The organism is Pseudoalteromonas sp. XMcav2-N (genome assembly GCF_024124545.1).
Classification (GTDB): Bacteria; Pseudomonadota; Gammaproteobacteria; order Enterobacterales; family Alteromonadaceae; genus Pseudoalteromonas.
In genome coordinates, this window is sequence record NZ_JAMXSF010000017.1 from 1 (window position 1) to 115,343 (window position 115,343).

Annotated in this window: 88 protein-coding genes; 56 read left to right on the forward strand and 32 right to left on the reverse strand. The window is 46.6% G+C overall.

The genetic code is table 11. The features are described 5' to 3' along the window. Positions 1–337: 337 nt before the first annotated feature. Both NH568_RS18920 and NH568_RS18925 read right to left on the reverse strand, forming a co-directional pair. Positions 338–529, reverse strand: coding sequence for a hypothetical protein (locus tag NH568_RS18920; protein WP_253049800.1), 192 nt, complete (start codon positions 527–529; stop codon positions 338–340). A gap of 125 nt (positions 530–654) precedes the next feature. Beyond that, positions 655–2,907 (reverse strand): TonB-dependent receptor, encoded by a 2,253-nt coding sequence (locus tag NH568_RS18925; protein WP_253049802.1) that lies wholly within the window; start codon positions 2,905–2,907, stop codon positions 655–657. 391 nt (positions 2,908–3,298) lie between these two features. Here NH568_RS18925 and NH568_RS18930 point away from each other — a divergent pair, with 391 nt between their 5' ends. The 3 genes from NH568_RS18930 to NH568_RS18940 all read left to right on the forward strand — a co-directional run bounded on the left by NH568_RS18930 (position 3,299) and on the right by NH568_RS18940 (position 7,151). Beyond that, positions 3,299–4,303: a substrate-binding domain-containing protein gene (locus NH568_RS18930; RefSeq protein ID WP_054017425.1), complete on the forward strand. Its 1,005-nt coding sequence runs from the start codon at positions 3,299–3,301 to the stop codon at positions 4,301–4,303. Positions 4,304–4,424: 121 nt separating this feature from the next. Beyond that, on the forward strand, positions 4,425–5,660 hold the full coding sequence (locus tag NH568_RS18935) for an MFS transporter (RefSeq protein WP_253049804.1): 1,236 nt from the start codon (positions 4,425–4,427) through the stop codon (positions 5,658–5,660). 9 nt (positions 5,661–5,669) lie between these two features. Beyond that, complete coding sequence (locus NH568_RS18940) at positions 5,670–7,151, forward strand: alpha,alpha-trehalase (protein WP_253049806.1); 1,482 nt, start codon at positions 5,670–5,672, stop codon at positions 7,149–7,151. A 47-nt stretch (positions 7,152–7,198) separates the two neighbouring features. On the opposite strand, the gene NH568_RS18945 is transcribed toward NH568_RS18940, so the two are convergent. Then, positions 7,199–7,414, reverse strand: coding sequence for a hypothetical protein (locus NH568_RS18945; RefSeq protein ID WP_128064431.1), 216 nt, complete (start codon positions 7,412–7,414; stop codon positions 7,199–7,201). Between the two features lie 448 nt (positions 7,415–7,862). Here NH568_RS18945 and NH568_RS18950 point away from each other — a divergent pair, with 448 nt between their 5' ends. From NH568_RS18950 to NH568_RS18970, 5 genes are all read left to right on the forward strand, one after another. Continuing rightward, entirely contained in the window at positions 7,863–8,849 is a 987-nt protein-coding gene (locus NH568_RS18950) for a hypothetical protein (protein WP_253049808.1), read from the forward strand. Positions 8,850–9,032: 183 nt separating this feature from the next. Continuing rightward, the gene (locus NH568_RS18955) at positions 9,033–10,022 is read left to right on the forward strand and encodes a hypothetical protein (RefSeq protein ID WP_253049810.1); all 990 of its coding nucleotides are present in this window, start codon (positions 9,033–9,035) and stop codon (positions 10,020–10,022) included. A 13-nt stretch (positions 10,023–10,035) separates the two neighbouring features. Continuing rightward, entirely contained in the window at positions 10,036–10,746 is a 711-nt protein-coding gene (locus NH568_RS18960; RefSeq protein ID WP_253049812.1) for a nuclease-related domain-containing protein, read from the forward strand. 272 nt (positions 10,747–11,018) lie between these two features. After that, positions 11,019–11,909, forward strand: coding sequence for a cation diffusion facilitator family transporter (locus NH568_RS18965; RefSeq protein WP_253049814.1), 891 nt, complete (start codon positions 11,019–11,021; stop codon positions 11,907–11,909). A 318-nt stretch (positions 11,910–12,227) separates the two neighbouring features. After that, positions 12,228–14,987, forward strand: a complete 2,760-nt coding sequence (locus NH568_RS18970) for an ATP-binding protein (RefSeq protein WP_253049816.1) — start codon at positions 12,228–12,230, stop codon at positions 14,985–14,987. Positions 14,988–15,029: 42 nt separating this feature from the next. On the opposite strand, the gene NH568_RS18975 is transcribed toward NH568_RS18970, so the two are convergent. Next, positions 15,030–19,526 carry an EAL domain-containing protein gene (locus NH568_RS18975; RefSeq protein WP_253049818.1) on the reverse strand — a complete coding sequence of 1,499 codons (4,497 nt, stop codon included), beginning with the start codon at positions 19,524–19,526 and terminating at the stop codon, positions 15,030–15,032. 330 nt (positions 19,527–19,856) lie between these two features. On the opposite strand from NH568_RS18975, the gene NH568_RS18980 reads away from it, so the two are divergent. Beyond that, positions 19,857–20,051 carry a (2Fe-2S)-binding protein gene (locus NH568_RS18980; RefSeq protein WP_010380974.1) on the forward strand — a complete coding sequence of 65 codons (195 nt, stop codon included), beginning with the start codon at positions 19,857–19,859 and terminating at the stop codon, positions 20,049–20,051. A gap of 58 nt (positions 20,052–20,109) precedes the next feature. Here the strand turns inward: NH568_RS18980 and bfr (NH568_RS18985) are convergent, their stop codons facing one another. Next, positions 20,110–20,574, reverse strand: coding sequence for a bacterioferritin (gene bfr, locus NH568_RS18985; protein WP_138551998.1), 465 nt, complete (start codon positions 20,572–20,574; stop codon positions 20,110–20,112). Between the two features lie 9 nt (positions 20,575–20,583). Further along, the gene (gene bfr / locus NH568_RS18990) at positions 20,584–21,054 is read right to left on the reverse strand and encodes a bacterioferritin (RefSeq protein WP_253049820.1); all 471 of its coding nucleotides are present in this window, start codon (positions 21,052–21,054) and stop codon (positions 20,584–20,586) included. A gap of 357 nt (positions 21,055–21,411) precedes the next feature. Between bfr (NH568_RS18990) and NH568_RS18995 the strand changes: the two genes are divergently transcribed. From NH568_RS18995 to NH568_RS19010, 4 genes are all read left to right on the forward strand, one after another. Continuing rightward, positions 21,412–22,770 (forward strand): AlkA N-terminal domain-containing protein, encoded by a 1,359-nt coding sequence (locus NH568_RS18995; protein WP_253049822.1) that lies wholly within the window; start codon positions 21,412–21,414, stop codon positions 22,768–22,770. Between the two features lie 28 nt (positions 22,771–22,798). Further along, complete coding sequence (locus NH568_RS19000) at positions 22,799–23,263, forward strand: methylated-DNA--[protein]-cysteine S-methyltransferase (RefSeq protein ID WP_253049824.1); 465 nt, start codon at positions 22,799–22,801, stop codon at positions 23,261–23,263. A 72-nt stretch (positions 23,264–23,335) separates the two neighbouring features. Beyond that, on the forward strand, positions 23,336–24,169 hold the full coding sequence (locus NH568_RS19005) for an amino acid ABC transporter substrate-binding protein (protein WP_253049826.1): 834 nt from the start codon (positions 23,336–23,338) through the stop codon (positions 24,167–24,169). A 63-nt stretch (positions 24,170–24,232) separates the two neighbouring features. After that, a complete protein-coding gene (locus tag NH568_RS19010) occupies positions 24,233–24,814 on the forward strand; it encodes a thymidine kinase (RefSeq protein WP_253049828.1) in 582 nt (193 codons plus the stop codon). A 14-nt stretch (positions 24,815–24,828) separates the two neighbouring features. Here the strand turns inward: NH568_RS19010 and rlmF are convergent, their stop codons facing one another. Next, positions 24,829–25,695 (reverse strand): 23S rRNA (adenine(1618)-N(6))-methyltransferase RlmF, encoded by an 867-nt coding sequence (gene rlmF / locus NH568_RS19015; protein ID WP_253049830.1) that lies wholly within the window; start codon positions 25,693–25,695, stop codon positions 24,829–24,831. A 168-nt stretch (positions 25,696–25,863) separates the two neighbouring features. Between rlmF and NH568_RS19020 the strand changes: the two genes are divergently transcribed. Next, positions 25,864–26,769, forward strand: a complete 906-nt coding sequence (locus tag NH568_RS19020) for an alpha/beta fold hydrolase (protein WP_253049832.1) — start codon at positions 25,864–25,866, stop codon at positions 26,767–26,769. Here NH568_RS19020 and NH568_RS19025 read toward each other — a convergent pair whose 3' ends face one another. Together NH568_RS19025 and NH568_RS19030 are read right to left on the reverse strand one after the other, a co-directional pair. Continuing rightward, complete coding sequence (locus NH568_RS19025) at positions 26,770–28,257, reverse strand: tetratricopeptide repeat-containing sulfotransferase family protein (protein ID WP_290444361.1); 1,488 nt, start codon at positions 28,255–28,257, stop codon at positions 26,770–26,772. A 66-nt stretch (positions 28,258–28,323) separates the two neighbouring features. Then, on the reverse strand, positions 28,324–30,984 hold the full coding sequence (locus NH568_RS19030) for a TonB-dependent receptor (RefSeq protein ID WP_253049836.1): 2,661 nt from the start codon (positions 30,982–30,984) through the stop codon (positions 28,324–28,326). 445 nt (positions 30,985–31,429) lie between these two features. On the opposite strand from NH568_RS19030, the gene NH568_RS19035 reads away from it, so the two are divergent. The 8 genes from NH568_RS19035 to NH568_RS19070 all read left to right on the forward strand — a co-directional run bounded on the left by NH568_RS19035 (position 31,430) and on the right by NH568_RS19070 (position 45,383). Further along, positions 31,430–31,810: a hypothetical protein gene (locus NH568_RS19035; RefSeq protein ID WP_253049838.1), complete on the forward strand. Its 381-nt coding sequence runs from the start codon at positions 31,430–31,432 to the stop codon at positions 31,808–31,810. A gap of 114 nt (positions 31,811–31,924) precedes the next feature. After that, positions 31,925–33,292, forward strand: coding sequence for a leucyl aminopeptidase family protein (locus NH568_RS19040; RefSeq protein WP_253049840.1), 1,368 nt, complete (start codon positions 31,925–31,927; stop codon positions 33,290–33,292). Between the two features lie 145 nt (positions 33,293–33,437). Next, positions 33,438–34,559 carry a histidine kinase gene (locus NH568_RS19045; protein ID WP_253049842.1) on the forward strand — a complete coding sequence of 374 codons (1,122 nt, stop codon included), beginning with the start codon at positions 33,438–33,440 and terminating at the stop codon, positions 34,557–34,559. Between the two features lie 2 nt (positions 34,560–34,561). Beyond that, positions 34,562–35,395 (forward strand): LytTR family DNA-binding domain-containing protein, encoded by an 834-nt coding sequence (locus NH568_RS19050; RefSeq protein ID WP_253049844.1) that lies wholly within the window; start codon positions 34,562–34,564, stop codon positions 35,393–35,395. Between the two features lie 439 nt (positions 35,396–35,834). Then, positions 35,835–38,495, forward strand: a complete 2,661-nt coding sequence (locus tag NH568_RS19055; protein WP_253049846.1) for a glycoside hydrolase family 16 protein — start codon at positions 35,835–35,837, stop codon at positions 38,493–38,495. A 62-nt stretch (positions 38,496–38,557) separates the two neighbouring features. Then, positions 38,558–41,515 carry a TonB-dependent receptor gene (locus NH568_RS19060; RefSeq protein ID WP_253049848.1) on the forward strand — a complete coding sequence of 986 codons (2,958 nt, stop codon included), beginning with the start codon at positions 38,558–38,560 and terminating at the stop codon, positions 41,513–41,515. Between the two features lie 72 nt (positions 41,516–41,587). Then, complete coding sequence (locus NH568_RS19065; protein WP_253049850.1) at positions 41,588–42,835, forward strand: sugar MFS transporter; 1,248 nt, start codon at positions 41,588–41,590, stop codon at positions 42,833–42,835. Between the two features lie 49 nt (positions 42,836–42,884). Then, a complete protein-coding gene (locus NH568_RS19070) occupies positions 42,885–45,383 on the forward strand; it encodes an exo 1,3/1,4-beta-D-glucan glucohydrolase (RefSeq protein WP_349287984.1) in 2,499 nt (832 codons plus the stop codon). A gap of 221 nt (positions 45,384–45,604) precedes the next feature. Here the strand turns inward: NH568_RS19070 and NH568_RS19075 are convergent, their stop codons facing one another. Further along, positions 45,605–47,077, reverse strand: a complete 1,473-nt coding sequence (locus tag NH568_RS19075; RefSeq protein ID WP_253049852.1) for an aminoacyl-histidine dipeptidase — start codon at positions 47,075–47,077, stop codon at positions 45,605–45,607. Positions 47,078–47,250: 173 nt separating this feature from the next. Further along, positions 47,251–48,318 carry a ketoacyl-ACP synthase III gene (locus NH568_RS19080; RefSeq protein WP_138551987.1) on the reverse strand — a complete coding sequence of 356 codons (1,068 nt, stop codon included), beginning with the start codon at positions 48,316–48,318 and terminating at the stop codon, positions 47,251–47,253. A gap of 142 nt (positions 48,319–48,460) precedes the next feature. Here NH568_RS19080 and NH568_RS19085 point away from each other — a divergent pair, with 142 nt between their 5' ends. The 11 genes from NH568_RS19085 (at position 48,461) to NH568_RS19135 (ending at position 61,548) form a co-directional block, all read left to right on the forward strand. Continuing rightward, on the forward strand, positions 48,461–48,856 hold the full coding sequence (locus tag NH568_RS19085) for a DUF4440 domain-containing protein (RefSeq protein WP_253049854.1): 396 nt from the start codon (positions 48,461–48,463) through the stop codon (positions 48,854–48,856). Positions 48,857–48,892: 36 nt separating this feature from the next. Further along, positions 48,893–49,771, forward strand: a complete 879-nt coding sequence (locus NH568_RS19090; RefSeq protein WP_253049856.1) for a mechanosensitive ion channel domain-containing protein — start codon at positions 48,893–48,895, stop codon at positions 49,769–49,771. A 67-nt stretch (positions 49,772–49,838) separates the two neighbouring features. Beyond that, on the forward strand, positions 49,839–51,080 hold the full coding sequence (locus tag NH568_RS19095; protein WP_253049858.1) for a HAMP domain-containing sensor histidine kinase: 1,242 nt from the start codon (positions 49,839–49,841) through the stop codon (positions 51,078–51,080). 3 nt (positions 51,081–51,083) lie between these two features. After that, complete coding sequence (locus tag NH568_RS19100) at positions 51,084–51,605, forward strand: response regulator (RefSeq protein WP_253049860.1); 522 nt, start codon at positions 51,084–51,086, stop codon at positions 51,603–51,605. Positions 51,606–51,681: 76 nt separating this feature from the next. Next, positions 51,682–52,086 (forward strand): DUF1761 domain-containing protein, encoded by a 405-nt coding sequence (locus NH568_RS19105; protein ID WP_253049862.1) that lies wholly within the window; start codon positions 51,682–51,684, stop codon positions 52,084–52,086. A 224-nt stretch (positions 52,087–52,310) separates the two neighbouring features. Further along, positions 52,311–52,571, forward strand: a complete 261-nt coding sequence (locus NH568_RS19110; protein ID WP_054016744.1) for a hypothetical protein — start codon at positions 52,311–52,313, stop codon at positions 52,569–52,571. A 280-nt stretch (positions 52,572–52,851) separates the two neighbouring features. Then, complete coding sequence (locus NH568_RS19115) at positions 52,852–54,843, forward strand: TonB-dependent receptor (protein ID WP_253049864.1); 1,992 nt, start codon at positions 52,852–52,854, stop codon at positions 54,841–54,843. 186 nt (positions 54,844–55,029) lie between these two features. Next, complete coding sequence (locus NH568_RS19120; RefSeq protein ID WP_253049866.1) at positions 55,030–55,533, forward strand: hypothetical protein; 504 nt, start codon at positions 55,030–55,032, stop codon at positions 55,531–55,533. A 353-nt stretch (positions 55,534–55,886) separates the two neighbouring features. Then, the gene (locus NH568_RS19125) at positions 55,887–58,076 is read left to right on the forward strand and encodes a pre-peptidase C-terminal domain-containing protein (protein ID WP_253049868.1); all 2,190 of its coding nucleotides are present in this window, start codon (positions 55,887–55,889) and stop codon (positions 58,074–58,076) included. Positions 58,077–58,233: 157 nt separating this feature from the next. Continuing rightward, a complete protein-coding gene (locus tag NH568_RS19130; RefSeq protein ID WP_253050006.1) occupies positions 58,234–60,018 on the forward strand; it encodes a M28 family metallopeptidase in 1,785 nt (594 codons plus the stop codon). Positions 60,019–60,096: 78 nt separating this feature from the next. Continuing rightward, positions 60,097–61,548: a DASS family sodium-coupled anion symporter gene (locus tag NH568_RS19135; protein WP_253049870.1), complete on the forward strand. Its 1,452-nt coding sequence runs from the start codon at positions 60,097–60,099 to the stop codon at positions 61,546–61,548. A gap of 78 nt (positions 61,549–61,626) precedes the next feature. On the opposite strand, the gene NH568_RS19140 is transcribed toward NH568_RS19135, so the two are convergent. After that, entirely contained in the window at positions 61,627–62,358 is a 732-nt protein-coding gene (locus NH568_RS19140; protein WP_253049872.1) for a tetratricopeptide repeat protein, read from the reverse strand. A gap of 631 nt (positions 62,359–62,989) precedes the next feature. On the opposite strand from NH568_RS19140, the gene ppc reads away from it, so the two are divergent. From ppc to cdd, 3 genes are all read left to right on the forward strand, one after another. Continuing rightward, positions 62,990–65,623: a phosphoenolpyruvate carboxylase gene (gene ppc, locus NH568_RS19145; protein ID WP_253049874.1), complete on the forward strand. Its 2,634-nt coding sequence runs from the start codon at positions 62,990–62,992 to the stop codon at positions 65,621–65,623. Positions 65,624–65,805: 182 nt separating this feature from the next. Beyond that, on the forward strand, positions 65,806–66,174 hold the full coding sequence (locus NH568_RS19150) for a hypothetical protein (protein ID WP_138551973.1): 369 nt from the start codon (positions 65,806–65,808) through the stop codon (positions 66,172–66,174). A gap of 81 nt (positions 66,175–66,255) precedes the next feature. Beyond that, positions 66,256–67,119, forward strand: a complete 864-nt coding sequence (cdd, locus tag NH568_RS19155; protein WP_253049876.1) for a cytidine deaminase — start codon at positions 66,256–66,258, stop codon at positions 67,117–67,119. Positions 67,120–67,127: 8 nt separating this feature from the next. On the opposite strand, the gene udp is transcribed toward cdd, so the two are convergent. Then, entirely contained in the window at positions 67,128–67,892 is a 765-nt protein-coding gene (gene udp / locus NH568_RS19160) for a uridine phosphorylase (RefSeq protein WP_253049878.1), read from the reverse strand. Positions 67,893–68,211: 319 nt separating this feature from the next. Between udp and NH568_RS19165 the strand changes: the two genes are divergently transcribed. From NH568_RS19165 to NH568_RS19175, 3 genes are all read left to right on the forward strand, one after another. Next, complete coding sequence (locus NH568_RS19165; protein ID WP_054016715.1) at positions 68,212–68,991, forward strand: DUF2189 domain-containing protein; 780 nt, start codon at positions 68,212–68,214, stop codon at positions 68,989–68,991. A gap of 283 nt (positions 68,992–69,274) precedes the next feature. Continuing rightward, positions 69,275–70,387: an arginase family protein gene (locus tag NH568_RS19170; RefSeq protein WP_253049880.1), complete on the forward strand. Its 1,113-nt coding sequence runs from the start codon at positions 69,275–69,277 to the stop codon at positions 70,385–70,387. A gap of 152 nt (positions 70,388–70,539) precedes the next feature. After that, positions 70,540–71,238, forward strand: coding sequence for a transporter substrate-binding domain-containing protein (locus NH568_RS19175; protein ID WP_253049882.1), 699 nt, complete (start codon positions 70,540–70,542; stop codon positions 71,236–71,238). Here NH568_RS19175 and NH568_RS19180 read toward each other — a convergent pair. Then, positions 71,235–71,483 carry a VF530 family protein gene (locus NH568_RS19180; protein WP_253049884.1) on the reverse strand — a complete coding sequence of 83 codons (249 nt, stop codon included), beginning with the start codon at positions 71,481–71,483 and terminating at the stop codon, positions 71,235–71,237. The two genes, NH568_RS19175 and NH568_RS19180, sit on opposite strands and share 4 nt — an antisense overlap. 27 nt (positions 71,484–71,510) lie before the next feature. Continuing rightward, a complete protein-coding gene (locus tag NH568_RS19185; protein WP_253049886.1) occupies positions 71,511–71,795 on the reverse strand; it encodes a DUF1496 domain-containing protein in 285 nt (94 codons plus the stop codon). Positions 71,796–71,947: 152 nt separating this feature from the next. On the opposite strand from NH568_RS19185, the gene NH568_RS19190 reads away from it, so the two are divergent. After that, positions 71,948–72,178 (forward strand): TIGR02647 family protein, encoded by a 231-nt coding sequence (locus NH568_RS19190; protein ID WP_054016710.1) that lies wholly within the window; start codon positions 71,948–71,950, stop codon positions 72,176–72,178. 46 nt (positions 72,179–72,224) lie between these two features. Here the strand turns inward: NH568_RS19190 and maiA are convergent, their stop codons facing one another. Next, positions 72,225–72,854 carry a maleylacetoacetate isomerase gene (maiA, locus tag NH568_RS19195; RefSeq protein ID WP_253049888.1) on the reverse strand — a complete coding sequence of 210 codons (630 nt, stop codon included), beginning with the start codon at positions 72,852–72,854 and terminating at the stop codon, positions 72,225–72,227. A gap of 128 nt (positions 72,855–72,982) precedes the next feature. Beyond that, positions 72,983–74,278 carry a homogentisate 1,2-dioxygenase gene (hmgA, locus tag NH568_RS19200; RefSeq protein ID WP_253049890.1) on the reverse strand — a complete coding sequence of 432 codons (1,296 nt, stop codon included), beginning with the start codon at positions 74,276–74,278 and terminating at the stop codon, positions 72,983–72,985. A 127-nt stretch (positions 74,279–74,405) separates the two neighbouring features. Here hmgA and NH568_RS19205 point away from each other — a divergent pair, with 127 nt between their 5' ends. After that, a complete protein-coding gene (locus NH568_RS19205) occupies positions 74,406–74,834 on the forward strand; it encodes a MarR family transcriptional regulator (RefSeq protein ID WP_253049892.1) in 429 nt (142 codons plus the stop codon). Between the two features lie 112 nt (positions 74,835–74,946). On the opposite strand, the gene NH568_RS19210 is transcribed toward NH568_RS19205, so the two are convergent. Both NH568_RS19210 and NH568_RS19215 read right to left on the reverse strand, forming a co-directional pair. After that, positions 74,947–78,084, reverse strand: a complete 3,138-nt coding sequence (locus NH568_RS19210) for a TonB-dependent receptor (RefSeq protein WP_253049894.1) — start codon at positions 78,082–78,084, stop codon at positions 74,947–74,949. A 48-nt stretch (positions 78,085–78,132) separates the two neighbouring features. Then, on the reverse strand, positions 78,133–78,972 hold the full coding sequence (locus tag NH568_RS19215) for a S1/P1 nuclease (protein ID WP_253049896.1): 840 nt from the start codon (positions 78,970–78,972) through the stop codon (positions 78,133–78,135). 269 nt (positions 78,973–79,241) lie between these two features. On the opposite strand from NH568_RS19215, the gene NH568_RS19220 reads away from it, so the two are divergent. Together NH568_RS19220 and NH568_RS19225 are read left to right on the forward strand one after the other, a co-directional pair. Then, positions 79,242–80,090, forward strand: a complete 849-nt coding sequence (locus NH568_RS19220) for a PhnD/SsuA/transferrin family substrate-binding protein (protein ID WP_253049898.1) — start codon at positions 79,242–79,244, stop codon at positions 80,088–80,090. After that, the gene (locus tag NH568_RS19225; protein WP_253049900.1) at positions 80,080–81,000 is read left to right on the forward strand and encodes a hypothetical protein; all 921 of its coding nucleotides are present in this window, start codon (positions 80,080–80,082) and stop codon (positions 80,998–81,000) included. The genes NH568_RS19220 and NH568_RS19225 overlap by 11 nt, the downstream gene beginning before the upstream one ends. 43 nt (positions 81,001–81,043) lie before the next feature. Here the strand turns inward: NH568_RS19225 and ushA are convergent, their stop codons facing one another. Both ushA and NH568_RS19235 read right to left on the reverse strand, forming a co-directional pair. Beyond that, entirely contained in the window at positions 81,044–82,651 is a 1,608-nt protein-coding gene (gene ushA / locus NH568_RS19230) for a bifunctional UDP-sugar hydrolase/5'-nucleotidase UshA (protein ID WP_253049902.1), read from the reverse strand. A 69-nt stretch (positions 82,652–82,720) separates the two neighbouring features. Next, positions 82,721–82,906: a hypothetical protein gene (locus tag NH568_RS19235; RefSeq protein WP_253049903.1), complete on the reverse strand. Its 186-nt coding sequence runs from the start codon at positions 82,904–82,906 to the stop codon at positions 82,721–82,723. A 271-nt stretch (positions 82,907–83,177) separates the two neighbouring features. On the opposite strand from NH568_RS19235, the gene NH568_RS19240 reads away from it, so the two are divergent. Then, a complete protein-coding gene (locus tag NH568_RS19240; RefSeq protein ID WP_253049905.1) occupies positions 83,178–86,054 on the forward strand; it encodes an insulinase family protein in 2,877 nt (958 codons plus the stop codon). A gap of 56 nt (positions 86,055–86,110) precedes the next feature. Further along, entirely contained in the window at positions 86,111–86,629 is a 519-nt protein-coding gene (locus NH568_RS19245) for a GNAT family N-acetyltransferase (protein ID WP_253049907.1), read from the forward strand. A gap of 5 nt (positions 86,630–86,634) precedes the next feature. Here the strand turns inward: NH568_RS19245 and NH568_RS19250 are convergent, their stop codons facing one another. The 4 genes from NH568_RS19250 to NH568_RS19265 are packed head-to-tail and all read right to left on the reverse strand — an operon-like array spanning position 86,635 to position 90,940. After that, positions 86,635–87,219 (reverse strand): PqiC family protein, encoded by a 585-nt coding sequence (locus NH568_RS19250; protein ID WP_253049909.1) that lies wholly within the window; start codon positions 87,217–87,219, stop codon positions 86,635–86,637. Further along, positions 87,219–88,877: an intermembrane transport protein PqiB gene (gene pqiB / locus NH568_RS19255; RefSeq protein WP_253049911.1), complete on the reverse strand. Its 1,659-nt coding sequence runs from the start codon at positions 88,875–88,877 to the stop codon at positions 87,219–87,221. The genes NH568_RS19250 and pqiB overlap by 1 nt, the downstream gene beginning before the upstream one ends. Continuing rightward, positions 88,870–90,078, reverse strand: a complete 1,209-nt coding sequence (locus tag NH568_RS19260) for a paraquat-inducible protein A (RefSeq protein ID WP_253049913.1) — start codon at positions 90,076–90,078, stop codon at positions 88,870–88,872. The genes pqiB and NH568_RS19260 overlap by 8 nt, the downstream gene beginning before the upstream one ends. A gap of 58 nt (positions 90,079–90,136) precedes the next feature. Continuing rightward, a complete protein-coding gene (locus tag NH568_RS19265) occupies positions 90,137–90,940 on the reverse strand; it encodes a thioesterase family protein (protein ID WP_253049915.1) in 804 nt (267 codons plus the stop codon). A 195-nt stretch (positions 90,941–91,135) separates the two neighbouring features. Between NH568_RS19265 and dnaK the strand changes: the two genes are divergently transcribed. The 6 genes from dnaK to NH568_RS19295 all read left to right on the forward strand — a co-directional run bounded on the left by dnaK (position 91,136) and on the right by NH568_RS19295 (position 99,768). Further along, positions 91,136–93,079: a molecular chaperone DnaK gene (gene dnaK / locus NH568_RS19270; RefSeq protein ID WP_290444363.1), complete on the forward strand. Its 1,944-nt coding sequence runs from the start codon at positions 91,136–91,138 to the stop codon at positions 93,077–93,079. A 225-nt stretch (positions 93,080–93,304) separates the two neighbouring features. Further along, entirely contained in the window at positions 93,305–94,435 is a 1,131-nt protein-coding gene (gene dnaJ / locus NH568_RS19275) for a molecular chaperone DnaJ (protein WP_253049919.1), read from the forward strand. 436 nt (positions 94,436–94,871) lie between these two features. Beyond that, positions 94,872–95,330, forward strand: a complete 459-nt coding sequence (locus NH568_RS19280; RefSeq protein ID WP_253049921.1) for an aminoacyl-tRNA deacylase — start codon at positions 94,872–94,874, stop codon at positions 95,328–95,330. A 255-nt stretch (positions 95,331–95,585) separates the two neighbouring features. Further along, a complete protein-coding gene (locus NH568_RS19285) occupies positions 95,586–97,838 on the forward strand; it encodes an acyl-CoA dehydrogenase (protein WP_253049923.1) in 2,253 nt (750 codons plus the stop codon). 161 nt (positions 97,839–97,999) lie between these two features. Then, positions 98,000–98,953 (forward strand): ecdysteroid 22-kinase family protein, encoded by a 954-nt coding sequence (locus NH568_RS19290; protein ID WP_253049925.1) that lies wholly within the window; start codon positions 98,000–98,002, stop codon positions 98,951–98,953. Beyond that, a complete protein-coding gene (locus NH568_RS19295; RefSeq protein WP_253049927.1) occupies positions 98,953–99,768 on the forward strand; it encodes a DMT family transporter in 816 nt (271 codons plus the stop codon). The genes NH568_RS19290 and NH568_RS19295 overlap by 1 nt, the downstream gene beginning before the upstream one ends. A 64-nt stretch (positions 99,769–99,832) precedes the next feature. Here NH568_RS19295 and NH568_RS19300 read toward each other — a convergent pair whose 3' ends face one another. Both NH568_RS19300 and NH568_RS19305 read right to left on the reverse strand, forming a co-directional pair. Then, entirely contained in the window at positions 99,833–101,473 is a 1,641-nt protein-coding gene (locus NH568_RS19300) for a S8 family serine peptidase (RefSeq protein ID WP_253049929.1), read from the reverse strand. A gap of 189 nt (positions 101,474–101,662) precedes the next feature. Continuing rightward, complete coding sequence (locus tag NH568_RS19305; protein WP_253049931.1) at positions 101,663–102,715, reverse strand: ABC transporter substrate-binding protein; 1,053 nt, start codon at positions 102,713–102,715, stop codon at positions 101,663–101,665. A gap of 81 nt (positions 102,716–102,796) precedes the next feature. On the opposite strand from NH568_RS19305, the gene NH568_RS19310 reads away from it, so the two are divergent. Further along, positions 102,797–103,192: a cytochrome b562 gene (locus tag NH568_RS19310; protein WP_253049933.1), complete on the forward strand. Its 396-nt coding sequence runs from the start codon at positions 102,797–102,799 to the stop codon at positions 103,190–103,192. A 61-nt stretch (positions 103,193–103,253) separates the two neighbouring features. Here the strand turns inward: NH568_RS19310 and NH568_RS19315 are convergent, their stop codons facing one another. Next, entirely contained in the window at positions 103,254–105,101 is a 1,848-nt protein-coding gene (locus NH568_RS19315) for a TonB-dependent receptor (protein WP_253049935.1), read from the reverse strand. 260 nt (positions 105,102–105,361) lie between these two features. On the opposite strand from NH568_RS19315, the gene NH568_RS19320 reads away from it, so the two are divergent. Further along, positions 105,362–108,769, forward strand: a complete 3,408-nt coding sequence (locus NH568_RS19320) for a rhombosortase-dependent cadherin domain-containing protein (RefSeq protein ID WP_253049937.1) — start codon at positions 105,362–105,364, stop codon at positions 108,767–108,769. A gap of 221 nt (positions 108,770–108,990) precedes the next feature. After that, positions 108,991–109,248 (forward strand): hypothetical protein, encoded by a 258-nt coding sequence (locus NH568_RS19325; RefSeq protein ID WP_138543624.1) that lies wholly within the window; start codon positions 108,991–108,993, stop codon positions 109,246–109,248. A gap of 37 nt (positions 109,249–109,285) precedes the next feature. Here NH568_RS19325 and NH568_RS19330 read toward each other — a convergent pair whose 3' ends face one another. Continuing rightward, positions 109,286–109,939, reverse strand: a complete 654-nt coding sequence (locus NH568_RS19330) for a DUF6058 family natural product biosynthesis protein (protein WP_253049939.1) — start codon at positions 109,937–109,939, stop codon at positions 109,286–109,288. A gap of 151 nt (positions 109,940–110,090) precedes the next feature. Between NH568_RS19330 and dapA the strand changes: the two genes are divergently transcribed. Both dapA and NH568_RS19340 read left to right on the forward strand, forming a co-directional pair. Further along, complete coding sequence (dapA, locus tag NH568_RS19335) at positions 110,091–111,005, forward strand: 4-hydroxy-tetrahydrodipicolinate synthase (RefSeq protein WP_138543623.1); 915 nt, start codon at positions 110,091–110,093, stop codon at positions 111,003–111,005. Between the two features lie 79 nt (positions 111,006–111,084). Next, on the forward strand, positions 111,085–112,383 hold the full coding sequence (locus tag NH568_RS19340; protein WP_253049941.1) for a DEAD/DEAH box helicase: 1,299 nt from the start codon (positions 111,085–111,087) through the stop codon (positions 112,381–112,383). Between the two features lie 42 nt (positions 112,384–112,425). On the opposite strand, the gene NH568_RS19345 is transcribed toward NH568_RS19340, so the two are convergent. From NH568_RS19345 to NH568_RS19355, 3 genes are all read right to left on the reverse strand, one after another. Further along, positions 112,426–113,061 carry a glutathione S-transferase family protein gene (locus tag NH568_RS19345; protein ID WP_253049943.1) on the reverse strand — a complete coding sequence of 212 codons (636 nt, stop codon included), beginning with the start codon at positions 113,059–113,061 and terminating at the stop codon, positions 112,426–112,428. Between the two features lie 144 nt (positions 113,062–113,205). Next, entirely contained in the window at positions 113,206–114,804 is a 1,599-nt protein-coding gene (locus NH568_RS19350) for an AbgT family transporter (RefSeq protein WP_253049945.1), read from the reverse strand. Positions 114,805–114,936: 132 nt separating this feature from the next. Continuing rightward, complete coding sequence (locus tag NH568_RS19355; RefSeq protein ID WP_253049947.1) at positions 114,937–115,209, reverse strand: DUF3081 domain-containing protein; 273 nt, start codon at positions 115,207–115,209, stop codon at positions 114,937–114,939. Positions 115,210–115,343 lie beyond the last annotated feature (134 nt).

Sequence of the window (115,343 nt, forward strand, 5' to 3'; positions counted from 1 at the left end):
TGGTAAAACAGCACACAGGCCGTAAAGATTCGATACGTGGTAAGTGCGTTCGGGCCAGCTTTGACGATGAATTCAGGGCAGAGCTTATCTTTGGTTAATGTCGTTAACGAAGTATGCTCTCACCCTGATCGGTGTAGGTAATCACTTTTTTAACGACTGGCAGAGTTTTATATTTTCAGGGCTTAAGCTGGTCGTGGTTTTAACTGTGGTTAGAGGCAGTCATGGTGGCGTAGATTAAATAGAGAATATCAGGACCAGTAATCTAGACACATAGGTGTTTGAAAATAGGTCCTGAAATAGAAAGTACTAGGCAGGCCTTATTTTTGGAATCATCGAATCAAAAGTACAAATAGGAATCACAGTGACACTGAGGGTCATCTTTGAGTTCATCAATATGTACCTCGACTTTACTTTGTGAGCGCGCATCATAAATGGTAACCATGTTATGCTGCTTGTCTATGCTGAGCACCTCGACCGGGTGTTTGTGATACTCAACCCATTCTCCATTGCGGACATCTTCAATATTCATCTTTTCTACCCCATTAGTCAGTGAACCTGTGCAAAGAGTCATGAACATATTGTTGTAATAAAGAGTTTAGTGACAAAAACGAAAAAGCCCAAGCATAGTGCCTGGGCTTTACGATTTTCAGGGAGTTAGAAGCTGTAACTTACGCTGAACTTGACGCTGCGCGGCATAATATAGCGGCCGTTTGGTGCGTCGGCATTACGTGGGTCGCCCTCGGTGATACCCTGTTCATCGGTCAGGTTATCCACCGATACCATCAGTTTTACCTGCTCTGTTGGCTCCAGCGTAAAGCCCAGATCGAACTTTTCATAGCCATCCAGTACCACCGTGTTTTCATTGTTACCAAAACGGTCATCAACGGCTGAGATGGTTCCGTAAACAGTGGCAAACATATCACCCAGCTCAAACTCATAGCTAGGTGTGACACGCACCTGCCAGGCTGGCTGACGCTGTGCTTCGTTGCCCACATTGTCGGGACTTTCAGTGATTTCGGTTTTCTGCCACGTGGCGTTCATGTTTACGCTAAAGCCTGAGCTATGATTGAAGTTATAATCGACTTCAATACCCATGGCCTCGTTGGTCAGGATTTCTGCCGGGTCGCCTGGTTTTCTGACGAAGGTATCGCCCTGTACTTCGTTGGCAAACAAGGTCGCGAACAGGTCGCTGCTTTCACCCATATATTTGTAGCCGATCTCTGCCTGAGTCACTTCTTTGATCAGACGTTCCCCATCCTGATAAGCACCATAGTTGTCGCGGAAGTCGTCGAAGTAAGGCATTTTGTAGCCTTTGTTCATACGTGCGAATACACCACTCTGGTCGTCCAGTTTAAAATCAGCGCCCAGAGTCCAGGACGTTTTGCGTTCATCATAGGTGACAAACTTATTGATGGTACCGTCAAGATCTTCATCAACAGAGTAGTCTACTTCGTGCTTTTCGCTACGCAGGCCCAGGTCAAGAGTTAGCGCGTCGGTGGCGCGATAGCTGTGTGTGGTATAAAAGGCGACTGTGGTTGCATCGCCGGTACTATTGATATCGTAGTTGAAGCCACAGCCGTCATCGCTGCTGTTACAGTCGATACCAGTAAGGGCCTCACCGCCGGCGCTCAGAACATGATAAGCTGAGTTACCTAGGCTCCACCAGTCTTTTGCTGAGGTGGTTGCCGTGTATATACCAAATGCGCTGTTAACCTTTGAAAACTCTTTACTGATGGCTAAGTCATTGGTGAAGGCATCAATCTCTTTCAGCACTACCCAGCGGCCATAGTTTTGTACCATGGTATTGCCATCGTAGACAGTGCCTGTCACAGAGCCTACTGCACTAGTCCCATTGTCTGCCACGCTGGCCAGGTTAGTTGCTGCACCATCAGGGACCAGGCCATAGGTATTGGCATCACCCTGAGTCAGACTAAAGCGGTCTATCAGTTGCCAGCCGTTGGGTAATTCGAGTTTCAGGCTACCGCCCGAAACGTGGCCTTTCCAGCCACGACCTTCGCCCAGGTCAATCTCCATGTCCTGTCCGGCAACATGGATGGTTGCCTGACGGTTAAGCGTACCTAGCTGGGTAAAGCCAGCGTCAACACCATCAACATTTAGTGGTGTAGGCAGATACCAGGCGCCGGTGTCATCGGTTTGGCGGGTATAGACATTAAACTCACCCTTATCGAACTCTTTGGTCAGATTAACGGTAAACTGATGACCTTTTTCAGAAGTAAAGCCAGCGTCACGGATACCAGAGGAGCGTTTTGCATAGCCGCCGATCATATAATAGAAATCGTCGCTAAGTTCACCACTTAACACGCCGTCAATACGCTGAAGCCCGTAATCAGAAGTGGTATATTTAACTGTGCCCTCTGTTTCTTCTGAACCACGCTTAAGATGGAAGTTCGTTGTCAGGCCCGGCTGACCATTTGATACGACCGGGTTAGGGCCGCCACGCAGGCCTTCCATGCGGGCAATGGTTTCATCAAGACGGAATATCGATGAGTTTTCTAAAAATGATAATGTCGGTGCAGGGTAAATCGGAGAGCCTTGCAGGCTCACTGTCAAAAAAGGCGCATCGCCGCCGCCAGGAAAACCGCGCACAAATACATTGGCGCCAGACTCTCCGCCAGAGCTTTCGACCCAGATCCCGGGTACCGATTTAAGCAGATCAGCTGTGCTTTTCGGCGCTAAACGTTCAATTTGTACGGCATCGACGTTGGTAACCGCAAAGCTGGCGTCCAGCTTACGAATACCAGCACCACCAGGCGTACCAGATACAATGATGGTTTCGACTTTTTTGCCTTGATTCGCGTCTTGCTGCTGTGCATGTGCTGCGCCCGATACGGTGATTGCGGCTGCAACCGCTGATGCGATTAGAGAATATTTGTTGCCTAGGTTCACAGGAACTGCCCCCTTGGTTGTCATATGTGTTGTCAGTATTTACATAGCTTTGTCTATGCATGCTCTTTGCTATTGTTATGCGCCGCCGATTGCCTGTTAGTTTGGCTTTAAGCGCTTCAACCACTCTGCGAATGGGTAGGCACAAGCGTCAGGTTGCACGCGGCGTCATTTTAAAATAGAACGTTATGCAAACGTTTGCAATAGGGTGTTTGCAACTTTTTCCCCACTTTATGGCAATCTGGTTACTGGACGGATGAGTGGCCAAACAGGTTGAGAAAAGGTGCGACAGGTAAGCAGGCGCTGCGCTATAATGCCAGGTCAGAGCATTGACTCTGTCTTAAAAATGAATATATTCAAATTGTTACATTGGTTCTTTGGTGGTGCGTTATACATGCAGTCAAAAAAAATGAAACTGGCGGATCTGGCAAAGCTGGCGGGCGTGTCTACGTCAACGGCGTCCCGGGCGCTGAATAATAATCCGCTGATTAAGGAAGAAACCCGCAATAAGTTGCAGGCGCTGGCTAAAAAGCACAACTTTAGCCTCAATGCGGCAGCCAGCCGCCTTAGATTACAAAAAACCAATGTGATTGCGGTATTAATCAACTTTGATGCTGAAACGGAGCAATCAATCGACGATCCGTTTTTGCTTAAAGTGGTCAGTGACATTAATCTGGCGGTTAATCGCCAGGGCTACGAACTTTTGCTGTCTAACTCGTACATGGCAGGTGACGACTGGCACGGGTATTTTATTGATGGTCGTCGGGCCGATGGCGTGATAGTGGTCGGTCAGGGTAAGCAGCAGGCACGCATCGAACGTGCCGCCAGCGAGGGCACCCCTCTGGTCGTATGGGGCGATCCCAAAACACAGGGAGAGTATGCCATTGTCGGGAGCGATAATTATCTTGCTGGCTGTACCGCGACCCGACACTTGCTGGACAGAGGAGCTCGACGTTTGCTATTTATGGGCGATCCTGCCCACGCTGAACTTGCAGAGCGCTACCGTGGGTTTTGCGATCAGATCAGCAAAGAACCTGAAGCTTCGGCTTCACTATTGAAAATCGACATCACCAGTTTGGCGGCGTATGAGGTGATTAATCAGACTTTGCTGAGCGAAGGACTGAGCTTTGATGGTATTTTTGCTTGCAGTGATATGGTTGCTCTGGGCGCAATGAAAGCTCTCAAAGAACGTTATGTCAGCATTCCCAATGATGTGCGGCTGGTCGGGTTTGATGATATAGCGATGGCAGATATCAGCTCGCCTTCACTGACTACCATCAAACAGAACACCCGGCTGGCAGGGCAAGTGTTGGTAGATAAGCTTCTGGCGCAGTTAAAGGGCGATAAGCCTGATTCTGCCCAACTGGATGTTGAACTGGTCATGCGTCAGTCAAGCTGATTACGGCCGTTGACGCTGTAAACAAACTGAGCAATTTTTTTTACTTTAGAATTGCAAACGATTGCAAAAATAAATTCCCGCGGCTAGACTGACTGTTATTGAATAGTTACAGAGTCATCCTATGAAGCACACCAGAGTCGTGCTGGCCATGGCGGCCTGCTACTTTTTGTTTGCGATTTTACTCAACAGTGTCGGCACCGTCATTTTGCAGGCGATCAACACCTTTGCAGTGTCAAAAGCCCAGGCTGCCAGCCTGGAAGGGTTTAAAGATATCCCCATTGCTATTGTGTCGTTTCTTGTTGCCTCGTTTATTCCCAGGATCGGTTATCGCTTAGCGTTATTAGGCGCTTTGTTTGTGGTTGCGGTTATGTGCTTGCTAACGCCTGTACTGGGGGCCTTCTGGGCTTTAAAAGCCTTATTTGCAAGCGTTGGCTGTGCATTTGCGATAGTCAAAGTAACGGTTTACGCGTTAATAGGTCAGGTAACGGACGATGCAAAGGGGCACTCGAGTTTGCTTAACACCATTGAAGGCCTGTTTATGGTTGGGGTACTCAGTGGTTACTGGATCTTTGCCGCGTTTATCGGCGAGCAGGCTGATTCACTGGCATGGCTCAATGTCTATTACCTGCTGGGCGCACTGACCCTGGTGACCGCGTTGTTAGTGATCAGTGCACCCATGAAGCAGCCCCAATACAGCAAAGAGCAGCCATTAAAAGACGAATTCTTAGGTATGCTGAAACTGACCTATCAGCCTCTGGTATTGGTTTTTGTGTTATCGGCGTTTTTATATGTATTAATTGAGCAGGGCGTAGGCACCTGGCTGCCGACCTTTAACAATCAGGTACTGAATTTGCCAGTGGATATCGCGGTGCAGCTAACTAGTATTTTTGCAGCCAGTCTGGCCATTGGGCGTTTGCTGGCCGGTCAGTTACTCAAGCATATCCATTGGTACAAGCTACTAAATGTGTGTTTAGTTGGTATGGCGGCGCTGGTATTACTGACCTTACCTATGACGGAAAATCTGCATCCAAAAGAAGTGAACAGTTTGTTTGAAGCGCCGCTGGCAGCCTACCTTATGCCTTTAATTGGACTACTGATGGCACCTATTTATCCGGTGATCAACTCGGTAATGCTGAGCAGCCTGGATGAACGTCAGCATGCACCAATGACCGGTCTTATTGTGGTGTTTTCTGCTCTGGGCGGCACAACTGGCTCATTAATTACCGGATTTGTTTTTGAATACATTGGTGGTCAGCAGGCGTTTTATCTGTCTTTGATCCCCATGAGCGGCATCGCCGTTACGTTATTTTTGTTTAAGCGACGCGCACAGGCACAGACCAGCGCTTGCGCACTCTAGGAGTTACAGATGCAGTTTGAACAATCAAACTTGTTTAAAGCGGTGCAGATGCAGGGCATTTTTTCGGATAGCAAACAGTTTGCAGATGCTATTCCAAAACAGAGCTGGGAGCAGGCCTGTGCCCAGTATGACAGCGAATGCCCTCAAGATCTAACTGAGTTTGTCGCGCGTCATTTTGACTTTGCGCCACAGCCTGAACTGACAGAACTCCATGCTACCTCGGTCAAAGACTATATCGACCAGCTATGGCAACGCCTGGCGCGTGACCCTCAGACGGACAATGTGTCGTCATTGCTTGATTTGCCCGCGAGCTATACGGTTCCGGGTGGCCGCTTTAACGAAATATATTACTGGGACAGTTATTTTACGGCTTTGGGCCTGATGGATGCCGGCCACGTCGAGCAAGTGTCGAATATGCTGGATAACTTTGTCAGTCTTATTGAGCGTATTGGTCATGTGCCAAATGGTAACCGCAGCTACTACACCAGTCGATCACAGCCGCCAGTGACAGCATTGATGGTGTCTTTACTCTGGCAAACGCATCATCAGGATACGACATGGCTACGTAAAGTGACCGATGCGCTAAGAAAGGAGCACAGTTTCTGGATGGCTGACACCGAGCAGCTGAACGATGAACTGACTGAAAGCCGAAGGGTCGTACGTATGCCTTGTGGCGGGGTAATGAATCGCTTCTGGGATGACTGCGCAGAGCCAAGGCCTGAATCTTACAAGGAGGATATCGAGTCGGCCAGTATGCTGGAACCTGAATATCGCGCATTGTTTTATCGTAATATTCGTGCTGCGTGTGAGTCCGGCTGGGATTTCAGCAGCCGCTGGCTGGACGATCCTGATCAGCTTTGCAGTATTAATACGGTTCAGCGTATACCTGTTGACCTTAATGCCCTGTTGCAACAGCTGGAATGGCAGCTCAGTGAATGTTACGCGGCACTTGGCAACAGCGCACAAAGCACCTGTTATCTGCAACTATCCCAGCAACGCAAACGGCTTATTCAGGCCTATTTATGGGATAAAGAGCAGGGCTGGTTTATGGATTACCACATTGCTTTAAAAACGCGTAGCCAGGTGATGTCACTGGCAGGAGTGGTACCCATGTTCTTGGGACTGGCAAGTCAGTTGCAGGCGGAATCTATGGCGCAGCGGCTTGAATTGGACTTTCTAAAAGCGGGTGGTCTGGTGACCACGCTTACCAATACAACGCAACAATGGGACAGTCCAAATGGCTGGGCACCACTACAGTGGTTTGCAGTGAAAGGGATGCTAAATTATGGCTATCTGAAGCTGGCAATGACGGTTGCCAGGCGCTGGCTTGCAATGCTGGAACGCGATTTTGAGCAACACGCTTGCCTGCTGGAAAAGTATAACGTGGTTGAGCCTGGCGTACGTGCAGGTGGTGGTGAGTATCTGGTGCAGCAAGGGTTCGGCTGGACCAATGGGGTAACCAGCCGCTTATATCGTTTACTGGAAGATTAGCGTTCACGGGTCATGATGTGGCAAATGTCGTGACCCGTATTGGATGCTTAATCCATGAAAACAATACGTACGATAATGGCTACCAGAACAATAACAAACAGTACAAATTCAAGTTTGTAAACGATTGATTTAGCTTCTCTCTCAGCCTTGTTTTTGGCAATTTCCTTCTTTATATTAGTTTGCTCTGGGTGTTTTTTTTCATAAGCCTGATTCGCTTTCTCGGCAAATTTTTTACGTTTGTCAGCGCTAAGCGCCTTATTCATAGCGGCATCATGATCAGAAACATGACCTTTGGCTGTGCGCCTTGGGGGGCCGGGCATGGAAACCTCCTGAATTAGCATTTAAAGTTAAAACTAATTCGCATACATAGAAACCATTCTTGAGATGCTTAAATCATGGGCGATAGCCTGGCAAAATTGACTCTTTAGTTGCGCTAAATTGAGAAAACCTTAACAGTCGGCAATCAGTTTATTCTCCCAAGTTGGTAATGTGTTTGTGCTTACCAATATAAGTATAGTCCCAGATGCAAAAGACTGGCAGCAAACCTCGCTGCCAGGGGAAATAAGAGACGCTGCCAACTGAACCAGTTCACGGCAGGCAGGTCAAAATCTATATATTTGTGTAATATTTGTCCATTACAACACATTACAGGTTAAACAGGAGGTGAGGCTGGTGACTCAATTAGCAAAACAACTCTTCGCTGGTTTGTGTATGGCTATCGTCTTAAATTTGACCGGATGTAAGGAGCCACTTCAGGATAATGACACTCAATTGGTCAATTTAGAGCAAAGTGGGGCTCAGGGTCAGTTTTCCGCTGATGGTCGTTATGCTGTCTTGCATGACCCCGGAGATAAACTTGCCGTTTTTGACGTCGCAACGCAAATGCGTTTGTTTCAGCTAGCCGATCCTGTCCCCGCAAGCGATGCTAAAAAGGGCAATATTCTGGCATTCAGTCTCAGTGAAGATAACACACAACTCGCCATCGGCTTTCGTCAGTTTGTTGAAGTGTGGGATATTGAGCAAGGAAAACTTTTGGGAACCGTTACTGTTCACCCAAGCGATGAGCTGGCGAGAGTGTCAGCGCTACGTTTATACACTCGCCCACACCATCTGTTGGTTGGACTCAATGATGGGACTGTCAACTTACTTGACCTTGACAACCAGTTGGTTAAAAAAGTAAAGCTCCACAACAGCAAAGTGATACATGTCGCGAAAAGTGCGCAGGGCCAGGCTCTGCTGAGTGCGGGTCACGATGGTCAGGTACTACTGTTTGATAGTCACACCCTAGAGACAAAGCGCGGCTTTGCTTTTGAGCGCCGTATAACCAGCATTGCACAGAGTCATGATCAAACCAGATTATTTGCGTCCGATGCACTTAATGAGCAGCGTATTTTTTCGCTTTATTCTGGTACAGAGTATGACGTCAGTCTGAGTTACCCGGAACGTTTCAGATGGTTTCGTGCCGCGGTATTCAGTGATGATGAACGCTATTTAGCGACTGGGTCTTCAAAAGCCTGGTGGACGCTATGGGATGCTCAAAGCGGTCAGGAAATTGGCGCCTATTTTATCAAAGCACACAGCCGGGATGCGACAATACTGGATATGCATACCAATTCACGTGGTGAACTACTCACTCTGAGCAGTGATGGTTTTATTGAATTGTGGCAGATCAGCACCTTAGTAAATGGCAGACAGTGAATGGTGCGGTTCTTGCTGTTGATTTCTCGAATGGTGTGTTATTGAGTTGTAATGGAGCGAGAGTCCCATTTTGGATAATGTACGCGTAGAGGCGAGTTTCTTTGCAGGTAGTATATATGTGTACTTTTTACTCTCTGTTAATGCACGTATAATGGCGTTTTTTGTGGTGTCACGAGTAAAATTATGTGGTTAAGGGTATTGCTGGCGACATTGTGTGTGGTCTTGTTGAGTGCATGCAGTGAAGAGGTTCAGCTAAGTAAGGGAAACGTTGGCAGGTTGAATGAAAGTGGCATCGCACTGGGTCATTTTTCAAAGGACGGCAGTAAGCTTGTTACGTTTGACAATCAAAAACAAATCCAGGTGTGGGATGTTGCTACCCAGCATGTGGAATTTACCGTACCGCAGGCAAAAACTCCCGGTTTTGTGAGGGATGTGGCACTGTCGGAAGATTTGCAGATGCTGGTGATTGCCAGTGAGACTGAGCTGGCATTTTGGTCGCTTAATAAAGGTAAACTGGTGACTAAAGTTGCTTTTGGTGGTGTGACTCCTGGCGCGGTGATCACCGCCATGGCCATCTCGCCTAAAAATGACAAGGCCATTGTTGCCATGGCCGATGGCACCATCAATATGGCGGATTTACATACACAGATAAATAACCGTTTTGCACCGCATTCCCGGCCAGTTCAGCACGTTTTCTGGGACGAAAAAGGGGAGCTATTTGTCACCGGTGCGCAGGATGGCAAGCTGGCGCTGTGGAAATTTGGCTCAGCAGAGCCTATTTTTATGAAAGAATTTGATCACAGAGTAACCAGCGTTGCTGTCAGTGATGATTTCTCGGCACTGTTTGCCTCTGATGCCTTGAATGAACAAGTTGTTACGTCGCTGACTGACGGGCAGAGTATCAGTGAACTGCAATATATGTCGCGGTTTAAAGTATTTCGCAAGGCTCTGTTTATAAGAGGTAGTGAACTGCTGGCAACGTCGTCGTCCAAGTCTCATTTAAGTATCTGGAATACACAAAATGGCGAGGAGCTTGGAACATGGCAGATTGACTTTGTGCACGACGGCGCCACTATCATAGATATGTATGCGGCCGATAGAAATACGCTTCTGACATTGAGTAGTGACGGTATTTTGGAGGCGTGGACGCTTAACGCATTGGCTCAACGCTAAAAAAGGTGAGGGCATGAATAGATGGATTTGGGCTTGCTTGTGGGTTATCAGTAGTGGTGTTTCTGGTGCCACTACCATGCCAGATAATGCTGTGCAACCTGTCGCAGAGCAGGTAACGGGTTTCACAGCTTTAAACCTGATTGCGTTATGTTTTTGTGTTTATTTGTTGTGGGCACTGGGGCGATATTTGTATTTACAGCAGCGTCACTCTGACAAAGAGCAGTGTGCAAAACAAAAATGGCAGGTTTATCAAAATCTGGCAAGCTCTCTCGATGCAAAAAATTACACCATACTCAGCCGCCACTTATATCCAAACCAGCTTGAAGCGTTGTCTCTTGATTGTGTTGTGTTATCGCCTTTTGGTGTCTTCGTGATTGTTGTGATTGACCAGAAGGGACTTATTGCCGTTGAAACAGATAGCCAGGTTTGGCCCTGTCGCTACAAAAACAAAACACATTATCTGCCAAATCCACTTTCTGCTGCGGCACAACGCGCGTCAACACTGGCCAGTGTGTTCAATACGCCGTTTGGTGTACGCTGGATTGCGGTTTTTCCTGATGAAGCTGAGTTTAGCCCAACCCGACCAGCAGACTGTTGTACCGTGAGCGAAGTTGCACTGGATATACTCAGATATACCCGGTGTCAGTTTAGCCATGAGCAAACTCGTTTATTTGAGCAGGCTGTTTTAGCCTATGGTGACCATCACAAGCGGCTCAGTGCGTGATACCAATCTGCATTAATACATAACCAATTGGAGAGATTAAACCTGCCGATAACAGTGTTAAAAATTTCTCATTTAGAACAACTAAATAGCAAAATTTTTGCCGTGTTCTCACCGAGATTTACTCGTCTCAAGATTGGCTACTTAATTATGCAGATTGGTATTAAATATAGCTCTACACAGACATTTTTGATGCGCAGTCATTGAATTCAGGGTACAATTGCGACTCTTTATCATTTCCCCTGCTGTATTTTATAAGGCATTAAACTGCTCGAATGACCGATCTGACTACACACCAAGCGTCTCGTAATCGACTTCTTATCGCACTTGCACTCACCTGTACCTTTATGATTATTCAGGTTATTGGTGCATATTACGCCAATTCACTGGCGGTGCTTGCCGATGCAGGACACCTCTTTGTGCACAATAGTTCATTGTTTATTGCGCTACTGGCTTCAGCTGTTGCTATTAAACTGGCCAAAACCTACAACGATGGCTACAAAAAAGCCGAGTATACCGGCGGTTTGCTCAATGGCCTGTTGTACTTATCTATTGCCGTGATTATTCTGCTTGAAGGCGGCGAGCGCCTTGGACATCATGGTCAAGGTCATGATTTGAACGTAAATGCGTTTGCGATGTCGAGTATTGCGGCGGTTGGGTTCTTATTCCATGGTGCATCAGCCTGGGTGTTATATAAAGGGCGCAAAGATAGCATCAATGTTTACGCGGTGTTTTTACATTCTTTCTTTGACTTACTCTCTACTATTTCTACCTTTGTAGCGGGTGTACTTATTCACCTAACTAACTGGGAAGTCATTGACATTGTCTCCAGTATGCTGATTTCGGTGTTTGTTTTGTTTACAGGAATTAAGGTAATTTATACCTGTATTCAGGGGCTGAGAGAAAAAGCGCAGCTGTTGCCCGATGTGCAAAAACTGGAACAGTTAATCCTGTCAACGGAGCATGTCGACAGTGTTCATAATGTCACGGTGACTATGTTGGACAATCAGTTGACGGTTGGTGCGCATATTGTGCTGAAACATCACTGTACCAATGAAATGCACGATGAGGCTTGTCGTTTGGAAGTCGAGCGCACCCTGATGAATGGCTTTGCGGTTAAACAATGTGTTTTGCAAATAGAAAGCCACGACTGTCCCGACCACTAAACTTGGCAAAACTCGATTTTTCCTTTACTTTTTAACAGTATCAGTAAAATTTAATTCATAAGTCAGCGTAAGTCAGGCGACATTTGTTTTGAATAGATGCAGGCGGTTGTTTATACCAATTTGCTTAATTAAGTGGTCTGCTTTGAGGCGAGAAGATATGCTCGATAACCAGACAAAAATTTTACTATTTAGTTGTTCTAAATAAGAATTTTTTAACACCGTTAGCGTCATATTTGCTCCTTCAAATTGACCGGGTATTAAGTAAAATTGGTATTATACAGCTGCATGAAAGTGTTTAGAGCCAGAGGAGCCTGAGTATTGTTTGGGAAAATTAAAGCATTACCTAAGGTAGCAATTGCGATTTTACTCGGGTTGTTAGGTGGTTTTGCAAACCTGTTACCTTTATGGTTCCTGGATAGCTCCGAGTTTTTACTTGGGCAACTGTTTGTAATTCTTGCATTAATGTCGCTGGGTTGGCGCTATGCACTATTGTGTGTGGCAATTGGTGCGGCTTTTATTTTTTACCGTTGGGGCCACTGTTGGCCCTCTATGGTATTTTTGTTAGAGATTGCCTGGTTACAGGTGTTTTGTGTCAGGCCCAATAAGCCTCTGTTTATGCGGGGGTTAGCATTTTGGGTGCTATTTGGCGTTCCATTGCTCTTCCTGTTTGGCAAGTTTGCCCTTGATCTCAACCTGCTTGTGATCATGACCGCTCTGGCTAAGTATTTTATTAATGCTGCAATCTGTCTGGTTATTGTTGATTTACTGTCGTTGTTTTTGTTCAAACAACTTTGGCAAGCCAAGCCCCTGTATCGCATTTTAAATTATATGATCAGTCACCTTATCATTTTGGTAGTTCTGGTCACAACGATTATGCTGACTAACAGCCACTATGAGCGCATTGAATATGAGGTCAGGGCGCAGCTGAGCGACGTGGCAAATACAACTGCACAGCGCATAGACAGCTTTTTGGGCAATCATCGCAGGGCACTGGCTGATGCTGCCTATAATATTGAAAGGGGTCTGGACAAGCAACAGACGATAACCCGATTGGTTGAATCGTATCCCAATATTCGAACCGCTATCACGGCAGAGCAGTCCGGGCTGGTGACTCACTTTTATCCAGATACCTTAAGAACGAGCCTCGCAGGAGAAGTACCTGCAGTTTCCGATCGTCAGTATTTTATTCAGGCGCCTTACTACCCTGATGGATTTGTTTCAGGGATATTCCGTGGACGAGGCTTTGGTGATGACTCGATAGTGGCGATATCGGCGCCTGTTTATCAACAAGGCGAGTTCGTCGGGATCGTGGAAGGCTCGGTATTTTTCAACACATTTGAGCAGTTTATCCCCCGAGTTTTGTCTCATATGGGGCACCTGATGATACTCGATAGTAATAATAAGGTGGTGTTTAGCTCATTAAAGTCTGACTTTAATACCCTCGATGAGATCAATGACGCTACCCTGGACACGTTAACCAATGACAATCAGAACCTGTATATAGGTAAAACAGAAGAAGTATTTTATCGACGAAGCGTTCGCTCCGAGCAGTTTGGCTGGCAGGTCATCAGTTTAATTGAGCGAAAGTACGTCAATATGGCGGTTGCATCTGCCTGGGGGCAATCATTTTTCCTTGCTTTATTTATTATCGCGCTCAGCAGTGTACTGGTGAGTAAGCTGACCCGCATGTTGATTAACCCAATGCATGATTTGAGTAGCCGGCTCAATAGTTTTGATCCTGCCAGTCGCAATGATGATTTGTCGCCCAAAGAAGAAGCGACTTTTCTCGAAGTCATTACGTTACAACAGCAATTTACCCAACTGGCATTCAAGCTCTCAATGAGTTTTAAAAAGCTGCAAAAAGCGAATCAGGAAAATCAATCTCTGAATGCGCAGCTGACAAACTTTAATGCCCAGTTAGAGACGCAGGTTCAGGAAAAAACGGAAGAGCTGATTGACGCGCTTGACAGGGCAAACAAAGCCAGTTCCGCTAAGAGTTTGTTTTTGGCCAACATGAGCCATGAGATTCGCACGCCACTCAATGGCATCATTGGTATGACTGCGGATATGCAGCGCAATACACTCGATGAGGCGACCGCTGAGTCGTTGCAGATTATTTATCAGTCGGCGCATAACTTATTGTTAATATTGAATGATATTCTCGACTATTCAAAAATAGAAGCCGGAGCACTAGAGTTAGACAAGCAGGATGTTGCCTTTCATAAGGTATTGCATGCTCTGACAACCTCGTTTTGCAAAACCGGTGTTAAGCAAGGGGTATCGTTTAGTTCTGATGTTGATGCCTCGGTACCTGAATATCTGTTGCTGGACGAGCTGCGAGTCACGCAAATCATTAATAATTTGCTTAGCAACGCGGGGAAGTTTACGGAGCAGGGCAGTATTAAGCTCAATGCTCGATATATTAATGGTGCTTTACATATCGCCATCATAGATACCGGCGTTGGTATTGCGAAGGAAAAACAAAAACTGCTGTTTGGCGAGTTTATTCAGGCTGATGTCTCTACCACGCGCAAATATGGCGGAACGGGTCTGGGTTTAACGATTTGCAAGCGGCTGGTAGAAGCTATGGGCGGCTCTATTGAGGTGGAAAGTGCCTCAGGTCAGGGTAGTACATTTTCTGTGATTATTCCTGCTGAACCAGGAGAAGCTCAGCATGAAGAGAAACAGCAGGTTAACGCACCAAACTTACGTGGTGTAAATGTTTTATTGGTTGAGGATAACCCCATAAATCAGATCGTTGCCGCTAAGCTTATGGAGCATACAGGGTGTAGCCTGACCAAGGCAAATGACGGCCTGGATGCACTGGCTCTGTTGAAAGGGAGTAATATTCCACTGGTGTTGATGGACTGTCAGATGCCAAATATGGATGGCTTTGACTGTACGCGCCGAATAAGGCAAAACCCGGAGCTTTATGGTACACCCTATATTGTGGCCATCACTGCCAATGCATTCAATGAAGACAGGGTTAAATGCCTGCAGGTAGGAATGGATGATTTTTTGTCTAAACCCATTGAGCCCGATGCGTTGTATCAATGCCTGCTGAGGTGGCAGGGTTAAACAACCAAATTCTGCTTGGGCATACAATGGTATGCCCGTCAGTTAGCTTACCTGTGCAACATCGGGCGGATACTTTTCAAAAAGCCCTTTTACATTAAGCGGCTTAGAAAAATAATACCCCTGCATGTATTCGCATCCTAAATCCCTGAGAAAGCTGAGTTGTTGAGCGGTTTCAACGCCCTCGGCAATACAGGCCATGTTGAGATTTTGAGCAAGCATATAAATGGTTTTCACAATCGAGCGATTGTGGGGATGTGTTTCCAGGGTCCGAATAAAGCTTTGATCAATTTTTATAATATCGATAGGAAACTGGCTCAGGTAAGTAAGCGAAGAATAGCCTGTGCCAAAGTCATCCAGAAGCAGTGTAAAACCAAACTTTTTAAGCTCAGAGAGGGTTTTGCTGGCCTTATGCCTGTCGGCCAGAAAGCTGGTTTCGGTTATCTCTAACTTGAGCTGATGAGTACTCAGATCAAACTCAGTGATAATGCTGTTCAGTGATGACGCCAGATTATCACGCATAATATGCTGAGGTGACAAATTCAGCGACAGATAAAATGAACTCTGTTGCTGAAAAAACGGAGCCAGCTCTTGCAGTGCATTACGCAGGGCTTGTGTTGTCATTCGTTCAATCAGCCCTACGTCCTCTGCAATGGGAATAAATTCAGCAGGTGAAACCTGCGTTGAATCTAACTGCCAGCGCATCAGAAGTTCCACACCCGTAAGAGCGTGATTTGTCGTATTTATGATTGGCTGATAATGGTTATAGAGCTGGTTGTCTTCAACAGCTTCTTTCAGAGCAGCCTCCAGGCTGAGTTTTCTGCTCATGTGCGCATTCATTTCACTGGTAAAGAACTTAAAGTTATTTCTGCCACTTTGCTTGGCGCTGAGCATGGCGATATCCGCGTTGCGAAGCAAGCCTTCGGCAGTTTGCTCATCAAATGGAAAGATAGCGACCCCCACACTGGCCGATATGCTCATTGAAATACCATCCACGTCATATTTGCTACACAGGTTGCTGATCATTTTCTGCACCAGTTCAGTGACCTGCGCAATGTCTTCGAATGTCTTAACCAACACAATAAACTCGTCGCCACTTTGTCGACCCAGTATGCAGTGCTGTGTCAATACACTGTTGATCCTTTTGGTGACTGCAATGAGGAGTTGATCTCCGGCTGAGTGGCCATAGGCGTCGTTAATGGGCTTGAACTTGTCCAGATCGATAAACAATAAGGCGCACCCGGTGTTATTTTTGGTCGCGTTATAAATCGCAAACTCAATGTGCTGGAGCATGAGGTTGCGATTGGGCAAATCGGTCAGGGCATCAAAGTTAGCCAGGTAACGAAGCTCACTTTGTGCCTGTTTCTGCTGTGATAAATCAGAGCCCACAATGACCAGAAATTCAATATCGCCCTGCTCATCGGCAATGGCATTGATACTGAGCTGGACTGTACTGTGTCGCTCATCATCAAAAGTAATGTCGACTTCCTGCTTAATGTTTTCACGAACTTGTATTTTTCGTAGTGCGGCCAGTAACTGACCGAGTTGCTGTCGGCCCAGCAACTTTGTTAATTTTGCTCGGGTCAGTTGTTCCTGTGGGTCATGATCATGAAGGCCCAGTGCATCGGATAAACTCTGGTTTACGGATAACAGTTGCAGGTTGTTATCCAGGATCAATAACCAATCCTGGATCTGAGATAGGGCTTGTGCAAACATCGCAGCATTCAGCTGGCTTGCTTTGTGCTCAGTAATGTTGCTGTAAACTCCTGAGACTCTGAGCGGCTTTCCATCGGTATTCCATTCACTGATTTTGGCGAGATCGTGATACCACAGCCAACCTTGTTGTTGAGAATAAATCCGATACGTAATAGACAGCTGACTGTCTGGTGCTGCCAGAAAGCGTGCCCACTGACGTTGCACCATTTCTTGATCTTGCGGGTGAACCTTCTCAAAAAATGACTCCAGAGATAAAGGCTTACGTTGACTTGGGCCTTTCGAGTTGCCGAGCAAGGAGATTTGCCGAGTCTGGATATCCATACTCCATAATCCGCTCTGTGTTTTTTTAAGCGCTAAGTCTATCTGGGCTTTTGCATGGGCAAGCTCATCGAAAGTCTGCTGCAAAGCGCGCTGCTTTAGGCGGTGTCTGCGATAGATAATAGCGAGAGAGCCTAGTGCTAACAGCACATAGCTTACCATTGCCTGCGGTGTATTCCACCAGGCATGTTTAACCTGAAAATTAAGCTGCGAGTCCGAGAGCACTTCATTGCTTCCCGGTCTGTACTCCGTCAGCGAAAGCGTGTATTTTCCTGGCTTTAAGTTATTAAAAAATATGTAGTTATTTTTGATGTTTTGGATGTCTGCGGAAACAGGGCCGGACAGACGTGCATTAATAAAATGCTGCCGCACGCCAAACAGATTAAACTGGCTAAACTCAAATCGATACCCCATATCATCATATTCGAACTGCAGAGCCTGATCATGTAATTGTGCTGGTGACACCAGAAAAGGTCTGGACATCAGTTGCACATTTGAAAACCTGATCCTTTCCGCACCGGAGGACAAGATAAAGGCGTTGGGATTAAATTTAACCGCACCATTGGGTGTGCCAAATACAAGTTCTCCGGAGTGTAACGCTCGGCTTGCACCTAAGTTAAACTCATTGGTGACCAGTCCATTTCTGTGGTCATAATGGTCGAGTTGCAGTGACACCAGGTTGAGAGAATAAAGCCCACTTTGACTGCTTACCCAAAGTTTATTGTGCAGGTCGCGTTCAATCTCATATAGGGTGTTCGAGTGCAGTCCCTGGTTTTCTGTGAGATGTATAATCGGTTGATAACTAGTGGTTTCCAGGGCCACCAGCCCCATACTATTGGTTGCGAGCCAAAGCCGCCCCTGGCTATCTTGCTCCCAGTCGTTTACTGCGGGGTATGCATTACCCGGCTTGATATGGGATTGCCATATAGTACTTATTTCATGGCTTTGTCTGTTATAACTCAGTAAACCCTCGGCCGTACTAAACAGCAGTTCATCCGGTCTGCCGGGTCTGGCAGGTAAAAACAACAGGTTTTGCAGGTTGTCGAGTTGAGCTTCCAGCTCACTCAGTGGCGTGATGGTTTGCAGCGCCAGGTCATATAGAAAAATATTATGATGTGTATGAAACAGCAAAGTACGCTGATCGACCATAAATGAACCAACAAGGTGATCCGCATCACCCTCCGGGAGAGGTGCCCCCGATACTGTCAGAGCGGAAACTTGCCCGGTTTGAATATCAAACTGTTTTACACCTGTTTTGGTATCGAGCAGGAGGATATTGTCTGCCAAATAGGGCGAGGCGTAAATATTATAGACAGCATGACTACCATAAGCTGGCTTGCGATTTTCGTCTCTAAAATAACTTTGGGTCAACCTGGAGTGATTATTGGCCGAAAAGTGATGCAGTCCGTCATCACTCCCGAGCCAGAGCGATCCGTCGTTGTCCTGATGAATCGCCCAGAAGTTATTGTTGAAGTTGTCTTCGTGAAAAGCCAGTAACTTAAAACGGTAAGCCGATGTTGGCCAAACAAATGCGCCGCTATTGTTGGAGCCCATCCATATGTTGCCATGGTTATCCAATAGCATGGTTGGGATAGTGTTTTGTGGGGTCAGGTAGCGACTTTCATCAAATGAAAGTATTTTGCTGGCGTCGTGGTTTCGGCGATTTACAAGGTATAAACCTGAGTCTGTCGCCAGGTATTCCCCGTATGGACCCTGTTCGTGTGCCCAAATATTAAGATTTGGAATAAGCTGATAAGCTTGTTCGGTTTGCAATTGTTTGTCACTGGCCGGAATTACAAACAAGCCTTCTACAGTGCCCACAAGTAAACCCAGTGCGGGATCGGGCTTGAGCAGTTTTACATTATTGTTGAGCACTGATTTTTCGGTGTGACCTAAATGACTAAGTGAAACGAGCTGGCTATTGTCTAACTGAAAGAGGCCCGTTTCTGTGCCGACGAGTAACGTACCGTGCCATGCTCGCAAAGTCCGGATATAAGCACCATCTGGTAGAGTAGCTAAGCGTTGTGAAGTGTAGGTATTGGTATCTATCTGATACAGCTCGTTTTCAATGGCAATGACGTAGTTGCTACCAAATTGGGTAACAGCACTTACAGCGGCATCAGGCGCAATACCCTGGCGACTGTCCCGGGAAAATAACTTAATCAGGGAAAACGTATTGGTATTGAGTAAAAATGCTCCGGACTGGACGGTTGATATAAAAAGCTGATCATCATCTAACAAGCGGATCAAAATAATGTCACTACCAGAGAAGGTATCCTGGCCTTGAAAAGCACCAAACTGGTTTCCATCAAAGCGGTTTAGCCCCTGATGGGTCGCTATCCAGATATAGCCGTATTTATCCTGTGCAAACCCGGTGACACTGGACTGGGACAATCCTTCTTGCGTTGACAGTCGGCTGATCTGATTTGCATAATAGGGCTCTGCAACCACACAGTGATGGCATAATAATAATAACGACAAGATAACTGCTTTGAGCCAGTTGTTCATTCACACGTTCCCGGACGCACATCAGTGAGCAGTCCATTCACGTTTTTGTGCAGTAACATTCGCTGAGTCATACTTTGCTCAGATTATGCTAATTATACCAATTTATATGGTGAGCAGAATGAGATTTCGCAAAAATGCTGACGTATCGCTTTTTTTGAGAAAAAAATCCTGCCATAACGAAATTATAAACCATTGAACTAAAAGGTGTATCAGAATTCATTTCAATGCAACTACGAATTATTCTCATTATTTCTGTGTTTGTTGTTGATAACCATTTTTGTTTAGATTAAAATTGTACTCAGTTAAAGTTATTGAGAATGGTTTTCAGTTATGTATATCTGCATTTGCCACGGTGTCACGGATAAAAAAATCGCCGAGTCAATTGATGATGGTGCAAGGTCAATGCGCGATTTGAGCAAAGAGCTGGGTGTGGGTTCACAGTGCGGTAAGTGCTGTAACTGTGCTAAGAAAATACTGAACGAAAAGCTCATTGATATTGTGGATGTGACTGAGCAGGTCGCTTAATACCCGATATAAACAATAGCATTCTCGAGAAAAAGGGCCTTATGGCCCTTTTTTAGTATTACATTTGAGTCTGGAGATAATTTTCAATACCAGTGACTTTGATAAGATGCTGCTGAGTTTCCAGCCAGTCTATCTGCTCTTCCTGCTCATTGAGGATATTGTCCAGTGCTTCGCGACTGATATAATCCTGTTTTTCTTCACACAAAGCGATGGCGTCAACCAGATCCCCTAAGGATGCTTGCTCAAAAGCCATGTTGGCCGCAATCATTTCCTCACTGTTTTCACCAATTTTGAGTCTACCCAGATCTTGCAGGTTTGGTAATCCTTCAAGAAACAAGATGCGCTCTATTAGTCTGTCAGCATTTTTCATTTTCTGGATTGAGGTTTTATAGTCCGCTTTGTCCAGCTGAGTGAAACCGAAATCTTTAAACATACGCGCATGCAGGAAGTACTGGTTAATGCCAACTAACTCGTTCGCTAACACAGTATTGAGTGCGCTAATAACTGCTTTATCGCCTTTCATGATGATTCCTTATGCCAACTGAGATTGCAGATAATTTTGGATACCGATTTTGTCAATCAGCCCGATCTGTTGTTCTAACCAGTAAACATGATCTTCTTCTGTATCAAACAGCAGTTTTTCCAGAACCGCTCTTGACTGGTAGTCCTGTTCTTGTTCGCAGATTTTGATCGCATGTTTAACGCTTTCTACCACTTCCAGCTCGAGCTTGAGGTCGTTTTCCATCATGGATTTGACGTCACTACCGATCAGCAGATCGCGGCGTTTAGTCATATTTGGGATACCTTCCAGGAAGAGGATGCGCTTGATCAGCCAGTCCGCATGGGTGGTTTCTTCTTCCATTTCGTGATTAAGACGCTCGTAAAGCTTATTCAGTCCCCAGTCGTCATACATGCGAGAATGAATAAAGTACTGATCAATGGCTGCCAATTCGTTAGCCAGTAGTGCGTTGAATGCATCGATTACCTGTTGCTTGCCTTGCATATGTGTCACCTCAATTCGTTCTAAATTGTCGCCAGTGTACGTATATAAATTCACATGTCAACAAAAATGCTTTATAAATCAACATATTAAAAACTGATTATTATTCTCATTTCAGTTCAGTTTTTGGACTTAAATAGCAATCAGGTGCAATAGGCGGAGTGTGTTTTGCTGTCGATAATTGACAGAGCTTGGCAATATGTCATTTGATACCCGATCACACCTATAAACTCACGGTCAGTGCGCGCATAATGGCACCAGATATATCGCAGTCTGCGGTGTTTATTGAGTTCCGAATATGGCGAGTGTGGGCGCATGATTCGGTTATACTGGGTGTGAGTTGCAAAGAAGAGTGATGACATGTTGTCTTCAGAAGTATGCGCAAATGCGCGAAAAAGTCGGGATGCCCGCTTCGACGGTTTATTCTATGTCGCTGTTAAGAGCACCGGGATTTATTGTCGCCCGATTTGCCCTGCGCCTGCAGCGAAAGAGCACAATGTTGAATATTATCAACATGCCCATAATGCAGCACAGGCAGGATTCAGGCCCTGTATCCGTTGTCGGCCAGATAGTGCGCCTGGCAGCTATGCCTGGATGGGGACACAAACGACGGCCGTCAGGGCTAAGAGTCTGATAGATGGCGGCTTTCTGAGTTCAGGGAGTGTAGAGCAGTTGGCAGAAAAACTGGGGATAACCTCGCGTTATCTGAGTAAGTTATATCGACAGTATTATGGCATCGCACCAAAGCAATATGCGCTTTATAAGCAATGTGATCTTGCAAAACAGTTGTTGCAGCAAACAAGCTTACCTGTCACTGAGATTGCGTATGCCTGTGGGTTTAACTCGCAGCGGCGCTTTAACGATGCATTCAGCCGACTTTATCAGATAACCCCGTCGAGCTTACGCCATGGTGTTCAGGCAAGCCGTCAGATCGAATTGATGATGTCATTTCGCCCCCCTTATAACTGGTCAGCCCTGAGAAGCTTTTTGGCACATCGGCTGGTGACGCCGTTGGAGTGGTTAGAGGATATGGCTTATGGGCGCAATTTTAATTTGGGGGCTTATCATGGTCGTTTTACAGCCAGGTTTGAGGAGCAAAAAAATCGTTTCAGGGTAAGCATTGAGATCAACGATCTTAAAGGATTACCCCAGGTTGTGAGTAATATTCGTCGGGTGCTAGACCTGGATGCTGACACTGTGTTTATAGAATCACACTTACGGCGGCAGTGTCCCGACATGTCCCTTGAGAATGGGCTCAGGCTACCAGGGATCTGGACGCCTTTTGAAGCGGGTATTCGGGCAATTCTGGGCCAGCAGATCAGTGTTGTTGCGGCAAAGAACCTGATGATCACGCTGGTGGAGCAGCTCGGTAATCAACAAGCGGATGGTACGTTTCAATTTCCAAGTCCGCAAGCGATAGCAGGATCTGAACTGACATTTTTCAAAATGCCCGCGCGTCGAAAACTCGCGATTATTGCGTTAGCGCAGCACTGTGTATCAGAGCCGGATTGCATGCCTGAATCTTGGCTAACAATCAAAGGGATAGGGCCCTGGACCGTGGATTACGCTAAAATGCGTGGTCTGAGCTCACCTGATATTTATCTGGGTGGTGATTTAGGTGTACAAAAAGCAATTGACCGGGTAGGGCAGATCGATGTACCCAGCTGTGCCCCTTTCAGAAGTTACCTGACTTTTCAGCTGTGGCAGCAACTAACTTGAGCAAGCATTGATTCAGTGGAGAAAAACTATGACGATTCAAACACATTTGGCAAGCCCGGTAGGCGAGATCACGTTGCAGGCGAGTGATAAGGGGCTTTCTTATGTCGGCTTTGCTCCCAAGGTACACTTGTCTGAGGGAACAAACCGGCACCTTGATGAAGCATGCCTTCAATTAACAGAGTACTTTGCAGGAAAGCGTGAACGATTTGAGCTGGCGTTGGATACACAAGGTACCCCTTTTCAGAAGGCCGTGTGGCGATTGCTATGTGACATTCCTTATGGTGAAACCAATACTTATGGCTGGATGGCGGCAGAGCTGAACAACCCAAAAGCTGTCAGAGCCGTTGGTGCGGCAAATGGCAAGAACCCAATTAGTATTATCGTACCTTGCCACAGGATCATAGGCGCCAATGGCAAACTAACAGGGTATGCTGGTGGGTTGGACAGAAAATCATGGCTGCTTGCCCATGAAGGGATAAAAATTACCCTGTAATGTTTGCGCCACGTAGCCAAGCCATCAGGTGGGTTATATAATAAGAGAAAGCCCGACTTAAAGTCTGTTTTAATGCGATTTATTTTAATCTCTTTGTTGTTGTTTTTGTTTGTCGCTCATCACGCCAACGCAAAAGTGTCTGTCAGATTGTGTTATGAAGATAAGCATATCCCACCTTTCTTTTTGGGTAATGGGTTGGATGTACCCAGAGAAAACCCAGGGGCAACCATTGAGATTTTACGCCTGCTTGAGACTCGGGTTGGCGGTGTACAGTTTGAGTTTGTTCGTAAACCCTGGCAGCGCTGCCTTTATGAAATTAAACGAAACCGGGTGGATGCCGTTATCGCCAGCTATCGTCCTGCTCGGGAGTCCTTTCTGTCTTACCCGCTCAATGAAGATGGGTCGCCGAACACACTTAGCTCAATCAGCCGGCTGGGAACGTGTTTGGTCGGTATGACACAATTGAAAACAGCCATGAGCACCCAGCACTATCCGATTAATCTTGCTGTGCCCAGAGGTTATTCCGTGGCTGACTCTGTCGGCAGTGATAAATACACCATACTGAATACTGACTCGCAAAGTGATGCCTTTGAGCTTGTACTCAAGGGCAAAGTACACGGCACCTTTGGCTTGTGTCAGGTCGATGGCAAAGCGGTGTCAGCATTCCCTTATCGTCGTCAGTTAGAAGCCGTTTACCCGCCTTTAGACATCAGTTTTGGTTATCTTACGTTTTCCAAACAGTTCAGAGAGCTACATAGTGAAACAGCACTTGCCCTGTGGTCCTCATTAAGCACTACTGAACTTCACCACATTTATATTGCGTATATAAACAGGCAAAGTTATCCCGGTGATACACAAGATAGCAGTAAGGTGCCTTCGCAACCGTCATGGCATGTGTTTGAGTAAGCTGGCTAATCTGCGGCAGTTTGGGTAGACTATCGCGAATTTTTAGCGGCTGATACATACACCATGGCGCAATTATACTTTTACTATTCAGCAATGAATGCTGGTAAGTCCACAACGCTTTTACAATCTGCATTTAATTACCGAGAGCGGGGAATGAATCCGTTTATTCTTACCGCGGCGCTTGATGACCGTGCGGGGGTTGGCAAAGTCGCCTCTCGTATTGGTCTGGAGGCAGACGCGCATACCTATGAGCCAGCCACGGAGCTGTTAAGCCTTATCAACAAACACCACGATGAACAACCGCTGGACTGCATCCTGGTAGATGAAAGCCAGTTTCTGAGTAAACAGCAGGTTTCGCAGTTGACTGATGTAGTCGATTTGTTGGGTATACCCGTACTTTGCTACGGGCTAAGAACGGATTTTCGTGGTGAGTTATTCGAAGGGGCACAGTACTTACTGGCCTGGGCAGATAAACTGATTGAACTTAAAACAGTTTGTCATTGCGGCCGTAAGGCGAATCATGTGTTACGACTAGACGCCTCGGGACGCGCGATTGCGGATGGTGCTCAGGTTGAAATTGGCGGTAATGATCGGTACGTATCGGTCTGTAGAAAGCATTACAAGGCAGAGCTCAATAAGCTTTGAGCGCTGCCCTGATTTTAAAAGCGCCAGGCGATAAAGCGGCTGACCTTCTGGCCCTGCTGCATTTCGATAACTCTGATATCGCTTGGCTTGACAGCTTGCAGTGCTTTTTTTAACGCTGGCAGATTGTCTTTTTTGGATACCAGTGAAGTAAACCAGCCAACCTGCTTTGCGAACATCACACTTTCTTTGATCATAGTTTTGATAAACGCCAGTTCGCCACCCGGGCACCAGAGTTCAGGTGCGTGACCGCCAAAATTCAATTTAGCACTTTGTTGTGCTCTACCCAAATTACGCCATTTTCTTGCAGTGCCCGCTTGCGCCGCTTGTTCACTCTCATGAAAAGGGGGGTTACACAGGGTGAGCTGATAGTGATCTTTTGCAGAGATGATCCCGTGAAAAATCGCCCGCTCATCTTTTTGCTGTCTGACTTTAATACCCAGCCCATTAGCTTTGGCTATGGTCTGCGCCACCGATACTGCCATCGGGTTTATGTCTGAACCTGTAAAGTGCCAGCCATATTCAGCCTGACCTATCAAGGGGTAGATCAAGTTGGCACCAGTACCAATATCAAGACAACGGATTTGTTTACCCGTCGGGGGAGTTCCCTGATTATCGTCGGCCAGTAAATCCGCCAGGGCATGAATGTAATCCGCACGTCCGGGTACAGGTGGGCATAGGAAAGGCTCAGGTAACTGCCAAAACTTGACACCATAGTCACAGGACAGAAGAGCCTGATTTAATGCCACAATGGCTGCTCTGTCGGCAAAGTCTATGGTGTCCTCTCCACGTGGACTGGTGATGAGGCACTGTTTTAAAGCTGGGTTTGCAGTACAAAGCCGGGCGAAATCGTAGCCCTGTCGGTGTTTATTTCTGACGTGCATTAGGTATGTGTCAATTCTCTTACTTGGTGGATTGCGCATTATATCTAAATTTTGTTGCTCGCGCCGCTACTTTGCCGAAGGTAGCTGGGATCAGGCACGAGTAGGCAAGCTTGCGATGACTATGTCTGGCTGGTACGATGAGTTTAAACAATGATGAATTAATCTAGCATGATCAAGCAAAACTCTCTCTTTGTACCAGTGTCAGATGGATACCAGCTGCATCTTCGCCATATCTACCATGAGCAGGCAATGGGGCCGGCGGTGTTGATGTTGCATGGCGCCGTAGAGAATGGAAAGATTTTTTACACCCATAGTAATAAAGGGCTTGCCCCTTTTCTGGCAGAGCAAGGTTATCAATGCTTTGTGGCTGATTTGCGTGGCAGAGGAGACAGCAAGCCGGTAATCAGCAAGGAAGACAGACATGGGCAGACAGAATCTATCATTGAGGATATTCCCGCCATTTTGCGATATATCTCAGAAAAAACAGGTAAACGTCCACAGTTTTGGGTCGCTCACTCTTGGGGAGGCGTGCTGCTAAACAGTGTACTGGCTCGGTTTGAGCAAGAGCGTGAACATATTAGTGCTTGTGTATACTTTGGGACAAAACGTAGCCTATATAATCGTCATCCAGAAAAGTTGCTCAAAGCTAATTTGATTTGGTACACATTGGCATTTTGGCAGGTCAACAAGCATGGCTATCTTCCGGCTCGGCGGCTCAAATGGGGGTCGGACAATGAAACGCGTAAGTCTCACGCACAAAGCGTGCAGTGGGCGAAGCGAAAACCCTGGGTTGATAGTGATGATGGTTTTGACTATGCGGCAGCACTTAAGGACCGTGCGCTACCGCCGACTTTGCATATAGCAGGAGTCAAAGATAAGGCTCTTGCGCAGCCCATTGACATTAAAAAGTTTATGGCTGAGTCAGGCACAGGCGTTCAGGAGATAAAAGTGTATGGCCGGCGCTATGGTCATCAGCATGATTATGACCACATCAATATGCTGACCCACAGCGGTGCACGTCAGGATCAGTTTTCAGATCTGCTTGCCTGGTTTGAGCAATACAAAGAAGCCTGATCACACAGGCGACTTAGCGCCGGGTTGCTCCATCGCCAATTCCTTAGTCATCAGTGCTTCAAATTTTTTCCAGTTAATCAGAGGCGCAGAATTAAGAGGTTTGCGAACCTGTGCCTTGCTCAGCGTTGTGACCACTTTGTGGCTTTTGTGGAATTCCATACACTCAGGCTCGTATTTTTGGTACATAAAATTCAATGCTTTTCTAATTTCTCGTTCAGGTTGCTCAAGTAGCTTTTCATAACTCATGGTGTGAATATTGCGGGGCAGCATGCTTTTAAAGTGTGCCATCACATCTTCAGTCATGTCGCTGTATAGCTGGTATTCCTGCAAAGAGCAGAAGTAGGGCTCATCCTCAGCGAAATGATTGCTATAGACTGACCAGGCATTGGGCATAAACTCTCTGGTCATATGTATAAAACGAGCGTCAGGGAACATTCTGCAGATCAGACCAATATTTTGAAAATTGGCTGGTAACTTGTTTATCACCGCCTCTTCTGCAACACGATGTCGCTTAATCTCATCAACGTACAAATTACGACAATGATCGAGCATGGAGGTACTGAGTGTTTTTACACAGTCTGGAAAAGGGGCTTCGTTACGCATGCTCAGATAGGGCACAATATCGTCACTGATCACTGTACTCTCACCCATTGAGCCAACCTGTGAGTGCTGGATCAGCATTTGTTCAAGCAAGGTAGAACCAGTCCGTGGCAGACCGACGATAAACACAGGTGTAAAAGTCGCTTTTACTTTGTCCGCTGGCTTGTCAAAGAAGCCTTGATTAAAACTCTGTTTCAGGTATTCGAAAAAGGGCAACATAGCAGATGTGTGGAAATCACACATATCGTGCTGAGCTGAATTCGCTTGCTGATAATGACTGAACGCGGTGTCTACGTCTGATAACTTCTCAAAGGCTTTTGCTTTAGCGTAATGGACCACTATCTGTACTCTTGGGTTGTCGATATCTTCAGCCAATGAGTCGAGTAGCGCTAGATAGTCGTTGAGCTTCTCACCTTCAGTGAGTTTGATCAACTCGTGGATCATAAAGACGGTAATCGCAGAGTGGGGGCAGGATAAACCGGCCTCGAAGACATTTCGAGCGTTATCAATAAAGCCATAGTCCAGATAAAACTGACCCAGATGGTAGTGTGCCTGTGCATTATGTCTTGCTACGCTTAACGTATATTCGAGCACAGTTTTGGCATCAACGGGCGATCCGACGGCAATAAATGCATCGGCCAGCGCATACAAGGGATCGAGCATTTTTGGTAAATGTTCACACGCGCGCTTTAAATAGTATATGGCATTGTCATATTGCTCTAGTCGCATACAGATCCTGCCGAGGCCAAACAGGGCTTTGCCATTTTTGGGGTTTTGTTTCAGGACTTGTTTAAACATGAACTCGGCTTCACGCAAGCGATTCTCTTCGAGTAATTCTGAGGCTCTTTCTAGCAGTAACATGTGGTTATAAAGAAGTTTTTTATACATGATAGAAATAAAAAGGGGAAATAGCTATAGCTACTTCCCCCTTTGTTTCTGGGTTACAGTAAGTCGTTAGAATGTGTAGGTTGCTTTCACATAGTAGAAGCCACCATTGATCCCAAATGGAGACGTTTCGTAGTAGATACCACCCCAGTTGTTAGCAGGTGTTAGTTCGGTTTTACCTTCCTCCAGGAAGTCGACTACTTTCTCTGCATCCTGGTCAAAGATGTTGTTTGCACCAACAGTCAGGCTGATGTTTTCAGTCGCAAAGTAAGTTAACTCGGCATCGAACGTGAAGCTAGGGTCGGCCATGATAGCTGTTGCATCATAGTCTACGTGTACACCCTGATACTCACCATAATAGTTGTAACGTATGAAGCCTGAGAAATCTTCCCACTGTTGCGTCCAGGTATAGGTCGCTCTGTGCTGTGGTAAGTCTTTTTCCAAACGCGCTACCTTGAAGGCACCGGTAATGTCTGAGAACTTATCAACCTCGGTTTCATTCCAGTTATATGCAGCACTGAATGTCGCAAAGCCACCTAACAGATCCATAGAATAGTTTGCAACTATATCTACACCCTGAGTTGTGGTGTCAAAGTCGTTGGTAAAGAAGGAGACCTGTGCCAGGCTATCTACATTTGGAACGCCATCCGCTTTCAATGCCGCTTTTTGTTCCAGTGTTAAATCGATTTTGTTTGACTGGCTCAGACGATCTTCAACCTCAATGTTGTAGTAGTCTATGGTCAGGAATAAATCTCCCGACTGATAGACGGCACCAAAGGTGTAACTCTGCGACTCCTCTGGTTGTAACTCGCTACCACCAAGTAGCTGTGAAACCGGGTTGGTGGGCGGTAACAGTGCCGAGTCAACCAGTACACCACTGCTCAGGTTAGTCTGAACGTTACTCACATTCGCCTGACCTACCGTTGGAGCACGGAAACCTGTGCTGAGTGAACCACGCAGCGCCAGGTCTTCAGTCACGTGATATTGCCAGGTCACTTTATAGTTGGTTGTGGAGCCAAAGGTGTCATAGTCTTCGTAACGCAGTGCCCAGCCCATCAGGAACTCTTCAGTAAACGGCGTTTCAATATCAATATAGGCTGCGTAGCTGCGACGTGAAAACTCGCCGCCTTGTGACGGTTTAAAGCCAGGGAAACCATTTGAGCCTATCCCAAACCCTTGCTGTGTTAAAGGTCCTGCGGTAAACGAAGCTTCATCACCCGGGATAACCTCGAAGGTTTCTTCTTTCCACTCCAGACCACCAGCCACGTTGACATCGTAAGCGAGTCCAAAGTCATAACCTTTTGAAAAATCGGCGTTAAAGTTTTTTTCAAGTTGAATGTATTTACCCGGGCTGAACTCCATTGGCGTGTCTGGACCCATAGAGGCATTAATGGTGTTGGTAATGAAGTAGCGAGATTCGTTACGGCCTACTGAGCCGCTGAAGTCATAATACGCGCCTTCCATAAAACCGCTTGTAAACTCACCCTTGGTGCCTATGGTGAGTGATGTATCGGTGATGTTACCACCGAAGAAAGGCGTGAAACCGGCGGGTAGTATGTTGTTGAAAGCAAAACAATTTGCTGCGGCAAGCGAATCCAGGGCTGCCTGGTCCGGTAAGCCGTTAGCCTGTAGCTCTACAACGGGACAGTTTATCTGTTGATCGTATCCATCCAGAGAGCCAACTAAGATAGTAGGTGTTGCATCATCCCATAGTTTTTGCTGTGCTTCGTCTGTTGGGTGACGTCTGGTTGGCGTGCCATTAACGTTTCTGATCACACCGCCGTAAACCTGTGGACGCGTAGTTGGGTTACGGTAGTAGAAGCCGCCTTTGACATCCCGCTCTGAATAGTTACCAAACATGTAGAACTGAGAATCGTTGGTCAACTCAAGTCCAACATTACCAAATAAGGTGATGTCGTCGTTAATTTCCGGTGCACCCCAGACCTGAGCCGGATCTCTCACACCTTCTAAACCTGCATCCATAAACGCTTGTGCATCCGGGCGTTGTACACTGCGGCTGGTTGGATCGGCCTCTTTATACTGGAAGCTTAAGTTTGCGAAGCCCTGGTCAGTGAATGGCAGACCGATGTTACCCTCTACCGTAGTTGTATCACCGTCCCCTTCGTAATATTGGCCTTGTTTAACAGAGATACTGCCGCCTTCAGACGCATCTTTAAGTACAAAGTTGAGTACCCCGGCGATGGCATCGGAACCATACTGAGCTGCTGCACCATCACGCAGAACTTCAACTTGCTTAAGTGCGATACTCGGGATAACTGAAATGTCCGGGCCCTGAGCACCATCGTTAATACCCCCGCCCAGGAACGCAATGACAGATGAGCGGTGGCGGCGTTTCCCATTTAGTAGAATTAGGGTTGAGTCAGCGGGCAGACCACGCAAGTTAGCCGGGCGCACCAAACTAGCAGCATCACTGATTGGATTGGCGTGAACGTTCAGAGAGGGCACTGAACCTTTCAGCAATTCCAGCATATCGTCGCCACCGGCCTTACTTAGATCATCACCGCCAATAATGTCGATTGGTACGGGTGAATCACCCACTGAACGCGGTGCTGCGCGGGAGCCTACAACCGCAATTTTCTCAATTTTTTTGTTTTCGGCGCCAGTGTCAGCCTCTTCTGCCTGAACGCTGGTTACAGCCAATCCCATTGTTGCAGTTGACGCCAAAGCAAATTTAATCGCACGACTTAGCGCATGTGTTTGTAGTTTCATCCTGTTTCCCCAGATATTCTATGTTGTCATAATTCACAATATACATAGCTTGCACTTTACTTTTTAACCAAGCGTGTACTTACCGTTAAAGATAATTGCAAATATGTTCATTGCACAATTAAAGGTAGCAGTGAATTTAACAAGGTCAAATTTTCAAGTAACTTTTTGTTTGTGGTGCAAAAAATGAGCTTTTTCGTGGTTTTTATAGGTACTGAACAAGTTGAAATAAAGTCAGCAAATTTGCATTATTGCGCAGTTTGATGCGGTTTTGGGGTGGGATACTCAGAATATACCTTGTTGAAATCTTCATCTTACAAAAAGCGGGGCGTAGTGACACTTCACACTATTTGTTGCTGAGGAAGCGGGGTAGGGTGCTGAGCGTGCTAACGCCCCGTTTTTATTTCTGCTAGTATTGGGGGTACTAAGGTTCCCCCCAAGTATGTGAATGCGATTAATTAAAGTAGTACATAAAGCGCCAATCCGAGTCGCAAGGATCAGTAAAAAGCGCCAGCAAATAAGGCTCCGACGTGCTTTGGTTGGTTTGAAAATAGCTTTGGCCCAGGAAAAACAAGAAACTCGGGAAATGCTGGATATTTATAAACGCTACCCGCATGGTGGCGTGTCTAAGCAAGAGCTGGCCGCGGCAAACCAACAGTTTGTTGATATTTTAAAAGGATTGGGTCTTGGTGTATTTGCTCTTTTGCCTTTTGCGCCCGTTACCATTCCGCTTATTGTAAAGCTGGGCCAGTGGTTAGGGGTTGATGTACTACCCAGCTCATTTTCTGTAGGAAAAAAAGCTAAAAACACTAATAAATCAAAAAATTAAAAGTCAAAAGACAGCTGTTCTTATGTTATTGCTGCGCTTTATGCATCCAGTGAGTGAAATATTTTTCCCACCTTGGTATTCTCTTGTCAGGTTTATGTAATTCAAGAGGCACGTATGAGTCAGTTACTTGTTCACTCATCACAAGGAATACCGGTATATTTTATTAAGGAAAGCCAGCTAGGCGAGTGGTTAGAGGAAAATGCACCACAAGCCAAAAATATCACGCTGGCCACCAGACAAAAAGCGCAGAAAACATTATTGATCCCAGATGTTCAAAGCGGCGAAATCAGCGCTGTTTTGTGTCTGGTCGATTCACAGGATGATATGTGGCTGGCTGGTGATTTACCTGCTCAGTTGCCGCAAGGCACATATAGATTGCAAGGCGATGAGGCATTTGTGGAAAAGGCCGCGCTAGGTTACCTGCTAGGTGCATATACATTCGATGCATACAAGAAGGCTTCTGCACCCAGTGCCAAACTGGCCATTGAGTCAGAAGTCATGTTGAAAAAATTGCAGGATCAGGCCGATGCTATTTATCTGGTCAGAGATTTAGTGAACACGCCGGCTGCTGACATGATGCCTCAACATATGGCTGAAATCTGCATTGAGATGGCAGCGCAATTTGGCGCAAAGTTTTCCCAGATAGTGGGTGATGAATTATTGGAACATAACTATCCAACTATTCATATGGTTGGCAGAGCGAGTGAAAACAAGCCACGCCTGCTGGATCTAAGCTGGGGTGATGAGGATGCACCAAAGCTGACTTTGGTTGGTAAAGGCGTCTGTTTTGATTCGGGAGGCCTGGATCTTAAGCCGGCATCCGGCATGCGTAACATGAAAAAAGACATGGGCGGCGCAGCTCACGTACTGGGCCTTGCTCATATGATCATGGCGGCCGGTTTACCTGTGCGTCTGCGAGTATTAATACCTGCGGTTGAGAACGCTGTGTCGCGTAACGCATTTCGCCCTGGGGATGTCATCCAGACGCGTAAAGGTCTGACGGTCGAAATAGACAACACAGACGCAGAAGGTCGCTTGGTATTGTGTGATGCTCTGGCGGAAGCACAATCGGAACAGCCTGATCTGTTAATCGACTTCGCGACTTTGACTGGTGCATGTCGAATTGCGTTGGGCACAGAATTACCGGGTTTCTATAGTACCGATCAGAATGTCGCCAATGCCATGATTGCACAAGGTAATGCACTTCAGGATCCTATCTGGCAGTTGCCGTTGTTTGATCAGTATAAAGCACTGTTTAAGAGCGATGTGGCCGACATGGCGAACTGTGGATCAACCCCGTTTGGTGGCTCTATTACCGCAGCTCTGTATCTGAAAGAGTTTGTTGAACCAGAGCAGACTCCCTGGGTACATTTTGATGTGATGGCGTGGAATTTACGCTCGCTTCCGGGCAGACCGGTAGGCGGAGAAGGACTTGGTTTAAGAGCCACGTTTGCCTACCTTGAACAGCGCTACGCATCATAATTAGCCTGTCTGAACGACAACATTAAAAAAGGGCCTGTGGCCCTTTTTTAATGTTTCTAAATAGGGAAAGTCTGAGAGGTCTGGTTGCTAAAATTTTTAAAAGTTTTAGAGTATCGCAGGCTTGACCCTTATTTTGAGTATCATTTTGTCTATATTTACGCCTCATCAATCTGAATTGGCACCGCTTGAACCTGAGTCCTCTGCGTTACCGCATTTGTCTAAGCAGTTCTGGAGCTTGCAAATCGCAGGTTGGTTGGGCTATGCGGCCGTTGTGTTTCTGGCAATCATTCAGCCTCAGTTTGATTCACCCGGTTTTAATTTGCCCGGACAGGTGCTCAACCTGGGGGTCGAAAGCCTCAGTGGGTTTTTGCTGTCGTATCTTCAGTGGCTGTTTATCCGTAAAATCATCCATCAGCCGCTGCAGCGAACATTGGTTATCAGTTTTCTTTCTGCGGCTATGTTGGGACTCATTTACAACATCATTAAGCTAGCCAGCTATAAAGTCATTGTTCATGATCAGCACTGGAACCAGGCCTGGAATATGCTGGAGTTTGGCGGCTGGTTGTTGTTCTCATTGACCACTATGTTTGTCTGGACATCGATATTTTTTATCATGTTATATAATAGCAGATTGCAAAAAGAACACGAACGTTTGCTCAGAGCGCAAACCCAGGCAAAAGATGCTCAGTTACAAATGCTGCGTTATCAGCTCAATCCGCATTTTATGTTTAATACCATGAATGCCATTTCTACTTTGATCCTCAAAGAGGATAATGACGCGGCATCAGAAATGCTCGATAAGCTCTGTGATTTCTTTCGTCACTCACTTGAGGCTACACAGGGCAGTAGGATCACTTTGCAGGAAGAAGTTCAGCTGATCGAGTTGTATCTGGCAATAGAAAAAGTCCGTTTTGGACAACGGTTGTCAGTTCGCTATGCGATTGAACCCAGCACGTTGCGGGCACTGGTGCCGAATATGCTATGTCAGCCTGTGGTAGAAAATGCCATCAAGTATGCCATTGAGCCAAGCAAGCAAGGAGGGGAAGTGAGCATATCGGCGATACGGCGGGCGGAGCAACTCGTGATCGAAATTTCAGACAGCGGAACAGGTGATAACACCATGACCGAAAAAGGGTTTGGAATAGGACTTAACAACGCCAAATCGAGATTGGATGTGATGTATAGCGGTAATTTCACCGTCTCTTTGAATAAGAATGCAGCCGGGGGTAATACTGTAACCTTAGTGCTGCCATATGAGGTTGACTGACCATGACAAAACCACTCACAGCTCTTATCGTAGACGATGAGCCACTGGCGCTGGAAGGGCTGAGTCTGAGATTGGCGAAGATCCCTGAAATTGAGGTGATAGGCCAGGCTGAAAACGGGGATGATGCAATCCGTTTATGCCAAGAGTTGTGTCCCGATGTGTTATTTTTGGACTTGCAGTTGCCCGGTCTCAATGGCATCGAAGTAGTACAGGCAATACAGGCGGATGTATTACCTATGGTGGTTTTTGTCAGTGCATATAGCGATTATGCGTTGGAAGCCTTTGAGCTTAACGCGATTGACTATGTACTGAAACCAGCTAACCTTGGACGTTTACAAAAAACGGTGAACCGGATCCTGGAGCGTCGACAGCCACGTCAGGCCGAGCAGGAGAAGTACCGCTTGCTACAGGCACTCACTGAAACCTCGGGGTTGGCAGTGACAGAATTAGAGTCCTGGCTGGAAACCGATCATCCGTTACCTACCGCTCAGGACAAAGAATTAGTTATTAAAAATAGTGACAATGAGCAAGTATTTGTGCCCATGGATACGATCCGCTGGATTGACGCAGCCGGAGATTACATGTGCGTACATACGGATTCAGACACTCACGTCCTGCGTATTACCATGAAAAAGCTGCAGACTTTACTGGATGAAACCCGGTTTGCCCGGATCCATAAATCTACCATAGTCAATTTAAGCCATGTGACCGCCATTAAACCTTTGCGAAATAACGAGAGCCTGGTCACACTCAAAGAGCAGGTAGAGTTGAAAGTCAGCCGCAATTATAGCCAGGCATTACAGCAATTTGTTGCTAAAAAGAAAACACTCAGTTAGTTGGCGAGTGGTAAAGCGACTCGTGAATACTAATCACAAGCTGTGTATTTTACCTTTCTTGGTGCAACAAGAGCACGATATAGTGCAGCCTGTTTTTACTCCACATGACTTAAAGTCTAGCCAAAACAAATAGCTAACCTTTCATCTTATTTTTGTATCGCTTTGTCGTGCACTATTGTGGCCCATGAGCATGTGTCGCACCAGTTGCTCATGATGGCGCGTTTCCATTGTAACATTCTGGTTAATTGAACAGGATAGCCTCAGGAGCAGACTGAGTTGGCTATCTGATTCACTGCTTATTCTTTGTAGTACGACCTGTGTACAGGCCTTTGTATAAGTGGCCTGTTGCAAATAACAACCACAGCGGGCCTGTGCCAGACTGTAAAAAGAATATGTTCGTACTGCACAACAATCGGCTCGATTAGTTGGAACACACATTATGATAAAAGTTGCAAAATCCCTCTCCAGTCTTGGCGTCTTGCTTGCGTTAGCGGGTGTAACCGGCTGTGGTGGCGACGCTAAAACACACACTGATCTAAGTAAAACTGACCCACAGGCACCGGTTTCTGATTGGCAGCTGGTCTGGCAAGACGAGTTTGATGACAGCCAAATCAATGCTCAGAACTGGACGCACGAAGTGGACTGTCTCGGCGGTGGAAACGAAGAGCGTCAGTGCTATACCGATGATAAGGCCAATTCTTATGTCAGCGATGGGACATTAAAAATTGTCGCACTGGGTGCGGCCGATAATGCAGAAAAACCCTATACATCTGCACGCCTAATCACCAGACACAAAGCTGATTTTAAATATGGCCGATTTGAAATACGCGCAAAGTTACCCAGTGGACAGGGCAGCTGGCCGGCATTTTGGATGTTGCCAACGGATGAAGTCTATGGCGGCTGGCCCAACTCCGGCGAAATAGACATAGTCGAAGCGGTCAATCTGAAAGCACAAGGTGCCGATGGCGCACCTGAAGCTCAGATATACGGCACTTTACACTATGGTAAGGATTGGCCGGACAACGTACATTCTGGGAAGGCGTACACTCTGCCAGGTGGTGCTAACCCTGCCGATGACTTTCATACCTATGCAGTAGAATGGCAGGAGGGAGAGATACGCTGGTATGTTGATGACTACTTATACGCCACGCAGCGACAGTCGGAGCCTTTGTATGATAGTAACGGCGATGTTTTCAGTTTGAAACACCGGGGCTGGTTTGCCGAGTATCATGAGCAGGGTAGCGGCGAGCTGACCACACACTGGGATAGCGCGCCGTTTGACCAAAATTTTTATCTTATCTTAAACCTGGCCGTTGGCGGTAATTGGCCAGAAGCTGTCAATGAAACAGGTGTGAATGCCGACGCGTTTGCAAATGGACAAATCTTTGAAGTGGATTACGTCCGGGTCTATCAGTGCCAGCAAAACCCGACAACGGGTAAAGGATGCGAAACGATTCGTGCTGGATGGGACTCGTCGGAGGATGCATTGGTCGAGGGCAAGGCGCCTACTCCTCCTCCACCAGCAACAGCAGGTGACAGCCTGCAAATTTTTGACGGCGAGCTTAACAAAGACTGGCCTGCCTGGGATTGCTGCGGTGGCAGTGTGCCAGCCTTGGTGGAAGACGACACTGCGGGAACGGTCATCGAGTTTAGCGTGGGTAGCGAACCGACGGTGAATGGTTTTATTTCTCGCGACCCAATGGCGTCTGATGCGGGCGGCACACCTAGCCCATTCGATGCGTCTTCCCTGATAGACTCTGGCATGGTTCGTTTCGATTTGAAAGTGACCTCAGCGCCTGTGGATACGCAAACGCCCTGGATGCTAAAAGCAGAAAGTGCGAACGGAGAAAAAGTGATTGAAATTCCTTTGTCTGAGAGCACAGAGGGCCTACAACCAGTGGCCGGGCAGTGGCAAACCTTTACTTTTCCTTTACAGATGCTCGCTGAGCGAGGCCTGGATATCAGCAGCATTGACGCAGTCCTGATATTCCCGGCATGGGGCAGTGGCGAAGGCGCTGTCTATCGTGTTGCTGAAGTCGCCATTGCCGCACCGCAAAGTGCGTCAGCGCTGGTGGTGTTTGAAGACAGTGAAAACCCTGCCTGGCCTATGTGGGATTGCTGTGGCGGGTCAGTACCTACGGTTGAGCTAGACGACGATGCACACGGCAATGTTGCTGAGTTTAAAATCGGCGATACAGCGACGGTGATGGGCTTTATTTCCCGCCAAGATTTTATCACAGCTGAAGGGGTCAGCGCGGCACCGTTTGACGCTTCTTCTATTCTGTCTAATGGCGTGGTTGAGTTTGACATGAAAGTGGTGAGCGCGCCACAAGATACGGCCGCGACCTGGTCTTTTAAGGCTGAATCGGTCAATGCTGAAAGTGTCGCCGAAGTTGCTTTAGATAGTAGTGTTCAGCAAGCAGCGCCTGAAGTTGGCCAGTGGCAAACGTATACATTCAAATTAACTGATTTGGTTGCTAAAGGTTTAGACATCAGCGCGATTGACGTCTTAATGGTTTTCCCTACCTGGGGCCAAGGGGCAGGTGCGGTATATCGCATAGACAACGTCAAGATTTACGACCCGAATCAGGCCGATGACTTTGTGGGTGAAATTTTGTTTGCCGACGATGTTAAAGACAAATGGTCGCTGTGGGACTGCTGCGGCGGTTCCACCCCTACGCTTGAAAATGATGATATGACTCAGGGTATGGTTGCTGAATTTAAAGTTGGTGCAGAGCCAACTGTGATGGGGTTGTTTGCAGAAGATGACCATTTCTTTGATGCGTCAGCTTATCTGGAGTCCGGGTCAGTTCAGTTTGATCTCAAAGTAGTGACTGCGCCGAGCGATAGCAGCGCTCCCTGGAAGTTTAAGATCGAAGCGCTGGATGCCGACTCCGCCCTAGAGCTAAATCTAACGGAGAGTCTGGAGGCCACGGCCCCTCAGGTTGGCCAGTGGCAAACCTATACTTTCCCTCTTCAGGTACTGAGTGATGGTGGGGTCAATATCAGTGGTATTGACATTATCATGGTCTACCCGGCCTGGGGGCAGGGTGAAGGAGCTGTATACCGGCTCGATAATGTGATGATCACAGCCAAATAAACCTAAACCGATGGCGTGGCATATCCACGCCCAGACAGCGAAAATTATTCAAGCAGGTCATTATGAATACAGTAAATTATAAACTCTCACATGTCGCGATTCTGATCGGTGCGGTACTTGGCACTTCTATGGCACAGGCAGAGCAAGTCGCAGCGCAGGCCGGCGAAGAAACCCCGGAAGTGATTGAAGTGCGCGGTATTAAGGGCAGTTTGATCCGCTCCATGAACGTTAAACGAGACATGTCGGGCGTAGTGGACGCGATTTCCGCAGAAGAAATGGGTAAGTTTCCCGACACCAACCTGGCGGAATCTTTACAACGAATTACCGGCGTGGCTGTTAGCCGCAGCAACGGAGAAGGGAGCCAGATCACGGTGCGAGGCTTTGGCCCGGACTTTAACCTGGTAACGCTCAATGGCAGGCAAATGCCGGGCACCGGGAATAGTCGCTCCTATAACTTTGAGAATCTGTCGTCCGACGGAGTTTCAGCATTGGAGGTGTACAAGACGGCTCGTGCGGATAATCCAACCGGTGGATTGGGCGCGACGGTGAATATTGTCACCGCACGCCCGCTCGACAGTGGTGCGGAAAAAATGTCTTTTTCAGCTAAAGCGATTCATGACTCTTCTAATGTAGCAGGCGACGACATTACGCCAGAGGTCTCAGCCCTTTACTCGAATGCGTTCTTTGATGAAACGGTCGGGTTTGGCTTTACCGTCAATCATCATCGTCGCGACTTTCAACAGCAAAGCGCCAATATCCAGGGCTGGCAGGCGAATGTAGACTTGCCCACCAACTTGGACGCCGACAGTGTCGTTGATAATCGCCCGTTGAATGAGCAAGGGATGCCAGCAGGAGACTACTTCTTCCCCCGGGATATGAACTATCAGATAAGCGACTTGCAGCGTGAACGTACCAATGGTCAGCTTGTTTTTCAGTATGCACCCAATGACGATATTGTGATGACTCTCGATTACACCGGTACTAAGTCCATAACCGGTAAAAATGCTATTTCGTGGGGCATGTGGAATGACTACGGTGGCAACATCAACGGTTACGAGCTGGATGAAAATGGTACGGTCGTGTATGCCGACATCAGCGGCAACGACGGCTCTTTCAGTGCTTCGCGCTCAACGACTGAAGTGAAAGAGCGCTCGGTCGGTTTTAATGTCCAATGGCAGGCGAGTGATGCACTGAGCCTCACTCTGGATTATCACGATTCCGAAAGCGAAACCGACAATGGCGCAGACTCAGGCCTTGGCAGTGAAGGCACATTGGTACTGGGTTCAGATCAGCTAACGACCAAGCACTACGATTTTCGAAGCTCAGAGATCCCACATGCAGAAATCCTGTGGCGAAATGGTACCAATGAGTTAGCAGCCAGCGAAATCGACTCTCATTTTAGCCAGTTTGTGCACTCTCCGGGTAAAGCGACGGTTGAGCAGTTACAGCTTGATGGCGTTTGGGAAAACCTCAGCGACCGCTGGGGATTAGTGAATGTCAAATTTGGTGTGGCTCGTACAGAGCAGGAGATGAGTGGCTCGAATGCCTGGAGTGGTTTAATTGGTGGCTTCTTATTTAATCCTGCCTGGCCGGAATTATTCCCGGATGGCATGTTTACTCAGCATGACACGAGTGACTTCTTAAATGCGTTTGACGGTGGCGGCAATGCGCTACAGCCGCACTATTACTACACCTTTGACTTCGATGAAGTCGCCGCTCGCTCTGAAGCCTTTTTGACCAATGACTTACTCGGAGGCAGTGACTATTTCGCGACGACGGCATACCACGATATGGGAACTGTATCGCGCGAAAGCGTGACAGAAGAAACCAGCAGTATCTACTTGTCTGGCTTCTGGGAGTTTGAAGTTGCCAGCTATCCGGTACAGATAAACGCAGGTGTACGCTATGAGCAAACCGATGTGACCAGCAGAACTTTCCAACCAACGCCAACGGCCGTATGGTGGAAGGGGGGCAGTGAATGGCATACCCAGTTTTTACCTGATGGCGATGCCTTCTTTACCGTTGAAGGTGAGCACGATGTGGTTCTGCCTATGGTGGACTTGCGAGTGGATGTGACGGATGAACTGGTTGCCCGTATGTCCTGGGGCAAAACCATTTCACGGGCACCGCTGGGAGATCTGGTTGGCGGGCGGAGTCTGTCAAACAGCCCTAAAATTGGCTCTCGTAACGCCAGCGAAGGCAATACTAACTTGCAACCATTTGAGTCGACTAACTTTGACCTCAGTTTGGAGTATTACTACAACGAAGGCAGTTATGCGGCCATTGGGTATTTCGATAAGTCAGTGAAAAACTTTATTGGCAGCCAGGTTAACTCGACGACGGTAGAGGGATTTCACGATATTTACCAGGGACCCAGGTGGTTGCAAGCCGTTGCAGACATTGAAAGTCGTGGCGAACAGGCCACCAATGACGCCATTTTTGCTCAGATGCAGGTCAATGGCGCGACGCTGAATGAGCAGGGCTACATTACCCCTAACGCAGATGACCCATTGATAGTGTGGGATTTTACACGACCATTTAATGCGCCTGATACCAAATCAGTTGACGGTTTTGAAGTGGCAGTACAACACCTGTTCGGCGAAACCGGTTTTGGCGTCGGGGTTAATGCGACATTTGTTAATGGCGATGTGGAGTTCGATGTTGCCAGTCTTAAGCAGCAAACCCCGCTTACAGGACTTAGCGACTCTGCCAACTTTCAGGTGTTTTATGAGCTCGACGGCCTGTCGGTGAAACTGACTTACGCCTGGCGAGACGAGTATTTGATCGGAGTAGGGCAGGATCAGGGGTCTTCCGACAACCCGCCGCAATTTGCCAAGGCCTTTGGTCAATGGGATATGAGCGTTAATTACGACATGACGGAGCAGTTGACTGTATTCTTCGAGGGCGTGAACCTCAATGATGAAACCGAGCAGGGCTTCGGCCGATATGAACGTCAATTTTTGTTCGCCCGCCAATACGGTCCCAGATATGCGCTGGGCTTCCGATATAAGTTCAATTAATTCCGGGTACGCTCTGGCGGTTGCTTAACGCGGTGCCAGAGCACGCTTTCTTTATTTTTTTGGAAATTCATTATGGCTAGTTCATCCGTGATGCTGGAAACCAAGCATGACTCGCAATCGGAACAGGGGCACAGATTTGCGCTGTTCACGCTGACAACTCTGTTTTTTATGTGGGGATTTATTACCTGCTTAAATGACATATTGATCCCCTACCTGAAAGGGGCATTTTCTTTAACTTATACCCAGGCCATGCTGGTGCAGTTTTGCTTCTTCGGCGCCTATTTTATTGTCTCTGTCCCTGCGGGCATGCTGGTTGGCAGAATTGGCTTCAAAAAAGGCATCATCACAGGTTTGAGTGTTGCGAGCATTGGGTGTTTATTATTCTACCCGGCAGCCGAGCTGGGAGTCTATGGGGTGTTTTTGGGGGCGCTGTTTGTATTGGCTTCTGGTATTACTGTATTACAGGTCTCTGCAAACCCTTTTGTGAGTGCCCTGGGGCCTGCTAAAACGGCTTCGTCACGTCTGACGATGACCCAGGCATTTAACTCACTGGGTACAACGGTTGCGCCATTTTTTGGAGCCTGGCTTATTTTTTCAGGCAGCAGCGAGGCGGCACATGCAGACGCTTCCGCGGTGCAATTTCCTTACCTGATGATAGCTGTCACGCTTGCAGTGCTGGCCATTGTTTTTGCATTTATCAAGCTGCCGTCGCCAGGTGCTCAATCCCAGGGAGCGCCCTCTTTAAAAAAAGCACTGCAATACCGGCACCTTAAACTGGGCGCTGTGGCGATTTTCTTGTACGTAGGTGCAGAAGTCGCCATAGGCAGCTTCCTGGTGAACTTTTTACACGACCCCCGCATTGCCGGGTTGAACGAAGCGCAAGCGGCTCAGCTAATCGCTTATTACTGGGGCGGGGCGATGATCGGGCGCTTCATCGGTGCGCTGGTGATGCAAAAAATTGCGGCGGGTAAAGTTCTGGCATTTAACGCGTTTATGGTCATTGTACTGCTGTGCGTTGCTGTTATGACTGAAGGCAGTGTGGCGATGTGGTCTGTGCTGGCGGTCGGTCTGTTCAATTCCATTATGTTTCCAACCATTTTCAGTCTGGCAATTGACAAGCTGGGCGAAAGCGCCAGTCATGGTGCCGGCGTATTATGCCTGGCGATTGTCGGCGGTGCCATTGTGCCTTTGCTGCAGGGTATGTTGGCCGATGCTTCCGGCGTACAACTGTCATTCCTGTTGCCGGCACTGTGTTATGTATTTATCGGTTATTTTGGGCTCAAAGGACACCGACCTGTTTTGCTATCCACGGAGAAGTAAAGTGAAGAAAACAACCATCAAGATTTCACTCAGCGTGCTGGCTGCTGGTATCCTAACGGCGTGCGGCTCAGCGCAGCCATCGGCAGAAGTTAAGAAAGGGCTTGATATCTGGCCCAAAATACACTCAGAGGTGGGCAAAGATCCCGAAATAGAGCGCCAGGTTGCGGCACTACTGAGCAAGATGACGTTAGAGCAGAAAGTGGCTCAGATGATCCAGCCTGAGATCCGTGACATCACTGTCGAAGACATGCGGCGCTACGGTTTTGGTTCTTACCTCAACGGCGGCGGCGCATTTCCCGGCAACAACAAACATGCCAGTGTCAAAGACTGGGTCGACCTTGCCGAAGCCATGTATCAGGCGTCTGTGGATGACTCTCTGGATGGCATTAATATTCCCACCATGTGGGGGACTGATGCGGTGCATGGCCACAACAATGTGATTGGCGCGACGTTATTTCCTCATAACATCGGCCTCGGGGCTGCAAATAACCCCGAGCTGATTGAAAAAATTGCTCAGGCAACAGCGAAAGAAGTCATGGCAACAGGCATAGATTGGGTATTTGCACCCACAGTTGCAACTGTGCGTGATGACCGCTGGGGTCGCACCTATGAAGGTTATTCTGAAGACCCCGAGATAGTTAAAGCCTATGCGGCAGCCATAGTACATGGCTTGCAAGGCCATGCGGATGGAGACTTTTTGGGTGATGATCGGGTGATCAGTACCGTGAAGCACTTTCTGGGCGATGGCGGCACGGTCAAAGGAGACGATCAGGGCAATAATATCGACTCTGAACAAGTGCTGTTTGATATTCATGCTCAGGGGTACGTGGGTGGTCTGACTGCGGGTGCACAATCTGTGATGGCGTCATTTAACAGCTGGCAGGGCGAGAAAATCCATGGTCATCACTATCTGCTGACCGAGGTACTGAAGAACAAGATGGGGTTTGATGGCTTTGTGGTGGGTGACTGGAATGGTCATGGTCAGATCCCTGGCTGTCGCAATGACGATTGTCCACAGGCTGTCAATGCCGGTCTGGATGTGTACATGGTGCCGTCCGATGCATGGAAGCCTTTGCTTGAAAATACCATTGCACAAGTCAAAGCGGGCTTTATTCCACAGTCTCGTATCGATGATGCCGTAACGCGTATTTTACGGGTGAAATTCCGTGCGGGATTGTTTGATAAACCCAGCCCGGCAAAGCGCCCGCATGCAAACAATATACAATTGATTGGCCACGAAGCGCACCGCGAAATCGCACGCCAGGCCGTTCGAGAATCACTGGTGTTGCTCAAAAATAATCATCAGTTGTTGCCGCTGGCACCCAATCAACGGATTCTGGTAGCCGGTGATGCGGCTGATAACATAGGTAAGCAATCGGGTGGCTGGACCATAACCTGGCAGGGTACCAATAATCAGAATAGCGATTTTCCGGGCGGCCAGTCTATTTATGATGGCATCGCACACCAGGTTCAGCTGGCAGGGGGGGAAGTTGAACTGAGTGAGAATGGCCAGTTTAAAACCAAACCTGACGTAGCCATTGTCGTATTCGGTGAAGAGCCATATGCCGAAGGGCACGGTGATCGGGAAACGCTGATTTATCAGCATGGCAATAAACGCGACCTGGCGTTACTTAAATCGCTCAAGGCACAGGGCATTCCTGTGGTCTCTGTTTTTATCAGTGGCAGAGCTATGTGGGCCAACCCGGAGCTCAATGCCAGTGATGCTTTTGTGGCCGCCTGGCTACCGGGCTCTCAGGGCGAAGCCATTGCAGATGTTTTGCTGAGAGACGCGAAAGGCGAGATACAACACGATTTTAGTGGTCGCCTGTCATTCTCCTGGCCTGCACACCCCAGCAAACCGGTCAATCGTCATGACAAGGACTATGCTCCTTTATTGCCTTACGGGTTCGGCCTGAGTTATGGAGAACCCTCAGTGCTGAGTAACACTTTGCCAGAACAGGTAGATACCATACTGAGTTCGTCAGGTGTGTATGAGATATTCAATGGTAAAACACAGCAGCCATGGCAGATGAGACTGTTCTCTGGTGAACAAAACCTGGCTGTTGCTGCAAGCAGTATGGCTCTGGAGGGGCTGAATTACAGAACGATAGATAAAGACATTCAGGAAGATGCGTTCAGGGTCGACTGGCAAGGCCCCAAAGCGGGTGTTCAGTTTGTCAGTGGTAATGGCTTCAGAGAAGATTTAGCCCGTTATCAGGCTGCGGGTGGCGTGCTTAGTATGACGGTCAAACGCGGTGAAGCAATTGCAGACAAAATGTTCATTGGCATGCATTGTGAAAGTGAGGGTGATGCTCCGGGAAGTTGTCGGGCTCAGGTTGATATTAGTGCTGAGTTACAGGGGTTGGCAGCCAAGCAATGGCAGGTGCTGAGTATTGATTTACAATGTTTTGCCAGTCAGGGGGTGAAATTTGATCAAATGGTAATGCCATTTGAATTATACGCAACCGGTAGCATGAGCCTGTCGTTTAGTGACATCAGTTTAAAGCCTTCGGGAAATAAGCAGGCCACAATTCATTGTCAGGATTAACATCAGGGATAATACCAATTTGCTTAGTTAAGTGTTCTATTTTGAGGCGAGAAAATATCGTCGATAACCAGGCAAAAATTTCGCTATTTAGTTGTTCTAAATGAAAAATTTTTAACGCCGTTTGCGGCATATTTGCTCCTTCAAATTGAACAGGTATTAAGTGAAATTGGTACAATATAAATCAGGCACCTTTCGGTGCCTGATTGACTCACTAAGCGAGATTAGTCACGCTCAGGAATATTTTGCAGTAATGCCTGCATTTGTTGCCAATACAGGCCAACCGATTCAATGTGCACTTTCTCGTCAGGAGAGTGCGGGAATTTGATCGTCGGGCCGAATGAGATCATATCCATATTCGGATAGGGTTCTTTAAACAGACCACACTCCAGTCCTGCGTGGATCACCATGATATCTGGCTTGTTACCATAGATACCTTCATACATATCACGGAAAATATGCACCAGATCTGAGTTCGGGTCCGGTTTCCAGCCTGGGTAAGCTCCTGAAAATTCGATTTTCGCACCCGCTAATGCTGCCAGTGAACTCAGTGTGCCTTCGACATCTGTACGGCCTGAGTCAATTAAAGAGCGGATCAGGCAAAGCACTTCTACTTTATCTGCATCAGTGGTGATCACGCCTAGGTTCAATGACGTTTCTACAACACCCTGAATATCATCGCTCATACGGACAACACCATTCGGACAGGCATTGAGCAGAGCCAACAAAGTGTCCTGAGAGTTTGCAGACATGGCGTCGAAGGTGGTGTCTGTGTCATTTACGGCAAAGGTCAGATTTGTTTCTATGGCACCCAACTCGTTACTCAGCACAGTTTGGAATTCGCTCAGGCGCTGTTCCAGTATGCTGCGCTGCGCCGGTGCAATGGCAATCGTCGCATAAGCTTCACGCGGGATGGCGTTACGCAGTGAGCCACCTTTAAAAGCGACCAGGTTGTAGTCCACATCATTCAGATGATGCTTTAGTACTCTTGCCAGCAATTTATTGGCGTTGCCGCGACCGGTATGAATATCGACGCCGGAGTGCCCGCCTTTAAGTCCTTTTAAACTGACTTCTACAAGCTGATGACCGGCTGCAACGGGTTGGCGCTCAATATTGACTGTCATGCTGGCATCTACACCACCGGCACATCCCATGTATATCTCACCTTCTTGCTCAGAGTCGGTATTAAGCAGGATATCACCTTCCAGCCAACCTGCTTCAAGACCAAACGCGCCAGACATTCCTGCTTCTTCATCTACGGTCAGCAAAACTTCCAGAGGGCCGTGTGGAATATCTGATGAAGCCAGTACTGCAAGGCAAGACGCCATACCCATACCATTATCAGCGCCCAGAGTTGTACCTTCAGCCGTAACCCACTCACCATCGATATAAGGGCGAATAGGGTCTTTGGTAAAGTCATGATCTGTGTCGTCATTCTTCTGCGGCACCATGTCGATATGTGCCTGAAGAACGACGGGTTTACGATTTTCCATGCCAGGTGTCGCAGGCTTTTTAATGAATACGTTGCCGGTATCATCACGGCGCACGGCCAGGCCCTGAGATGTCGCCCAGTCGACAATGAAGGTGGCTAACGCTTCTTCATGTTTTGACGGGTGTGGAATTGCACAGATCTGGTCAAAGAATTGCCATACAATCTGAGGTGCCAAATTGGCGATGTCGGAATGAGGTTTAAACACCGGGTTCCCCTTATTTGAGCTATTGTCTTCCAGTCTGGACGCTTATTAGTACGTTTCAGACCTGTAAGTGGGTAAATTGTTGGGGGAGTTTACCACCGGCGGGTGTTTAGGGTCGAGTAGATACGGCCAGTTGGGCACGAACGCTTAACTGGCCCTGTAAAGGTGGCTGACCTTTACTGTTGACATGCCTTGACGGCATCGGCGATGAGTTCCATGCCGGAGTGCTCGCAAGTCGGCAAGGTTTCATCACAGTGCGCCAGTGGTGTTACGCGCTCGCCCCACTTAATGTAGCTGGCTGCCCAGGTAAGACCCGCGCCAAAGGCAGCTGACATAATGTTTGCATGAGGTTGAATTAGCCCTTGTTCAACGGCTTCACATAACGCGATGGCAATGGTCGCGGCTGAGGTATTACCATACTTATCGATATTCACCATGACTTTATCGTCTGCAATATCGAGCTTTTTCTGGATTGCCTGAATGATCCGCAGGTTAGCCTGATGCGGAACCAGCACGTCGATATCATCGAGCGACAAGTTTGCCTGAGCGAGTACATCGTCACATGCGACACTCATACCCGTTACGGCACGTTTAAAAATTTCACGTCCTTCGAAAGCCAAGTCTGACGGGCCCGGCGGGTCATAGCGGCTCAGATCGGTCCCATAGTTGGCAATGTGCAAAATCCCTCGGTCTTCACTGTCACACCCGGTTTTCGTGCCAAGCAGGCCACAAGGTTCATCGCTGGCTTCCAGGATAACAGCACCAGCGCCGTCACCAAATAACACTGCGCTGTCGCGTTTTGCCCAATTGACGTACCAGGTCATGCGCTCGGCTGCAACGACAACCGCACGTTTGATCATGCCAGCCTGGATCTGTGCCGTGGCATTTTGCAACGCGTATAAAAAGCCAGAACAGGCTGCATTGGTATCGCAGGCGGCCGCGCCGACTGCTCCAATATTTTTCTGTACCAATGAGGCAGTATTGGCCACCATGGTTGAGGGAGTGCAAGTTGCAAGTAAGACCAAGTCTATATCTGAGCCTTTTAAACCGGCGCAGGCCAAAGCCTGTTTACTGGCATAAGTAGCCAACTCTGCGGTGCTGACATGACTCACCCGGCGAGACTTAATGCCTGTGCGGGTGCTGATCCATTCGTCGTTGGTATCGACAATGTTACTTAATTCGTCATTACTGATAGAAGCGGGTGGGATTGCTTTTCCCCATCCTGTTATTTTTGCGTACTTCATTTTATCTCTTATTCAAATCCGACCAGTAGGCTAAGGCACAGTATATCGCAAACCACATTGTGTTACACACAATTATCCCTTGTCGAAATCAATGCATTGACTAGACTGATAAGAAGTGGTGGCGTTAATTGTTTGGTTTATAATGCAAAAAATTAAATTTGATACGCTGGATATGCTTATTGGCCTGGAGCGGGAATTGCTGGATCCTGCCGTACGAGAGAATCCGCAGCGACTAGCGCAGTTGTTAGATGAGGATTTCTATGAAATTTCTGCCAATGGGCTGATGTTTAATAAGTCGCATGTGCTGTCGAGACTACCGCGTGAGAAAGTCCCTCAGTTTTATAATCAGGACTTTCAGGGACAAATGCTGGCCGAACATCTTGCACAGATCACTTATCATGCTGCCTATCGCAGAAATGCCTATTCTAATTTAAATTATTCAGTCAGAATGTCCATCTGGCGCAACAGGGCGTCCGGCTGGCAGCTGCTGTTCCATCAGGGAACACCGTGCCCCGAGTTTAAGCTCAAATATGAATAACCCCGGCCAAAGCCGGAGCACATATAGAGGTGTGTATTGATTTACGTTGATAAACTGGTTGCAGTGTTGAATTACCCATTGTTTACATTTGCTGAACGCTCATTTACGGCGGGTAAGCTGCTGTTGGTACCGGTCCTGCTGTTTATTGGGGTATGGCTGACCCGATATTTCGTCAACAAGCTTACCAACCGACTCCGCACCGCAAATACCGATCCGAATATGGTGCACTTGGTGCAAAGGCTTTGTTATGTTCTTGCTATTGCTATCACAGTCATCACCATTTTGGATGTGATTAATGTGCCCATCACCGCGTTTGCATTTTTATCCGGCGCCATTGCCATCGGGTTTGGATTTGGAGCCCAAAACATCATCAATAACTTCATCAGTGGTTGGATCCTGATGTGGGAAAAGCCCATCCGTATCGGAGACTTCCTGGAGGTAGAAGGGACGAAAGGAATAGTAGAAAAAATCAATACCCGCTCAACCCGACTGCGCCGGGTAGATGGGGTGCATATGCTGATCCCAAACAGTAAATTACTGGAAAATACGGTTACCAACTGGACACTGGTCGACAAACTGATGAGAACGTCGGTACGGGTTGGCGTGGCTTATGGGTCATCCGCGAAACAGGTTGCTGCTCTAATCCAGCAGGCGACGGAAGAGCAGCCAGAAGTGCTAGCGGATCCCAAACCTCAGGTGACGTTTGAAGACTTTGGAGATAATGCACTCATATTTGAAGTCAATTTCTGGCTTAACTCGACGGTTGAAGGTGGCCTTAGGCAAGCAAGAAGCAAAATACGATTTCGACTCGATGAGCTGTTTGCAGAGCATGATGTTGTTGTGGCGTTCCCGCAGCGCGATGTACATATTGATGGGCAGATAGCCATTGTCAGGCAACAAAAGCGAGCAGGTTGACGTGACTTTGCGACACCGACGCTTTGAATGTGTCGGTACTTTTTTAATCTACAAGGCCTGAGCTTTCATGTTAATTAACTTTTCACCTAATTCTGCGCTTGGCCAGTTGCTGTTATTGCGCTCTATTGCCATTGTACTGCAGTTGGTTCTGGTGCTGATTTCATTATGGTTTCTGGACAAAAACCTGCCAGAGCAGCCTATTTTTACCGTCATCGCACTGGAGTCAGTTTTTCAGCTGGCCAGTATCTACGCTTACCGTAAAGCCAGTGAGGTTTCGCCCGGAGCGATGGTGATGCAGCTGGTGGCTGATATTTTATTTCTGACAGTATTGTTGTCCTTTCTCGGTGGAGCAAGCAACGCCTTTGTTTCCTTGCTACTTTTACCTTGCATTATTGCCGCGGTAACCGTGCCGCCGCGTTTTGTGGTGTTCATCTCTGCGGCCGCATTGATGGCGTATGGATACTTATATACGATCGTGCCTATGCACCATCATGGCATGCATATGGGTCAGCACTTGCTTGGTATGCTGGTGAACTTTGTTTTTATGGTGATCGTGATAGTCACCGTAGTGACATTTCTTGCAAGTCGTATCCAGCAACGTGAGCTGGCGCTGGCCAAGAGCCGCGAGAAGCAACTCCAGCAGGAGCAGGTGTTAGCACTGGGGAGCGCCGCTGCGCAGGTGACTCATCAACTGGCAACACCCATTGCACATTTGAATTTGTTGTTTGAAGAGCTAAGTGAAGATTATCCGCAGCACCCGGCTGTGCAGGAAATGCTTGCACCGCTTGCGCAGTGCAAAACACAGTTAGAAGGTTTCAGGGCTCAGACCGAGCTGCTAAAGCCCCATGCCCAGATTCACAGCCAGGGGTTTGAGGCTTTGTGGCAACAGCTTCATGAGCTGTTGACTTTACAGTTTCCTGAACAACGTATTTCCTGCCAGTTGCCGCCTAAGCCATTTTCAGTCAATGGTGACCCTATGCTGATCCCGGCTTTGTTCAATCTGTTTGTAAATGCAGCAAAAGCCAATGAAAAGTGCTCGGCATCTAACCTTGAGGTGAGTGTTACCGTATCAGAGGATACAACAAGTACTGCTCGTCTGTTCTGGTCTTTGTCGATCCGAGACTTCGGCCCGGGCATCGAAATGGATAAGCTAGCGCTTATTGGTAAGTCGGTGGTTGACAGTTCATCTGGTTTGGGCATGGCGCTGTTGCTGTCACATGCTACAATCGAGCGCCTTGGAGGAACCTTGCGTTTGTCTAACCATCAAACTCAGGGTGCCATATCTGTGGTGACCTTACCTGTTGTATAAATTATGAAGTTACTGATTATTGAGGACGATGTCCCTTTCGCTGCCACTTTATCACGTAGAATGACCAAGCTCGGGTTTGACTGTCAATGTGTACACGACGAGGTAAATATTGCACGTCAGTGTCAGGCATTTTTACCAGACTATGTGCTGTTGGATATGAAGTTAACCGCCAGCTCGGGGCTACAGCATATTGCGTTGATCCGGGAAATTGTCCCAAAAGCTAAAATTGTTCTATTGACTGGTTTTGCCAGCATTGCAACTGCAGTTGAGGCGATTAAGCTGGGGGCTGATGAATATCTGACTAAGCCTGCGGACACCCAGTTAATTGCCAAAACTTTGTTGGGAACGCAAGTGCAGTTCAGTGATTCGGTTGATACCACCATGTCACCTGAGCGACTTGAATGGGAACATATACAACAGACCTTGAAGGCCAATGAAGGCAATATCTCAGAAACCGCCAGGCAACTAAACATGCACCGACGTACCTTGCAAAGAAAACTTCAGAAACGCCCGGTACTTAAATAATCCATGTATAGCCCAGTTTGCTCTTCTAATGGTTATTAACTAAATTGAAATTAGTGGAATAATCGAGGTAAGTGCTGTGACTGTGTTTGATGTAGATGTGGTTGCCGTAGTCATTGCGGCAATCTCCTCTTTTGCGTTGGGAGGAATATGGTACTCACCGCTGTTGTTTCATAAGTCCTGGTTAGAAGGTGCTGGGCTAACGGAGTTAGACATACAAAATGCGGATCACAAACTGATATTCAGTGGCGCGATGTTTTTGTCCATTCTGGCTGCATTCCTAATGGCGGCACTGTTGGGTAAGAGTCCTGCGATTCTGGATGGTGTACTACTTGGTTTAGCGGTGGGGGTGTGTTTTGTTGCCAGTACACTTGGCACCAGTTACCTGTTCGAACAACGCCCCCTAAAACTGTTTCTGATTAACGCGGGGTATCATACCGCTCAGTTTTGCCTGATCGGTTTTGTGCTTGGTATTTTGAGTTAATGGTCTGCATTACCTGAATGTCCGGCTCAATGCATCTTCACCGGATATGACCAAGCAATTACACACCTTATTTGCTTACCTTAAAACGCGGACATTTATCCTGTGTTCTGTAAGGTATGCACCCTATCATAGTAAGGTTTGTGCTGTTTCAAAGACTGAAAATCACCCTACCCATGGATCCGGGCCAGCGTGTTTGGGTGAGCCTATTTTATATGGACAAAAACATGATAGATATATTGTTTGATATCATTGGTATGACGGGCACTTTCCTGGTGGTTGGTGCGTTCTTTTTGCTGCAATTGGACAAAGTGCGTCCCGATGGCATAAAGTACAACATGATGAACCTAAGTGGTGCCATTTTGCTGCTTATCAGTCTTTGCTATAACTTCAACTTAGCAAGTTTTGTGATCGAATTATTCTGGATTGCAGCGTCTTTAATCGGTCTGTACAAGTACTTTAAAAAACGCAGGCTTGCAGTCGCCTAAAGTCAGGTTAGGGGCAGTGCATTTGGGTATGTGCTGCTTCTTACCCTTCGTGAAAATAAGCTACTCTAATATTTGTTAAGTATGCAATAAAATTTCATATTTAACTATCCTTCCTCGCGCTTTTTTACTAACCTTGCTTCAATAACCCTCTAAAAAATCACAAAAAACTTGCGAACTGTCCCTGTCTGCGTAATATTAAAATTGAGATACAAAGTCACTGTTTGATTTTTGTGTTACGTGGCAACTGTTTATGTGTGAATACGTCGTTGAGCGAATGAGTATGAAAAAGAACCTGTTACCTTTGAGTATAGCTTTGCTCAGTTTTTCACTTTGTGCTCGCGAGGAAGCTCTATTTGAGCTGACGTTTGAGGAGTTGATGGATGTAACCGTTGAGCTAGCCAGTAAAACCTCCGAAACGGCACAGTCAGTGCCTTCCAGTGTTACGTTATTTTCCCGGCAGCAAATTTCCCTGCTCGGCATTCGCAACGTTTATGAGTTGATGAACTTTGTTCCAGGTTTCCAGTCCACCCGGGGTGACTGGGTGGGGAGTGTGCCGAAAGAGCATGCCAGGGGCGTGTTTCTGGACAACGGCAACATCCTGATTATGTTAAACGGCCAACGTCTGAATGATGCCTCCTTTGGTAAAGCATCAGTGTACGCGCCATTTATACCAGTAGAAGTCGTTGACAAAGTCGAGTTCATTCGCGGTCCCGGCTCGGCACTTTATGGCAGTAATGCTTTCTTAGGTGTGATGAACATAGTGACGCGCCAGTCAGATCGGCAGGTACAAATTGGTATTGGTTTGCACCAGAGCAAACAAGCTTCGCTAAGCTATAGCGAAGGGAATGATACCGGGCACGCTTTTTATGCCAATGTGAGTGCTTATGAAACGGCCGGCGAAACCTATGATATTCAGCAGGCACGTGACCCTCAGTCAAATGTGTTTGTAGAGCTTGGCGGAAAGTGGGGAGCGTTCAGTGCATCACTTCATCTGAACAGAACAAGGTTGGATGAGTTTATTAATCTGGCAAGTTACAGTCAGGAAAATTTTCATACAAGTCGTAATATAGGCGCAAAACTCTCTCATCAGACTGTGTTAACAGGCACCTTAGAAAGTGACCTGACACTGAGCTTTATTCAACATGATATTGATAGTGCAGGCCTTATTGCCACAGCTGAAGAGTTAGGCTTGCAACAGGATTTCTTTAATGGGCCTAAATGGCAGTCTGAAGACCTAACTCTAAACTGGGATTTGGCCTACCAACATAATAAAGATTTGATGGTGCATTGGGGACTTGAATATTCATTGGAAGAGCAATCTGAGGCCGGTACCTACACGTCACATTATGACCCTGACAGCGGGCAAATTATTCTGGAAGATGACTACTATCTAGGTGGCATTCAGCCTTTGAATGAGTTTGCTGCATTTGACAGCCTGAAGCAGGACTTTGATTCTTATGCTGCCTATCTGCAACTGAGATACCAAGTGAATGAGCGGCTCACTGTTTTCACTGGTTTACGGTTTGATGAGTTTATAGATATAGACAATAAGCTATCGCCACGCATCGCTACCATTTACCAGGCTAATCCGCATCATGTACTAAAACTCCAATATGGGGAGTCTTTTCGCATACCGGTTAGCAATGAATTAAACTCAAACGATGACATTACCCGCGGGAACCCGCAACTCAAGTCTGAAAACATCAAGACCACGGAACTGGTCTGGCATATGGATTATGCGCGTTGGCAAGCGGACTTGGTCTTGTTTGAGAACCAACTGGATGATTTTATCAGCCTTGAACCAGTAGATGCGGTGCAAAGTCGTTTTACTTTCAGTAACTCTTACTCTACGACGATGCAGGGGCTAGAAGCCAGTGCATCTTTTGAACTCAGTGAGTCTAGCTGGTTCAAGCTCAACTATACCCAGCATTTCGACGACCCATTTAGCGCCAGCTATAAGCGTTTTGGTTCCTGGCAACTGAATCACCAGTTTGGCCGCTTTCAGGTGGGTCTCAATGGTATCTGGCGAGCCCAGGTTAAAGTCGTCCCAGTCTTAGTTCCTGATGATCCGGACTTTCAGCATTATGAGCAAAAAGCACACTGGTTGATTGGAGGTACGCTTACCTGGCATATTGCATCGAATAAACAGCTCAGGCTGAAAGCGCAAAATCTCTTTGATGAAAAGACCAATGCATTCGACCCTCGAGTATTTGATGGGCGTGTACCTCAGCGCGGGCAGCAGCTGTTGTTGCAATATGCTCACTCATTTTAAGCCGTCACCGCCAGTTCCACTCATACACATCTAGCTTAATACCCGGGCGATTGAGTGGATTTAAGATAAGCATCTATCATCCATCGCTAAATATTAATTTTTAAAAGAAAATCTTTATTGGTCTATGCAGCATTCTGGACTGTTCTTATAATAAAGACACTCAATTCTCTCTTGTTACAGTTAAAAATGAAACCACTTATCTTTGTGATGTTAGTACTTCTGAGTGCTTGCTCATCTGTCCCTCAGGCGCCTACCATAAACAGCGAGTTGCCAAAGGTGACCTACAAGGGCAGAGGCGCAGCTGCCGGACCTATGCTGGCTGGCGCTATGGGACCTGTTGGTATAGCCGTTGGGGTTGCAATCGACGAGAGCATAGCAAAAGAGATTGGTTCAGCGCTGAAATATTCGCAGGCGCAAGGGGGAATGGAAGTGGCTGATGTCATTACTGAACAATTCCCCGAAGCTGAATCGGTACAAGTACTTTCTCTGGATTTTAAAGCGCAGCGAGGCAATGATGATTTTGCTTTGGCAACGGTTGGCTTGCTCCTTCGTTCAAAACAGGAAACATGGCAATTATGTTTGCAAACTAACCCGGGGGATTTGTCGGCACTAAAGGAAACATCACTTAGCTGGTCTCTTATTGCAGAGTCAATCTTAGCTAATCGCCTATGTGAGCAAAGTCAGGACTAATGTCAATTGTCACCGAAAATGCTGTGTTGTTATAATGTATCAATGGTGATTATTCAAATTTGAAACCAAAGTTGTAGAATTTAATATTACAAGAACTGTAACACTATCCTTACATGTTCCGTTCGGGTTGGGGCGCTGTATGGTTGGGAATTATGTATAACTAAATGTAAATAAAGCTAATGTTTGCAGAACACCACCTGTAAACATAAAAACAACCAAAAGTTAATAAAAGTTTATTTTTATGGCTTTCTAACTAGTCTTCATGTTGCGCACTCGTTAATTGGGTGCTTGGTGTGTGGTTGTAAAACAGCCATCCGCTTAACAAAACAACAAGTAATCATGGAGCAAATTAAGTGAAACTATCAAAAATAGCTTTAGCAACCGTAGCTGGTCTGGTGCTGACTTCGGGCGCGGCAAATGCTGCTCAGAAGCGCTTCCTCAACACACATAATACCATTTCTTCAATGCTAGAATCTGCCGGGCCGGCGGTTTTGTCTGCACAGCCGGAACAGCTGGTTGGCCTGAGTGCCGACAACACGTTGGTTGAGTTGAAATCATATCCCCATGCCAGTGGCGCAGTGACCAAACGCTATCAGCAAATGTACAAAGGCCTGCCAGTGATAGGCGATACGGTCAGCCTGACTTATGACAGCGCGGGTGCACTTAAACGTGCACATGGCGCTGCTGTGTATGAGATTGCAGCTGATCTGAGCTCAGTCACACCAAAAATGTCAATGCAGATGATGAAAAGTCAGCTAGAGAAGCAATTTGCGGTGCAACAAAGTAACAACGAAGTGGCACTGGCTAAGCATAATGAAACCAACCGCCTAGGGATCTGGCTTGATGAACAATCAACCGCCAGGCTTGTTTATGAAGTGACCTATGTGACTTATGGCAAGTCGCCTTCACGTCCATACAAAATTATTGATGCCAATAGCGGTGAGCTGCTGATGGAGTTTGATAATATTCAGCATGCTAACGCGACAGGCCCGGGTGGCAACCAAAAAACGGGTCGTTACCAGTATGGTACAGACTACGGCCACCTTGATGTGTCTCAGTCGGGTAATACCTGCACTATGAATAACGCCAACGTAAAGACCATTAACCTCAATCATGGTAGCAGCGGTTCAACGGCACACAGCTTCACCTGCCCTGAAAACACAGTTAAAGAAATTAATGGTGCCTATTCACCTTTGAATGATGCACATTACTTTGGCAATGTTGTTTTCAATATGTATAACGACTGGCTGGGTACTGCGCCATTAACCTTCCAGCTTAAAATGCGTGTTCATTACGGTAATAACTATGAAAATGCGTTCTGGGACGGCAGTGCCATGACATTTGGTGATGGACTGAATCGTTTCTACCCTTTGGTCAGTCTGGATGTGTCTGCGCACGAAGTCAGTCATGGTTTCACCGAGCAAAATTCAGGACTGGTTTATCGCTATAAATCAGGTGGCCTGAATGAGGCTTTTTCTGACATGGCAGGTGAAGCCGCTGAGTTTTATATGAAAGGCAGCAATGACTGGATGGTTGGAGAGGAAATCTTTAAATCTACCGGTGCACTGCGCTATATGGACGATCCGACTAAAGACGGTAACTCTATAGGTCATCAGTCAGACTATACCTCCAGTATGGACGTGCACCACAGCTCGGGTGTGTTTAATAAGGCGTTTTATACGCTGGCGAACAAAGCAGGCTGGGACACCAAGAAAGCATTCATTGTCATGGCAAAAGCAAATCAGCTTTACTGGACTGCGAGTACTGATTGGGACACCGCCGGTAATGGCGTAATGGATGCGGCCTGTGATCTTGGCTACAACCATGATGACGTCAAAGATGCGTTGGCGGTTGTGGGTGTCACTTCACAGCTGAGCCCTGGCAGCTCTTGCGGTACAACTGAGCCACCACAGGATGAGCTATTGACCAATGGGGTTGCCCGTACCGGGATCAGTGGCGCATCTAAAGCTCAAAGCTTCTTCCGTCTGGAAGTGCCTGCTGATGCCACCAATCTTTCCTTTGTTACCGCAGGTGGTTCAGGCGATGCAGATCTGTACGTTAAATTCGGTAGTCGTCCTTCATTGCAAACATTCGATTGTAAGAGCACGTCATCAAGCAGCAATGAAACCTGTAATATCAGTGCGGTTCAGGCTGGCACTTATTACGTGATGGTCGAAGCCTGGAATGCAATCTCGGGTGTTTCACTCACGGGCTCCTACACCAGTGGCGGGTCTGGTACGCCGCCGATTGACCGTACCGAGACGAATGTCAACGTAGGTTCAGGACAGTGGACGAGATTCACTCAGGATCTGGCGGCTGGCTACTCTAACCTTACTATCACGATCAACGGGGGCAGTGGTGATGCAGATTTATATGTGAGATACGGCAGTGAATCGACCTTGTCTACCTATGATTGTCGGCCGTACCGCAATGGCAACACTGAAAGCTGTACCTTTGACAACCCTCAAGCTGGCACCTGGCACATTGATTTGCGTGGCTACTCAGCTGCGAGTGATGTCACGGTGAATATTAAAGCCAACTAGTCGCAGAAGAGGGGAGCATATTGCTCCCTTTTTTAATGTTCATTTATCTATTTCACAAAGAGGTGTTGCGATGAAAACTCAACGATCCGTTCGTATCCTGAGCCTGGTTGTGGCTGCGAACTTTACACTCTTCTCTCAGGGCGCTGCGTTTGCAAATATGCCGTCTGACGCAGAGAACCCCTGGATAACCATAGACACTATGGCAGGCCAGCATTATCAATTACAAAACCTGCTGACAGGCAGGCACATCGAAGCAGAAGCCAGTACCGTACCTGGCATTAGTATCGCTCAGATCAATGACATTGAGCACGGCGAGCTGAGTCATTTTATGCATGAAAACTATCACCGTTGTGGCGGATTTGTCGCACATGCTTCCAAATATGAAGCCCAGCAGTATCTTGCCGACCTGCAAGGCGCGCTCAATAGCCAGCCATTGCAGGCCTACTCGATTGATAATCCGGCGATGGTAAATGCCATGATAGCTGAAGTGAGCACTTCGAGTTTGGACAGCACAGTCACCAATCTGACCTCGTTTCACAATCGCTATTACACCCAGCAAACGGGCGTCGAGGCTGCGCAATGGATAAAGCAGAACTGGCAGATGATTGCGCAGTCACGCAGCGATATTAGTGTTGATTATTATACGCATAGCTGGTCACAGTCATCTGTTGTGGCAACGATTAGTGGTGCTGAAAATGCAAACGAAATTGTGATTATTGGTGGTCACCTGGACTCTATCAATCAGTCCAGCCCTTCGGCAGGTCGAGCACCGGGCGCCGACGACAATGCATCTGGTATAGCAGTCTTAACTGAGGCACTTAAAGCGCTTGTCGCTTCTGGTTATAAGCCCCAAAGGACTATTCAAATCATGGGCTTTGCCGCGGAAGAAGTAGGCTTAAGGGGCTCCAAAGCGATTGCACAGGACTATAAGTCTCAGGGAAAAAATGTGGTTGGCATGGTGCAGTTTGATATGACCGGAAATAATGGTAGCAGTCAGGACATTGTCATGATGACGGACTATACCAACAGCGGCCAGAATCAGTTTTTGGCGCAGCTGCTTGACGCATATTTACCAACCTTAAGCTACGGCTACGACCAGTGTGGATATGGATGTTCAGATCATGCCTCCTGGTTTGCGCAAGGGTTTCCAGCCTCAATGCCATTTGAGTCACGTATGTCAGAGCTAAACCGCAAGATACACACAATCAATGATACGGCTTTTGACGCCACCCATGCGAGCAAGTTTGCCAAACTGGCCGTGGCCTATTTGGCTGAAATGGGTAAGAATGCCGGAGATTTACCCCCTCCGGATCCAGGTAAACTACAAAATGGTGTGCCAAAAACGGGGATCAGTGGCGCCGCTAAGTCTCAGCACGACTTTTCACTTGAGGTACCAGCTGGCAGCAGTAACCTGGTGTTTAAAACTTCAGGTGGTTCCGGCGACGCCGACCTCTACGTGAAATATGGTTCAAAGCCGACACTGCAAAGTTTTGACTGCAAGAGCACAACCTCCAGCAGCAATGAAACTTGCAGCATGAGTTCGGCTAACGAAGGCACCTATTATGTGATGGTGGAAGCCTGGAACGAAATACAGAATGTCACGCTTGTTGGAGAGTATCAGCAAGGAGGCGGTACGCCGATACCTATTAATCGTACAGAGCGTAATTTGTCCGTTGGGCAAGGCCAGTGGATCAACTTTACGCAGCAATTGGGCAGTGGATATCAATCTCTGACTGTGACCTTGTCCGGCGGGGTGGGGGATGGCGATTTGTATGCCAAATTTGGCTCGCAGGTGGGTGACAATAGTTATGACTGTCGACCCTACAAAAACGGCAATTCAGAAACCTGTACGTTTGATACGCCAAATACAGGTACCTGGTACATTGGGGTTAGGGGTTATCAAAGTGCCAGCGGCATGACGTTGTCGATATCGGCACAATAAAGCGATTTTCCATACTCTGTACTTATTTTACTGGCATAATAGACACCGAGTGTTAAATCCAGGTAAAAAATATAAAGAATGGATAATTTAAAAAAATCAAAACTCTGGACCGATCGGTTGTGTCTGCTGCTCGGTCCCGCTTTTATGTTGCTGACCTGTTTTACAGCCCCGCCTGAGGGGATGAGTGTCGAAGCATGGCGTACAGCCGGACTGGCTGTTTGGCTGGGAATATGGTGGGTGAGTGAAGTGGTACCAATTCCTGCTACTTCTCTGGTACCGCTGATCGTAGTGCCGTTGGCGGGTATTAATGACATTAAGTCTGCTTCTGGTTTGTATGCACACCCCCTTATATTCTTGTTTCTGGGTGGATTTTTGATTTCGATTGCCATGGAAAGGTGGCAGTTACATAAACGAATCGCACTGCATACTATGTTGCGAAGCGGTAATAACCCCAAAATGCAAATTCTGGCGATGATGTTGGTGAGTGGCTTTTTATCTATGTGGATCAATAACACAGCCACTACACTTATGATGTTGCCTATTGCACTGTCTGTTATACATGTTTTAAAGGATAATCAGTCTCAGGACAATAATTATGGTATTGCACTGTTACTGGCCATTGCCTATAGCGCGAGTCTGGGTGGCGTGGGTACTATAATAGGCACGGCACCCAATGCATTGATGGTTGCTTACCTGTGGGAAAACTATCAGATTAAGATTGGCTTCGCGCAGTGGATGGTTATGGCGGTACCTTTCACATTTGGAATGATCTTGCTTTGCTGGTTGTGGTTGACCCGTTTTGCATTCAAAGTTCAAAAGAGCAGCAAGGATACCGATTTGACTCAGATATTCACCAAACAACTCGGTGAACTGGGACGTATGAGTCTGGCAGAGAAAAACGTGTTATTAGTATTTATCTTTGCGGCCGTGAGCTGGATCACCCGACCTTATCTGGCCAGTTTGACGGGCCTGGATATTACGGATACCGGTATTGCGATGGCAGCTGCGTTACTGCTATTTGTATTACCGGCAAAAGGCGGTAGCGATACGCGCCTGATGGACTGGCAGGCGGCGCAACAGGTCCCCTGGGGAATATTATTGCTATTTGGGGGCGGGTTAACGCTGGCGTCTCAAATCAAAGGCTCCGGGCTGGCGGAATATATTGCCAATATGTTGGCGGGCGCGAGTGCCATTCCTCTAATCCTTGGTGTGCTGGCGGTGGCTGCTCTGATTACCTTTTTAACCGAACTGACCAGCAATACGGCGACGGCGGCAGGCTTTTTACCTCTGCTTGGTCCTGTTGCAGAACAAGTTGCTGGTACCCCACTAATTTGGGTGATTCCTGCTGCGATGGCAGCAAGCTGCGCGTTTATGATGCCAGTGGCAACTCCGCCTAATGCTATTGTGTTTGGCTCAGGGGAAATCAAGATTCGCGACATGATCAAGGCTGGATTTGTTATGAACCTGTTCGCTATTGTGGTCATCACAACGCTTACTATGGTGGTAGGCAGCAGAGTATTCGGCTACTAAGGAATCCCAAAGAACAGAGATCATAAAAGACAAGCCGCTATGGCGGCTTGTTTTTGGGCTTGATTAGATAACGCGCGATTAATCTTCAGTGATCTGCGACCCTGCGATATAGGTTCCAGCCTGAATTTTATGATAAATACTGTCGGCGATTTCCTGGGCATCTTCTCGTTGTGAGCGAGACATGCTCTTTTCATCAAGTCTGCGACTTGTCGCCGCCGGGCGGTAACCGTTATATTCTGCCAGTGTGTTCCAAATGTATGAACGTTGTATGTTTTTCTCGCCACCAAGGCCCTGATAGTAAAGCAGGGCAAGATTAAACATCGCCAGGGTATAGTTATTTGCGGCAGCCCGTTCATACCAGAATTTTGCCTCGTTGTAGTCCTGGGTGACGCCATCCCCATTGGCATGCATGACGCCAAGATTAAACTGTGCCGCGGGCATATTCTTTCTGGCCGCGGCATTAAACAGATCAACCGCCTTTTGTTTATCAAGTTTAACACCCTGGCCCTGGTCGTACATTACAGCCAGTGAAAACATGGCATCGGCACTGCCAAGTTTTACAGCTTGTTGCATAAGTTCAGCGGCTTTTCGTGGGTTTCTGGGTACCCCGTATCCGCCTTCATACATTTTAGCTAACTCGTATATGCCAGGCGCAAACCCCATATCAGCCAGGTATCTGAACTCTTTGAGTGCAACATCAAATTGCCCGGCATTTGCCGCCGCTATGCCTTCCTCCAGCCCTGCCTTCGCAGCTGGGGCGGCCGCAAGCAAACCCGTAAGGGCCAGTGCGTAAGTAAGTTTATGCCACATGTGCGTTCTCCTTAATAACCTATGTTTTAAGTCACCAAACATAATACCAAATTAGCGTAAATAGATAGCCTGCTGACCTAACTAAATCAGACACTATTTGCCGCTATGGACATCCCAACATTGAACAATGCCTAACAATCGGTTCGATAGCTTTTTGCGACATGGCTACAACCGCTACATTTCATAATAACGATTTAGCAAATCGCCTGGCAGCAAATGCTGAGTATAGCAGTCTGGAGCTGAAACTGTTTCAGCGAGTGGTTGTACAAAGGAGTTAGTATAAGCGATTGAGGCATAATAAAAAAAGCCCTTTCGGGCTTTTCTGATACATATCAACCGTCACTGATATGAGCAATGTAGCAAGTAAATGAGTACGTTTACCAATGCTTCCTGTGAAAAAGGCATTGGCAGATCAACGTTTAATGAAGCCCTGAACGGAGAATAAAAGTGTCTCGAGATTCATTGAGAATGATTATCACTAATCTTTTTTAATAAGTCAATTGCAAATGATAACTAATTGCAATAGGTGTTTTTTATAACTTTTCGCGTCTGGGTGTCATCAAAGTATCTTTTCTTTTTCGTTTTATAGTCAGTATATTGAGATGAATGAAATTTGTTCAGGGAGCATGTTATGCAACAGCAATATACAGAATTGAAACGAAATGTCAGTCTTCTAGGTGAGTTACTGGGTACCACCATCGCTCACTCACAGGGGGCTGAGGTACTTGAAAAAGTTGAGTTGATCCGACACCTGGCAAAGTCATCTCGCAGCGGTGATGTGCAGGCTAGAGAGACGCTGATAGAGACACTGCAATCTTTGCCTGATGAAGAACTATTACCCGTATGTCGCGCGTTTAGTCACTTCCTGAATCTTGCCAATGTTGCCGAACAGCAGCATACGATTTCAGACGCCGGTTGTCCTCAAGGGCCTTTTGATACACTGCAAACAACCTTGTCTGAGGTAACAGCGAAAGTAGCTAAAGGAGATACCGATCTTCAGACCGTGACCAGCGTTATAGAGAACTTGTCTATTGAATTGGTGTTAACTGCACACCCGACCGAAGTGACACGCCGTACTTTGATCAGTAAGCACGTTGAGCTCAGTGAGTGTTTATCAGAGCTGGCTGACTGTCAGGATAGCAGCTTATGTCGTAATGAAGTGATTTCTCGAATTGAACAACTGATCTGCCAGGCCTGGCACACGAATGAAATCAGAAACAAGCGTCCAACCCCGCTTGAAGAAGCAAAATGGGGTTTTGCAGTCATTGAGAACAGCTTATGGGACGCCGTACCCAAGTTTACGCGGACCTTAACTCACCTGGCCCAAGGGCAACTCGGTATGATTTTGCCTGAGGATTATGCCCCTGTAAGCTTGGCTTCGTGGATGGGAGGTGACAGAGATGGTAACCCCAACGTCACCGCAGAGGTCACTCAAAGTGTCCTCGACCACGGCCGTTGGATGGCGTTGGACTTGTACTACCGAGACCTGGATGTACTGAGTTCAGAATTATCAATGGCACCTGCAAATGAGGAGTTAAGAAAGCTGACGGCAGACCATGCAGAGCCATATCGGGCGTTACTGAAGCAGTTGAAAGCTGATGTGAACGAAACAATATTGGCGCTGGAACATAAGATTAAATCGCTGCCCAGCTCACATCAGGACAAAATCCGTTCGACGGAGCAGCTTATGGCGCCGCTCGCAGTTTGTTATCGTTCTTTGACAGAGTGCGGTATGGAAGTGGTCGCAAATGGTATGTTGCTGGACGTGATGCACAGGCTCAGGTGCTTTGGGGTTCAGCTATGTAAGCTGGATATTCGTCAGGATTCAGGAAGGCATTGTGACGTATTGTCTGAGGTGACGCGTTATCTGGGGATAGGAGATTATGCCCAATGGTCGGAGCAGGACAAGCAGGCCTTTCTGCTTTCAGAGCTTTCTTCTCGACGTCCCTTGTTGCCTAAACACTGGCAGCCCAGTGAAGAGGTTCAGGAAGTGCTGGACACCTTCGCTGTGATAGCTAAGCAGGATAGAGCAGCGCTGGGTATTTACATTATTTCGATGGCCAGAGAAGCGTCAGATGTGCTGGCTGTGGAATTATTGCTTCAGGAAAGTGGCTGCCCGTTTAAACTGCCTGTGGCACCACTTTTCGAGACTCTGGATGACCTCAACCATGCACAGGAAGTGATGCAGCAACTGTTCGACTCGAGCTGGTACAAAGGACATGTAGGACAGCAGCAGTACGTAATGATCGGCTATTCTGACTCTGCTAAAGATGCTGGCATGATGGCGGCGGGCTGGGCACAGTATCTGGCTATGGAGCAGCTTATTGATGTGGGGGAGAAATACCAGGTTGAGATGCATTTGTTTCACGGTCGGGGTGGCACAATAGGGCGTGGCGGCGCACCTGCTGCGCAGGCGTTACGTTCTCAGCCGCCGGGATCACTGAGTCATGGTTTGAGAGTGACAGAGCAAGGTGAAATGATCCGCTTTAAGTTTGGTCTTACTCCGGTCGCAATCCAAAGTCTGTCACTCTATGCCAGCGCCATTATTGAGAACAATCTGTATCCGCCTCCGCAGCCCAAGTCGGATTGGCGCGACGCGATGGCGCTGCTAAGTGAACAGTCTTGCAATCAGTATCGCGACTTTGTCCGTGGTAATGCAGATTTTGTGTCTTATTTCAGAGCCGCAACACCCGAAATAGAGCTGGCAAAGTTGCCCTTGGGCTCGCGTCCTGCAAAACGTAAACCGCAGGGGGGCATAGAGAGCCTGCGCGCCATTCCCTGGATATTCGCCTGGAGTCAAAATCGTCTTATGTTGCCTGCGTGGCTTGGTGCCCTGGCCGGGATACAAAGTGTGGTGAAGGAGCATGGAGAGTCTCTACTGGGTGAGATGAGTGAGCAATGGCCGTTTTTCAGAACGCGATTGGAGATGCTGGAAATGGTATTTTGTAAAACCGACTTATGGTTAAGCGAATATTATGATGCCCGACTAGTGCCCGTGCCGCTTCAGCCTTTAGGTAAGTTACTTCGCAGTGAATTGAAAGAAGCCACGCAGTTTATTGAAAAGTATGCTCCGAAGGGATCGCTGTTATCGGCGCAGCCGTGGATCCGCGAGTCCATAGCGCTTCGTAACCCCTACACGGATCCGCTTAATGTCTTACAGGTGGAGTTACTTAAACGTACCAGAGATAAGGCTAACCCAGAACTGGACAGTGCACTGATGATCACTATGATGGGTATTGCTGCAGGGATAAGAAATACGGGTTAATTTTTATTGATGCAATAATGATTACATTCTGTAATAACAAAAACCAATCCTATAGGGTTGGTTTTTTAATTTTATCTAGTTTTTTATGGTTGTTTTGTTGACATCAATTCGTATTTAACTAGAATGCCCTGCTACCTTGTAAACGTACTTAACGCTAGTTTAAGCAATAGTCAGAGGCTGCAATGTCAACGCTTTCAACCAGTATCACCTATGATGAAACGACAACCTTAATCATGATGACCCTTAGAGGCAAAGCTGGGGTGGATGATGTTGTTAATGCCTACAAAGCGGCAAATAGTTATGCCTCAAAGCACCAAAGCAGTAAACTATTGGTGGATGTTTCTGAGCTTGAGCACAGGTTCGCTGCAATCGATGTTGTCAACGTTATGCCTAAGGTGGCGCATCATGTTAAAAACATGAAAATCGCCAGAGTGGTCGGTATTGAGGGATTTATGCACGATTTGTTCTTACAGAAAGTACAGCGTTTTGGCATTAATGCAGAAAATTTTGAGTGCTTTAAAAGTGCGAAGGAATGGTTGAGTAAAAGCTAATTCGAGCGTAAACTGGTCTGCCATGAAACAAGCGCAAAAAAGCGCTGCTCAGGCATTAGTCTGAGCGAATAATAATGATATATGGTAGACACTGACAACAAGTTAAATCCTTCCGTACTGGAAGTGTGCAAATCCGCCAATGGAGTACTAACTCCCGATATTCAAAACCACATTAAGTCCCTTCTCGGATGCGATAACACGCAATTAGGGCAAGCCCTGTTACCTTACGCTGCGAGCTTTGCTCAGGCGCCTATTTCGTCTTTTCTGGTTGGCGCCGTTGCTTATGACAAATACACTGAATGCTATTTCTTGGGGGCTAACCTTGAGTTTTCACACCAAGCGCTCTCGTTGGTTGTTCACGCTGAACAGGCTGCGATTAATAATGCCTGGCTAAATGGTGCTAAGGAAATCACTCGAATAGATATTACAGCTGCACCGTGCGGGTATTGTCGCCAGTTTATGAATGAGCTGAAAAATGCAAAACAGCTTAAAATCACCTTACCAACAGGAGAAACGACGTTGTCACAATTGCTCCCCGGTGATTTTGGCCCTACGGATTTGGGTAATCAGGAAGCGCTGTTTGGCAGTACATCAATCGATATACAGAACCATGATGGTCTGTCCGGTGAGTTAATCAGACATTTAAGTCAAGTCTATGCGCCTTATACAAAAAATGTGGCAGCGGCTGAGTTGGTGACGACGAACGGTAAGCGATTTTATGGGCGTTATATAGAAAATGCAGCGTACAGCCCAAGTTTATCGCCAATGCAGAGTGCGCTTAGTCAGTTGGCAATGAGTGGTGAAATACTGGCAGAGGCAAAGCTGGAGCGAGCCACTTTGGTAGAAACCAAAGGAAGAGAAAACCAAAGGGCAGTAACAGAGGCTGTGATAAGCAGTTTTAACGACGCGCTAGAACTGCAGTATCATGTAATCGAAATAAAGTAGGCAGGTGCCTACTTTGTTTTTTCTAGTACGATTTCGGCTGCTTTGATAACAACAGCAACCGCGTTTTTCTCTACCAGTTTATGGTCAACATTTGGGATCTCCTGGCGTGTACGATTTACCAGTACGCCGGCTACACAGGCTGCTTTTAGTCCCAAAGCGGCACACATGGTAAAGAGCGTCGCTGACTCCATTTCATAGTTCATTACATTGAGCTTTTGCCACTCTTCACACGAGCCCTGGAACGCCTTTGGAACGTATCCGGAGAAAGTATCATAGCGTTCCTGACCCGGATAGAATGTATCACTCGAAGCAGTGATACCAGTATGATAGGTCACACCCAGCTGCTCACAGGCTTCAACCATGGCTGATGTGCTGTGGAAATCAGACACTGCAGGGTAGGCAAGTGGTGCAAAATGTTGACTGGCACCATCAAGGCGTACAGAGGCGGTACTAACCAGAATATCACCTTCATTGATATGCGGCTGAATAGCGCCAGTGGTACCTATGCGTAAAAAGGTATTGATGCCAAGTTGGGCGAGTTCTTCAACCGCAATTGACGTTGATGGTCCACCGATACCAGTCGAGCAAATCACAATAGATTGGCCGTTAATATCGCCAAGATATACGTGAAATTCGCGTGTCTGAGCCAAACATTTTGGATTGTCCAGTTGTTCCGCGATCCGCTCTGAACGTTTTGGGTCGCCAGGAACGATAGCCAGTGTTGCACCGTTTAGATCTGCTTTCGAAAGACCCAGGTGAAATACCTTTTCCATAAATAAACCTTGTGTAGTTCTAAAGCCCAATGGTCAATTTTACCTGCAATTAAGTACAGGACGAATGTCCTTATCCTGGCCTTTGAGCGTTACAATTGTGTCGTTTAGTGACATCACCCTATGAGCCTGGGGTTATACATATATTTCACGTTTAACCCTAGATGAAACAAAGAGTTGTTTATCCTGCTTTGACATAGGGCATCTGCATTTCTGTGCCAACCTGTAAACAAAGCGCTAATTGAAATTAACCGAATGCTTGCAACATTGTCGACTGTCTTCTAAACCTTAATAAGGAGAAAGCAAATGGGGAATACCTACTATGCCTGCAACACAATCGATAGACAAGCACAACGAGTTTGCCCGCTGTTTTGAAAGCAACAAGCTAAGCCCATTTGTGGCGTTTCATTGGCTCGCACTCGCCTTTAAAGACATTGCCCGAGCACCTTTGCTCAGTTTAATTTACGGACTGGTTTTTACAACAATTCCTGCCGCCATTATGTGGCTTGCGTTTGAGGTAGAAACACACCTTGTGATTTTGCCTGCGGCTGTTGCATTTGCGTTGATAGGTCCTGCATTTGCCGCCGGGCTGTATGATGTCGCCTGGGAGCTTGAAAAAGGCCATAAGCCAACTCTGAGTCATAGCCTTAAAAGTATGTTCAGAAACCCGGCCGGAGAATGGGGCTTTGCGATTCTACTTATGGTCATTATGATCGTCTGGATGCGTCTTGCTGCATTGATCCACGCATTATACCCAAATGTGCCAAACCCCAACTTTGAGCAGCTTTCGGCCTTTCTGGGACTGGGAACTCTGGTAGGTGGTATTCTCGTGGTGACGGTGTTTGCGATTTCGGCGTTTACACCGCAAATAATGATGGAACGACGTGTAGATATAATGACGGCGGTAGTGTCATCCATTCATGCTGTGAGGTCTAATGCCGCGGCGATGATAGTGTGGGGCGCAACTATAGGTGTCTTGGTGATAGTGGGCTTCCTGACTGGTACGGCTGGGTTTATCGTCATTATGCCGCTGCTGGCCTATGCAAGTTGGCACGGATACATTGCGACAATCAAAACCAAAAAACCAAGAAAATACGAATAAGCAAACACTTAGCCTGCATATTCAACCGCTCTGTCTGCTATCAACGATGTCAGAGCGGTTGACTTATCTCTCAGCCATGTTATACCGACTCCAGTACAATTTATATAATCGTTTTAAAGTCCACTTGATATCCGTAACTAATTGAAAAATAAAGGATGGCCTGGTTTTATTGTGTAAGGTTCTTGACGCTTTTCACTAACCGAGCATACAGACTCTGTTAATTTGACAATTATTCTTTGAGTAACGGTGTGGCATGTTTATGCAGTTGACTGAGGAGGTCTCAATGAGTGATAGCAAGATAAAATTTCATCAGAAAATAGAAAACTGTTTATGTCCGCCAGGCGACGGGGTGTTTACTGTCAACACAGCGAAAGAAAGAAAAGCGGCGTTGCGCGAGAAACTGTATGGACAGACAGAAAACATTGAGCCCCTTTGGAAAGCGTCACTGAATACATTGTCTGATAGTGAGTACAAGGCTGCCATTTTGGGGATCAGCTCAGATTGTGGCGGTGGTATCTTAAGAGGCGCCAACTGGGGACCCTTATTTCTTCGTTCCACACTGCTGACACAGCAACCTCAAGTTAGCGCGTTTGATTTGGGTGATGTACGGGTTATACCTCACTTGTTACATGATAAATACCTCAATGAGGGGACCATTAGTAACTGTCAGAAAGCCTTATATCAGGACGAAAACAGTGAGTACCATGTGTCTCCGCTTTCTATCACTGAAGATGTGTGCGATGGCTTCTATGCACATTATCCTGAAAAAGGGATTTTCGGTATCGGTGGTGATCACTCCATCAGTTATCCGCTTACCAAGGCGTATCTTAAAGCTAAACGAGATCAGGGTAAGCGCACTGCTATCATTCACTTTGACGCACATACTGATTTACTCGTTGAGCGATTAGGTATTGATTTGTGCTTTGGTTCTTGGTGTACACATATTCTGGAATTTCTTCCTGCACCGCACCACCTTATTCAGTTTGGGATCCGTTCAAGTGGTAAGAGTAAAGCGCACTGGGAGTCTACATTTGGCGTCAAGCAACATTGGGCCCATGAGATCCGTGAGCAAGGCGCAAGTGCAATCGTAGAGCAGGTGATCAAGCAGCTTAAAGAAGATAAAGTCGATGAGCTGTATGTCAGCTTTGATATTGATGCGCTTGACGAAGAATTCGCTGCGGCAACCGGTACGCCTGAATCTGGCGGCATGACACCCGATGAGGCAATGATCATTCTGACCGCCCTAAGTAAAGAGTTTCCGATCACGGGTGCTGATATGATGGAGATAGCACCATTTACAGATAGCTCTCTTGCTGGCTCTTCGAGTTCAGAAACCACGCTTCGTGAAGGGGCAAAATTGTCCGCTTTTCTGATTGATGCCATCAATAAAAGCTAATTAAACAGTGAAAGAGGGCTTTGGCCTTCTTTCATCTTGCCATCATCAGCGTTAACCATTCAAATTAAAATTTAACCGCTAACTCTATTCACAGTATCCGAATATTTTCCTATATTAAAATTTGTAGGTTAAGAAAACCAAAGGAGCGATACTTGGTACGCTGGCTAATTTACCCGTGGTTATTGCTAGGGAGTATTGGAACACACGCTTATACACTGACTCTGGTTACTGAAAACTTCGCGCATTTTCAGTATATAAATGGAGAGGGTGAACTAGTTGGTCATGCTGCGGATAAAGTTGTTAAAGTGTTAAATGAGGCAAATGTTGATTATCAACTCTCAGTGGACAACTGGAGCACCTCTTATAATAGTGCAAAGCGGGACCCAAACACTTGTATTTTCTCTATCGCCAAAAGCAAGCACAGGGACGCGTTATTTTCATGGGTGTTCCCCATTGGCGGATTTACAACCTCATTTTACGCCCTAAAGACAGCAAACATTCGTATCGAAGACTTGGAGCAAGCTAGACAGTATAAAATAGCTGTCATCCGAGATAACTTCAGTCATCAATACCTCAAGAGCCACGGCTTTTCAGAAGGTCAGCAGCTATTGCTAATTCAATCATTTGATAAGATATTTCAGTTACTTGCTACACGTCGAGATATTGTCGATTTAGTGATTTTGAGTGACGCTCAGTTTGAACACAAGAGCAAGAGCGAGCCTATGAGCAGTGAACTTGAACGTGTAATGACGCTCAATCAGATGAATACCCGACTCTATTTCGCCTGCAATAAGAAGGTACCCCAAAGTGTTATTAAACGCATTAAGGCTGCCTATGATCGCTTGTACTAGGGCTTCTTAATCTCCGGCCAACTAAAGCCATGAAAAGTATCTATATAGAGCGCCTCTACTTTCTCTCTTGCCCATGGCGTCTTACGGAGAAACTTCAGACTCGATTTAACCGACGGGTCTTTTTTGAAGCAATTGATATTTACTGCTTCAGACATTGCTTCCCAGCCGAGTTGTTCAACCAGCCGTTCAACAATATCCTGAAGCTTGACGCCATGTAATGGGTTATTGGGTTGTGATTCGCTCATACTGCATTATTCATTGTTTCAAAGCGCCTAGTGTACCCTGATTTTACCTTTCATTTCTACTCTGATGGGTTCTCCGTCCTCATCAAGTTTGAGCCACATTAGCGGACTTTGTGGTTGGTTTGTATAGCGGTGGCTGCAGACATAGAGTTGATCAACTTGTTTGATGATTGCGCCCTGTGTGTATCTGAGATCCTGATACCAACACACAGGCTGCAGTTGTTCTAAATACAGGTTTGTCTCGTCACCAACGGCAAGCCCTTTGAGTGGAATCAAAGAAAATGTAAATAAAAAGAAAACTGACCGATTTTTCATGGCATAACTCCCAGTTCAAGCTAAATTTAAGTTGGTAAGCTAATGTACTATATACCTTAGCTATTGGTAACGTGCCGGCAAGCAGCTTGTTGCTGTCAGGCCAAGATAATATATGCAGAAGTTGGGCCTATAATTAGGTCTCAGGAGGGATTATGGCATTTGATGAAAAACTAATGGCTGAGCTGGAACTACTGGTGAAGTTTCCACGTAGTAGTTTGCACCAGGGGATAAAAATACACAAAAATGCAGATCAAGGTATTCTGGCAGCTGCCGAACGCTTGTATGCGAAAGGGGTTATCGATCAGCCCGACGGAGGTTACCTGACCGACCTGGGACATGATTTGTTAACGCATTTGGACCAGGTACACAGCGCCCTTAAGTAGGGTGTACGAAAAGGAGCGCAATATGCTAGCGCTCCTGTTCGCTGGATCACTGCGGTGCGTCAGGTTGATTTTCTGGTGCAGCCTGTATGAATGCAGGGAGCGTATTACAGTGTTCGTAGATGCGGGCAATTTTCGGGAAATCACTCATATCAACGTTGAAGCGCAGTGCATTGTAAACCTGTGGTACTAAACAAACGTCAGCCAGTGTCGGCGTATCACCAAAGCAAAACGCGTCATCGCCCAGCATAACCTCTAGTTTTTTAAAGCCTTCAATTACCCAGTGCTGATACCAGGTATTTTTTTGTTCATCTGAAACTGATAACTCATTGCTCAGATACTTTAACACTCTCAGGTTATCAATTGGGTGAATATCGCAAGCAATAGCATAGCTAAAGTTACGCACCTGAGCTTTTTGCCAGGCGTCATCAGGTAATAATGGCGCTGCATCAAAAGCGTCCTCAAGCCATTCGAGTATAGCCAGAGACTGTGCCAGCATACCTTGTTCAGTTTCAAGTGCAGGTAACAAACCTTGTGCATTTTTGCTCAGGTAATCAGCGCCTTGTTGCTCTGATTTGAGCAAATTCACCGGAACAAGTTCATGGTCCAGTTGTTTCAGGTTTAATGCGATACGAACACGATATGCAGCGGAAGAACGAAAATAAGTATACAGTTTCATGTTTGATCCTTTAATTCACGACGATTATCCTGGTCCCAACAAAATGACCAGAAGAGTATTGGCTCAAATAAGAAACGCTGAGCAGGGGGATTCCGCTCAGCGTACTCAATTTTATACACAAAGGGTGGTTAGGCACCTTGGTAATATTTCTTGATACCTTTCCAGCAATCAAGGTAATTTGGCTGGCGTTCTTTACCTTCTAATGCGTATTTAGTTGGTGAAATCACATAGCGTGACTCAAACATGAAGGCCAGTGTGTTTTCATAACGCTGTGGCTCAAGCTCTGCATTCGATGCTTTTTCGAAGACATCAGCTTCAGGGCCATGGGGAGACATGCAGTTGTGCAGGCTCATACCGCCGGGTACAAAACCGTGCTCTTTGGCATCGTATACGCCTTCAATCAGACCCATAAACTCACTCATGATGTTACGGTGGTAGTATGGTGGACGGAAAGTATTCTCTGCCACCATCCAGCGCGGTGGGAAGATCACAAAGTCGACGTTTGCAACACCAGGTGTACCCGAAGGTGATGTCAGAACAGTAAAAATTGACGGATCTGGGTGGTCAAAACTCACCGTATTCATGACATTGAAGCGGGCAAGGTCGTACTTATATGGAGCGCTGTTACCTGTCCAGGCGACGACATCAAGTGGCGAATGTCCGATATCACAACGGAACAGGTTACCATTGAATTTAGCAACGAGTTCAAAATCACCCTCCAGATCTTCGAATGCTGCTACCGGGTAAAGGAAGTCGCGCTCATTGGTATAGCCATTTGCACCAACAGGGCCACGTTCAGGCAAGATGTAAGGATTACCATAGTTTTCGCAGATATAACCCCTGACCTGTTCGCTTAGCAGCTCTACACGGAACTTAATACCGCGCGGGATCACCGCAATTTCGCCAGGCTTAATTGCCAGCTTGCCACACTCAGTGTGCAGTACCAGCTCACCAAGCTGAGGAACAAAAAGTAATTCGCCATCGGCGTTGTAGAAATAACGTCCTTCCATAGAAGCGTTAGCAACGTAAACATGGATACCGATGCCAGCCTGACCGTTGGCACTGCCGTTTGCAGCCATAGTGATTAAGCCATCGACAAAGTCAGTTTTGTCGGCTGGTACTTCGACCGGATTCCAGCGCAACATGGTTGGTGGAGTCGGTACTTCAGTGATTGGGGCTGTGCGCAGCAGACCATTGTCCATTGCCTGGTAATCACCCTGAACAACTGATGGACGAATACGGTAGAACCAGTTTCTACGGTTCTCAGCACGCGGCGCTGTGAAAGCCGTCGTGTTATATTGCTCTGCGTAAAGGTCGTATTTTACTTTTTGTGGTGAAAACTGACCGACAGGCAGGGCGCCGGGCAGGGCTTCGGTTTCAAATTCATTACCAAAACCGCTCATATACTCGAATTCTGCACTCATTTTGCATAGACTCCGTTGATGTTTTTTGTAAAGATACTCTCATGTGAGAGTATTTTCAATCTTTGGCTGTTTTTAATGTGTAAACTTATATATACGAAAATCCGCCTGATGTATCTGGAGCTTGATAATGGCGTTTGATATCAATGAATTTCTGCCGTACCGCATGGTTAGGCTGGCTAATGCTATGAGTGAGGCTTTTTCTGAAGTGTATGAACAAGCCGGGCTGACCATACCCCAGTGGCGGGTGTTGGTGCATCTGGCTCAACACCCGGGGGCAACAGCAAAGCAGTTGTGCGACCTGGCAAGTATGGACAAATCAACGGTGTCGAGAGCCATTAAGCAATTGCAGCAACAGGGTATGCTGGTTGCCCGGCAAAGTGAGACGGATAAACGCGCCACTGAAATGATGTTAACAGAGCAGGGCAGGGTATTGTATGAAACGCTGACACCAGAAGCGCTGGTTTGGGAAAGTAAACTCTTAAGCGAGTTAAACCCGGATGAAAAACAAGCTTTATTGGTGACAATGAAAAAGCTGGAAGGGCATTTTCTTTTATAATGTAGCAAGTAGCCAGATTAAGTAGCTCAAACTTATCGTCTGATTAATCATAACAAAAAAAAGGTCAACCGAAGTTGACCTTTAGAGATTATCTAATTACGTGTTATAGATATTAGAAATCGTATTTAACACCTACACGGATTTCCCAAAGTGAAGGGCGAACTTCAAAATCAGTACCGCTTGGGTCATTAAATTTAACGAACTCGTAGCGACCAGCCTCTGTAATACGTGCAGTAACTGCATTTTGCATGGCACTGCCCGTTTCCATTACGCCCCAGTCGTCGTTCAACAAGTTACCCAGGTTCTTGATTGTGAAGAACGCAGAACCTTTATGACCATCTGCAAAGCCTGCAAATTCCTGCTCAACTTTCAAGTCAAAAGTAACCCACCATTCACCGTCTTGAGAGTTACGGTCAAGGACTTGACCGCGAGCAAGGCCTTCACGCTCAACCCAGGCATCAAATGCCGCTTTATCGAAGTCAGCACCGTATTGAACAGCATTGTCTTCAATGTTTGGTACGTACAATAGGTCACGTTCAGTATCAGCGAATCCAAACATACCTGTGTTGTCGAACGTGTAAGAGTAAGGGTTAGTTACGCTTGCCTGACCAAATAGGTTGAACTTAGTCTCGTAGCCGTCGATGAACTCATGCTTGTATGACAGTGACAGAGTTGCACGGTGTGGAACTTCATAGTTAGAAGTCGACAGGTTAGGTGCCTCTGGGTTTGCCGTTGCAAAGAAGTGGTAGTTCGAGAACGCCACTGAGCTTGTCATTGGGTGCACGTCTTTAGAGACAGTGTAAGCATATGACATTGCCAAATCGATGCCGTTGTCAAATGACTTGTTCATACCGAACGACAGGATGTGTGAATATGCGTCTTCACCTTTTACATTAGTAAGTAAGAAATCTGAATTTCTTGGGTGCAGATCGTCTGAGTAGATTGGACGACCATCTGGTGCAGTACCAGCGCGAACTAAGGCTAAGTTTCTGACGATAGCCGAGTTTTGCTTGTGAGTGTATAGGTAATCAACGGTGAATACGTAGTCTTCTTCTGTAACATACGTTGCACCTAGTGAGTATTTCCACTCAGATGGGATTTCAAAATCAGCATCTGTTACGTTGGTGCTTGCATCAGCAGTACCACTGCCAACAGCATCATACAGGTCTTTAGGGATAGCATAACCTGCTTTGCCATTGCCTACGAATGCAACCGCATCCGGACCAAGTAATTGCATGTTCTTTTGGTTGATCTGGATGTTACGGATACCATCGTTAGAGTAGCTGTTTGAGATCCAAACGTTCGGGTTACCACCTGAGTACAAGCCAATACCACCACGCAGCTCAAGCTGGTCGTTGTAGACCCAGTTGAAGCCTAAACGTGGTTGCAGTAGTGATACGCCGTCAAGGTTTTGCTGGTTAGAGTGAAGACCTTGGAAACGTCCTGCTGGCTCTGTTCCACCTGGTACGTAATCCGGGTTGTAGAAGTTCTTATTCAGAGTAGGAACATCGCTACTGGTGTACCAGTCATAACGAAGGCCTGCTGTGATTGAGATCTCGTAATCTTCCAGATCAAATTTATCTTGCACATATAGGGTGTTAAGCGCGTACTTGAACTCACCTGCAGCATCGATTGGGTTATGGCTACTTGCGTTACCATAGTAAACGCGAGCTACACCATTGCGGAAATCTTCAATACCACCGAAGAAACGATGCTCGCCTTCGTTGTGCTGTACGAACATGTTGAAGACATCCAGCTCTTCCATTTCGTAGCCGAAGCTAATCTCATGAGCGTCAAGGTAGTATGTACCAGCCAATTTAAGAGACAGGTTATCGTACTTTAACTTGTTAGCCTGACGAGAGTCGTCTGGACCAATGTAAACAGTTACGTCGTCAGTATAGATTTGCATTTCACCGAAGCCAGATGCAGCGTCCAGAGAGTTCTGACGGTTATCAAGCTTAGAGTAGCCAACACGTACTTCAGTTGAGAAATCGTCTGTCCAGTCAGAGTATACAGTTGCAACGTAAGAATTTAGTTCCGCGCCACGCTCGTAGAAGTGGTTGGAAAGAGACATACGGTCTGAACTTGAATCAGACTGGCTCAGAGAGAAACCGTCGTTGTAGTTGTATACGAATGAAGCACGGTGCATTTCGTTGATGTTCCAATCCAGCTTGATCAGGATTTTCTCATCTTCTACAGGCATACTTGGGATCATCGAACCAGGGTCATAGTCATATAAAGACTTAGAAATATCGATGATTTCATTGATTTCGTCTAATTCGATTTTCCCATTGGCAAATGGTGTATATTCAAAAACCTGAGAGCCTTCCAGCTTTTCGTAGCTGGTGAAAAGGAAAAGCGTATCTTCAATCAGAGGCATACCTACGTTGAAGCCATAACGCTTCTCATCATAGTCGCCCAGATCTTGCTTAGCACCTTCGATTTTATCACCAGAAAGTGAATCGCTGGTGTAGTCAAAGAAAACGCCGCCATGGATTTCGTTGGTACCAGACTTGGTTACGGCATTGATATTACACGAAGTAAAGCCGCCGTACTGTACGTCAAACGGTGCTAACTCAACTGCTACCTGTGCAATAGTATCGAAAGAGAAAGGCATGCGTTCAGTTGGATAACCGTTGCTGTTCAGGCCAAAGTTGTCATTCATACGAACGCCATCTACGGTCAGGCTGTTGAATCTTGGGTTACCACCAGCACACTGGATAGCGCCTGAGTTAGACTCGTCAACAAAAATACGAGGGTCTGTACGTACAATGTCTTTCAGGTCGCGGTTGATTGCTGGCTTTTCTTGCAAATCAGCTAAAGAGAAGTTAGTTGCCGGGCCTGTACCACCAGAGTTCATGGTAATTGGACGACCAGTTACAACGATTTGCTCCATTTGGCTTTTAGACTGTAGCTGAACCGTAACAGGGTAAGTTTTACCCAGACTCAGGTATACATCTTCTACCATAGTGTCTTCGAAACTATCAGAGTCAACGATAATCTGGTAAGGACCACCAACGCGCAGGCCTTTCGCTGAGAATGAACCGTTTTCACCAACTGTTGTTGTTTTCACTGAGCCAGAAGGCGTGTGAATAATGGTGATTTTGGTGCCAACTGCCGGGTTTCCATTTGGACCGGTGATTTGACCTTTTACCGCAGAAGCAGTGTCATTCGCATAAGCAGCGCCACTTGCACCGACACATGCAGCGATTGCAAGTGAGAGAGCCGTTTTGCGTAGTTGCGTTTTCATTATGTTGTTTCCCGTGTTATAGGTTTATTAAATAATAATTGTCAAGGTTCACTTGGCTGCTTTTAATGCAGTTTCAAGCGGTCTTGAATTTTTGTCAAAAATTTGGTTTAGCAATCCTGCCAGTCTAATCCCTCCTTGAAGAAGGCGAGACTTTACAACCGGGGTGTACCTATGAATATACGCCCAGCTGATGTCAGTTTCATTGCTATTATAAATATTTTCAGCTATTTGATTCGATTCTACCAGCCAGTCGGCGGGGCGACTGTTAAGCATTTGCGCTATTTTCTTTTTATCGCGTGTTGCAATAAAGTCGCTCAATTCCCGGTAAGAAAGCGCTTGATGTTCAATCAGTTTAGTATCAAAAACGGAGTGTAGATTTGTTTCTTCACTAAAAAAGGTCACTTTAATGAGGTTACCACCGCGATCTTCACTGCGGCCGGCATGAAATGGCTGATGTGCGTCCCCGACTAAATGAACCAGGAACTTTAGCGCGAATTGCTTGTCTTCTATAGAGGACTTTGTGTTTTCAAGCGTAGCAACAGAGTAGTTGATGCCGTCTAATATGTGTTTCACGTCGCGTTTATGTTCTACCGACGGATCGTCATAGTGCGTCATACGGCTTGGATCTTTAATGTTTATATAGTGCCACTTACCAGACTGCTTTTTCCAAAAAGTTTCTGAGCTCGAGCGCATTTCATCCGCCCAGGTAGAAACCTCAGCAAGTGAATCTTCTGCTAGCAAGGCTTTTACTGCTTTTTCGGTCACAGGGGTGAGGTTTTGTTGGGCTAATTCACCCACAACTCTATGACCATTCATACCCCAGGACAAAGCACTGGTGCTGAAAATTAAAGTAGATAACACCAGACACTGTATAGAAGCTCGTAACATCAAAAATTCTCGTTACCCAAAACGGGTATTGTTTACACCTTTGGAATGCGGCCAATTGTCCGGATTTTTTCGCAAAAGAAAAGGACTCAATGGGATTCATAATTTCTTGTTAATAAAGCAGCTAAAACAAATATTTATGTCTTTTTAGTAAGTTTACCTATTGCAATAAGTAATAAAAATTGATCTAATATAGGGGCGCGCAACTTAAGAAATACGAAGTTTTGAAAAATAATCACTCTCTAAGCAATAAAACAACTATTGTTACAGTTTTGTTTCTCTCAGTCTGGTGCTGTTGGTTACTTGCCAGTAATCTCACGGGCAAGCCGGTAGGTGAGTTACCAAAACTGGTCGAAAGCAGTGTCTCCTGTGAGACCCGCTCAACGAGTAATAAAGCCGCTTTTAGGGTGCATGTTCCGGTGGAGCCTCTGGCCCGAAAGTTAGCCCCCGCCTTGTGTCAGGATGAAGTGATAGCAAAGCAATATGGTCGGGTAAAGGTTCGCTACAGTGGTGAACTGGCAGAACAAATTGACTACATTGCCAAGGGGCTTGCTGATCTGACTTTATCAAAAGATAACGTGATGGCGGCACTAAAAGCGCAGTCTACTTATAATTATATGCCAGTCGTTGGCTATCCTACCTATACTGCATTTTTTATTTCAAACCGAGAAAAGCCAAGGTTAGAGAAAGCGTACTTTCTGGATAAGAAAATTGGTTTGCTGGATTATCCAACCAGCCGCTCTGGTCATATCATTCCAAAACAAATGTTTAAACGACTCGATTTAGATATGCGCGTTTTGGATATCCAGTATGTAAGTTCTCACCAAGTGTTAAGAGAAAAGCTCTCAGCGGGAGAGCTAGACATTATCGCAACCTATTGGCAGGAAAGTGACGAGAGCAAGTTCTCTGCAAATTACATTACCCCTATCGGTGAAAATATCAGTGGTAGCCGCTGGTATGTAAAAATGGATGTTGATAACACTGACCTGGCATGCGCCTTACAGCACCTGTTGCAGGACGTAGCTAAGAATAACGGTTCAAGCTATTTTGATAAACTGGATCTGTATTGGCAATGTAATGATCTACCTGTTTATTTTCTTGGAGAAATAGATGAGTCGTAAAACAGGTTTGCTGGCATTCTCTATTTATAGTGTCATTTTTTCGCTGGTATTTGTGTTTGCTCATGAACGAGCAATCAGACACGTAATTGAGCAAGACTTGGCGAGTATCAAGCTTCGTGTTGCTCTGGATAAAAATCGCCTTCCAATTGCAGACCCACAGCTTAATTATGCTGGTGATGCAGCCCGTGTTAAGGGATATATAGACACCCTGAATAAAAAGCTACAAAAAGAAATGAGCCGGGTTCGGGTCCTGAGTATCTCTGCAAAAGATGACCAGGCGAGCGATGAACTGATTCTGTTATCAGGCGCGGATGGCAGTACCGCTATCCGCTATGAGGCAAACACGAACCACAACCGCTGGCTATATATACTACCTTTGGTAGTTGCCTTGTTAAATCTTGCTTTTTATCGGTCAGTTTCTCAAAAAAGGGAGCAGGCAAAGCGGCAATCGGCTACCACTATGGCTGCCAAACCTAAACCACAGCACCTGGTTGTCGATCTGTATTCAAAGACACTATGCCTCAGTGATGACAAGACTCGACAGGTTCAACTGGCCAATAAGCCACTGTGTTTTTACCTCGCACTTCTGGAGTTTTGTTTACACAACCCTGATGTATCACTCAATCAGAATAAAGAAGTGCCAGATGAGTTACTGGACATCGCAGATAAATACTTCCATCGCTTGGTTGCATTGGGTCACACGATAAGAAAACGGCCTAATTTTTCAAACAGTCTTGAAAAAACCCTGAGTGAGATCCGTGCGGCACTGGATGAGCTGTTAACACACCAACCTGAGCTAAAAGCAAAGCTTTACCCGCCTAAAGCGCATGGGGAGGGGTCACGCTCAAAATTACACAGCTATGGATTGAAAGCGCAAAAGGCAGAGGATATCGAAGTGATTGGAAAGTAATAAAAGACGGGCGGAGGCAGATGCCGCCCGTGTGTGCTATTAGCTAGTCTGATAATGTTGATAGCTTAATGGGGGAGTGGCGTTCAATAAAATCTCTCAAAACCTGTGCATCGGTACTATCGGTGGCTGTATATCCAGGTAAGTCAGTTAATACAGGGTAACCATCTCCACCAGCTGCGTTGTAGCTGTTAATGCTCATTCGATAAGTTTTATTTGGATCAACGAGCTCTCCTTGTATCTTCACATTTGTCAGCTTGCCATCGTGTATATCGAACTCGATACCATGATATTGCAAATAAGCGCCTGAGTCTGGCGGAAACATGCTAACAACTGACATATAGTCGATGAGCTCCTGACCAGTCCAGTCTATGTAGGTGATCCGGTTTCGAAACGGATGCACTGTCAAAATATCTTTGTAGCTGACTTCCCCGGCTTTTATACTGGCTCTTATCCCTCCGCCGCTGATGAGTCCGAAATCTGCACCTACGGCTGCCATTTGTGCTTTAATGACCAAATCGCCAAGGGGGCTTTGTCTGAAACGAACTGTGTCTCTGCGGCCATCTAAGAACGCATCGACTTCCCCAACGGCGCCCGCAATTTTGCTTTCTCCGGTCTTTTGATAAGGGGCTAAAAATGCTTTTAACTCCGGGTCATGTTCTATGTAATCATGTGCCCACTGACCCTGTTCATCTTTTAGGTTCACAGGGATCAATTCATAGCTTTCAAGCGTTTTCTCATTTCCAGATATTCTGAAAACCGCTTTACCTACGTATTTTCCCCATTCATGAGCCTGCATAATCCAGACGCCGTTTTGCTGATCCGGCTTACATGCTTTGCCAGGAGCAAAGTCAGGATCTTCTTCGCCATTTTCATCTATGCAGATAGGTTCCTGCGAGTGACCTCCTATGATCATGTCCAGAGTACCGGCAGGCACATTACGAGCCAGCGTGACATCTCCCGGTGCATTGATGCCATAAGCAGCGTCATGATAGTGACCCATATGCGTTACTGCGATTGTTACGTCTGGGTTGTATTGTTGCCTGATACGTTGGGATAGTTGAGCAGTAATGGGAGCTGGCTCTACAAAGTCGAGGCCGCCAACGAATTCAGGGTTGGCGATTTTCACAGTATCTATCGTCGTTAAACCTATAACCGCGATTTTCAGGCCCTGCTTTTCTATTATCGTATACGCTTGATAAGCGTGCTCACCGCTGTGTTTATGCAATATGTTGGCAGATAAAAGCGGAAAGTTAGACCAAGCAATTTGCTTGTCCAGGACATCAAGTGGGTTATCAAATTCGTGATTACCGATGGCCATTGCATCATAACCAAGTAAGCTCATTCCCTTGAAGTCGGGCTCTGCATGCTGAAGATCTGACTCTGGTACTCCTGTGTTAATGTCACCGCCAGACAACAGCACTAGGCTGTGGCCTTGTGCGTTGGCCTCTGCTCTTAATTTGTCTATCAGGGTTTTTCGTGCTGCCATGCCATATTCACCGTCTTCATTATGCCAAAAGCGGCCATGGTGATCATTGGTGTGAAGCACAGTAAGATAATGAACAGGGTTGAGCGTTAGATCAGATTCAGTTTGTTGTGTTGTATAGCAAGCTGAAAGCGATAGTGCCAACAGCGATGGAATGATAAAGCGCATAAGTCTACTTCAGTGGGGTCTTTCTATGCGCCTTAGTTTAAACTAAAAGCTCTAAGCAAATATAGCCGATTATTGAATTTTTGACTTCATTCTGGAGTCACACACAGCATTGTGTCTTCGAGTCAGCTCTTCTTTAGCCAGAGATTGTTTGGCATGTCCGGTGGCAACCATCCAATTGAGAAAGCTGGCAGGCAGCTTGCTGTAAGGTTCGCCGCTATGAAGTCCAAAGTCGCATATAGATTGATTTATTTCCATTATGTGTGCCCCTGATGATCCAACGTTTGCATTATTGTTTGCATGTAATGTTATCAAATAGAAAAAACTGTGTGATAAATAATTCTTTTAGGTTTTCTTGTTGTTATTACTAATCGCTATAAGGGAAAAAGTGTATTTGAGACCTTACGACCTTATTTTAATGCCCAATAACCATTGAATTAAACAGAGATAAGATGGTAGCGTTTGGGTACTAAGGTCGCCTTAAGGGATGGCCTCAAGACCAGAATAATTATATTGAGATGGATAGTTAATGAAAAAAACTATGGTAGTCGCCAGCATTGCACTGGCTTTGTTATCAGGGTGTGTGTCTACTTATCACGGAGCCGCGAAACCTGCAGCTGTGCCCCTAGCAAAATCGCTCGTTGTCAGCCCCAATGATCAAAGACAGTATCAGACACTTACTTTGTCTAATGGTATTGAGGTAATCCTGGTTTCAGACCCTGAAGTGGAGAAGTCTGCTGCAGCACTGAGTGTGGGCGTTGGCTTACTACATGACCCTATGTCCCAGCAAGGGATGGCACATTATCTCGAACATATGCTTTTTTTAGGAACCGAACGCTATCCTGATACGCAAGGCTACAAAGATTTTATGAGCCGTAACGGTGGGACACATAACGCCTACACCTGGTTAGACATTACTAACTATATGTTCAAGGTAAATAACCAGGCTTATGATGAAGCGCTTGATCGTTTTTCAGATTTCTTCAAATCGCCTAAGCTCTACCCAGAGTACACAGACAAAGAGAAAAATGCGGTCAATGCAGAGTGGTCTATGCGCCGTGAGATGGACTTTTTTGGTCAATATAAATTATCGCGTAGCATGATGGGCAACCACCCCGCAAATAGATTCTTAATTGGTAACAATGAAACACTGGGCGATAAACCAGATAGTAACCTGCATGAAGAAACGGTCGCTTTTTATAACAAATATTATTCGTCCAATATCATGAAATTGGCGATGATTTCCAATTTACCTTTGCCCGAGATGGCAGAAAAAGCACGCAGACACTTTGCAACGATTAAAAACAAGCAAATTAAAACGCCAAGTGTAACGACACAACTAGATTTTGCAGAGATAGGGCAAAAGCGCATTCATTACGTCCCGAATGAAGATGTGAAAACCTTGAAGCTGGATTTTACAATTGCCAATAACATGGATGAGTTTGCGTTTAAACCTAACTACTTTGTAACCTATTTACTGAGTAACGAAATGCAGGGTAGCCCGGCACAGGTGCTAAAAAGAAAAGGCTGGATCTCAGAACTGACAGCCAATGCGGTACCTGACTTATATGGCAACTATGGTTCTTTGTCTGTTGATATCCAACTCACGGATCTGGGTATGAGCCATCGGGAGCAGGCCGTTGCGATAGTCATGCAGTATATCCAGCTTATCAAAGAGCAAGGCGTAGACCGTAAATATTTTAAAGAAATAAAAACGTCGCTGGCTAACCAGTTCAGATTTTTAGAGCGAGGAGATGAGTTTGATTATGTTTCTGGCCTTGCAGATAGCATGCAAAAGTTTCCTGTAAACCATGCGATAAATGCCCCTTACTTCTTTGCCGATTTTAACGAACAGGCCGTCACTGAAGTACTGGAACAGCTAAATGCTCAGCGGCTTCGCGTTTGGTACATCAGTAAAAGCGAACCTCAAGACCAGCAACTACACTTTTATGATGGTCGCTATAAGGTTGTCGATATTCCTGAACATGAGCTTGTCTCCTGGCAGACAAGTATAAATCCCGAGCTCGCGTTACCAAGCATAAACCGTTTGCTTCCCGAGCAATTTGATATAGTGACGCAATCAGAACAAGAAGACAGCGTTAATAAGGTTTATCAGGACAGTACCGTTGCGGTTTGGCAGAAAACCAGTGAAAAATATAACACACAGCCAAAAGGGCGCTTACAGATACATATTAATTCTCCAAAGACGTTAGACAGTGCACAGGTTCAGGTAGCTGCCGCTTTGTGGGCAGATTTATATTCGATTGAAAAAGCAAAGTTACTGACCGAGGCATCCGTTGCTGGCATGGGGCTAAGGCTTGGTGTAAATAGCGGATTAATACTGACTATATCTGGGTTTACCGATAAACAAGGTGCTTTACTATCGCAGGCACTGGATGGTTTTAAGGTGCAACCGAGCCAAAAGCAGCTGGAGCAGGCTGCCGACAGGTTTATCAGAAATATTCAAAATCAAAGTCAACAATTCCCATTTTACCAGGCGTTTGGTCGCTATCAAGCTCTGGTGCGCTCAGGCAACTTTGATGAAGATGTATTGATTGATATTGCAGGTAAAATGACCCCAGACGCTTTCGTAAAGGCACAAAATGAACTGCTGAATCAGCATACTGTACGTATATTTGGTTATGGAAACTACAATAAAGCGTTTCTGGCAGATGTTGTCGAGGTTGTTAAGAGTACCCTTAACAAGCCCGCACAGCATAATGATTATGTGAGAGCTAAATTCTTGCAACCACAAGCTGGCAAAGCTCTGGTCTGGCAACAGGATACGGATACGGCAGATGTCGCTATTGTCGATATGTATGTGCATCCCACGCCAGGGTATGCGCAAAAAGCCGCAGCACTGGTGCTGAAATCGCACCTGAATAGCCACCTTTTCAATGCGCTGCGCACGGAGGAGCAGCTTGCTTATGCTGTAGGGGCGATAGCACAGGGGATCGATGAATACTCTGTACTGGGCTTTTATATTCAAACCCCGGTGTTGGATGTACAAGCAATGCAGGCTCGATTCGATGCATACAGGCAGGAATATGCAAAGGTACTCAATGAGCTTGACGAAGGCACCTTCAATCAACTCAAAGGTGCGGCGTTACTCTCTCTGTCAGAAGCGCCTAAAAACCTTGCCGAGGAATCGCAGCCAATTCTCATAGATTGGTACCGTAACAACCTGACTTTTGATTCGAGAGCCAAACTAATCGAAGCAACCAAGCAGGTAACTTTGGCAGATCTTAAATCTTACTTTGCTCAGAGTATGCTTAATGAAGACTCTGCGAGGCTGAACATTCAGATCCGTGGTAAAAAGTTTGCTGACAAACCTTTCGCAACCCTGCCTAATGAAGTAAAGGTAAACTCCATGGATGAGTTTTATAAAAAAGCACGGTTCGAATAAGTTGTTATCAACCTGGCGGGGCAGTTGCCCCGCTTTGTATATTAAGGGAATTTTTTATGGCGGATATCATAACTCAAACTGAGCGTCTGCTCCTGCGTCGCGCCAGGATCTCCGATGCTGAGTTAATTTATGAGCTTCTCAACCAGCAGAGTTTTATCGACAATGTTGCGGATAAACAAATAAGAACACTGGAAGATGCACAAAACTATATAGAAAGTGCATTTTTTACACCTTACGATTTGGCGGCACCGAGTCCCTATATTGTTACATTGCACGACGGAACCGCAATTGGAATTTGCGGGCTCTACCAGCGGCCTTATCTCGCCTTTCCTGATCTGGGTTATGCATTTTTAGATAGACAGTGTGGTAAAGGTTACGCGTTTGAAGCGGCACAAGCTTTACTAACGTTTGTTCGCGACTGTGGTAAATATAATGCGTTAGGTGCGATTACTACACCAGAGAATAATGCGAGTAATAAATTGTTAAGAAAGCTGAACTTTTTATTGGTTGGCACATTTCAACTGGTACCAGACATGGAACAGACCAACTTATATATAAATCAGCTCAATAAATAGTTTCTTCAACGTACAACGGAGGCAATTTCTGATTGCAAGTATTTCATTAATTGCTGCCAGTTGTTCTGGTGGGCGGTGATCAGTGCGTCGAATCCATCCTCATCAAGGGGAGCGCTATAGTTAAACGGATGCACACCTAACAGAGTGGTGCCTTCGGCTGAAGTGTCGTAGAGGTGCCAGCTACCTCGCAGTATTGCGCCCTGCTGGTAATGGCCTGCCAAGTCTGACACTTCAATCAATACCCTGTATTCACCTTGTTTGAACTCACTTGCATTGACCGTTAAGACAGGGGTAAATCCGGTTTCGTTCAGATAGCGCAGCGTTTCCTTAGTAAGCAACAATTTTGGGTGTTCAGCCCAGTAATGGTAATTGGCGATATGGACAGTATGCTCGCCTGTGTACTGAACAAGGGCTTGCTGGTCTGCGACTCCGATGATATTAATCTGATCTAAATAGATTCTGGGCTGTTCAGTGCCGTGATCCCCAGCTTCGGCATGAGAGGTATTAAACCGATAGTAGTTATACTGTGCAGGCGCTGAGCCTGTGCAGCCCATCATGAATAGCGCAATTAACGCGATTACGCCTTTCATTACTGTTGCTTCCGCGGTTCTGGGTCTGCCAGAGTATCTTTATCGAACAGCAACATATTGGGTTGTTCGTTAAGGCCTTTTGAGACTGGCTTAAGCGAATTGCTTAAGCTTTCCAGTTCTTGCAGGGTGTCTGTCAACTGTTCGACCATACCAGACCCTTTCTGATAATTGTTCAGCGTTTTCTCAAATTGTTTCAGGCTGGCTGTAAGCTGTGTCAGCGTTCCCTGTAATTGTGTTAAGTTCTTTTCCACTTTCTCTGATACTTTCGTTGTGTTGAAACCATTCACCAGTGCCTGCGTTTCCTCAGCCAATGCTGTAAACGCCTGCATTGTTTTTTGTGCCTCGTTGAGCGAGTTGTCCAGAGGCAATTTATTCAGCTTGTTCAACAAAGCCATCACTTGCTCTGACAAGGCCGTAAATCCACTAGGTACACTCGGTAATACGGGGTACGCGTAATCCATTCCTAAACTGGTCGGATGGGTGGAATTGTAAAAATCTAGCTCTATATATACCGCACCTGTTAAAATATTACCACTTTTTAGTGATGCTCTTAAGCCATTTTTAACCCATTGTTCTATATTTTCTTGCCAATATTGCTTAGCTTTTGCATCAACTTCATAGATGCGACCATATTCAATTTTTATTAAAACGGGAATGGATGTGTTGCCTTGCTGGAAGTAAAGTGGCAGTCCATCACGTTCGAGCCTTGCAGGCACCTGTTCCACAGTACCGACTCGCATACCGCGATACTCCACTGGGGCACCCGGTTTTAAACCGCGAATCGACTGCTCAAACTCAACCAGGTAGTGATCAAATAAATCAAAACGTCGTTCCAGTGCAACCGCAAAATTCTGGTGCAATTTAAATGCTCGGCCTTCGGTGGCAATTTCTCCGCCCCCTTGCTCAGGTGGGTAGTCGATGGAGATGCCCCCTTTGATCATTTTAGCCAAAGAGCCGGTGTTGAGATTAATCCCTTCGCTGGTCAAAGAGATCTCAACCCCGGAGTTGATCCAAAAAATGGCATTATGGGTAACGAGTTTGTCATAAGGAGAGTCAATAAAAATACCGTATTCCATTTGCAGTGTGTCAGTATTAAATATGGCGCTTTCAATCTGTCCGATATGATAGTTGCGAAAAAAAATGCCAGTTCCCACATCTAGCACCTCACCGCTGGAAGAGCTGAGTTGATACCGTAAACCTTCCACATCGGTGGATATAAGTGCGGGTTGGTCTTGCAGTGTATACAGGCTGGTGCGTTGTTTGCTTTCGCCAGGTAATAATTCGATGTATACACCGGATAGCAGAGTGTTGAGCCCACTGATCCCGGATTGGTCAATACGAGGTTTTACTATCCAAAACTTTGCATCTTCCGTTAGCAAGCTATCGTAGTGTTTGTCCATTCGAACGGTAGCTACAACGGCTTTTTGCTCCACTTGCAGGCGTAAAGACTCTACCACACCAACCTTAACACTTCTGACTCTAATCTCAGTCTTTCCTGCAATAACACCATCTGCATTTTTCATCTTGATGTATATTTGATGGCCTTTATTTTGTTGGTGCTGGTAGAGCATCCACCCGGTAATAAATACGGCCAACAGGGGCACAATCCAGATGACTGAAAGCCTGGGTTTGGGCTCGATATGTGCTTCTTTATTCATGTCTGTTCAGAGAGTCCCAAAGTAGTCGAGGGTCAAAATTGTTCACTGCGAAGATCTGGCAAATAACCATGGCAGTAAAAAATACAATGCCAGGCTGCGGCTCAACGCTCAGTACAGTACCAAGCTGAACGAGAGAAACCAAGAGAATCACGACGAAAACGTCTATCATGGACCATTTTCCAACTGCTTCCAGTGCACGATAAAACTTAGCGGTCACCTTTGGATTGACTGGGCGTCTGACTCGATACAGTAAATAAAACAAGGTACCTGCTTTGAGTAAAGGAATGCAGATACTGGCAATGAAAATTACAATGGCGATAGGATATGAGCCATTTCGCCACAATACTTCAACACCACCATATATTGTAGCAGGCGTATGCAAACCTAAGTTGATGGTGTCCATGATAGGAAAAGATAAGGCGGGAACCATAAATACCAAAGAGGTGAACATCCAGGCCGCGCTGCGTGCAATCGAGTTATTTTTTCTATAGGTTAATTTTGCCAGGCAACGTGGGCAGTGTTCACTGCGGCTGATTTGCTGACAGACATGACATTGCTTTAATTGTTGGGAGCTTGCCCGTTTAGCGCAATGTTCTATCGTTGGCGTGAAATGCGCCTGTTGCAATTGCCACAACTGATGTTGGCTCAACAAAGACAGGGTCTCAATAAAGCATAGGACAAACAGAATATAGGCCCAAAAGCCAAGGCCGACCTCTATTTCTGCAAATGCAGTGAGCTTGAACGCGCTAATTAATACCGCGACCAAAAAAATATCGGCGAGGTTGAGCGGTCTCAGGGTCATAATGAATTTCGCAACAACACGGGCATTATGCGGGTTGAGCTTTTGCCAAATAGGGGTGTGAACCATCAGTATCAGAGTACTGGCAATGAGCGGTAAGATAACAATGCTTACACTAAGCAACGCGGCTAAAAAGACACTGTAATTCTCGGCCAGCTGCATAATGGCAGCCATCAGGCTGATGGTTTGTTTGAGGCCGTGCTGGGCATAAGATATAAAATGTGGTTGTAAGCTTAGCAGCAGAAATATAATAGAGGATAGGCTAAACGCGGCTATCCACTGAGCATAGTTGCGCTGAGTTGTGGCGAGCACATTACCGCAGTGTGGACAAACAGCTCTTTGCTGCTCGCCCAAATTTCTGATAGATACTAAATAATCACAATGCTGGCAGGCGACTATCACTGTTCAACCAATACTTTACTAACTCCTGCACATAGTGTGAGTGACTTAATTGTTTTTATCAACCGTCAAATACCGCTACGGTTTGCCTACTCAATGCCAGTAACCTGCCATCTTGTGAAAATAGTTTTGCATCTTCTATTGCGTAGCCATGCTCTGCCTGGTGTGTGACGGCCTCCATCGCAAACCATTGTAAGCCGGGTAACTCAATGTCACTGAGAAACTCAATATACCATGACATACTGCTTGCAGGTGTTGGGCCTTTACACAATTGTAGCAAAGTGGGCGGCCAGGCATCAGCGAGTGCCAGCAAGTGCAGTACTGACAGGTGAGGCTGTGCAGGGGTTTTGAACTTCATCCAGCCACCGATATGACTTGAGTCGGCGCCACTGAATGGTAATGCACCTTGCTGAAGGTTGAGGTCGATATGCTGGATAAAGGCGGGCATTACGCCTTCGGTATATGGCAGCGTTTGTTTTGGGTTAACCTGTTGCAACGTAAAGACATCATCTGCAGGTACTGAGACCGATGAGGTACGGGGCTTCCCAAAGCTGGCTAGGGCGACAAGGCAAACCTGGTTATTTTGCGTGATGGTCGTTTGCATCTGGCTTGCGTTCTTTCCCGAACGTAATAATAAGGTGTTGAGCTCGAATGGTTGGTCGCTTAAAAGCGGACCTACAAAATTGCAGCTAAAAGAAAGTAGACGCCTGTTTTGGTCACCCAGCTGATGCAGCATGCTTTGCAGCATCAGTGCAGCAGAAAGACCACCGAATACGGTTCTTCCCTGACCCCAGCTCGCTGGCAATGTCAGCTGGGCTTGTGTGTTTTTTAATGCGGGTAGAGAAATGAGTTCGTCAAATGTCATAGGACTTATATTTGGTTAGGTTTTGATGCTCTTATCTGGTCATACCAGGGTGTAAATGTCAAATTTAGCAAATTTTTGATGAAAAAAACGGCATGGCGAAAAAATTTCAAAAAAAATCACTTTTTTTTTGTTGTGACGCTTGAATTACAAATTGCCGCCCCTATTTATCAAGTCATCTAACAGAACAACGAATTTTTGAAGTCGGAGAAGATTCACATGGGTAAAATTATTGGAATCGATTTAGGTACTACTAACTCTTGTGTAGCGGTACTTGATGGTGATAAGACACGCGTTATCGAAAACGCTGAAGGGGATCGTACAACGCCATCGGTTATTGCATTTACCGAAGAGGGCGAAACGCTAGTAGGTCAACCGGCAAAGCGTCAGGCTGTGACTAACCCTCAGAACACACTGTATGCAATTAAGCGTTTGATCGGTCGTCGTTTTGAAGACGAAGAAGTACAGCGCGATATCAGCATCATGCCATTTCAGATTGTTAAAGCAGACAATGGTGATGCCTGGGTTGAAGTACGTGGCGAAAAGCGTGCAGCCCCTCAGATTTCTGCTGAAGTCCTGAAGAAAATGAAAAAGACTGCCGAGGATTTCCTGGGCGAAGAAGTTACAGAAGCAGTAATCACGGTTCCTGCTTACTTCAACGATTCACAGCGTCAGGCAACAAAAGATGCCGGCCGTATTGCTGGTCTTGATGTAAAACGTATCATCAACGAGCCAACAGCTGCGGCACTTGCCTACGGTATGGACAAAAAACAAGGCGACAACGTCGTTGCAGTATACGACTTAGGTGGTGGTACATTCGATATCTCAATCATCGAGATTGATGAAGTTGAAGGCGAGCACACATTCGAAGTACTGGCGACTAACGGTGACACGCACTTAGGTGGTGAAGATTTCGATAACCGCGTAATCAACTATCTGGTTGCTGAATTTAAGAAAGACCAGGGCATTGACCTGAAAACTGACCCTCTGGCAATGCAGCGTGTGAAAGAAGCAGCTGAAAAAGCGAAGATTGAGCTTTCATCTGCACAGCAAACTGAGGTGAACTTGCCTTATGTTACCGCTGACGCAACAGGTCCTAAGCACATGAACGTGAAGTTGACGCGTGCAAAACTAGAGTCTCTGGTTGAAGACCTGGTTGCACAGTCTATCGAGCCGCTAAAGCGTGCACTTGCTGATGCAGACCTGTCTGTAAGCGACGTCAATGACATCATCCTGGTGGGTGGTCAAACTCGTATGCCTCTGGTGCAGAAGAAAGTTGCTGAGTTCTTTGGTAAAGAGCCTCGCAAAGACGTTAACCCTGATGAAGCGGTAGCCGTTGGTGCTGCGGTTCAAGGTGGTGTACTTGCTGGTGACGTAAAAGACGTACTACTGCTAGACGTTTGTCCTCTGTCTCTGGGTATTGAGACTATGGGTCAGGTCATGACTGCGCTTATTGAGAAAAACACGACGATCCCGACCAAGAAGTCGCAAACTTTCTCAACAGCAGAAGACAACCAGTCTGCGGTAACTATCCATGTACTGCAAGGTGAGCGTAAGCGTTCAAGCGACAATAAGTCTCTTGGCCAGTTCAACCTGGAAGGTATTCGTCCTGCACAGCGCGGCGTACCGCAAATCGAAGTAACCTTTGATGTTGACGCGGATGGTATCTTGCATGTATCTGCGAAAGACAAAGACACAGGTAAAGAGCAGAAGATCACGATTCAGGCGTCTTCAGGTCTGAGCGACGATGAAATCGAAAACATGGTTCGTGATGCAGAAGCAAATGCCGAAGAAGACAAGAAGTTCGAAGAGCTGGTAGGCGCTCGTAACCAGGCTGACGCTCTGGTTCACGCAACTCGCAAGCAAGTAGAAGAAGCTGGCGACGACCTGCCTGCTGACGACAAAACAGCGATTGAAGCGGCACTGTCTGAGTTGGAAACAGCGATTAAAGGCGAAAGCAAAGAAGAAATCGATGCTAAGACCCAGGCACTTGCAGAAAAATCTCAGAAGCTAATGGAAATTGCTCAGGCGAAAGCGCAGGCGCAACAACAAGCTGGCGGTGACGCAGGTGCACAGCAAGCAAACAAAGCTGACGACGATGTAGTAGATGCTGAGTTTGAAGAAGTAAAAGACGACAAGTAATTGTTGACTTGTAAGCGCACACAGGCCTAGCCTGGAGTGCTAAACAGGGCCTGTTTATCCTTCAAATTCTCGCGAATGGCAAAGGTAAGCAGGCTCTGACGTATTTAAATTAGAGCGGATAAGTGGACGAATAGAGGCACTAAGCCTCATCTGTGGCACAATTAAACACCTATTCGCCAGGCGGTCATCATAGTGGCTGATCGCTCAGTAAGATGTGTGAGAACTATGTCAAAACAAGACTATTACGACGTTCTTGGGGTATCAAAAGACGCCGGTGAACGTGAGATCAAAAAGGCCTATAAACGCCTTGCAATGAAGTATCACCCAGACAGAACGGCGGGCGATGCTGAGCTGGAAGCAAAATTTAAGGAAGTAAAAGAAGCCTACGAAGTCTTAACGGATAGTCAAAAACGCCAGATGTATGATCAATACGGCCATGCTGCCTTTGAACAAAACGGTGGTGCAGGCCATGGTGGATTTGGCGGCGGTGCTGATTTTGGTGACATTTTCGGGGACGTATTCGGTGATATTTTTGGAGGCGGCAGACGTCAGTCACGCCAACAGCGTGGTGCAGACTTGCGCTACAGCTTAGACTTGAGCCTGGAAGATGCGGTACGAGGCAAAGAAGTCGAAATTCAGGTTCCGACCTGGGTGTCCTGTAAGCCTTGTGATGGCAGCGGTGCTAAGTCAGGCTCAAAACCAAAGACTTGCCCTACCTGTCATGGTGCGGGTCAGGTTCAGATGCGTCAGGGCTTCTTTGCCGTGCAGCAAACCTGTCCAACTTGTCAAGGTTCTGGGCAAGTCATTTCAGATCCGTGTGATGTTTGTCACGGGCAGGGACGTGTTGAAAAGACTAAAACCCTGTCTGTTAAAATCCCTGCCGGCGTTGATACAGGCGACCGTATCAGGTTGTCAGGAGAGGGCGAAGCGGGTATGCACGGTGCGCCTGCTGGCGACCTGTATGTTCAGGTGAGCGTGAGAGAGCACCCGATTTTTGTCCGTGATGGTAATAACCTGTACTGCGAAGTGCCTATCAGCTACACCACAGCAGCATTAGGCGGGGAAATTGAAGTACCGACGCTTGATGGCAGAGCAAACCTCAAAGTGCCTTCTGAAAGCCAAACCGGAAAAATGTTCAGAATGCGCGGTAAAGGCGTGAAATCGGTCCGTAGTGGCGCCGTGGGTGACTTGATCTGTAAAGTCGTGATAGAAACACCGGTTAACCTTAATGAGAGACAAAAAGAGCTACTAAAAGAGCTGGAAGAGAGTATGGGCAGTGATGCGGGTAAAAACCGTCCCAAGGCTCAGGGTTTCTTTGATGGCGTGAAGAAATTCTTTGATGACCTGACCAAGTAATACGACATTTGTCATTGACAATGTTTAACGCTCGAAAAACAAACGGCGCTTAATTGCGCCGTTTTCTCTCAGTTTAAAAGCATGAGATAATCCATATCTCCAGTGCATTTACATGCCAGCACCGTTCGACTGTGCCCTGTTAAGAGAAGTCCATCGTTACAGCCTAATCGCTTACACTTGGACGCACAGGCCACACTGCTTTCCCAAAAGTGATATTCATTGGTCAAAAAAGACAGAGCAACGTAGCTAACCGCACATACGGCCGCGATACGAACAAGATACCTGTTCATAACGACTCCAAGCTGCAATAATACAGTGCGTATAGAGTTAATAAGACTTTAGTCTAATTTGGCACTTTGTCCACCATCGGGTAAGTTTAAATTCAGATAAAGCGCAATTACTGATTTGTAGGCAAACAAAACCAGGAAGATCAGCCATGACCCCTGCGATAATCTTACTTGAACGACAAAAAATCAGCTATCAAGTTTTGAAGTTTGACCACGACCCCGACGTTACCGATTTTGCACAGGAAGCGACAGAGGCCTTGGCATTATCACCCAATCAAGTGTTTAAAACGCTAGTGATCAATGTGGATGGTAAGTTGAGTATCGCAGTCACACCGGCAAGTAAATTGGTCGACTTGAAAGTATTTGCCAAGCGTTGCAAAGGTAAAAAAGCACAGCTTGCAACACAACAACAAGCAGAAAACGCCACCGGGTATCAACTGGGTGGTATCAGTCCCTTTGCGCATAAAAAGCGCTTACCAGTAATATTGCATAGCTCAGCACTAAGTCATGATACGATTTATGTGAGCGGTGGCCGGCGAGGGCTAGAATTAGCCGTGAGTCCCATTGCTTTACAAGTAGTTTGCTCTGCGCAAGTGGCTGACTTTTGAATTGGCTCACCATCCCTGTGCGATAACTCCCTCCGTCAAAGATACGGTTAAGTCTCATCAACGCTTAATTCAGAACAAAAAACAGTCAAAAAGAAAATTTCAGCGAACACTTGTAAGCTATTAATTCTTTATAGGTTTTTTAATCAACTCAGACCATTCAGTAAAAAAGCCGTTAAAAAAAGGCTTAGAGTAATTGATCTAAACGAAATTTTGTGCCGTAATGTAACTATATCAATCTGGTCGGATGAGTTTATTATGAGTTTAAGAACACAACTAAGAAAAATATTGCCTAGCATTTCAGTTACCGAGCAAGAAGCGCTTGATGCGGGAGATGTCTGGCTTGAAGGCTCAATCTATCGCGGCAAACCAGACTTTGACGCATTGCGTGCGGTACCAGAAGCCAAATTAAGCAGCGAAGAACAAGCATTTCTGGACGGTCCGGTACAGGAATTGATGGCGATGATCGATGATTCTGTGATCCAGAACGAAAAGCACTTGCCAGATCACATCCTTGAATTTTTGAAAAAAGAGCGTTTCTTTTCTCTCATTATTCCTAAAGAGTACGGCGGCAGAGAGTTCAGTCCGTATGCTAATTCAACCATTGTTGGCACCATAGCAACCAAATCGTCTGCGGTGGCTGTCACTGTCATGGTACCTAATTCACTGGGCCCGGGTGAGTTGCTGATGCATTATGGCACTAAAGAGCAACAAGCACATTACCTGCCACGTCTGGCGAACGGAACTGACATTCCATGTTTTGCGTTAACCAGCCCGGAAGCCGGCTCAGATGCAGGTGGTATTCCTGATCAAGGGATCGTAACCAAAGGTGAATACAACGGTGAAGAGGTTCTGGGCCTGGAAGTGACCTGGGACAAACGCTATATCACTTTGGCGCCTATTGCCACGGTACTGGGCCTGGCGTTTAAAGTCTTTGACCCACAAGGTTTGTTGGGCGGTAAAGAATCTCTGGGTATTACCTGTGCCCTGATCCCTAAATCACACCCTGGTGTTGAACTGGGCAATCGCCACGACCCTATGGGTATTCGTTTCTATAACGGTACGACGCGTGGTGAGAAAGTGTTCATTCCGATGGACTTCATCATCGGTGGCCAGCAAAACATCGGCCGAGGATGGCAAATGCTGGTGAGCTGTCTGGGGGCGGGTCGTGGTATTTCATTACCTGCGTTGGGCGTATCGACCAGTCAGGTAGCGCTTAAGTCTGCGTCTGAGTACGCGGCAGTGCGTGAGCAGTTCGGGCTTGCAATTGGTCAGTTTGAAGGCATTCAGGAAAAACTGGCTGATATCGCAGGTAAAACTTACCTGCAAGAAGCCATGCGTGTTTTAACCACAGAAGGTCTGGGAATGGGCCTGAAGCCTTCAGTGGTCACGGCAATTGCAAAGTATCACATGACGGAAACTGGCCGAGACGTACTGGACTCCGCAATGGATATCTTAGCGGGTAAAGCCATTCAGAACGGTCCGCAAAATACGCTTGCCAGCGGGTACGTAGCTCAACCAATTGCAATCACAGTAGAAGGCGCCAACATCCTCACCCGTAACCTGATGATTTTTGGTCAAGGTGTAATGCGTTGTCACCCTTACCTGCAGTCAATGGTCGAAGCAATTCACAGCGAAGAGGCTGACGCTGACAAGACATTTAACAAGATATTACGCAAAACGGTTGGCTACAGCGTTGCAAATAGCTTACGTGCATTCAAGCTGGGTCTGCTGCCTTTCACGGCGGGCAGCAAATCAAGTTTGCCAGAAGTGCAGCAATATGAAAAAGCAGCTCAACGTTTGTCAGCAAAACTGGCAGTGTATGCGGACTTTTCACTACTTGTTTTGGGCGGAAAGTTAAAACAAGCTGAAATGTTGTCTGCGCGTTTGGGCGATGTGATGAGCTACTTGTATGCCGCGATGGCTTCTATTAAGTATTATGAGCAAAAAGTGGCTGTTACAGACCGAGAAGCGGCTGCACCTTACTTCCACTATGCAACACGTTATGCACTGGTTGAAGCTGAACAGGCATTGCATAAGTTTCTGGACAACTTCCCGGCGGCCGGAACGCGTAAGTTTATGCGTGTACTGACTCTGCAGTTTGGTCATGCTATGCCACGTATCAACGATGACATGGTACGTGAGTTGGCGACGGCAGCACAACTGGATACCGCGTTCAAAGCCCAGTTGACTCACCTGGTCAAGCCTCAAGCGGGCGATGGACACGACATCAACGAGCAGGCATATAAAGCTAAGATTGCATGTCTGGATCTGCTGAGCAAAGTGAAGAAGGCCCTGAAGAAGCGCGAAATCAAAGCGGGTGTGCGTTTCTACGAAACACTGGATAACGCCTTGATTGCCAAAGTTATCACTGAGACCGAATATGCACAGCTGATTGACTACAATCGCAAGCGTGAAAAGGCGATCCGTGTTGATGAGTTTGACTTTGATCTTAATCTTCTGGACGATCAGGCTGGATCAGGTAGTGTCAAATCAGCTGTGAATCAATAAGCAGCAAAATAATAATCTCTACAAAGCCCCGTTTAACCGGGGCTTTTTCGTAAGTCATTGTCATTGCTATCCTTGAAGTATTTGTAGGCGTGTTACACTGTGAGATAAACATATCTTCAGTACGTTATTGTCAACATAAACTTAAGAACTCAGGGAATGTTATGTCAGCCACCACACTTGTTTCTCACGTCATGACCATGTTGCCAGACTCGCAGCACAGCCAAGCGCTGTGGAGTGGCTGTGGTCACATTTATAAGTTTACTTATCAAGGAAACATGCTCGTTGCGAAAGTTGCGACTGTGCCTGCGCAGCTCGATCACAGGCACATTACGCAAAGTGAGCATTCGCTGAATCGTAAGTATCGTTCCTATGAAAAGGAACTGAGGTTTTATCGAGATACAGCGCAAAGTTATTCTAATGAAATTGCATTACCAGAAGTAAAAGCCTTAGCGAATCAAAATCAGGTTTTTATCTCTGTATTTACTGACTTTGAAACTCAGGGATATCACAACGTCAGCAAAGCAGACCCTGTGCACGTGAATCTAATGATGGCGTGGCTGGCGCGTTTTCATGCGGCAGGACTTGTCAGTCCAAACCTGCGCGGCATATACGGACGAGGAAACTACTGGCATTTGAGCACACGCCCAGACGAGTATGAACGCATGACGTCAGGCTTACTTAAAAGCAGTGCGAAACAGATTGACCAACGGTTGTTGGATTGTCCCTATCAGACACTGATTCACGGTGATGCAAAGCTGGCTAATTTCGCTTTTTCTCGGAGTCAGGCGTTGGGCTACGATTTCCAGCATATAGGGGAGGGTATTGGAGTTGCTGATGTTATGCTGCTGCTTACCAGTTTGTATTGTGGACGTGATCTGGAGTTACATGCTGAGCAATATCTTGACGTATACTTTGAGCAGCTATCTGAGGCATTAGCTGAGCACTGGTCCAAAGAGCAGTTTCACGACCTGGAAAAGTGCTGGCGACAACGATGGGCGTTTGTATGGGCGGATTTTCATCGTTTTTTACTTGGCTGGAAACCGGATCATGAAAAACTGACATCATACATGCTCCACCAAACAGAGCTTTGCCTTGAACAACTCGGAGAAGCGTAATGCTGATGGCCCTGTTCAGTGCTCTGTGCTGGGCGTGCTTTGATTTCTTGCGCAAGCAATTGGCTCAGCAATTTAGCGCCCCATTAATGTCAATTATGTTCAGTTTGCTTGTGTTACCTGGCTACCTGATTTACTGGGCCTGGCTCGAAGCCCCTCTGCCTGAAGCCGGGTATTTTATTCCAGGCACTGTCAGTGGCTTGCTCGCGGCACTAGGCAGTGTGTGCTTTATTCGCGGCTTAGCAGTAGGAAAAATTGCTGTGATGCTCCCCTTGTTGTCTGTCACCCCTGTGGTGTCTGGCGCTTTTGCCTGGGCCTGGCTGGGAGAGCCGTTAGGTGAAGCTGAGTTAGTGGCCTTGGCGGCCATTACTCTGGGGTCGTTTGTATTACAAGGTGGCAGACTGTCAATGACAGAGCGGGGTACAGGGTACATGCTGGTAACCGCATTGTGTTGGGGGATGTGCATCGTGTTCGATAAACAGGCACTTAAATTTGGCACTGTCAGCTTTCATTTAATCTTTCTGACTTTGTCCGTGGTACTCATAAACAGTATTATTTTCAGGCCTGAGCTAGCCATTAAATTGATTTTGAGATCGAAATGGCTGTGGGGATGTGCGGCATTTGTATTTTCATTCGCTGTATTATGTCAGCTGGTTGCCTTACAGCAGTTACAGCCTGGGGTAATGGAAGCCATTAAACGTGCCATCGGAATTATCAGTGCGGCGTTGCTAGGCGTTTATTTCTATAAAGAAACACTAAAACGCCACCAGTGGTTCAGTATCTTTGTTATCCTTGCCGGGACCTTGGCCTTATATTAAAGGAGCAAGCTTAGTGCCTGCTCCCTGAGCGACAACCTCATCCCTGAGCGCTGTCTTGGTTTAGTTACTTACATTGCGCGCCTTTGCGCCATACATTGCTGAAGATGTCAGGACGAGCGCCCAGTGACCACCAGGTTGCCTGATACTCGTAGCCTTTGTAAGACACTTTATCGCCTGTGTTGTAGTAGGTGCCTGAATTCCACGCTTCTACACCACTACAGCCCCCACCATTGCTGCCATCTGTCACAGTAACGCTCAGGCTCTTAGTCGCCGTTTTGTTATTTGTACCAGTTACTGTCAAAGTGACGTTGTAAGTACCTGCCTGTGCATAGGTGTGGCCAGGGCTGGTTTGTGAGCTCGAATTACCATCACCAAAGCTCCAGCTATAAGAACCTGCGCTTGATTTGTTACTGAACTGAACGCTCAGGCCGTTTGGAGTTGCTGAGAAGTCGGCGATAAGGCCAGGACCACTACAGTTTCCATTTGTCAGATAGTCATAGGCAGCTTTCGCCTGCACGATACCGTGACCATAATAGTTATCGCGTCCAGCTGCACCTTTGTCCTTCGCTGTAGCATTCAGTGCAGAGCGGATCTGATCTGCACTACAACTTGGGAAGTTGCTCCAGACCAGTGCTGCCACACCAGAGACGTGAGGTGTGGCCATAGATGTACCGCTGATGCTCTTATAGCTATTGTCATTCCAGGTTGAATTTACATTCACACCCGGGCCTGCGATTTCAACCTGGCTGTTGTACTGTGAAAATGAGGCGACTCTCTCAGAGCTATCTACGGCTGCTACAGAGACAACTGCGTCATAAGATGCTGGGTAGCTGAATGAGCTATTAGAGCCATTACCTGCTGCTGCGATGTGTAACATGCCACGCTGTGCACTTTGGGCAAAAGCATTACGTTCTGCTGTTGAGCTACCGCTGCCTCCCAAACTCATACTAGTTACGTTTGCGCCCGCTGCCTCACATTGCTCGATTGCTTTTATCAGGTCTGAACCGTAAGCCCAGCGGCCTTGGTCATTGAAGACCTTAACAATATGTAAACCAAGTTGACCTGACGGATTCACACCAACCACACCCTGGCCATTGCCACCAAGGGCTGCAATCGTACCAGCAACGTGTGTGCCGTGGCCATTGCCATCCTGATACCAATTGCCAGTGTTATAAGAGCCGTGGCCGTCGTTGCCGGTCACACCTGTGTTTGGCAGGTCCGGGTGGCCGCGTGTGTAACCCGTATCCATGATACAGACTTTCTTATTTCCGGCACTGCTATCACTAACCTGGTTTGCCTGAACCATAGTGATGCCGTAAGGGACTGACTCTGCGTAAGGAGAGACAGATTGACTGCTCACCTCAGGTAGAAAGCGCTTAGGATCCACCTCTACAGATTCAACGTTTCCACTGGCTTCCAGCTCTGCTAATTGTTCAGCGGTTAATTCCATTACAACGGCATTGACACTTGGCAAAGTCTCAATCGCTTCAACATTGGCCTGCGTAGCAATACTGGCCAGGCCCTGCGCTTTAAACTGAGACAGTTCTGCGCCTGATACACGCATAGGAAGTGTATTCGCAACTGCTGAATCTTTGACTGTAACGATGACACGCTGCGTTTCAGCAGCTTGCGCTGTGCTAAGTGCTGCTGTGACACTCAGGGCCAGTAATGAGTATTTTACGCTTGTTATAACTTTGGTTTTCATAAGTTTACCTTTATTACATGTTGTTAACCCTTATAACTAAAACAGGGAATGCTAGCGCTGTCAATAATGAAAAAATCAGGAATATTTCCTTGGGGATTTTTTATACTTTTGAGGCTGATTTCGTGGATAGATTTTTGTTGCATATGCAACTTGTGTGGTAATATATTTTTTATATTAAGAATAAAAAAATTAAAATTTTATTTGCTGATTCAGTGTCTTAATATTGTAACTTTGGCCGCCAGTTGTAAACTTTCTGAAGTCTATGTCACGTAAACCACGACCGTGCAGTGCGTCATACAATGGTCTAAAATTTTCAGAATACGGTCGAAAAATAGCAATTTTTTGCTCGCCGATTGCACTTATCTTGCGGTCATGGAATTTTCTAATCTCTGTTAGCAGGTAGCCACCTAAGAAAACGTGACCGCCCAGTGACACATCGACTGTCTTTTCGTGTCCTTCATCCCAGTTAATGCCGCCAATGTGTACTTGATCTCTGATATTGAGTTCTGTTGCAGCCCGCGCGGCGCCACGGGCAATAGCGTCATTAGCGCACCAGATCAGTTTTGTATCCGGAAATCGTTGCAGTAGTCCTGTTGCCAACTCGTATGCACTTTTTTCTGACCATTGTGCATCGACCCGGTCAACCAGGTTGACACCATAGTTTCTGTTGGTATAGCCAAGCAAGCCTTGCTCTCGCTCAATTGCAGCCCTGGTGGCAACATCGCCGAGCAATGCTAGCATAGTGCTGCGTTCTCCTGTTTGTTGTAACTCATCAGGCAAAGACTGATGGAGTAGTTTTGCAAGCAGTCGGCCAGCCTGATAGTTGTCTGGGGTGACGGAACCCAACACGCCAATCCCTTTAGCTGAGACGCGCTTCAGCGCAAGCTTATCAGGACTATTGAGTAAAAAGGAGACCCGTTTATGCTCGCCTGTTGCTGTAAGCAATGCGTCAGTAATTACCCCTTTTTCGTCAACCAATACCAAATAGTCCGAATTGGACAGCAGGGCTTGCTGAGCGAGCTTTTTCATAACGATATGATTTCGTTCCGCGTATAGCGTCGTCAGCTGGATATCGAGATCCTCAGCAGCAGCATCCATGACTTTAGAAACATTGTGCCAGAAAGCCCCGGTAGGATTGTCTTGTTTGTGGCCTGGGTTTATAAAGGTGACTGTAATTGGCTGAGCGTAAGTGGTGAATGCAACAAAAAACAGTGTGATGACCATGATAAGTAATCGTTTCATTACACCTCTCAATATGAAGACGTTAGTTTGTTTGCCACGTTTTTACTTATATACTAGCCCATTCTTAAATAAGGGGGGAAAATGAGACGCCTGGTAATTATTCTTTTTTCACTGTTTTTTGTTCAGTCGGCTATTTCATCACAAGGCCAGGATTTAAATCAGACCATGAAAAATATGGGGCATGCATACAAGCAAGCGATGGAAGCCACAGAAGCGCAAGAGATTAATCGACATCTGAACACCATGTTGTCATTACTCAAGCAAAGTAAACTACATAATTTTAAAACCGATGTTAAAGCTGAGTCATTACAGGGACTTGAGAAAGTAGTTGGTGTAATAAACGAAGCGCAAAGTTTGCTGGCACAACAGCAAATCCAACAGGCTAAGCAGTTGTTAAAAGAAGTCGATGCATTGCGTAAAGACTATCACAAGTTGCACGAGCCGCCTGGCTTTTGGGAGCTGCTGTTTGGTAAATAGCGTTTAGCGTTTCCACATTGCCCCGGGGCCACGTAATGGTGGGCCTCAGGGCAAAAGCGTCCTAAATTTGCCAACTAATATCAAGTTTTATGGTTCGTTCGGCATGATAGGGTGCATCTTCGTCTGCTGTGGTCCGATGCAGACGGTTGAAGAGGTTTAACACGCCCGCTCTTAGCGTCCAGCTTTCGTCCATATACCAGCTCATATTTAAGTCTGCGACAAGGCTGCGTTCCAATGCTGCTTCACCAGAGCCAACGTTTCGTTTTGCCAATTGATAATGGACGGCGGGTGCAAACTCAAATGACTGCCAGACATATCGGCCAGACAGGCTAAGTTTGCTGGGTGAAATGTCAGCAAGATAAGCGCCCGATTTACTTTTTCCTTGCTGATGTGTGTACCCGAATGTATAAGACAGTGCGTCACTGACTTCTATGTGAGTGGATACTTCTGCCCCGGAAATTGTTGCCTGATCCAGGTTTTGATAAGTTCTGTCTCCCGACACCAGTTTGACTCTTTCTATATAGTCATCCAGCTGAGTATGAAATAAGTTCACGGTGGTATCTATACTGTCTTTTTTGAGGCGATAAGTCAGTTCAAGTCCCTGACTTGTCTCTGGCTCTAGTTCTAGATTACCCAGCGTATTTCCTCGAGGTGTAACACCATTAAAATATAGCTCCGTAAGTGTAGGGAATCGGAACGCACTGGCATAGTTTAAAGACAGGCTATGGGATTGCCATTGCTTGGTGACCCCAAGGCTGTGGCTGATATGATTGTCAGATTTGCTGATGCCAAAGTTACTAGCACTGAAATGATCAAAGCGCGCGCCAAAATCGACTCTCCACCCATTGTCTTCCCATATGCCATTAATAAAGGCCGCAATATTGTCTTGTGTGCCATCGAGCAAAGTACTGCTCGCAGGATCGCTGGCGTCTTTCAGGTTTGATTCTTGATCTGTGATAGAAACTCCACGCCTTGCTGTCCAATCTAAGCCAGCGCGCAGTGGCAGGCCGTACAAGTCGTATTCGTGATACAGGTTAGTCCCTAGCGTGTGGGACTGGTATTGGGTTAAGTTATGTCGTTTTCCAATACGTGTGACGTCGCTATCCCAGTTCTGATAATGATGAAACACATTAACAAACCACTGCTCAGAGTTTAAAGACAGCTGTGCGAGACTGTGCATGTCTTCGGGATAAACCGCTATCTGCCTGTCAGGGAAAGTGACACTATTCTTTCCGACGTCTTTGCTAATGGAAGGGAGCCAGGACATGTTTAGTTCGATACCATTAGTAAGCGTATGCTGGTAACGTAAACTAGAGGAAAATTGCTCAAATCCATTGTTTAGCTCGTCGCCGTTTGGTGCGTAGCTCTTTTCTTTCTTCCTGTATGCAAACGCCAGGTTGTAGTGCTCCTCTCCGGTAATGGCAAGCAGGCGACGGCCTTTTCCTGTATCTTCATACCCTAGTTCAAGCGTATCCTGCTCCCCCTGAACTGAATTCATGGAAATAACGCCGCCTATTGCTTCTGAACCATAGAGCATGGCCGCAGGGCCTTTTTGAACACTGGCAAGTTGCAGTAAGCCCGGATCAATAAAAGAGGCTGAATTACCAGCGCGCCTGTCGGTGAGTAAAACGATGCCGTTGACTTCTGTTCTGACACGCCAGCGACTGAGGCCCCGAATACTATAGCTCTGATATAGGCCACCCTGACCATTCAGCGAAACGCCTGGAACCTGTATTATCCAATCTGCAATAGTGTTATTTGCACCAAGCAAATCATCCTTGCTAACATGTGCTATGTTAACGTTTGTAAATGATTCTGAGGCAAGTAAATTTTTCCCGCCTATGACTTCAATTGTTTCAATAGCGCTGCCTTGCGCCGCGATCGTGGATAGTAATAAACACTGGATCATTTACTGCAAACCCTAATTTAGCTGTTCTTATACATTAAGAACTCATTCATATTTGATGAAATTCTGTTATTGTTACATTTTGAATGTACCTTTAATTGCTAATGAAGTTAAAGCAAATGCGGTGAAATGACGTTGTTTGTAACTTTCTGTATTTGTGCTTAACTTTATTGACGTTTTTTGGTGTGAACGGTTCAAAGGCAAACTCGTGTTCCGGTTTGCTGACATTTAATTAAAACGATAAATAAACTGAAGGGAAAAATATGAAACTCTTACATCCTGTTAGCCTGGCTGTGGCGATAGCGCTGGGCGGTGCCAGTTATTTGACATATCAACATGCGCAAGAGACGCCATATGAGCAAAAGGCTGACTATCTGGCTGCAAAAGCTGAGAAAAAAGCTAATTCACCGAAACGTTATGACAAGCCGAAAGAGGCACAAGAGTTTTATATTTCGCAGCGTCTGCCTAAAGGCGTAGAAACGATTCCAACTGAAAAGTATTCGCAGGCGCTTGAAGATATTAAAAATATGCGCCGTTACTCATTGGCTGACAACAAGGTTGTCTTTGATTATGTGCCTCAGCTTAACTCTCCTGATGGAGTACACCGCGAGCTTGGGCAGTGGGAAGAACTAGGCCCGGGCAACATAGGTGGTCGTACCAGGGCCTTAATCATTCACCCAACTGAACACGATACTATGTATACCGCGGGTGTTGCTGGTGGTGTCTGGAAAACAACTGATGCGGGCAAATCATGGCATCCACTGAGTGATCTAGCAACAAACCTGGCAGTAACAACCCTGACTTTTGCTCCAAACGATCCTAATACTATCTACGCAGGTACGGGTGAAGGCTTTTTTAATGCAGATGCGTTACGCGGTGATGGTATCTTTAAGTCCACAGACGGCGGTATGACCTGGACGCAACTGGAAGCGACTGCTGGTAATGAGCTATTCCACTACACTAATAAAATCGTATTTGGGAAGAACGACCCGTCGACACTTTATGCAGCCACTCGCGGCGGTGTTCAGCGTTCAAAAGACAATGGTACAAGCTGGGAAACGGTATTCGTAAAAGAGGATGCGGGTGTTGGGTGTACAGATTTGACTGTAGTCGATGGTGGTGATCACGATGTGCTAGTCACCGCTTGTGGTTCTTTTGATACAGGTGGATTGCACCGAAGTGCCGATGGTGGTGATACCTGGGCGGCAGTGCTGGAACTTGAAACCCAAGGCCGCTCAACTATCGCTGTGGCACCGTCTGACAATAACATCATGTATGCACTGCTGGCCAATATTGGTGATCACGGTATGGAAGCAGTCTATAAGTCAGAAGATATGGGTGTCACCTGGACCGCGACTGTCACTCGGGACACGGCAGATGATTTTAGCCGACTCTTACTGAGTAATACTGTTTTCGGATTATTCCCTCAGTGTGGATATGGTCCAGAGCCACAGTTTTATAACCAGGGCTGGTATGACAATATCATTGCTGTAGACCCGGTAAACCCTGACGTTGTGTGGACGGGTGGTATTGATATGTTCCGTTCTGATGATGGTGGTAAAACCTTCGTGCCGGCCAGTATCTGGTGGTTCGATATGGACCACGAGCTGTATGCTCACGCAGACCAACATACCATCGTTTTCCACCCAGCGTATGATGGTGTAAATAACACGACTATGTTCGTTGGTAACGATGGCGGTATCCAAAGAACGGACAACGCGCTTGATAAACGCCTTGATATTGAACAGGTCTGTGGTGCATCCAACGATCCTACAGGAAAAGTGAATTGGCAAACACTTAACAATGGGTATGCGGTAACGCAATTCTACCATGGTACGGTTATGCCTGATGGTACGGCTTATTTTGGTGGTACTCAGGATAATGGTACTTTGCTTGGTGAAGACGGCGGGTTTAACGAATGGCGTGAAATCTCCGGTGGTGATGGCGGTTGGACTGCTGTTGACCCAACCAATCCAAATATTCTTTTCTCTGAGTTCACAGGTCTGTCAATTCAAAAATCGCTTGATGGCGGTCAGACTTTCGCGGATGCAACGAATGGCATCAGCGGCGATGATGGCTTCCCGTTCATTACGCGATTCGAAATGGCACCATCTAATTCTCAGGTATTGTGGATTGGGGGAAGCCAGTTGTGGCGTACGACTGACCAAGCTGAAAATTGGGTAGCAGGTAGCCCGGCATTAGACAGCTCTGTTTATGCTATTGGTATTGCGCCGCAAGACGAAAACATTGTTGCTGCGGGTACCCGAGAAGGTTATATCTACATTAATTACAACGCTGGAGAATCAGACGCTTCCACTCCTTGGAATAGCTTCAAGATTGGTGAAGAAGGTGAGCGCGCCACCGTCAGCGCGATAGCATTTGACCCGACAGATGACAAAATTGCTTACGCAACTGTTTCGACTTTTGACCAGGCACATGTTTGGAAAACCACTGACGGTGGTAAGAGCTGGATGCCTATTGATAAAGACATTCCGAACGTGCCGGCAACGTCTGTTGCGGTTGATCCAAACAACGCACAACGCGTTATTATTGGTACCGACTTAGGTGTGTTTATTTCGACTGATGGTGGTGAAAACTGGTTTGCTGATGGTTCAGGTCTGGCAAATACCAACGTTGCTAAGGTGACTTTCCATGGAAACGAGGTCTTTGCATTCACCCATGGACGCAGTGCTTACAAAGTCGCATCAGCCACCGACGAGCATTATGAAATTACGCTGGATGAAGACTCTTCAGTGAACGTCTCGTCTGCGTTTGCAGACAGGTTCAAAAACGCTTTTGCATCGGTCGAAATTGCTGAGCTACCTGAATCAGGCGATCTGATGCTGGGAGAAGAGTTATTGGCTGTCGGTGCGGTTGTTGCGCTGGACAAGTTCGACATGGTGACCTACAAGCCAGACGCTGATTTTGCCGGAGAAGATTCCTTCAAGTTCACCGGTACTGCTGAAAAAGCCGAGTCGACGCAAGAGGTAACCGTTGAGCTTACCGTTGAAGGCGTCAATGACATGCCTGTTATCGCCGAGCTTGAAAACCTTGAAATCATGTTAGGTCAGGCAGTTGAAGTTGACTTTAATGGCAAAGTTTCTGACATGGACAATGAAGACATTACCCTGTCAATTGAGCCGCAGGTCCCAGGTCTGAGATTCTCAGAAGGTGTCTTGAGTGGTATTGCAAGCAGCGTATTCAGCGGTGATGTTAAACTACATGCAACAGATGGGGAGCATGAGGTATCAGCAAGCTTCGCTGTCAATATCTATGATGCTTCTCCGGTCATTGAGTCAAATCAGAGCTTCGAAGTGGCTGAGAATACACCAATCGGCACCGTTATCGGGCAACTGGTATTCAGCGACCCAGATGCAGAGGTATCGCCGGTAGAGAAGTTCCACGTCTATGGTGACAGCTTCTTTAGTGTTGACGCTGAGGGTAATGTAATCGTTGCGAAAGAGTTGGATTTTGAGTTCCAGGAAGAGGTCTACTTTGGCGTTCAGGCTGAAGATACCTATGGTAACTTGTCTAACCATGCTGAAGTGCATGTCACAATCAGAGATCTGCGTGGTGATGACGATGATGATGACGATGGCGACTCAGGTTCATTCGCTTGGTTATCACTACTAAGTTTACCATTAGCAATGCTACGCAGAAGACGCAAATAATCTAACTGAAGATGAATTTAAGGCGAGTCGGTGTTAACTGACTCGCCTTTTTTGTGTCCTGAGCCAGCGCGCAATTTGCACGTTATGCGCAATTTAGTCGAACTGAGGTTACTTTTTATAACAAATTGTTGATAGATTGACCGAACGGCATACAAAGCACTGGATCTTACGAACTAGGCTGATATAACTAGCTATGGATTGAGAAACAGGAATTCGTCATGATGGACAAAACACAACAATTGGATAACAGCGTGATTGCTGAATTACAAAATAAAGACCATTCAGAGCAATTAAAGCAACTGGATAACCTGAGCTGCACCCATGGCGATATCATTGAGCTATTGGCACAGTACCTGGCTTTAAGTGAGCAAGATGATGATAGCCAGTTTGACGCCTGGTACGATGCGTTATGCCCGGATCAACTGACTGTTTTAAAGGCGTTCGAAATTTTTCGGGCCCACTATGAGCAGGCCCATTAATCATTCGAAAGTTGCGGGTGTTTAAAGACCACATTCGCTAGCGTATTGAGAGGTCGTATTTTGCTACCAGGCACTCAATGTATTTATAACGGATAGACATGGGCTTTTCGTGTTCCATATGGTGACTAAGTGCCCGGTTTAAGAGTTTTAGCGCGCTTAGCAATTCAGCTCTGTGTTCTGGCGCAATATGGCTGGCTGTGCGCTCTTCAGTCAATGCATCGACCAGCGCACGGCCCAGGTCAATGTATACGACTTCTTCCACGAGTCCATTTTGGCTGATAACACCGTACTTGCTGCACAAGTATTGCTGCCAGCTTTGCTGAATATGTTCCGGTAAGTCTTCGTTAAATCGACAATCATGGCTGACGAGGCCTTGCTGAGCACATTTGCTTAATGTCTGAGTGTACTTTTGCTGGAACAATTCATAGGCATGCGATGATTGCTCTACCTGATGTTTAAGTAATTGCTGACCCCATTGTTCCGCTCCTCGTGGATAAAACTCTGTGTGCTCAACACATTCATACAGCCCAAGATAGGAACTGCATTTTATCTGGTTTTCCAGACTGTAACTGGCATTAGGAAAAATACACAGCTCCTGCCAATTGAGCAGCTGATCCTGCGTGATTCTGAGCGTGCTGCATAGCTCTTCGGCACTGAAAAAGTGTGTATTAAGATGTTGGGACAGACGCATAAAATAAACACTGGTTATATGTACAGTGTTTGTATTGTGTCGGAACCAACCTGTTTAGGCAAGTTGTTTTACAAAATTTCCACTTGCCCCTCGGATCTGACATTTATTTATGTTAAAACTTAGCGCCAACAAAGAACTGAACGATATCCGTATGCGCAACATAAACACCATAAAACAAGCCAGTTTAATTACTGCTATCAAAACACCTTATGATTTGCATGGTAACATCGACCTTGCCGGCTTCGACAGGCTTGTCGACGCTCAGATAGCGGCGGGCGTTGATGGGATCATTGTGGGTGGTACAACAGGTGAAGGCCAGTTGATGAACTGGGAAGAGCACCTGATGCTCATCGCCCATAGTGTGAATAAATTTTCAGACAGACTGGTGATTGTCGGCAATACCGGTAGCAACAACACCCGTGAAGCGGTCAAAGCAACGGAATATGGTTTCGCATCAGGAATGGATGCTGCACTGCAGATCAACCCTTATTATGGACGTACGTCAGAGGCAGGGTTGAATGAGCACTTTTCGCGTTTGCTTGAGATTGGGCCTGCATTTATCTACAACGTGCCAGGGCGTACAGGTCAGGACCTGACACCTGATATTATAGAGCCGCTTGCTCAACACGCTAATTTTGTTGGTATGAAAGAGTGTGCGGGACATGAGCGGATCGCCCATTACGAAGAGAAGGGCATTGCTTGCTGGTCTGGAAACGATGATCAGGCTCATGACAGCCGCCATTTACATCAATCACATGGGGTGATCTCGGTTACCTCAAATCTTGTACCGCAGTTGTTCCGAACACTGATGGACAATAAAAATGATGAGTTGAATGCTCAGTTGCAGCCATTGATGAATTGGTTGTTCTGCGAACCAAACCCTATAGCGATTAACACAGCGCTAGCAATGACCGGCGCGGCATTACCTGTATTTCGCTTGCCTTATGTGCCATTGAACGAGGCACAACAGAAGCTCGGCGCAGAGCTTATCAACAGTCTGAGTCACGAAGCTGTGGTCGGTGGTGCTGCTACAGTCATCAACTCTGAAGATGTTAAATTATATTAACCGCTTACTATTGGTGACACTGAACCCGTAAATAGCGTATAATCTGCGGCCCTTCATTATTGGTCGCAGGTTTTTTGCTATGAATTTTAAGTCTTTCAGTTTTCCCGATGCCTTGTTACAGGCGCTTGATGAATTAAATTTCCATACCCTGACGCCGATACAACAAGCTGCTATTCCAGTGGTAAGGCGTGGACACGATGTCCTGGCAACGGCGCAAACCGGAACGGGTAAAACCGCAGCGTTTGCACTGCCTGTGATCCACCGTCTGTTGGAGGGAGAGTCACTAGAATCGCCAAGAGCGTTGATCCTGGCTCCGACTCGTGAGTTGGCAGAGCAAATTGCCACTAACTGCGACGCATTTTGTCAATATACCCCTCTAACCGTTCAGGCTGTCTTTGGTGGTGTGAACGTTGATGGCCAAACACAGCGCTTGTCTCAGGGGGTGGATATCCTGGTTGCGACACCGGGCCGTTTGCTCGATTTAATTCGCTTAGGTGCTGTCAGTCTTGCACAAGTTAAATACTTGGTGCTGGATGAAGCTGACCGTATGCTGGATATGGGTTTTATCGCCGATATGCAGAAGGTCATTAACATGGTGAGCGAGGACAGACAGTTGTTGTTGTTCTCTGCGACCTTCCCAACGGCAGTAAAACAATTCGCAAAGCAAGTGCTTAGAGAGCCAAAACTCGTTCAGGCAGCCAAAGAGAATACGACTGCTGAAACTGTACGACATGTCGTGTACCCGGTAGAACAAAAACGTAAGCAAGAGTTACTTTCAGAATTAATCGGCAAGAAAAATTGGTTGCAAGTGCTGGTCTTCGTCAATATGAAGGACGATGCAGATCAGCTTGTCAAAGAGCTTGAATTGGATGGTATTAGCGCGACAGTATGTCACGGTGACAAAAGTCAGGGAGCTCGCCGTCGTGCACTACGCGAATTCAAAGAAGGCAAAGTCAGAGTATTAGTGGCAACTGAAGTAGCGGCTCGTGGTATCGACATTGATGGATTGCCGCGGGTCATTAACTATGACCTACCGTATCTGGCGGAAGACTATGTTCATCGCATTGGTCGTACAGGTCGAGCTGGTAATTCGGGGCAGGCAATTTCTTTCGTTGCGCGAGAGGAAGAGCAGACCCTGATCCACATCGAAACTTTAATAGGGCAAAAGATCAAGCGATACTACTTACCCGGCTATGAGGTCGCGAGCAGAGAAAATCTGATTGAAAACCTGGCCAAGAAGCCATCTCATCAGCGTCGAAAAGCACGTACTAATCGACCAAGCAACCAAGCCAGTGGCGAAGCTCGTGCTAAAAACCGCTCTAAAATTAGTAATGTACGTCAGAGATTAAAAGGCGCCCAGCTAAAATTACAGAAATAACTAAAAGCTAGAGGTCTGATCCGGTGGGCCAGACCTCAGCGATCAGCGATACATGCCTAATTCAGTCCCTTCTTTTTTACATACCGCTTCAATAGCAGGGTGTCTTGAGATACCTCCCAGATAGCGGCCCAGATGCTCAAACTGCAGTGGAGGTTTGGCAAGCTCGTCTGCCCAGATGCACAGCATAAATAGATAGCAGTCACAGACTGTGAATTGCTCACCGACCATATAGGTCTTGTCCGCGAGATGTCTGTCCAGCAAAGTGAGCATGTCCTGAACCCGCGACTGCTGAGTTCGAATAATGTCATCATACATTAGCGCGCTTTGTGTATGCCGCTCCGGATAGAAATAGATCATCAACTCCGCTTGCACTGTTGTAGTGAGATACATCAGCCATTGATAAAACTCAGCTCTGTGCTGTGGTTCTGAAGGTATTAGGTTGCCTTCAGGATGTTTTTCACATAAATAGAGGCAAATTGCAGCACTCTCAAACAAAACAAACTCGTCATCTACCAGAGTAGGGATCCTTCCTGTGGGGTTGAGCCGTAAGTACTGTGCCGATCTTTGAACATTTTTTTTTCTGTCGACAAGTTCAAGCTGGTAAGGGACCTGGAGGGCTTCTAGAACAAAGTGGGGTGCTAAACTCGCATTGCGTGGATAGTAAAACAGTGTATACATGGTTAGCCTTAAATAGTTTATGTCGTAGGTTGTAAACTCCTTTTCGGCGATTCCTATAGGACTGTAGGACAGCATCGACTATTAAACAAATAGAACCTTGCATATTCGCCAAAAAAAATGCCAGCAAGCGCTGGCATTTTTTAGTTAGGGTTGATAATAAATTGGTGAGTTAGGCCCGACAGGTAAGCCAAATCCAAACACCCAGATATAGAAAAGCGCTACCCAACCGACAAAGAAACACATACTGTAAGGCAGCATGGTTGCGACCAGAGTACCTATTCCCATATCCTTTTTATACTTGGTAGCAACGGCCAGGATCAGGCCAAAATAACTCATCATAGGTGTGATCAGGTTAGTTACTGAGTCACCAATTCGGTAAGCGGCCTGAATCGTTTCAGGGGCATAGCCCACCAGCATCAGCATAGGCACAAAAATTGGCGCTGTAACTGCCCACTGAGCCGATGAAGAACCAAGACTCAGGTTAACAACCGCGCACATTAAGATAAACAATACAAAAACTTCAGGTCCTGTCAGGTTCAGTGCCTGTAGCATAGCTGCACCGTTGATAGCCAGAATAGTGCCTAAGTTTGTCCATTTAAAGAAGGCAACAAACTGAGCGGCAAAGAATACCAGCACTATGTACATGCCCATCGAACTCATGCTCTTACTCATAGCATCAATGACGTCACGATCGTTGCGCATAGTGCCAACAACGCGTCCATAGACAAATCCCGGAATAGCGAATGTCACAAAGATAAATACGACTATGCCTTTGAGGAAAGGAGAACCGGCGACCGCGCCTGTTTCGGGGTGACGCAGAATGCCATTTTCTGGGACTATGGTTAATGCTAGCAGAGCAGAAACAACCAGTAAGGCAACACCGGCCCACTTTAGACCAGATCTTTCTTTGTCAGTGAGATGTTCAATATTGTTGCTTGAGAGATCGATACTGGCTTCATCAGGGTTATATTTACCCAGTCGAGGTTCAACAATGGCTTCCGTTACCCAGGTACCTACGAAGGCAATCAGGAATACAGATATCATCATGAAATACCAGTTTGCTTCTGGCCCAACCTGATAGCTGGGGTCGATCATCTGGGCTGCAGGAGTTGTAATACCGGCAAGCAAAGGATCTATTGTGCCCAGCAATAAGTTCGCACTGTAACCACCCGAAACACCAGCAAAGGCCGCCGCCAGACCAGCCAGTGGATGGCGTCCCAGGCTATGGAATATCATCGCTGCCAATGGAATTAAAACAACATAACCGAGTTCTGAAGCGGTATTCGATAGAATCGCAGCGAACACAACCATAAAGGTAACAAGGCGTTTTGATGCGCCCATTACCATGCCACGCATCGCGGCCGAGAGCATGCCAGAGTGCTCTGCAACACTCACACCCAGCAGAGCAACCAACACAGTTCCAAGTGGCGCAAAGCCGGTAAAGTTAGTAACGAGTCCGGTAACAATACGCTGCAAACCTTCCGCGCTCATCAGGCTTACGACCTCAATCACACCGTCTGGCGCACGACCTTTTGCACCTTCTGGGCGAGGGTCTATAGCACTGAGGCCCATCCAGTCGGCAATGCCACTGAAAACGACAATGGCGACACAGAACATCGCAAACAGAGTGATGGGGTGGGGCAGCATATTGCCCAGAAACTCAACCGTTGCTAGAAAGCGGTTAAACAGGCCGCCTTGCTTCTGGTTGGATTGATCAGCTGACGTCTCTACAGCATTCGACATAGCAAATTTCTCGGTTATAAAAAATGCCGTTACTCTACCACCATTCACTCGCTAGTTTTATAGCAAAGCGTTAATTTTGAAAGATTCTGAGACAAAATGAGTAAAATACTCAGCTGTACCTAACAATAAAGGTCAATCTTTGGCCTCGTTAGCCATTTGGTATATAAAGTTGAGCTTATTGATAAAGTCCTCTTTATTCTTCTCGTGCTGGTAATCCATATGATAAGTATTGTGAAAACCAAACCTGAGCAACAAAGCACTGCCTTCAAGATAGATGGTATACCCATCGGGATCTGAGTAGGCACGGATCCCCTCAAACAGCTTACCGTTTTCGTCAGCTTCACCATGTTGCTGAATGTATTCATATACGGCGAGTATTTGACGACTATCGATTTCATTTTTCATATCTTACTCCTGTCATAGCAATGGGTTTGCAACTTCCTTCGGCCAGGGCACCAAACCTAACTGAATTCAACTGGCCCTGGTTCCACTGTAACCTAAGCTGTGGCAGGATCAATGTCTCTGACCGCATTTTAGGA

Bases quoted from the DNA above. Each gene is read 5' to 3' on its own strand.
- NH568_RS18935 (WP_253049804.1), top strand. From the start codon at position 4,425: ATGAAGCACACCAGAGTCGTGCTGGCCATGGCGGCCTGCTACTTTTTG.
- maiA (WP_253049888.1), bottom strand. From the start codon at position 72,854: ATGAAACTGTATACTTATTTTCGTTCTTCCGCTGCATATCGTGTTCGT.
- NH568_RS19265 (WP_253049915.1), bottom strand. From the start codon at position 90,940: ATGACATTTGACGAACTCATTTCTCTACCCGCATTAAAAAACACACAA.
- NH568_RS19355 (WP_253049947.1), bottom strand. From the start codon at position 115,209: ATGAAAAATGAAATCGATAGTCGTCAAATACTCGCCGTATATGAATAC.
- NH568_RS19280 (WP_253049921.1), top strand. From the start codon at position 94,872: ATGACCCCTGCGATAATCTTACTTGAACGACAAAAAATCAGCTATCAA.
- NH568_RS19025 (WP_290444361.1), bottom strand. From the start codon at position 28,257: ATGTATAAAAAACTTCTTTATAACCACATGTTACTGCTAGAAAGAGCC.
- NH568_RS19240 (WP_253049905.1), top strand. From the start codon at position 83,178: ATGAAAAAAACTATGGTAGTCGCCAGCATTGCACTGGCTTTGTTATCA.
- NH568_RS19000 (WP_253049824.1), top strand. From the start codon at position 22,799: ATGACGATTCAAACACATTTGGCAAGCCCGGTAGGCGAGATCACGTTG.
- NH568_RS19190 (WP_054016710.1), top strand. From the start codon at position 71,948: ATGGCATTTGATGAAAAACTAATGGCTGAGCTGGAACTACTGGTGAAG.
- NH568_RS19080 (WP_138551987.1), bottom strand. From the start codon at position 48,318: ATGAAGTACGCAAAAATAACAGGATGGGGAAAAGCAATCCCACCCGCT.
- NH568_RS19300 (WP_253049929.1), bottom strand. From the start codon at position 101,473: ATGAAAACCAAAGTTATAACAAGCGTAAAATACTCATTACTGGCCCTG.
- NH568_RS19095 (WP_253049858.1), top strand. From the start codon at position 49,839: ATGTTAATTAACTTTTCACCTAATTCTGCGCTTGGCCAGTTGCTGTTA.
- NH568_RS19030 (WP_253049836.1), bottom strand. From the start codon at position 30,984: ATGAAACTACAAACACATGCGCTAAGTCGTGCGATTAAATTTGCTTTG.
- dnaJ (WP_253049919.1), top strand. From the start codon at position 93,305: ATGTCAAAACAAGACTATTACGACGTTCTTGGGGTATCAAAAGACGCC.
- pqiB (WP_253049911.1), bottom strand. From the start codon at position 88,877: ATGAATAAAGAAGCACATATCGAGCCCAAACCCAGGCTTTCAGTCATC.
- NH568_RS19115 (WP_253049864.1), top strand. From the start codon at position 52,852: ATGAAAAAGAACCTGTTACCTTTGAGTATAGCTTTGCTCAGTTTTTCA.
- NH568_RS19150 (WP_138551973.1), top strand. From the start codon at position 65,806: ATGTCAACGCTTTCAACCAGTATCACCTATGATGAAACGACAACCTTA.
- NH568_RS18955 (WP_253049810.1), top strand. From the start codon at position 9,033: ATGTGGTTAAGGGTATTGCTGGCGACATTGTGTGTGGTCTTGTTGAGT.
- NH568_RS19065 (WP_253049850.1), top strand. From the start codon at position 41,588: ATGGCTAGTTCATCCGTGATGCTGGAAACCAAGCATGACTCGCAATCG.
- NH568_RS19050 (WP_253049844.1), top strand. From the start codon at position 34,562: ATGACAAAACCACTCACAGCTCTTATCGTAGACGATGAGCCACTGGCG.
- NH568_RS19290 (WP_253049925.1), top strand. From the start codon at position 98,000: ATGTCAGCCACCACACTTGTTTCTCACGTCATGACCATGTTGCCAGAC.
- NH568_RS18940 (WP_253049806.1), top strand. From the start codon at position 5,670: ATGCAGTTTGAACAATCAAACTTGTTTAAAGCGGTGCAGATGCAGGGC.
- NH568_RS19135 (WP_253049870.1), top strand. From the start codon at position 60,097: ATGGATAATTTAAAAAAATCAAAACTCTGGACCGATCGGTTGTGTCTG.
- NH568_RS19040 (WP_253049840.1), top strand. From the start codon at position 31,925: ATGAGTCAGTTACTTGTTCACTCATCACAAGGAATACCGGTATATTTT.
- NH568_RS19345 (WP_253049943.1), bottom strand. From the start codon at position 113,061: ATGTATACACTGTTTTACTATCCACGCAATGCGAGTTTAGCACCCCAC.
- NH568_RS18945 (WP_128064431.1), bottom strand. From the start codon at position 7,414: ATGAATAAGGCGCTTAGCGCTGACAAACGTAAAAAATTTGCCGAGAAA.
- cdd (WP_253049876.1), top strand. From the start codon at position 66,256: ATGGTAGACACTGACAACAAGTTAAATCCTTCCGTACTGGAAGTGTGC.
- NH568_RS19250 (WP_253049909.1), bottom strand. From the start codon at position 87,219: ATGAAAGGCGTAATCGCGTTAATTGCGCTATTCATGATGGGCTGCACA.
- NH568_RS19140 (WP_253049872.1), bottom strand. From the start codon at position 62,358: ATGTGGCATAAACTTACTTACGCACTGGCCCTTACGGGTTTGCTTGCG.
- NH568_RS19305 (WP_253049931.1), bottom strand. From the start codon at position 102,715: ATGAAACGATTACTTATCATGGTCATCACACTGTTTTTTGTTGCATTC.
- NH568_RS19315 (WP_253049935.1), bottom strand. From the start codon at position 105,101: ATGATCCAGTGTTTATTACTATCCACGATCGCGGCGCAAGGCAGCGCT.
- NH568_RS19245 (WP_253049907.1), top strand. From the start codon at position 86,111: ATGGCGGATATCATAACTCAAACTGAGCGTCTGCTCCTGCGTCGCGCC.
- NH568_RS18995 (WP_253049822.1), top strand. From the start codon at position 21,412: ATGTTGTCTTCAGAAGTATGCGCAAATGCGCGAAAAAGTCGGGATGCC.
- dapA (WP_138543623.1), top strand. From the start codon at position 110,091: ATGCGCAACATAAACACCATAAAACAAGCCAGTTTAATTACTGCTATC.
- NH568_RS19100 (WP_253049860.1), top strand. From the start codon at position 51,084: ATGAAGTTACTGATTATTGAGGACGATGTCCCTTTCGCTGCCACTTTA.
- udp (WP_253049878.1), bottom strand. From the start codon at position 67,892: ATGGAAAAGGTATTTCACCTGGGTCTTTCGAAAGCAGATCTAAACGGT.
- NH568_RS19035 (WP_253049838.1), top strand. From the start codon at position 31,430: ATGCGATTAATTAAAGTAGTACATAAAGCGCCAATCCGAGTCGCAAGG.
- NH568_RS18965 (WP_253049814.1), top strand. From the start codon at position 11,019: ATGACCGATCTGACTACACACCAAGCGTCTCGTAATCGACTTCTTATC.
- NH568_RS18920 (WP_253049800.1), bottom strand. From the start codon at position 529: ATGAATATTGAAGATGTCCGCAATGGAGAATGGGTTGAGTATCACAAA.
- NH568_RS19350 (WP_253049945.1), bottom strand. From the start codon at position 114,804: ATGTCGAATGCTGTAGAGACGTCAGCTGATCAATCCAACCAGAAGCAA.
- NH568_RS19285 (WP_253049923.1), top strand. From the start codon at position 95,586: ATGAGTTTAAGAACACAACTAAGAAAAATATTGCCTAGCATTTCAGTT.
- NH568_RS19055 (WP_253049846.1), top strand. From the start codon at position 35,835: ATGATAAAAGTTGCAAAATCCCTCTCCAGTCTTGGCGTCTTGCTTGCG.
- NH568_RS19085 (WP_253049854.1), top strand. From the start codon at position 48,461: ATGCAAAAAATTAAATTTGATACGCTGGATATGCTTATTGGCCTGGAG.
- NH568_RS19235 (WP_253049903.1), bottom strand. From the start codon at position 82,906: ATGGAAATAAATCAATCTATATGCGACTTTGGACTTCATAGCGGCGAA.
- ushA (WP_253049902.1), bottom strand. From the start codon at position 82,651: ATGCGCTTTATCATTCCATCGCTGTTGGCACTATCGCTTTCAGCTTGC.
- NH568_RS19170 (WP_253049880.1), top strand. From the start codon at position 69,275: ATGAGTGATAGCAAGATAAAATTTCATCAGAAAATAGAAAACTGTTTA.
- ppc (WP_253049874.1), top strand. From the start codon at position 62,990: ATGCAACAGCAATATACAGAATTGAAACGAAATGTCAGTCTTCTAGGT.
- NH568_RS19060 (WP_253049848.1), top strand. From the start codon at position 38,558: ATGAATACAGTAAATTATAAACTCTCACATGTCGCGATTCTGATCGGT.
- NH568_RS19295 (WP_253049927.1), top strand. From the start codon at position 98,953: ATGCTGATGGCCCTGTTCAGTGCTCTGTGCTGGGCGTGCTTTGATTTC.
- NH568_RS19225 (WP_253049900.1), top strand. From the start codon at position 80,080: ATGAGTCGTAAAACAGGTTTGCTGGCATTCTCTATTTATAGTGTCATT.
- NH568_RS19165 (WP_054016715.1), top strand. From the start codon at position 68,212: ATGCCTGCAACACAATCGATAGACAAGCACAACGAGTTTGCCCGCTGT.
- NH568_RS19215 (WP_253049896.1), bottom strand. From the start codon at position 78,972: ATGTTACGAGCTTCTATACAGTGTCTGGTGTTATCTACTTTAATTTTC.
- hmgA (WP_253049890.1), bottom strand. From the start codon at position 74,278: ATGAGTGCAGAATTCGAGTATATGAGCGGTTTTGGTAATGAATTTGAA.
- NH568_RS19180 (WP_253049884.1), bottom strand. From the start codon at position 71,483: ATGAGCGAATCACAACCCAATAACCCATTACATGGCGTCAAGCTTCAG.
- NH568_RS19120 (WP_253049866.1), top strand. From the start codon at position 55,030: ATGAAACCACTTATCTTTGTGATGTTAGTACTTCTGAGTGCTTGCTCA.
- NH568_RS19130 (WP_253050006.1), top strand. From the start codon at position 58,234: ATGCCGTCTGACGCAGAGAACCCCTGGATAACCATAGACACTATGGCA.
- rlmF (WP_253049830.1), bottom strand. From the start codon at position 25,695: ATGCACGTCAGAAATAAACACCGACAGGGCTACGATTTCGCCCGGCTT.
- NH568_RS19330 (WP_253049939.1), bottom strand. From the start codon at position 109,939: ATGCGTCTGTCCCAACATCTTAATACACACTTTTTCAGTGCCGAAGAG.
- NH568_RS19325 (WP_138543624.1), top strand. From the start codon at position 108,991: ATGGACAAAACACAACAATTGGATAACAGCGTGATTGCTGAATTACAA.
- bfr (WP_138551998.1), bottom strand. From the start codon at position 20,574: ATGAAAGGCGATAAAGCAGTTATTAGCGCACTCAATACTGTGTTAGCG.
- NH568_RS18975 (WP_253049818.1), bottom strand. From the start codon at position 19,526: ATGAACAACTGGCTCAAAGCAGTTATCTTGTCGTTATTATTATTATGC.
- NH568_RS19340 (WP_253049941.1), top strand. From the start codon at position 111,085: ATGAATTTTAAGTCTTTCAGTTTTCCCGATGCCTTGTTACAGGCGCTT.
- NH568_RS18950 (WP_253049808.1), top strand. From the start codon at position 7,863: ATGGCTATCGTCTTAAATTTGACCGGATGTAAGGAGCCACTTCAGGAT.
- NH568_RS18930 (WP_054017425.1), top strand. From the start codon at position 3,299: ATGCAGTCAAAAAAAATGAAACTGGCGGATCTGGCAAAGCTGGCGGGC.
- bfr (WP_253049820.1), bottom strand. From the start codon at position 21,054: ATGCAAGGCAAGCAACAGGTAATCGATGCATTCAACGCACTACTGGCT.
- NH568_RS18960 (WP_253049812.1), top strand. From the start codon at position 10,036: ATGAATAGATGGATTTGGGCTTGCTTGTGGGTTATCAGTAGTGGTGTT.
- NH568_RS19320 (WP_253049937.1), top strand. From the start codon at position 105,362: ATGAAACTCTTACATCCTGTTAGCCTGGCTGTGGCGATAGCGCTGGGC.
- NH568_RS19010 (WP_253049828.1), top strand. From the start codon at position 24,233: ATGGCGCAATTATACTTTTACTATTCAGCAATGAATGCTGGTAAGTCC.
- NH568_RS19110 (WP_054016744.1), top strand. From the start codon at position 52,311: ATGATAGATATATTGTTTGATATCATTGGTATGACGGGCACTTTCCTG.
- NH568_RS19310 (WP_253049933.1), top strand. From the start codon at position 102,797: ATGAGACGCCTGGTAATTATTCTTTTTTCACTGTTTTTTGTTCAGTCG.
- NH568_RS18980 (WP_010380974.1), top strand. From the start codon at position 19,857: ATGTATATCTGCATTTGCCACGGTGTCACGGATAAAAAAATCGCCGAG.
- NH568_RS19020 (WP_253049832.1), top strand. From the start codon at position 25,864: ATGATCAAGCAAAACTCTCTCTTTGTACCAGTGTCAGATGGATACCAG.
- NH568_RS19210 (WP_253049894.1), bottom strand. From the start codon at position 78,084: ATGAAAACGCAACTACGCAAAACGGCTCTCTCACTTGCAATCGCTGCA.
- NH568_RS19205 (WP_253049892.1), top strand. From the start codon at position 74,406: ATGGCGTTTGATATCAATGAATTTCTGCCGTACCGCATGGTTAGGCTG.
- NH568_RS19185 (WP_253049886.1), bottom strand. From the start codon at position 71,795: ATGAAAAATCGGTCAGTTTTCTTTTTATTTACATTTTCTTTGATTCCA.
- NH568_RS19005 (WP_253049826.1), top strand. From the start codon at position 23,336: ATGCGATTTATTTTAATCTCTTTGTTGTTGTTTTTGTTTGTCGCTCAT.